Origin of the sequence: Cupriavidus basilensis (assembly GCF_008801925.2) — a bacterium.
GTDB classification, from domain to species: domain Bacteria; phylum Pseudomonadota; class Gammaproteobacteria; order Burkholderiales; family Burkholderiaceae; genus Cupriavidus; species Cupriavidus basilensis.
The window spans coordinates 1-113,141 of the sequence record NZ_CP062804.1 but is presented as its reverse complement, the minus strand read 5'-3'; the positions used below and the strand labels follow the sequence as shown (position 1 = coordinate 113,141).

At 66.7% G+C, this 113,141-nt stretch carries 98 protein-coding genes (1 of these 98 running past the window's edge); 43 read left to right on the top strand and 55 right to left on the bottom strand.

The window, feature by feature from the left end; all coding sequences use genetic code 11:
• The 3 genes from F7R26_RS21450 to F7R26_RS21440 form a co-directional block, all read left to right on the top strand.
• A protein-coding gene (locus F7R26_RS21450) for a LutC/YkgG family protein (protein ID WP_150986479.1) crosses the window boundary here: on the top strand, positions 1 to 664 show its 3' portion. It extends 47 nt beyond the left edge of the window; only the last 664 of its 711 coding nucleotides appear in the window; its start codon lies off the left edge, out of view; the stop codon is at positions 662 to 664.
• Positions 661 to 2,130, top strand: coding sequence for a LutB/LldF family L-lactate oxidation iron-sulfur protein (locus F7R26_RS21445; RefSeq protein WP_150986478.1), 1,470 nt, complete (start codon positions 661 to 663; stop codon positions 2,128 to 2,130). The genes F7R26_RS21450 and F7R26_RS21445 overlap by 4 nt, the downstream gene beginning before the upstream one ends.
• Positions 2,131 to 2,579: 449 nt before the next feature.
• The gene (locus F7R26_RS21440) at positions 2,580 to 4,310 is read left to right on the top strand and encodes a lactate permease LctP family transporter (protein ID WP_150986477.1); all 1,731 of its coding nucleotides are present in this window, start codon (positions 2,580 to 2,582) and stop codon (positions 4,308 to 4,310) included.
• 42 nt (positions 4,311 to 4,352) lie between these two features.
• Here F7R26_RS21440 and F7R26_RS21435 read toward each other — a convergent pair whose 3' ends face one another.
• The 4 genes from F7R26_RS21435 to F7R26_RS21420 form a co-directional block, all read right to left on the bottom strand.
• Positions 4,353 to 5,504: a CaiB/BaiF CoA transferase family protein gene (locus F7R26_RS21435; RefSeq protein ID WP_150986476.1), complete on the bottom strand. Its 1,152-nt coding sequence runs from the start codon at positions 5,502 to 5,504 to the stop codon at positions 4,353 to 4,355.
• Positions 5,505 to 5,558: 54 nt separating this feature from the next.
• A complete protein-coding gene (locus F7R26_RS21430) occupies positions 5,559 to 6,014 on the bottom strand; it encodes a PaaI family thioesterase (RefSeq protein WP_150986475.1) in 456 nt (151 codons plus the stop codon).
• Between the two features lie 180 nt (positions 6,015 to 6,194).
• Complete coding sequence (locus F7R26_RS21425; RefSeq protein ID WP_150986474.1) at positions 6,195 to 7,175, bottom strand: Bug family tripartite tricarboxylate transporter substrate binding protein; 981 nt, start codon at positions 7,173 to 7,175, stop codon at positions 6,195 to 6,197.
• Positions 7,176 to 7,279: 104 nt separating this feature from the next.
• Positions 7,280 to 9,109, bottom strand: coding sequence for an acyl-CoA dehydrogenase family protein (locus F7R26_RS21420; RefSeq protein WP_150986473.1), 1,830 nt, complete (start codon positions 9,107 to 9,109; stop codon positions 7,280 to 7,282).
• 118 nt (positions 9,110 to 9,227) lie between these two features.
• Between F7R26_RS21420 and F7R26_RS21415 the strand changes: the two genes are divergently transcribed.
• Positions 9,228 to 10,106 (top strand): LysR family transcriptional regulator, encoded by an 879-nt coding sequence (locus F7R26_RS21415; RefSeq protein ID WP_150986472.1) that lies wholly within the window; start codon positions 9,228 to 9,230, stop codon positions 10,104 to 10,106.
• A gap of 266 nt (positions 10,107 to 10,372) precedes the next feature.
• On the opposite strand, the gene F7R26_RS21410 is transcribed toward F7R26_RS21415, so the two are convergent.
• Positions 10,373 to 10,672 carry an antibiotic biosynthesis monooxygenase family protein gene (locus F7R26_RS21410; protein WP_150986471.1) on the bottom strand — a complete coding sequence of 100 codons (300 nt, stop codon included), beginning with the start codon at positions 10,670 to 10,672 and terminating at the stop codon, positions 10,373 to 10,375.
• Positions 10,673 to 10,919: 247 nt separating this feature from the next.
• Between F7R26_RS21410 and nadC the strand changes: the two genes are divergently transcribed.
• A complete protein-coding gene (gene nadC / locus F7R26_RS21405; RefSeq protein WP_150986470.1) occupies positions 10,920 to 11,756 on the top strand; it encodes a carboxylating nicotinate-nucleotide diphosphorylase in 837 nt (278 codons plus the stop codon).
• Between the two features lie 63 nt (positions 11,757 to 11,819).
• On the opposite strand, the gene F7R26_RS21400 is transcribed toward nadC, so the two are convergent.
• Together F7R26_RS21400 and F7R26_RS21395 are read right to left on the bottom strand one after the other, a co-directional pair.
• The gene (locus F7R26_RS21400) at positions 11,820 to 12,617 is read right to left on the bottom strand and encodes an alpha/beta fold hydrolase (RefSeq protein WP_150986469.1); all 798 of its coding nucleotides are present in this window, start codon (positions 12,615 to 12,617) and stop codon (positions 11,820 to 11,822) included.
• 280 nt (positions 12,618 to 12,897) lie between these two features.
• Positions 12,898 to 13,443, bottom strand: a complete 546-nt coding sequence (locus F7R26_RS21395) for a MarR family winged helix-turn-helix transcriptional regulator (protein ID WP_150986468.1) — start codon at positions 13,441 to 13,443, stop codon at positions 12,898 to 12,900.
• Positions 13,444 to 13,990: 547 nt separating this feature from the next.
• On the opposite strand from F7R26_RS21395, the gene F7R26_RS21390 reads away from it, so the two are divergent.
• From F7R26_RS21390 to F7R26_RS21380, 3 genes are all read left to right on the top strand, one after another.
• A complete protein-coding gene (locus F7R26_RS21390; RefSeq protein ID WP_416351381.1) occupies positions 13,991 to 15,967 on the top strand; it encodes a thymidine phosphorylase in 1,977 nt (658 codons plus the stop codon).
• Positions 15,968 to 16,037: 70 nt separating this feature from the next.
• The gene (locus F7R26_RS21385; protein WP_150986466.1) at positions 16,038 to 17,030 is read left to right on the top strand and encodes a tripartite tricarboxylate transporter substrate binding protein; all 993 of its coding nucleotides are present in this window, start codon (positions 16,038 to 16,040) and stop codon (positions 17,028 to 17,030) included.
• Between the two features lie 207 nt (positions 17,031 to 17,237).
• Complete coding sequence (locus tag F7R26_RS21380; RefSeq protein ID WP_416351380.1) at positions 17,238 to 18,371, top strand: porin; 1,134 nt, start codon at positions 17,238 to 17,240, stop codon at positions 18,369 to 18,371.
• Positions 18,372 to 18,597: 226 nt separating this feature from the next.
• Here the strand turns inward: F7R26_RS21380 and F7R26_RS21375 are convergent, their stop codons facing one another.
• On the bottom strand, positions 18,598 to 19,488 hold the full coding sequence (locus tag F7R26_RS21375; protein ID WP_150986465.1) for an NAD(P)-dependent oxidoreductase: 891 nt from the start codon (positions 19,486 to 19,488) through the stop codon (positions 18,598 to 18,600).
• 597 nt (positions 19,489 to 20,085) lie between these two features.
• On the opposite strand from F7R26_RS21375, the gene F7R26_RS21370 reads away from it, so the two are divergent.
• Genes F7R26_RS21370 through F7R26_RS21360 form a run of 3 tightly spaced genes read left to right on the top strand, consistent with a single transcriptional unit; the run spans position 20,086 to position 22,621 of the window.
• On the top strand, positions 20,086 to 20,391 hold the full coding sequence (locus F7R26_RS21370) for a FeoA family protein (RefSeq protein WP_150986464.1): 306 nt from the start codon (positions 20,086 to 20,088) through the stop codon (positions 20,389 to 20,391).
• 19 nt (positions 20,392 to 20,410) lie between these two features.
• Positions 20,411 to 22,282 carry a ferrous iron transport protein B gene (gene feoB, locus F7R26_RS21365; protein WP_150986463.1) on the top strand — a complete coding sequence of 624 codons (1,872 nt, stop codon included), beginning with the start codon at positions 20,411 to 20,413 and terminating at the stop codon, positions 22,280 to 22,282.
• An 18-nt stretch (positions 22,283 to 22,300) separates the two neighbouring features.
• Entirely contained in the window at positions 22,301 to 22,621 is a 321-nt protein-coding gene (locus tag F7R26_RS21360; RefSeq protein ID WP_150986462.1) for a DUF6587 family protein, read from the top strand.
• A gap of 230 nt (positions 22,622 to 22,851) precedes the next feature.
• Here F7R26_RS21360 and F7R26_RS21355 read toward each other — a convergent pair whose 3' ends face one another.
• Positions 22,852 to 24,207, bottom strand: coding sequence for a hypothetical protein (locus F7R26_RS21355; RefSeq protein WP_150986461.1), 1,356 nt, complete (start codon positions 24,205 to 24,207; stop codon positions 22,852 to 22,854).
• An 808-nt stretch (positions 24,208 to 25,015) separates the two neighbouring features.
• Between F7R26_RS21355 and leuA the strand changes: the two genes are divergently transcribed.
• The gene (leuA, locus tag F7R26_RS21350) at positions 25,016 to 26,713 is read left to right on the top strand and encodes a 2-isopropylmalate synthase (protein ID WP_150986548.1); all 1,698 of its coding nucleotides are present in this window, start codon (positions 25,016 to 25,018) and stop codon (positions 26,711 to 26,713) included.
• A 357-nt stretch (positions 26,714 to 27,070) separates the two neighbouring features.
• The gene (locus F7R26_RS21345) at positions 27,071 to 27,715 is read left to right on the top strand and encodes an OmpW/AlkL family protein (protein ID WP_150986460.1); all 645 of its coding nucleotides are present in this window, start codon (positions 27,071 to 27,073) and stop codon (positions 27,713 to 27,715) included.
• A gap of 52 nt (positions 27,716 to 27,767) precedes the next feature.
• Here the strand turns inward: F7R26_RS21345 and F7R26_RS21340 are convergent, their stop codons facing one another.
• From F7R26_RS21340 to F7R26_RS21330, 3 genes are all read right to left on the bottom strand, one after another.
• Positions 27,768 to 28,463: an HD-GYP domain-containing protein gene (locus F7R26_RS21340; RefSeq protein ID WP_150986459.1), complete on the bottom strand. Its 696-nt coding sequence runs from the start codon at positions 28,461 to 28,463 to the stop codon at positions 27,768 to 27,770.
• 99 nt (positions 28,464 to 28,562) lie between these two features.
• Entirely contained in the window at positions 28,563 to 29,555 is a 993-nt protein-coding gene (locus F7R26_RS21335) for a tripartite tricarboxylate transporter substrate binding protein (RefSeq protein ID WP_150986458.1), read from the bottom strand.
• A 140-nt stretch (positions 29,556 to 29,695) separates the two neighbouring features.
• A complete protein-coding gene (locus F7R26_RS21330; protein WP_150986457.1) occupies positions 29,696 to 30,772 on the bottom strand; it encodes a tartrate dehydrogenase in 1,077 nt (358 codons plus the stop codon).
• Between the two features lie 156 nt (positions 30,773 to 30,928).
• Between F7R26_RS21330 and F7R26_RS21325 the strand changes: the two genes are divergently transcribed.
• Positions 30,929 to 31,852: a LysR substrate-binding domain-containing protein gene (locus F7R26_RS21325; protein ID WP_150986456.1), complete on the top strand. Its 924-nt coding sequence runs from the start codon at positions 30,929 to 30,931 to the stop codon at positions 31,850 to 31,852.
• A gap of 58 nt (positions 31,853 to 31,910) precedes the next feature.
• Here F7R26_RS21325 and F7R26_RS21320 read toward each other — a convergent pair whose 3' ends face one another.
• Entirely contained in the window at positions 31,911 to 33,407 is a 1,497-nt protein-coding gene (locus tag F7R26_RS21320; protein ID WP_150986455.1) for an AMP nucleosidase, read from the bottom strand.
• Positions 33,408 to 33,579: 172 nt separating this feature from the next.
• On the opposite strand from F7R26_RS21320, the gene F7R26_RS21315 reads away from it, so the two are divergent.
• Positions 33,580 to 33,969, top strand: a complete 390-nt coding sequence (locus F7R26_RS21315) for a GNAT family N-acetyltransferase (protein ID WP_150986454.1) — start codon at positions 33,580 to 33,582, stop codon at positions 33,967 to 33,969.
• 54 nt (positions 33,970 to 34,023) lie between these two features.
• Positions 34,024 to 34,458: an EamA family transporter gene (locus F7R26_RS21310; RefSeq protein WP_150986453.1), complete on the top strand. Its 435-nt coding sequence runs from the start codon at positions 34,024 to 34,026 to the stop codon at positions 34,456 to 34,458.
• A gap of 33 nt (positions 34,459 to 34,491) precedes the next feature.
• Here the strand turns inward: F7R26_RS21310 and F7R26_RS21305 are convergent, their stop codons facing one another.
• Positions 34,492 to 35,493, bottom strand: a complete 1,002-nt coding sequence (locus tag F7R26_RS21305; protein WP_150986452.1) for an MBL fold metallo-hydrolase — start codon at positions 35,491 to 35,493, stop codon at positions 34,492 to 34,494.
• A gap of 53 nt (positions 35,494 to 35,546) precedes the next feature.
• Positions 35,547 to 36,140 (bottom strand): hypothetical protein, encoded by a 594-nt coding sequence (locus tag F7R26_RS21300; RefSeq protein WP_150986451.1) that lies wholly within the window; start codon positions 36,138 to 36,140, stop codon positions 35,547 to 35,549.
• 261 nt (positions 36,141 to 36,401) lie between these two features.
• Between F7R26_RS21300 and F7R26_RS21295 the strand changes: the two genes are divergently transcribed.
• Positions 36,402 to 38,510 (top strand): ParB/Srx family N-terminal domain-containing protein, encoded by a 2,109-nt coding sequence (locus F7R26_RS21295; protein ID WP_241754668.1) that lies wholly within the window; start codon positions 36,402 to 36,404, stop codon positions 38,508 to 38,510.
• Positions 38,511 to 38,591: 81 nt separating this feature from the next.
• Here F7R26_RS21295 and F7R26_RS21290 read toward each other — a convergent pair whose 3' ends face one another.
• From F7R26_RS21290 to F7R26_RS21280, 3 genes are all read right to left on the bottom strand, one after another.
• A complete protein-coding gene (locus tag F7R26_RS21290) occupies positions 38,592 to 39,578 on the bottom strand; it encodes a Bug family tripartite tricarboxylate transporter substrate binding protein (protein ID WP_150986450.1) in 987 nt (328 codons plus the stop codon).
• Between the two features lie 88 nt (positions 39,579 to 39,666).
• Positions 39,667 to 40,023 carry an AtuA-related protein gene (locus F7R26_RS21285; RefSeq protein ID WP_150986449.1) on the bottom strand — a complete coding sequence of 119 codons (357 nt, stop codon included), beginning with the start codon at positions 40,021 to 40,023 and terminating at the stop codon, positions 39,667 to 39,669.
• Entirely contained in the window at positions 40,020 to 41,381 is a 1,362-nt protein-coding gene (locus F7R26_RS21280) for an acyclic terpene utilization AtuA family protein (protein ID WP_150986448.1), read from the bottom strand. Before F7R26_RS21280 ends, F7R26_RS21285 begins: the two co-directional genes overlap by 4 nt.
• Before the next feature lie 161 nt (positions 41,382 to 41,542).
• On the opposite strand from F7R26_RS21280, the gene F7R26_RS21275 reads away from it, so the two are divergent.
• Positions 41,543 to 42,439 (top strand): LysR family transcriptional regulator, encoded by an 897-nt coding sequence (locus tag F7R26_RS21275; protein ID WP_150986447.1) that lies wholly within the window; start codon positions 41,543 to 41,545, stop codon positions 42,437 to 42,439.
• Positions 42,440 to 42,840: 401 nt separating this feature from the next.
• Here F7R26_RS21275 and F7R26_RS21270 read toward each other — a convergent pair whose 3' ends face one another.
• The 8 genes from F7R26_RS21270 to F7R26_RS21235 all read right to left on the bottom strand — a co-directional run bounded on the left by F7R26_RS21270 (position 42,841) and on the right by F7R26_RS21235 (position 51,442).
• Positions 42,841 to 43,608, bottom strand: coding sequence for an SDR family oxidoreductase (locus F7R26_RS21270; RefSeq protein ID WP_150986446.1), 768 nt, complete (start codon positions 43,606 to 43,608; stop codon positions 42,841 to 42,843).
• 23 nt (positions 43,609 to 43,631) lie between these two features.
• Positions 43,632 to 44,768 (bottom strand): ABC transporter substrate-binding protein, encoded by a 1,137-nt coding sequence (locus F7R26_RS21265; RefSeq protein ID WP_150986445.1) that lies wholly within the window; start codon positions 44,766 to 44,768, stop codon positions 43,632 to 43,634.
• A 251-nt stretch (positions 44,769 to 45,019) separates the two neighbouring features.
• Positions 45,020 to 45,532 (bottom strand): hypothetical protein, encoded by a 513-nt coding sequence (locus F7R26_RS21260; protein WP_043352720.1) that lies wholly within the window; start codon positions 45,530 to 45,532, stop codon positions 45,020 to 45,022.
• Positions 45,533 to 45,774: 242 nt separating this feature from the next.
• Entirely contained in the window at positions 45,775 to 47,211 is a 1,437-nt protein-coding gene (locus tag F7R26_RS21255; RefSeq protein ID WP_150986444.1) for an acetate kinase, read from the bottom strand.
• A 105-nt stretch (positions 47,212 to 47,316) separates the two neighbouring features.
• Positions 47,317 to 48,579, bottom strand: a complete 1,263-nt coding sequence (locus F7R26_RS21250) for a hypothetical protein (protein WP_150986443.1) — start codon at positions 48,577 to 48,579, stop codon at positions 47,317 to 47,319.
• A 10-nt stretch (positions 48,580 to 48,589) separates the two neighbouring features.
• Positions 48,590 to 49,285, bottom strand: coding sequence for a C39 family peptidase (locus tag F7R26_RS21245; protein WP_150986442.1), 696 nt, complete (start codon positions 49,283 to 49,285; stop codon positions 48,590 to 48,592).
• A complete protein-coding gene (locus tag F7R26_RS21240) occupies positions 49,282 to 49,731 on the bottom strand; it encodes a hypothetical protein (RefSeq protein ID WP_150986441.1) in 450 nt (149 codons plus the stop codon). The genes F7R26_RS21245 and F7R26_RS21240 overlap by 4 nt, the downstream gene beginning before the upstream one ends.
• Before the next feature lie 196 nt (positions 49,732 to 49,927).
• Positions 49,928 to 51,442, bottom strand: a complete 1,515-nt coding sequence (locus tag F7R26_RS21235; RefSeq protein ID WP_193692221.1) for a hypothetical protein — start codon at positions 51,440 to 51,442, stop codon at positions 49,928 to 49,930.
• 662 nt (positions 51,443 to 52,104) lie between these two features.
• Between F7R26_RS21235 and F7R26_RS21230 the strand changes: the two genes are divergently transcribed.
• The 4 genes from F7R26_RS21230 to F7R26_RS21215 are packed head-to-tail and all read left to right on the top strand — an operon-like array spanning position 52,105 to position 55,776.
• Positions 52,105 to 52,884, top strand: coding sequence for a GntR family transcriptional regulator (locus F7R26_RS21230; protein WP_150989067.1), 780 nt, complete (start codon positions 52,105 to 52,107; stop codon positions 52,882 to 52,884).
• Between the two features lie 50 nt (positions 52,885 to 52,934).
• Positions 52,935 to 53,963 (top strand): Bug family tripartite tricarboxylate transporter substrate binding protein, encoded by a 1,029-nt coding sequence (locus F7R26_RS21225; protein ID WP_416351358.1) that lies wholly within the window; start codon positions 52,935 to 52,937, stop codon positions 53,961 to 53,963.
• Positions 53,960 to 55,267, top strand: coding sequence for a 3-isopropylmalate dehydratase large subunit (locus tag F7R26_RS21220; protein ID WP_150989071.1), 1,308 nt, complete (start codon positions 53,960 to 53,962; stop codon positions 55,265 to 55,267). The genes F7R26_RS21225 and F7R26_RS21220 overlap by 4 nt, the downstream gene beginning before the upstream one ends.
• Positions 55,264 to 55,776 (top strand): LeuD/DmdB family oxidoreductase small subunit, encoded by a 513-nt coding sequence (locus F7R26_RS21215; protein ID WP_150989073.1) that lies wholly within the window; start codon positions 55,264 to 55,266, stop codon positions 55,774 to 55,776. The genes F7R26_RS21220 and F7R26_RS21215 overlap by 4 nt, the downstream gene beginning before the upstream one ends.
• A 27-nt stretch (positions 55,777 to 55,803) precedes the next feature.
• Here F7R26_RS21215 and F7R26_RS21210 read toward each other — a convergent pair whose 3' ends face one another.
• A complete protein-coding gene (locus F7R26_RS21210) occupies positions 55,804 to 56,511 on the bottom strand; it encodes a phosphoribosyltransferase (protein WP_150989076.1) in 708 nt (235 codons plus the stop codon).
• Positions 56,512 to 56,933: 422 nt separating this feature from the next.
• Between F7R26_RS21210 and F7R26_RS21205 the strand changes: the two genes are divergently transcribed.
• Positions 56,934 to 57,116 (top strand): hypothetical protein, encoded by a 183-nt coding sequence (locus F7R26_RS21205; protein WP_150989078.1) that lies wholly within the window; start codon positions 56,934 to 56,936, stop codon positions 57,114 to 57,116.
• 99 nt (positions 57,117 to 57,215) lie between these two features.
• Here the strand turns inward: F7R26_RS21205 and F7R26_RS21200 are convergent, their stop codons facing one another.
• The 3 genes from F7R26_RS21200 to F7R26_RS21190 form a co-directional block, all read right to left on the bottom strand.
• Positions 57,216 to 57,392, bottom strand: coding sequence for a CsbD family protein (locus tag F7R26_RS21200; protein WP_150989081.1), 177 nt, complete (start codon positions 57,390 to 57,392; stop codon positions 57,216 to 57,218).
• Between the two features lie 391 nt (positions 57,393 to 57,783).
• Positions 57,784 to 59,421, bottom strand: coding sequence for an EAL domain-containing protein (locus F7R26_RS21195; RefSeq protein WP_241754667.1), 1,638 nt, complete (start codon positions 59,419 to 59,421; stop codon positions 57,784 to 57,786).
• The gene (locus tag F7R26_RS21190) at positions 59,418 to 61,472 is read right to left on the bottom strand and encodes an ATP-binding protein (RefSeq protein ID WP_241754666.1); all 2,055 of its coding nucleotides are present in this window, start codon (positions 61,470 to 61,472) and stop codon (positions 59,418 to 59,420) included. The genes F7R26_RS21195 and F7R26_RS21190 overlap by 4 nt, the downstream gene beginning before the upstream one ends.
• A 382-nt stretch (positions 61,473 to 61,854) precedes the next feature.
• Here F7R26_RS21190 and F7R26_RS21185 point away from each other — a divergent pair, with 382 nt between their 5' ends.
• Together F7R26_RS21185 and F7R26_RS21180 are read left to right on the top strand one after the other, a co-directional pair.
• Positions 61,855 to 62,460: a response regulator gene (locus F7R26_RS21185; protein ID WP_150989084.1), complete on the top strand. Its 606-nt coding sequence runs from the start codon at positions 61,855 to 61,857 to the stop codon at positions 62,458 to 62,460.
• Positions 62,461 to 62,628: 168 nt separating this feature from the next.
• Entirely contained in the window at positions 62,629 to 63,072 is a 444-nt protein-coding gene (locus tag F7R26_RS21180; RefSeq protein WP_150989087.1) for a nucleoside deaminase, read from the top strand.
• A gap of 163 nt (positions 63,073 to 63,235) precedes the next feature.
• On the opposite strand, the gene cynS is transcribed toward F7R26_RS21180, so the two are convergent.
• Both cynS and F7R26_RS41495 read right to left on the bottom strand, forming a co-directional pair.
• Positions 63,236 to 63,679: a cyanase gene (gene cynS, locus F7R26_RS21175; protein WP_150989090.1), complete on the bottom strand. Its 444-nt coding sequence runs from the start codon at positions 63,677 to 63,679 to the stop codon at positions 63,236 to 63,238.
• Between the two features lie 73 nt (positions 63,680 to 63,752).
• A complete protein-coding gene (locus F7R26_RS41495) occupies positions 63,753 to 63,878 on the bottom strand; it encodes a hypothetical protein (RefSeq protein WP_255503374.1) in 126 nt (41 codons plus the stop codon).
• A gap of 425 nt (positions 63,879 to 64,303) precedes the next feature.
• Between F7R26_RS41495 and F7R26_RS21170 the strand changes: the two genes are divergently transcribed.
• From F7R26_RS21170 to F7R26_RS21115, 12 genes are all read left to right on the top strand, one after another.
• A complete protein-coding gene (locus F7R26_RS21170) occupies positions 64,304 to 64,495 on the top strand; it encodes a DUF4089 domain-containing protein (RefSeq protein WP_150989093.1) in 192 nt (63 codons plus the stop codon).
• Positions 64,492 to 65,904 carry an AtzE family amidohydrolase gene (locus F7R26_RS21165; RefSeq protein WP_150989096.1) on the top strand — a complete coding sequence of 471 codons (1,413 nt, stop codon included), beginning with the start codon at positions 64,492 to 64,494 and terminating at the stop codon, positions 65,902 to 65,904. The genes F7R26_RS21170 and F7R26_RS21165 overlap by 4 nt, the downstream gene beginning before the upstream one ends.
• On the top strand, positions 65,862 to 66,608 hold the full coding sequence (locus F7R26_RS21160; RefSeq protein WP_373887709.1) for a GntR family transcriptional regulator: 747 nt from the start codon (positions 65,862 to 65,864) through the stop codon (positions 66,606 to 66,608). The genes F7R26_RS21165 and F7R26_RS21160 overlap by 43 nt, the downstream gene beginning before the upstream one ends.
• A gap of 88 nt (positions 66,609 to 66,696) precedes the next feature.
• Positions 66,697 to 67,689: an ABC transporter substrate-binding protein gene (locus F7R26_RS21155; protein WP_150989098.1), complete on the top strand. Its 993-nt coding sequence runs from the start codon at positions 66,697 to 66,699 to the stop codon at positions 67,687 to 67,689.
• 1 nt (position 67,690) lies between these two features.
• Positions 67,691 to 68,455, top strand: a complete 765-nt coding sequence (locus tag F7R26_RS21150; protein ID WP_150989101.1) for an ABC transporter permease — start codon at positions 67,691 to 67,693, stop codon at positions 68,453 to 68,455.
• Positions 68,452 to 69,285, top strand: coding sequence for an ABC transporter ATP-binding protein (locus F7R26_RS21145; RefSeq protein ID WP_150989104.1), 834 nt, complete (start codon positions 68,452 to 68,454; stop codon positions 69,283 to 69,285). The genes F7R26_RS21150 and F7R26_RS21145 overlap by 4 nt, the downstream gene beginning before the upstream one ends.
• A 499-nt stretch (positions 69,286 to 69,784) precedes the next feature.
• A complete protein-coding gene (locus F7R26_RS21140; protein ID WP_150989107.1) occupies positions 69,785 to 70,117 on the top strand; it encodes a YXWGXW repeat-containing protein in 333 nt (110 codons plus the stop codon).
• A gap of 206 nt (positions 70,118 to 70,323) precedes the next feature.
• The gene (locus F7R26_RS21135) at positions 70,324 to 71,748 is read left to right on the top strand and encodes a mannose-1-phosphate guanylyltransferase/mannose-6-phosphate isomerase (RefSeq protein ID WP_150989110.1); all 1,425 of its coding nucleotides are present in this window, start codon (positions 70,324 to 70,326) and stop codon (positions 71,746 to 71,748) included.
• A complete protein-coding gene (gene gmd, locus F7R26_RS21130; RefSeq protein ID WP_193692220.1) occupies positions 71,735 to 72,955 on the top strand; it encodes a GDP-mannose 4,6-dehydratase in 1,221 nt (406 codons plus the stop codon). The genes F7R26_RS21135 and gmd overlap by 14 nt, the downstream gene beginning before the upstream one ends.
• A gap of 91 nt (positions 72,956 to 73,046) precedes the next feature.
• Entirely contained in the window at positions 73,047 to 73,994 is a 948-nt protein-coding gene (locus F7R26_RS21125) for a GDP-L-fucose synthase family protein (RefSeq protein ID WP_241754801.1), read from the top strand.
• A gap of 1 nt (position 73,995) precedes the next feature.
• Positions 73,996 to 75,078 (top strand): glycosyltransferase, encoded by a 1,083-nt coding sequence (locus F7R26_RS21120; protein ID WP_150989113.1) that lies wholly within the window; start codon positions 73,996 to 73,998, stop codon positions 75,076 to 75,078.
• Positions 75,079 to 75,208: 130 nt separating this feature from the next.
• Positions 75,209 to 76,471, top strand: a complete 1,263-nt coding sequence (locus F7R26_RS21115) for a glycosyltransferase WbuB (RefSeq protein WP_150989116.1) — start codon at positions 75,209 to 75,211, stop codon at positions 76,469 to 76,471.
• 40 nt (positions 76,472 to 76,511) lie between these two features.
• Here F7R26_RS21115 and F7R26_RS21110 read toward each other — a convergent pair whose 3' ends face one another.
• From F7R26_RS21110 to F7R26_RS21080, 7 genes are all read right to left on the bottom strand, one after another.
• Positions 76,512 to 77,657, bottom strand: coding sequence for a glycosyltransferase (locus F7R26_RS21110; protein ID WP_150989119.1), 1,146 nt, complete (start codon positions 77,655 to 77,657; stop codon positions 76,512 to 76,514).
• 44 nt (positions 77,658 to 77,701) lie between these two features.
• On the bottom strand, positions 77,702 to 79,018 hold the full coding sequence (locus F7R26_RS21105; RefSeq protein ID WP_241754665.1) for a hypothetical protein: 1,317 nt from the start codon (positions 79,016 to 79,018) through the stop codon (positions 77,702 to 77,704).
• Between the two features lie 29 nt (positions 79,019 to 79,047).
• Positions 79,048 to 80,220 carry a glycosyltransferase family 4 protein gene (locus F7R26_RS21100; protein ID WP_150989125.1) on the bottom strand — a complete coding sequence of 391 codons (1,173 nt, stop codon included), beginning with the start codon at positions 80,218 to 80,220 and terminating at the stop codon, positions 79,048 to 79,050.
• A complete protein-coding gene (locus tag F7R26_RS21095; RefSeq protein ID WP_150989128.1) occupies positions 80,217 to 81,260 on the bottom strand; it encodes a glycosyltransferase family 2 protein in 1,044 nt (347 codons plus the stop codon). The genes F7R26_RS21100 and F7R26_RS21095 overlap by 4 nt, the downstream gene beginning before the upstream one ends.
• The gene (locus F7R26_RS21090; protein WP_150989131.1) at positions 81,257 to 82,537 is read right to left on the bottom strand and encodes a polysaccharide biosynthesis protein; all 1,281 of its coding nucleotides are present in this window, start codon (positions 82,535 to 82,537) and stop codon (positions 81,257 to 81,259) included. The genes F7R26_RS21095 and F7R26_RS21090 overlap by 4 nt, the downstream gene beginning before the upstream one ends.
• Before the next feature lie 63 nt (positions 82,538 to 82,600).
• Positions 82,601 to 83,788 carry a glycosyltransferase gene (locus F7R26_RS21085; RefSeq protein WP_150989134.1) on the bottom strand — a complete coding sequence of 396 codons (1,188 nt, stop codon included), beginning with the start codon at positions 83,786 to 83,788 and terminating at the stop codon, positions 82,601 to 82,603.
• Positions 83,785 to 84,645, bottom strand: coding sequence for a class I SAM-dependent methyltransferase (locus tag F7R26_RS21080; RefSeq protein WP_150989137.1), 861 nt, complete (start codon positions 84,643 to 84,645; stop codon positions 83,785 to 83,787). The genes F7R26_RS21085 and F7R26_RS21080 overlap by 4 nt, the downstream gene beginning before the upstream one ends.
• A 900-nt stretch (positions 84,646 to 85,545) precedes the next feature.
• On the opposite strand from F7R26_RS21080, the gene F7R26_RS21075 reads away from it, so the two are divergent.
• The 4 genes from F7R26_RS21075 to F7R26_RS21060 all read left to right on the top strand — a co-directional run bounded on the left by F7R26_RS21075 (position 85,546) and on the right by F7R26_RS21060 (position 90,658).
• Positions 85,546 to 86,487, top strand: a complete 942-nt coding sequence (locus tag F7R26_RS21075; protein WP_150989140.1) for a response regulator transcription factor — start codon at positions 85,546 to 85,548, stop codon at positions 86,485 to 86,487.
• Positions 86,488 to 86,847: 360 nt separating this feature from the next.
• Positions 86,848 to 87,942, top strand: coding sequence for a polysaccharide biosynthesis/export family protein (locus tag F7R26_RS21070; protein WP_150989275.1), 1,095 nt, complete (start codon positions 86,848 to 86,850; stop codon positions 87,940 to 87,942).
• Between the two features lie 11 nt (positions 87,943 to 87,953).
• Positions 87,954 to 88,418 carry an arsenate reductase/protein-tyrosine-phosphatase family protein gene (locus F7R26_RS21065; RefSeq protein ID WP_150989143.1) on the top strand — a complete coding sequence of 155 codons (465 nt, stop codon included), beginning with the start codon at positions 87,954 to 87,956 and terminating at the stop codon, positions 88,416 to 88,418.
• On the top strand, positions 88,415 to 90,658 hold the full coding sequence (locus F7R26_RS21060) for a polysaccharide biosynthesis tyrosine autokinase (RefSeq protein WP_150989146.1): 2,244 nt from the start codon (positions 88,415 to 88,417) through the stop codon (positions 90,656 to 90,658). Before F7R26_RS21065 ends, F7R26_RS21060 begins: the two co-directional genes overlap by 4 nt.
• An 82-nt stretch (positions 90,659 to 90,740) precedes the next feature.
• On the opposite strand, the gene F7R26_RS21055 is transcribed toward F7R26_RS21060, so the two are convergent.
• From F7R26_RS21055 to F7R26_RS20995, 13 genes are all read right to left on the bottom strand, one after another.
• Entirely contained in the window at positions 90,741 to 92,582 is a 1,842-nt protein-coding gene (locus tag F7R26_RS21055) for an alpha/beta fold hydrolase (RefSeq protein WP_150989149.1), read from the bottom strand.
• Between the two features lie 315 nt (positions 92,583 to 92,897).
• Complete coding sequence (locus tag F7R26_RS21050; RefSeq protein ID WP_150989278.1) at positions 92,898 to 95,306, bottom strand: polysaccharide biosynthesis tyrosine autokinase; 2,409 nt, start codon at positions 95,304 to 95,306, stop codon at positions 92,898 to 92,900.
• Between the two features lie 41 nt (positions 95,307 to 95,347).
• Complete coding sequence (locus F7R26_RS21045) at positions 95,348 to 96,070, bottom strand: Crp/Fnr family transcriptional regulator (RefSeq protein ID WP_150989151.1); 723 nt, start codon at positions 96,068 to 96,070, stop codon at positions 95,348 to 95,350.
• 225 nt (positions 96,071 to 96,295) lie between these two features.
• Entirely contained in the window at positions 96,296 to 98,878 is a 2,583-nt protein-coding gene (locus F7R26_RS21040; RefSeq protein ID WP_338404728.1) for a glycosyl hydrolase 2 galactose-binding domain-containing protein, read from the bottom strand.
• A 54-nt stretch (positions 98,879 to 98,932) separates the two neighbouring features.
• Positions 98,933 to 99,925 (bottom strand): DUF1839 family protein, encoded by a 993-nt coding sequence (locus tag F7R26_RS21035; protein WP_150989160.1) that lies wholly within the window; start codon positions 99,923 to 99,925, stop codon positions 98,933 to 98,935.
• A complete protein-coding gene (locus F7R26_RS21030) occupies positions 99,925 to 100,929 on the bottom strand; it encodes an amino acid--[acyl-carrier-protein] ligase (protein WP_150989163.1) in 1,005 nt (334 codons plus the stop codon). Before F7R26_RS21030 ends, F7R26_RS21035 begins: the two co-directional genes overlap by 1 nt.
• A gap of 10 nt (positions 100,930 to 100,939) precedes the next feature.
• Complete coding sequence (locus tag F7R26_RS21025; RefSeq protein WP_150989166.1) at positions 100,940 to 102,139, bottom strand: acyl-CoA dehydrogenase family protein; 1,200 nt, start codon at positions 102,137 to 102,139, stop codon at positions 100,940 to 100,942.
• Positions 102,136 to 102,387 (bottom strand): acyl carrier protein, encoded by a 252-nt coding sequence (locus tag F7R26_RS21020; protein WP_043352647.1) that lies wholly within the window; start codon positions 102,385 to 102,387, stop codon positions 102,136 to 102,138. The genes F7R26_RS21025 and F7R26_RS21020 overlap by 4 nt, the downstream gene beginning before the upstream one ends.
• A 126-nt stretch (positions 102,388 to 102,513) precedes the next feature.
• The gene (locus F7R26_RS21015) at positions 102,514 to 103,923 is read right to left on the bottom strand and encodes an undecaprenyl-phosphate glucose phosphotransferase (RefSeq protein ID WP_150989171.1); all 1,410 of its coding nucleotides are present in this window, start codon (positions 103,921 to 103,923) and stop codon (positions 102,514 to 102,516) included.
• A gap of 126 nt (positions 103,924 to 104,049) precedes the next feature.
• Positions 104,050 to 104,718, bottom strand: coding sequence for a phosphatase PAP2 family protein (locus F7R26_RS21010; RefSeq protein ID WP_150989174.1), 669 nt, complete (start codon positions 104,716 to 104,718; stop codon positions 104,050 to 104,052).
• Between the two features lie 663 nt (positions 104,719 to 105,381).
• Complete coding sequence (locus tag F7R26_RS21005; RefSeq protein ID WP_150989177.1) at positions 105,382 to 105,693, bottom strand: hypothetical protein; 312 nt, start codon at positions 105,691 to 105,693, stop codon at positions 105,382 to 105,384.
• A 99-nt stretch (positions 105,694 to 105,792) separates the two neighbouring features.
• Entirely contained in the window at positions 105,793 to 106,242 is a 450-nt protein-coding gene (locus tag F7R26_RS21000) for an ANTAR domain-containing protein (protein ID WP_150989180.1), read from the bottom strand.
• A gap of 221 nt (positions 106,243 to 106,463) precedes the next feature.
• Positions 106,464 to 107,324 carry a helix-turn-helix transcriptional regulator gene (locus tag F7R26_RS20995; protein ID WP_150989183.1) on the bottom strand — a complete coding sequence of 287 codons (861 nt, stop codon included), beginning with the start codon at positions 107,322 to 107,324 and terminating at the stop codon, positions 106,464 to 106,466.
• A gap of 509 nt (positions 107,325 to 107,833) precedes the next feature.
• On the opposite strand from F7R26_RS20995, the gene F7R26_RS20990 reads away from it, so the two are divergent.
• Complete coding sequence (locus tag F7R26_RS20990) at positions 107,834 to 109,540, top strand: phage integrase family protein (RefSeq protein WP_150989187.1); 1,707 nt, start codon at positions 107,834 to 107,836, stop codon at positions 109,538 to 109,540.
• 97 nt (positions 109,541 to 109,637) lie between these two features.
• Here F7R26_RS20990 and F7R26_RS20985 read toward each other — a convergent pair whose 3' ends face one another.
• Both F7R26_RS20985 and F7R26_RS20980 read right to left on the bottom strand, forming a co-directional pair.
• Positions 109,638 to 110,651, bottom strand: coding sequence for a ParB/RepB/Spo0J family partition protein (locus tag F7R26_RS20985; protein ID WP_150989189.1), 1,014 nt, complete (start codon positions 110,649 to 110,651; stop codon positions 109,638 to 109,640).
• Between the two features lie 2 nt (positions 110,652 to 110,653).
• Positions 110,654 to 111,313: an AAA family ATPase gene (locus F7R26_RS20980; protein WP_006159055.1), complete on the bottom strand. Its 660-nt coding sequence runs from the start codon at positions 111,311 to 111,313 to the stop codon at positions 110,654 to 110,656.
• 364 nt (positions 111,314 to 111,677) lie between these two features.
• On the opposite strand from F7R26_RS20980, the gene F7R26_RS20975 reads away from it, so the two are divergent.
• The gene (locus tag F7R26_RS20975; protein WP_043352637.1) at positions 111,678 to 111,881 is read left to right on the top strand and encodes a cold-shock protein; all 204 of its coding nucleotides are present in this window, start codon (positions 111,678 to 111,680) and stop codon (positions 111,879 to 111,881) included.
• A 216-nt stretch (positions 111,882 to 112,097) separates the two neighbouring features.
• Here the strand turns inward: F7R26_RS20975 and F7R26_RS20970 are convergent, their stop codons facing one another.
• Positions 112,098 to 113,141: a replication protein RepA gene (locus tag F7R26_RS20970; protein ID WP_193692219.1), complete on the bottom strand. Its 1,044-nt coding sequence runs from the start codon at positions 113,139 to 113,141 to the stop codon at positions 112,098 to 112,100.

The following is a 113,141-nucleotide window of genomic DNA, read 5'->3' as shown; positions in this document are numbered from 1 at the left end:
AGCCGCACCCGCTGCCACCGCCGATGCCGATACCAGCGAGCTGGATGCGCGTATCGACGCGCACTACGACGCCCGCCGCGACGCGGCCACCCCCGCCGAGCTGGCGCAGGCCATGCAGGCTGCACTAAGTGCCTCGCACGCGCGGGCCTGGTGCGCCAGCGCCGAGGCCTGGCCCGCGCAGCTTGCAGGCAGGCTCGCTGCCGCCGGCGTGCGCCGCCTGCTGCTGGACCCCGCGGCCGTGCAAGGCGCCGCGCTGATGCGCGCCTTGCCGGCCAGCGTGGCGCCGTTGTCTTACGCGCGCCCCATCGAAGCGTGGAAGGCGGAACTCTTCGACACCGTGGACGCGGGCTTCACCGTGGCGCGCTCCGGCATTGCCGCCACCGGCACGCTGGTGCTGGCGCCCGACGCGCAAACGCCGCGCACGGTCTCGCTGGTGCCGCCGCTGCATATCGCGCTGGTGTACGCCGAGACGCTGCATCCGGACCTGCATTGCGCCGCGCGCGCCGAGCGCTGGAGCGCGGGCATGCCGACCAACCTGGTGCTGGTATCCGGCCCATCCAAGACCTCGGACATCCAGCAAACGTTGGCCTACGGCGCGCACGGCCCGCGCGAATTGTGGGTCATCATCGTGACCGGCAGCGCCGGAACAGGAGGCGCGCAATGAGTACGCCCACGACCACTCAGGCCGGTGCCAAACCCCTGCACTTCGTGCCCGCAGCGGACTTCAAGGCGCGTTCGCGCGCGGCGCTGGACGACCCCAAGCTGCGCAGCAGCTTTCGCGGCGCCATGGACTTCCTGCAGGCCAAGCGCGCGGTGCAGTTCCCCGACGGCGACGAGCTGGAGCAGTTGCGCGACCTGGGCGAAGCGATCCGCCAGCACGCACTGTCGCAACTGCCGGACCTGCTGGTGCAACTGGAGGACAAGCTCACCGCGGCCGGCGTGCAGGTGCACTGGGCCGAAACCGCGGACGAGGCCAATGCCATCGTGCACGGCATCGCACAGGCCCGCCAGGCACGCCGCGTGATCAAGGGCAAGTCGATGGCCAGCGAGGAGATCGAGCTGAACCATTACCTGGCCGAGCGCGGCATCGACTGCATCGAGTCCGACATGGGCGAGTACATCGTGCAGCTCGCGGGCGAGAAGCCGTCGCACATCGTGATGCCGGCCATCCACAAGACGCGCGGCGACATCGCCGAGTTGTTCGCGCAGCATATCCCCGGCACGCCCTATACCGAGGACGTGGACGAACTGATCCAGACCGGCCGGCGCGCGCTGCGCCAGGAATTCGTCAATGCGGACATCGGCCTGTCCGGCGTGAACTTTGCCGCCGCGGACACCGGCACGCTGTGGCTGGTGGAAAACGAGGGCAACGGCCGCCTGTCCACCACCGTGCCCGATGTGCACATCGCCATCATGGGCATGGAGAAGGTGGTGGCCCGGCTTGAGCACATCGTGCCGCTGGCCAGCCTGTTGACGCGCTCGGCCACCGGGCAGGCCATCACCACCTACTTCAACCTGATCTCCGGCCCGCGCCGCGCGGGCGAGCGCGACGGCCCGCGCGAGGTGCACCTGGTGCTGCTGGATAACGGCCGCAGCCAGGCCTATGCCGATGCGCAACTGCGCGCCACGCTGCAGTGCATCCGCTGCGGCGCGTGCATGAACCATTGCCCGGTGTACACGCGCATCGGCGGCCATGCCTACGGCACCACCTACCCCGGCCCGATCGGCAAGATCATCTCGCCGCACCTGCTCGGGCTCGATGCCACGGCGGACCTCGCCACCGCCTCCAGCCTGTGCGGCGCCTGCGGCGAAGTCTGCCCCGTGCGCATCCCGATTCCGCAATTGCTGATCCGCCTGCGCACCGAAGCCAACCGCGATCCCGACGAACAGGTTGCGCACCCGCTGCGCGGCCAAGGCGCCAAGTTCAGCCGCGGCGAGCACCTGGTCTGGCGCTTCTGGAGCGGCGCGTTCGCGCATCCGCTAGCCTACCGGCTCTTCCGCTGGGCCGCCACGCGGCTGCGCGTGCTGACGCCAAAACAGCAACTCGGGTGGACCCGGCACCGCGCACCGCTCACCCCAGCGCCGCGCAGCCTGTCGGACTTGCTGCGCGAGCGCGGACAGGCAGAGTAGGCAGGCACCAGAAACAGACCCAACAAAAGCGCTGACCAAACGCCCGCCAGCGGGCCACAGCGATGCGAAGCGAGCCCCCCACGCGATGCGAAGCGAGCCGTGAAGGTTTACCAGGCCGTATGGGGGCGCCTCGTCGGCAGGCAAAAAGAGCGGAAAAGAGGGGGCCATGTCTGAGCATCGCCTCAAGGCGATGTGAGTTTGGCCCCCGGCCGCTCTTTTTGGCTGACGACGAGGGGGTGTCGCCCCATCCGGCGCGCCTTCTTTGCCTACTTTCTTGGCAAGACAAGAAAGTAGGTCGCCGCCCCGCAGGGGTGGTGAAACCGCCTTTGACTTTAAGCCTTTGACCTTAAGCCTCTGACCTCGCAGTCAGGCAACAAAAAACAAGACAAAAAAGCAATAAAACGCCCCACCCCAGTTCACCCAAACGCATTCCCCGGAGGAGACCCACCGTGCAACCCTGGACCCAAACCTACACACCGCTAGGCAGCCTATGGCTGTCCGCGCTCGCGGCCGCGCTACCCATCCTCTTCTTCTTCCTCGCCCTGGCCGTGCTGCGCATGAAAGGCCACGTGGCAGCAGCCATCACGCTGCTCCTCGCGCTAGGCGTGGCGATCTTCGCCTACGGCATGCCCGTGCCGCAGGCGCTGGCCGCCGCGGGCTTCGGCTTTGCCTACGGCCTGTGGCCGATCGCGTGGATCATCGTGACCGCGGTGTTCCTCTACAAGATCGTGGTGAAGACCGGGCAGTTCGACATCATCCGCGCATCCGTGCTCGCCATCACCGATGACCAGCGCCTGCAGATGCTGCTGATCGGCTTTGCCTTCGGCGCCTTCCTGGAAGGCGCGGCGGGCTTTGGCGCGCCGGTGGCCATCACCGCGGCCCTGCTGGTGGGCCTGGGCTTCAACCCGCTCTATGCGGCGGGCCTGTGCCTGATCGCCAATACCGCGCCGGTGGCCTTCGGCGCCATGGGCATTCCCATCATCGTGGCGGGCCAGGTGACCGGCATCGATGCCATGCACATCGGCGCCATGGCCGGCCGGCAATTGCCGCTGCTGTCGCTGGCGGTGCCGTTCTGGCTGGTGTTCATCATGGACGGCAAGCGCGGCGTGAAAGAGACGTGGCCGGCGGCGCTGGTAACCGGCGCGAGCTTCTCGGTGACGCAGTATTTCACCTCGAACCATATCGGGCCGGAGTTGCCGGACATCACGTCGGCGCTGGTGAGCCTGGTGTCGCTGACGCTGTTCCTGAAGGTGTGGCAGCCCAGGAGCGCAAGCCAGCGGGCCGGCGGCGCGGTGAAGGCGGGCGGCGGTGCGGCAGCACTGGCGCGCATGGGTGGCGGGCTGGCTGGCGATGCAGGCAGCTTCGGCAACGGGGCGGGCACCAACCGTCGTGCCTCGCCCTACACTGTGGCGCAGACCGTGCGCGCGTGGGCGCCGTTCGGCATCCTCACCGCCATCGTGACGGTGTGGAGCCTGCCGTCGTTCAAGGCGCTGTTTGCCGGCAACGGCGCGCTGGCCGGGTGGGTGCTGAAGTTCCATGTGCCGGCGCTGGACCAGCTGGTGATCAAGGCCGCGCCGATCGTGGCACAGCCCAAGGCCTACGAGGCGGTGTTCAAGCTCGACCTGGTATCGGCGGTGGGCACCGCCATCCTGCTGACCGCGCTGATCTCCGCCGTGCTGCTGCGCATGAAGCCACGCGCTGCGCTGGCCACCTTCGGCGAAACGCTGATGGAGCTGCGCCGCCCGATCCTGTCGATCGGGCTGGTGCTGGGCTTCGCCTTTGTTGCCAACTACTCGGGCATGTCGTCGACGCTGGCGCTGCTGCTGGCCGGCACGGGCGCGGCGTTTCCGTTCTTCTCGCCCTTCCTGGGCTGGCTGGGCGTGTTCCTGACCGGCTCGGACACGTCGTCCAATGCCCTGTTCTGCTCGCTGCAGAGCACCACCGCGCACCAGATCGGCGTATCCGACACGCTGCTGGTGGCGGCCAACACCACCGGCGGCGTGACCGGCAAGATGATCTCGCCGCAATCCATCGCGGTAGCCTGCGCGGCCACCGGGCTAGTCGGCAAGGAATCCGAGCTGTTCCGCTTTACCGTGAAGCACAGCCTGCTGTTCGCGGTAATCGTGGGCATCATCACCATGCTGCAGGCTTATGTGTTCACGGGGATGATTCCCCACTGACCTTCTGACCCACTCCCCCACCGGGCGGGCATGGCCCGCCGCTTACTCGCTGTCGTTGGCGGCGTCGCGCGGCAGGAACCGGTCGCCCTCGGCCAGCGGCGCGTAGCGGTAGGTGGCGGGCGTGCGGCTGAGCTTGACGGGCGACCCAAGGCCCTTGTAGCCATCCGCCATCTCCACCACCATCTCGCGGTGGACGGTGTGCGGATGCTGCAAGGCGTCCGCCACCGACAGCACCGGCGCGCACGGCACGCCGGCGGCCACCAGCGTATCGGCCAGCACCTTGCCATCCAGCTTGCCCATGCGCGCTTCCAGCTCCACCTTGAGCGCGGCACGGTTGACAGAGCGCGCGCCGGCGGTGGCGTAGCGCTCATCGTCGGCAAACCCCGGCATCTCCAGGTGCTCGCACAGGATGCGGAACTGGCGATCGTTGCCGACCGCGAGAAAGATCGGGTCGGTGGCGGTGGCGACGGTGTCGTACGGGTAGATGTTCGGATGCGCGTTGCCGGTGCGGGTCGGCTCCTTGCCGCTCATGAACCAGTTGGCCGCGTGCGGATGCAGCAACGACAGGCCCGAGTCGTACAGCGCCGCCTCGACAAACTGGCCGCGCCCGCTGCGCTCGCGCTCCTGCAGGGCCAGCAACACGCCCAGCGCGGCGTTCAGCCCGGTGACCATGTCCACCACCGGCAAGCCCACGCGCAGCGCGTCGCCGCCGGCTTCGCCATTGATGCTCATGATGCCCGCCATGGCCTGGATGGCCGCGTCGTAGCCGGGCAGGCCACCTAGCGGCCCATCCGCGCCAAAGCCGGAAACCCGGCAGTGCACCAGGCGCGGGAAGCGCGCCGACAGCGCGTCAAACCCCAGGCCCCATTTTTCCAGCGTGCCGGTCTTGAAGTTCTCGACCAGTACGTCGGCGTCGGCCAGCAGGGCAAGCAGCACCTCGCGGTCGGCATCGGCGGTCAGGTCCAGCCGCATCACGCGCTTGTTGCGGTTCAGGCCGAAGTAATAAGAGGCCACGCCGTCCTTGAACGGAGGCCCCCAGGTGCGGGTATCGTCGCCCTGGGGCGGCTCGATCTTCAGCACGTCGGCGCCATGGTCGCCAAGGATCTGGCCGCAGAACGGCCCGCCCAGGATGCGGGAGAGATCGACCACGCGGATGCCGGCGAGCGCGCCGGGCGAGACAGGGAGTTTGCTCATGAGAGGGGTTCCGTAACTGCGGCGATGAACGTGCGACGAAAAACGCGGGTTGGCTCAAGCGGCCGGCGCGGGCGTGCGATCCAGCAGCTTGAAGGTGCCGGTGGCCAGCGCCAGCAGCTCGCCCTGCGCGTCGCGGATCTCGCCGCGCGCGAAGCACAGGGAACGGCCGCGGCGCTCGCACCAGGCGGTGGCGGTCAGCTCGCCGCGCCCGGGCGCGGTGAAATGCACCGACAGGTCGATCGTGGCCACGCCAAAGCGGCGCGGATCGTGGCCACGCGCGGCGCAGGACAGCGCGCAATCGAGCAGCGTGGCCAGCGCGCCGCCGTGCACGTCGCCGCGGCTGTTGGTGTGGTCCGGGTGGTAGGCCATGCTCACGCGCGCCTCTTTGGCGTTGATGTGCACGCCGGTCAGGCCGAACACGCGGGCCATGGGCATCGGCAGGGCAAACAGCAGGCCCGGCGCTTCACCGGCAAATTCGTTGACGGGCGCGGGCGAGGAGAGATCGGTCATGGCGGGCACAGAGTAGGTTGAGGCCGCATGAAGGCAAAACGGGCACCGCTATGCCACGATGCCCCCGAATTTGCCCACATGCCGCCGGGTGCATTGGACTGCACGCAGGTTGGCAAACGTCGATACTACCGCCGAACCGGCCATGATTCATAGCCTGGCTTGGCGCAGCGTGCCCCTGGCTCAGTCCAGCTGAGCCCCCGATTTCTGCACCACGCCGCGCCATTTGCTCACCTCTGCCTTGACGAAGCTGCCAAGCTGCTCGGGCGAGGTCGACGGCGGCAGTTCCAGCCCTTGCGCCTGCAAGGTCTTGCGCACTTCGGGCTGTTGCAGCGCATCGGCAAAGGCGTGGTTGAGCTTGGCGATGACCGCCGGCGGCGTGCCGGCCGGAGCGACCACGCCGAAGAACACCGAGACGTCGAAGCCGGGCACGCCCTGCTCGGCCACGGTGGGCACATCGGGCAGTGCCTGCGAGCGGCTCTTGGTGGTCACGCCCAGCACGCGGAACTTGCCGCTCTTGATGAAGGGCAGCGCGGTCAGCACGTCGGTGAAGCTCATGCTCACCTGGCCGCCAAGCAAGTCGTTGAGCGCGGGGCCGGTGCCCTTGTAGGGAATATGGCGGAAGTCCGTGCCGGCCAGGTTGTTGAACAGCACGCCGGCCAGGTGCGAGGACGCGCCATTGCCGGACGAGGCATAGGTCAGCTTGCCCGGGTTGGCCTTGCCGTAGGCGATCAGCTCACCGACGGTCTTGGCGGGCACCGAGGGGTTCACCACCAGCACGTTGGGCAACTGGCCGATCTGGATGATCGGCGCGAAGCTCTTGACCGGGTCGTAGTTGATCTTGCGGTACAGGCTGACGTTGATCGCCAGCGGCGCCGAGGTGCCGAACATCAGCGTGTAGCCATCCGGCTCCGCGCGCGCCACGGCTTCGGCGCCGATATTGCCGCCGGCGCCGGCGCGGTTTTCCACCACCACGGTCTGGCCAAGGCTGCCCTTGAGCGCGGACGCCAGGGTGCGCGCCATCACGTCGGTGGGGCCGCCGGGCGGGTAGGTCACGATCATCATGATGGGCTTGGACGGGTAGTCCTTCTGCGCCATCGCGGGGGCAATGCCCACACAAAGGGTGCAGGCGGCGACAGCGGCGAGGCGTTGCCAGAGGGTCATGGTTGTCTCCAGGTTTAGGTCTTCTTGCGCCGGGCAGCCGGTGCTGCGGCGGCGTGTGCGGCGCCGGAGGGCGCCGCGGGGGCTTGTCGGTTTGCGGTAATGCGTCAGAAGAGGTTGACCTGCGCCACCTCGCCGGTGGCGCCCACGGCGCCGTCGGCGGGCGGTGCGATGGTGTCGGCCAGCCAGTAGGGCTCGGCCTCGCCGGCCAGCGGATCCTGGGGCAGCACGCGATGGAGCAGCACCAGTTGGGCCAGGCGCATGCGCCGTACCGAGCCGATGCGCCCGGCTTCCCAGGCCATGGCGACTGCGCTGGTCACGTGGTACAGCGCGGAGGCGGCCTGGCGGGCAAGCACATCGCCATCGGCGCCGGCTTCGGCGGCGCGGGCGGCCAGCTTCGCGGCCCTGGCGATTGCCGCGGTAAACGTGGCGCGCGCCCCGGCATGCATCGGCGTGGCTTGCAGCAAGCCCGCGAGGTGGGCTTCCAGCACGGGCAGCGCGCCTTCGCGGCGGATGGCACGCAGCACGTCAAGGGCAACGATATTGCTGGTGCCTTCCCAGATCGAGCCGAGATGCGCGTCGCGCACCAGGCGCGGGTCGCTCCATTCCTCGATATAGCCGCAGCCGCCACGCATCTCCATGGCGTCGCCGGTGACCTTGCGCGCATCGCGGCAAGCGCGGAACTTGATCAGCGGCGTCAGCACGCGCATCAGCGGATAAGCATCGGCCTCGCCGGCATCGGCGCGGCGCAGCGCCTCGGCGGTCTGGAACACCATGGTGCGGGCCTGCTCGGTGGGCAGCACGAGCTTGAGCAACTGGCGGCGCATCAGCGGCATGTCCAGCAGGCGCTTGCCAAAGGCCCGGCGCTCGCGCGCGATGAACTGGCCCTCCGACAAGGCACGGCGCATCAGGCCGGCCGCACGCACGCCATTGGACAGGCGCGAGTTGTTGATCATGTCGGCCATCTGCACGAAGCCCCGGCCGAGCTCACCCACCAGGTAGGCATGCGCGCCTTCCAGGCGGATCTCGCCGCTGGCCATGGAACGCGTGCCCAGCTTGTCCTTGAGCCGGATGATGCGGTAGTGGTTGGTGCTGCCATCGGCCAGCGTGCGCGGCAGCAGGAACAGCGACACGCCCTTGATGCCGGGCGCGGCCTCGCCGTTTTCGTCCTCGACGCGGGCCAGCACCATGGCCAGCGCGGCATCCGGGTTCGAGCAGAACCACTTGTCGCCCGACAGGCGCCAGCCGCCCTCGGCCTGCGCATCGCGCGCTGCGCGGGTGGTGGTGGCGGCCACGTCGGAGCCTGCGCCCTGCTCGGTCATGAACATGGCGCCCTGGTACAGCTCCTCGAAGACCTGCGTGGTGAGGTTCGGCAAGAAGCGCTCCACCACCGCCGGATCGCCGAACTTGCGCAAGGTGCGGGTCAGCGAATCGGTCATCGACAGCGGGCAGCACAGGCCGAACTCGGCCTGCACGAACAGGTAGGTCAGCGCGTACTTGGCCGCGGCGGGCATCGGCTTGTCCCAGCCCAGCACGCCGCCACGGTGTGATGCCGCCGCCAGGCCAAACTCGGAGAACGCCACCTTCTCAAGCTCCACGTAAGCGGGGTGCTTGTCGATGCGCTGCGCATCGATGCCGGTGCGGGTCCGGTGCGACAAGGTGGGCTTGTTCTGGTCGGCGGTATGCGCGAGTTCGTCCAGCACGCCGCCGGCCAGCGCGCCCATGCGGTCGAGGTGCGGCAGCAGGTGGGCGAACAGGTCGGGCGGGAGGTAGAGCGGCAGCAGTGCGCGCAGGTCCGGGTCGCTGGCAAACAGGTTGACGCCTTGCTGGTCCGGCACCGGATGCGCGGGCGTGGCAGAGGGTGCGGGCACGGCCGAGGCGGGCGAGGCGGACAAGGTGGCCGAAACGACAGTTTGGCGCGCTGCGCTGGTCTGCATGGGGTATCTCCTGTGTGTGCCGGCAGTTGGCGCCGGATACTTTGTCTGCATTATTCAAAGTCCGGCGATTCGTGTCTAATTCTAAAATTGGCTTGGTCCATATATTTTTTATATCGCCATGGAATTCCGTCACCTGCGCTACTTCCTCGTCCTTGCCGAAGAACTCCACTTCGGCCGGGCCGCCCGCCGCCTGTCGATCTCGCAGCCGCCGCTATCGCTCAATATCCAGCAGCTGGAAGCCTCGGTGGGCGCCCGCCTGTTCGAGCGCGACAGCCGCGGCGTGCGCCTGACCGCCGCCGGCCGGGCCTTTCGTGAATCGGCCAGCGCGCTGCTGGCCCAGGCCGAAGAAGCCCGCCTGCTGGCCCGCGAGATCGAGGCCGGCGCCGTCGGGCGGCTGCGCATCGGCTTCGTCGGCTCCATGCTGTACCGCGGCCTGCCCCAGCGCCTGCGGGCGTTCCAGGCCAGCTACCCCGGCATCCAGGTGGCGCTGACGGAACTCAACTCACAGGAGCAGATCGACGCGCTGCTGCATGACGGGCTGGATGCCGGCTTCATCCACACCAACCGCGTGCCCAACGAACTGGCCACCGCGCTGGTCCATAGCGAACCCTTCCTGTGCTGCGTGCCGCATGACCATCGCCTGGCGCGGCAAGCCTCCGTGGCGCTGAGCGAGCTGCGCGGCGAGCCCTTCGTGCTGTTCTCCCGCAAAGCCTCGCCCGACTACTACAACCGCATCTTCGAGATGTGCGCGGCGCAGGGTTTCTATCCGCAGATCCGGCATGAGGTGCGGCACTGGCTGTCGGTGGTGTCCCTGGTGTCGCAAGGCACCGGCGTGGCGCTGGTGCCCGCGGCGCTGCAGAGGTCGGCAATGGCGGGGGCGGTGTTTTTGCCGCTGGCGCAGGCGACGGTGCCATCGGAGGTGTATTGCGTCTGGAAGGCGGGAACGGACGAGCCCGCGCGCGACCGCTTCCTGGAGAAGATGCGGGATGAGAAATAAGGAGGTGGGACGGGAGGAGGTCCGGGTCCTCCCGGCTCACCCCAAGATGCAACGAGCGCCTGCGACGGCGATCATACTCAGGGTAAACGCGAGGATCACAAAGAAAATGCCACCTGCTTTACCGGCAGGTGGCATGTCAAATACGCATGGAACGGGGTGTTCAGCGTGCAAGCAGCTTACCCGCTGCACTTTCCCCCACCAATAACGCAATTGCGTTATTCGGGACCCTACTCAAGCGGGGGGAGGTTTGCCCCGCCAACCCGGATTCAGAACCCCTCGACCGCCACGCTGACATGGCCCACGTTGGGCGCGGCGGCAAAGTAGTCGCCAACCAGCTTGCGCCATTCGGCGAAGTCCGCGGATTCGCGGAAATCCACCATGTGGTTCTCGACCGTTTCCCACTTGACCTCCAGCGTGAAGTGCGAGGGATTTTCGATCGACCTGAGCAGCCGCATGGCGTGGCAGCCGCGGGCGCGCTTGAAGAGCGGCGCCGCCTTGGCAACCGCTGCCTCGAAGTCCGACTCCGTGCCCGCTTTGATCTGGAACTGCGCTATTTCGAGAATCATGTCTTGTGCTCCGTCTGTGCGTGTCAGGAAGGCCGGGGCCTGGCCCGGCCGTGTGTCGACAAGCATTCTATGACAGGCCGGGACTTCGCGCGTCGCCGCGAAAATATTCTTAGATGTCGAACATTACTTGACAAGGCCGCGGCAACTGTTAGGATTGCCATACGTACTTCGATATCTAAGTATTTTTCGCATTCGCCTCAAGACCGCGACACCAACCCACCGGACCCCCGGAACCCTGGAGCCAAGCATGTACGACCCATTTGCAACCGACAAGCTGATTGACCTGTGGCTGACCGAAGACATCGGCGCCTGCGACCTGACGGTTCACACCATGATCGAGAAGGGCGAGACGGGTTCGTTCTATATGAATGCGCGTGAGCCGATGCTGATCGCCGGTGTGGATGTGGCCGCCCGCGTGTTCTCCCGCTACGATCCGTCACTGCATGTGGATGTGCGCGTGAGCGATGGCGACAAGGTTGCCAAGGGCGCCATCCTGATCGCCGTGAGCGGCTCGGCGCGCAGCGTGCTGACCGCCGAGCGCACGGCGCTGAACATCATGCAAAGGCTGTGCGGGATCGCCAACCATACCGCCCGCTACGTGGCGGCAATTGCCGGCACCAAGGCGCGCCTGATCGACAGCCGCAAGACCACGCCGGGGCTGCGCGTGCTGGAGAAGCACGCGGTGACCTGCGGTGGCGGCCTGAATCACCGGCTGGGGCTCGATAACGGCGTGATGATCAAGGACAACCATATCGCCGTGTGCGGCAGCATTGCCGCCGCCGTGGAGCGCGCGCGCCGGCAACTGCCCGTGCTGACCAAGCTGGAAGTGGAGTGCGACCGTCTGGACCAGGTGCATGAAGCCCTGAAGGCAGGCGTCGACGTGATCATGCTGGATAACATGTCCGTGCCCGACATGCGCGAAGCTGTTGCCATCGTCAACGGGCGCACCAAGGTGGAGGCGTCCGGCGGCATCAACCTGGAGACCATCCGCCCTATTGCCGAGACCGGCGTCGACTACATCTCCACCAGCAAGATCACCCAGTCCGCGCCGGCTGTGGACATCGGGCTGGACGATACCGTGTAAGCGGGAAACACTCCTTCCCGCTTCCTTGATGCGCGCAAGGCTCGCCTTGCGCGCTTTTTTTTGTCAAGTGGCTTGGCGCTTCAAGAAGCCCTCGACGACGGTAGCGAAATATGGCGGGCACGCCTGCATCGGGTAATGGCCGCAGTCAGGAATCACGTGCAGCGCCGCATTCGGATGCCACGCGAGAAAAGTACGCTTCATTGCCTGCGCATCGAGCCCAGGATCCCTGTCGCCAACAATGACCAGGAAAGGTGTTTCAAGCCCTTCTACGTCATGGACGAAATTTGCCGTGACCAGCATGTCGAGGTATCTCCTCCGGCATGCCGGTGCTACCGTGCCGCGGCTATGTCGTACCTTGCTGTCGGCCCACTCGTCGGAAAGGCCTCCGGAGACGAACTGGAACAACCGCCGAAGGGCGTTGTCGTCGTCCACCGTGCTGGCAAAGAAAGCCAGTGCCTCCGGACTTAGCCGATTTCCGGCGGCGGAAACGGGGCACACGGCGATTGCGCTTGTGACGCGAGAAGGCGCGTCCGCCGCGAGGCGTTGCGTGATCATCCCTGTCATCGAGTGGCCGACTACGTGAAAGCGCCTCCAACCGAGCCGATCGGCGAGCATGAGGCAGTCGGCGGTAATCTCCTCCACCGTGAATTCACCTGCTAGTTCGATGGATTGCCCGTAGCCACGCAAATCGACGAAAACGTATGTGAACGCCTGGCCATCGAGCCAGGGCATGACGGCATCGTAGCTTGTGTGGTCTCCGAGCCAGTCATGCATGACCAGTACGTGAATCGGGCCATTGCCATACCGTGCATAGCCGAGGCCGGCGTCCGATCCCGGACGGATTTCGAGGGGTGCTTTCATTCCAAGGTTCCATGTGGATGGTGGGAACCAAAACGAAACGCCCTCCCGGCGAACCGGGAGGGCGTTTTGAAAGTGCCACCATCCTATCAATCGCTTGAACGAGAGTCAACAGGCGGGCACGCGTCGACAGGCGCTTGACCGGAGTCCGGGCATCAATGCCCGCGCAAACTTCAGCATCCGGCCCTGGCCGAATGGCTACGGTCAGCCAGACTCGCCTTGTGCCCTTCTGAGCGAACCATCCCCGAATCCCGGATCCGCCGCTGAGATCGTTGGTTTTATCCTAGAGATCGGCCAGCAGGCGGCCCAGTTCGCGCGTGGACGGCACCCGGCGCCCGGTGCCTTCGGCCGCGGCCTCGTCCTTGGCCAGGTTGCGGTTGATGGCGATCAGCACCTTGCGCGCGGTGGCCACCTCTTCCGCCGACACGCCCTCGACACTGATCTCGTTGACTTCCTCGGCCAGCGGCACCAGCTTGCGCCTGAGCGCGCGACCGGTCTTGGTCAGGAAGACGTGAACGTTCTTCTTGTTGCCGGGCAGGTGGGTACGCTCGACATAGCCCAGCGCCTCCAGTGCCTTGACCGCCGTGAAGGTGGTGGGCTCCGTCACCCCGGCCAGGTCGCTGAGTTCGCGCTGCGACAGGCCATCGTTATCCCAGAGGATGCGCAGGATGGTCCAGTGGCCGTACGACACCGTGTGTTCGGCCAGGCGCATCTGGAGCGCGCGGATATAGGCGCGCGCGGCGTCCTTGACCATATGTGCCAGGCGCTCGCTGGCGAGATCGACCGCGGGCTTGGGAACCGGGGTTTCAGTGTGTCTTGAAGTTGCCATATGCGATTGTGCAAGTCCTGGGTCGGCGCCGGCGGTGCCCGCGCCCGATGATGAAAACATCATAACGCGTCAGCAAACTCCCCGGCGCCGGCGCAGCGCACCGGTCATTCCAGACCGGCCTTAAATGTAGTGCTCACTACATCAGTGCCGACCCTGCGCCACAACGAGGCCGCGTCGCACCGCCAGAGGGATTTCCCTGCTAGACAGCCGCGCAATTTCGCCGGCAGCGCCGCAGCAAGCGGCTTCCCGGCACTGGCCCGACTCTTGCATATTCTTAGACATCGAACTTATCTTGACAAGATGTCATCAGGTGCTAGCATTGCTTTTGTACTTCGATATCTAAGAATATTGTCAAGGCCGCTCAGCGATGCACGCATCGCGGCGGCGCCATGGACCAAGAGGATGACTGATGAAAAAGCCGCAAACCTGGGACGACTGTAGCGCTGGCACGGCGCAAGCCATCCTCCACACCGACAAGGCCGGCCAGCGGATTGCCGGCACGTTCTTTCTGGTGGTCGGTCCCAGCGGCGCGGGCAAGGATTCGCTGATGGAAGGCGCCCGCGCGACGCTGCATGGCGACGCCCGCTATGTCTTCGCCAGGCGCGTGATCACCCGGCCGGCCGGTTCGCCGGGCGAAGACCATGACGGCGTGAGCGAGGCCGAGTTCTCGGCGCGCGACGCGGCGGGCGCCTTCCTGATGACATGGGCGGCGCACGGCCTGCGCTACGGCCTGCCGGCCAGCCTGCTCGACGAGCTGGAACGCGGCCGCCATGTGGTGGCCAACGGTTCGCGCGGCGTAGCCGCCGCCCTGGCCGCGCGCTTGCGCAACTTCGTGGTCATCCATGTCACGGCGCCGGCCCAGGTGCTGGCGCAGCGCATCGCGGCACGCGGCCGCGAGTCCGGCGATGACGTGCTGCGTCGCCTGCAGCGGGCGCCGGATCCGCTTCCCGCCGGCGTGGCAAGCGTTACCGTGTCCAACGATGGCGCGCTCGATGCTGGCATCGCGCGCTTCGTGGAAGCGCTCGGCACCACCGTGACACCGCTGGTGGCCACGCGCCTGCCGATCAGCACGGGCGAAGCGCATATCGCGTACATGGCGCCCGCGCTCGCCGTGCGCCACGAGCGCGTGGCGGTACGCGTGGGCAAGGCGGAGATCGCCGCAGCCGTGCATGTGGTCGAGAGTCCCGGACTGCTACACGATGCGCAGATCGGGCTGTCCGATGCGCTCTTCGAACGCCTGCGCATCGCGCCCGGCGCCACCGTGCGTCTGCGGGGCATTCCAGCGCCCGCCAGCCGGGAGCTGCTGCGCAGGAAGCTGCGCGGCAAGGTGCTGAGCGAAGCCGAATACGAGGCCGTGCTGCGCGACGCGGTGGAGGGCCGCTATTCTGAGCTTGAACTGACAGCCTTCCTGGTGGCTGCCACGCAGCACCTGACCGATGCCGAAGTGCTCGGCGTGGCGCGTGCGCGCGCGCGCTTTGCGCCGCGCATCGCGTGGGACGAGCGCATTGTGGTCGACAAGCACTCCATGGGCGGGGTGCCGGGCAGCCGGATCACGCTGATCGTGGTGCCCATCGTGGCCGCGCATGGGCTTGCCATGCCCAAGACCTCCTCTCGCGCGATCACCTCCGCGGCCGGTACCGCCGAAGCCATGGCAACGGTGGCCAGGGTAGACCTGGACAGCGCGGACGTGCGCCGCTGCGTGGCCCAGGCGCGGGCCTGCATCGCATGGAACGGCCGCCTCAATCACTCTGCCCTCGACGATGTGATGAATGCCATCACGCGCCCGCTCGGGCTCGATGCGAACCGGTGGTCAGTAGCGTCCATCCTGTCCAAGAAGTTCACTGCCGGATCGACGCATGTGATCGTCGACCTGCCCTACGGCCCGCAAGCCAAACTCCGCACGCAGGCCGAAGCGCAGGCGCTGGGCGCCCTGTTCGAAACAGTGGGCGAGGGCCTTGGCATGCACGTGCGCGCATTTGCCACCGATGGCAGCAAACCCATTGGACGCGGCGTCGGCCCGGCGCTGGAAGTACGCGACGTGCGGCTGGTGCTGGCGGGCCGCCCCGAGGCGCCTGCCGACCTGCGCGAGAAGGCGCTGGACTTTGCCGGGCAGATCCTGGCCTTCGACCCGGCGGTGGCGTCGCCCGCGGAAGGCCGGCGCATTGCCGCGCATTTGCTGGCCAGCGGCGTTGCCAGCGCCGCATTCGACCGGATCGTGGCCGCGCAGGGCGCAAGGGCGACACCGGATGCACCGGGCCACCATGTCCACACCGTACCGGCCAGCGCAGCGGGCGTCGTCGCGGATATCGACGGCTTTGCCATCGCCGGCATTGCGCGCGGCGCCGGCGCGCCACGCCGGCCTGGCGCTGGCGTGGACCTGCTGTGCACGGTGGGGGACCGGCTCGTTGCCGGGCAAGCGCTGTTCAGGATCCACGCCGAGACCGCCGGCGATCTGGAGGCGGGCGTACAGGCCCACGCTTCGGCGGAGCTCGCCGGGCCACCGGTTCGTATCCGGCGGGACTAGCGGCGCGTCCGAGCGCGCCGCCTGCACTGCCGCACTGCTCTATCATTTCCTTCAACCGATGAGGCAACAAATGACATCCTTATCCGTGGTACGCAGTCTCGCATCGATCTCCTTGCTTGGGGCCACGCTGTTCGGCCTGCCCGCGCAGGCGAGCGCCAATATCGGCGGCGACTTTCCACAGAAGCCGATCCGGCTGGTGGTGACGTTCCCGGCGGGCGGGGGCACCGACACGCTGGCGCGGGTGATCGGCACGGAGGTGGGCCGCAGCCTGGGCCAGCCCGTGGTGGTCGACAACCGGCCGGGCGCCAGCGGCAATATCGGCGCCGAGTATGTCGCCAAGAGCCCGTCGGACGGCTATACCTTGCTGGTGGTCAACAGCAGCTTTGCCATCAACCCCGGTGTGTTCCGCAACCTGCAGTTCGATCCGGGCAAGGACTTCAGCGCCGTGATCTCCGTGGCATCCGTGCCATCCGTCATCGCCGTACCCGTTTCTTCGAAGATCCAGACGTTCAATGACCTGCTCGCAGCCGGGCGCTCGGGCAAGCCGCCGACGTACGCCTCCTGCGGCAACGGCACGCCCCAGCACCTTGCCGGCGAACTCCTCAAGATCTCGGCCAGGATCGACCTGCTGCACGTGCCTTATAAGGGTTGCGCCCCGGCGCTCGCCGACGTGCTGGGCGGCCAGGCCGACGTCAGCATCAACACGCTCAGCAACACGGTGCCTTATCTCAAGGCCAACAAGCTGCGCGCGCTGGCCGTCACCTCCAAAGGCCGGTCGCCGCTGCTGCCCGACGTGGCCTCGGTGAGCGAGCTTGGGGTCAGTGGCTATGACGTCGATCAGTGGTTTGGCATCCTGGCCCCGGCGCACACGCCGCCGGACATCGTGCAGAAGCTCAACGCGGCCATCGCCAAGGCCGTCGCCAAGCCCGAGGTCAAGGCCAATCTCGCCCAACTGGGATTTGCTACGGCCAGCAGCACCCCGGCGGAATTCCAGAAAGTGGTGAACACCGATATCGAGCGCTGGAAGAAGCTCGCCGCGCAGATCGGCCTGCGGGTCGACTAAGACCCGTAAAATGCTAACGAAAGCCTGCTAAGGCTCGCCAAGGCCAACTGAAACGCACGGGGCAACGCGCACCGCCCGCCCCACCCAATCCCATTGCAGCACCGCTACGCCACGGCCATCACGGGTCCCGTGCGACCACTTGCGCCTTGCGTTTGCACCTGGTCTGCACCTGGTCTGCACCTGCCGTAAGGAAAAGACATGAAGGAAATGAAGGGAATGAAGGACATCAAGGCAACGAAAGGCATCTCCCGCCTGACGCCCGTATTCGCGTTCGCCATCGCGGCACTCACGCTGTCCGCCCCCGCCTGGGCGCAGTCCGGCCTGGTGCTCTATGGCGTCGCCGACGTCGGCATCGAATACCTCACCCACGCCGACGCCAGCGGCAACGCCCTCGCCCGGATGGCTTCGGGCAACCTCTCCGGCTCGCGCTGGGGCCTGCGCGGCACGGAAGACCTTGGCGGCGGCACCAGCGCGCTGTTCGTGCTCGAGAGCGGCTTCGATATCGATGCGGGCACGTTGGGCCAGGCCGGCCGGCTGTTCGGACGGCAGGCCTATGCCGGGTTGAACACGCCCTATGGGCGGATCACCGCGGGCCACCAGAACAACCTGCTCTACGACATCCTGATCAACTACGACGCCATGGCCATCGCGCCGCGCTACTCCGCGTTCCTGATGGATAGCTCACTGGCGGGACGCTATGACAACGCCGCCAAGTACGTAGGGAAGTTCGGCGGGCTGACGGCAAGCGCGATGTACGCGTTCGCGCGCGGGACCTCCGTGACCACCAGCGCCACCAGCACCATCACTGGCGAGACCGCCGGCAATGCGCGGAACGACCGCGCCTGGAGCACCGCGCTGGAATACACCACGGGCAACGCCGGGGCCACAATCATCTACGACCAGCAGCAGGGCACCACCGGCCTGTCCGGCCAAAACCCGGCGCAGCGCGACCGGCGCATCGCCGTAGCCGGCAGCTATGCGTTCGCTCGCGCCAAGGTGTTCGCGGGCTATCGCTGGCTGAGCGGCGACATTGGCAGCACCCCCACCGTGGCGGCGCGCCGGAACGACCTGTTCTGGCTCGGCGCGAGCTATGCGTTTACGCCGGCGCTGACGTTAAGTGCGTCGGCCTACGTGATGAACGACAAGCGCAGCGCGCAAGATCCCTGGAGCCTCGTCGGCACGCTGGACTACGCGCTGTCCAGGCGCACCGATGGCTACCTGACGTTCGGCTACGTCAAGAACAAGGACGGTTCGCGTGTCGGCCTGAACGGCATCCAGGCCAGCATCGGCCCCGGCCTGAACCAGCTTGGCGCGGTGGCGGGCATCCGGCACAAGTTCTAGGCCGGGCGGGCCGCGGCACGGCGAGCAAGGCACGGCACCCGCACAGGGTGCCGCATGGTCTGGCGTAACCGATTGTTGCCTGACGTGCGCTTACGGCGCGATTGCAGACCGCCGGCATTGTCGCGCGCCATGCACGCAAGCGCGCACCATGTGAACGACAAACAGTACCGCTTACTGAAGCAATTGCGCTTCTTGCCTGCTCGGAATACCTTGTATCGAAGATGCTTCAACGCAGTGCTGCATCCTCCGCTGTGGCGAGCTCAATCGCGGTCCAGTCCAGACTTTCGCGGCCTTGTGCCAAGCTGGTGAGCAGTCGAGCGTGCAGCAGGTCGGCCAAAGGCATAGGTACCGTCGCCTCCTCGGCGGTATCCCGCACCAGTCGCATATCTTTCATGCCTAGCCCCAGCTTGAATCCTGCCGGTTCGTAGGCACGTGCCGCCAGGATACGTCCGTAGTTCTGGTAAATCGCACAAGAAAAAATCGTCTGTCCGAAGAAGCCGGCCAGAGCACTCCGGTCGATGCCGTTCTTCTCTCCGAGAGCGAACGCCTCGGAGAGCGCCTCAATCGCCGCCAGAATCAGGAAGTTCCCCGACAGCTTCACGACATTGGCCGCGCCAGCGTCATCGCCGAAATCAAAGACTCCCTGCCCCAAGGCATCCAGAATTGGCTTGGCTCGCTCTTTGGCTTCCGCCGTTCCCGACTGGCAAATCCACAATGTCTTGGCCGCTGCAGCCTCGGGGCGTCCAAAGACGGGAGCGGTCAAGAACAGCCCGCCCACCTCGGCGTGCTTCGCGGCCAGCTTCCTTGATGTCTCGGGCGACACAGTACTCATCGATATATGCAGCCCGCCCGTCCCAAGCTTCTGCAAGATACCGTCTTGGCCCAGCGTCACAGCTTCAAGCGCGGCATCGTTAGCCAACATCGTTACAGCGATTCCACCTGGCACAACGGCGTCAGCGGGTGTATCCGAGACGATCGCGCCATCTGCTACCAGCCCCTCTGCACGCGCTCTTGAACGATTGAAGACATTTACGGCAAAGCCGCTGCTCAGAAGATTGCGGGCCATGGGAGCCCCCATGTTCCCGAGGCCTAAAAACGTCACGTTCATTCCGGACATACAGTTCTCCTGAGTTCGTAGGGTGACTCATGCAGACATTCCGAGCTGCCGGGGCTCGGCCCGGGCTGTCGGCAAGTGTCCTACCCTGCCCCAATGAAGGTGTCGCGTGTCGCCGCATCCCACGCCCTTGAAGCGTTGGCGGCCCACATGGGTTCGCCGTCGACTAAGCTCTGCTGCTGTTGTCCCAGTCGGCTTGGTGTTGACCGCAGCAGTAGGAGTCGCAGTCGCGCGGCCCAGGGGGTGCCGCAAGTGATTGCACTGTAGCCACAGCCAACGACGCAGCGGCGCAGAATTGAACTGTCTTGCTCATGATAGTCCCCCCCTTAGAAAGGGGCGGACCTTCTATGGATTCGATTTGTTGGCCCGCCGAGTCCCGTGCGCAGCTTACGGCACACCCCATGGTGAAACTCAAGCCAGCAAATCTTCGGTGGTGAGTTGCGCACGCCTGTGACGCCCACAATGTACTGCAGGCTTTCCACCCCGAAATCAAAACACCCACATGCAAATCGGCTACAATAGGAACGATTTTCATTTACCAACCCTGGTGTGAGTTTGCCGACCGCGTGCCGTGCCTCGCGCCTACGGACTGGAAGCCACATGCGGTTGTCTGAACTTCCGCGGCGCACCGCCGCTGTCATTGTGTCGATCGATGACAATTTTCCAAACGATCCGGTAGCACGCCGCCTGCGCGAACTCGGCTTTGTGCCGGGCGAAGCCGTACAGGTCATCGCGCTGGGACCGTTCGGCATGGATCCCCTTGTCGCCCAGGTGGGCTTTACCCGGTTTGCCTTGCGCCGCGCCGAAGCGGCCCGCATTACCGTGGAAGCGCTAAGCGCCACCGTCTCCAGCATCACGCCGGCAGCGCAGCCCGACGCGCCCGTCGCCAAACGCTCCGCTGCCTGACCGGGCACCCGCCAAGAATATGTCTGTCGCCACCCCGACTTCCGCTTCCCAGCGTCCCGCATTGCGCGTTGCGCTGGTGGGCAACCCCAATTGCGGCAAGACCGCGCTGTTCAACCGCCTGACCGGCAGCCGCCAGAAGGTGGCCAACTACGCCGGCGTCACCGTCGAGCGCAAGGAAGGCCATTTTGTCTCGCCGGCCGGCCGGCAGGTGCGTGTGCTGGACCTGCCGGGTGCCTATAGCCTGCACGCAGCCAGCCTGGATGAGGCGATCACGCGCGATGTCTGCCTGGGCAAGCGCCCGGGCGAGCCGCGCCCCGACCTGCTGGTGTCGGTGGTGGATGCCACCAACCTGCGCCTGCACCTGCGCTTCGTGCTGGAACTGCGCCGCCTGGGCCTGCCAATGGTGCTGGTGCTCAATATGAGCGACGCCGCGGCCAAGCGCGGCATCCACATCGACCGCGACAAGCTGGCCGCCGCGCTCGGCGTGCCGGTGGTCCAGACGATTGCCGTCAAGCGCGATGGCGCCGCCAGCCTGCTGGCCGCGCTTGACGCGGCCTTGCCGGAAGTGCCGGCTGCCGCCCCCGAGCCGGCATCCGACATGGACGTGCACCAGGAGGTCAAGCGCCTGCTGGATGCTGCGGTAACCATGCCGGCACGTACCGCGGCCTTGGACGACCGGCTCGACCGCATCCTGCTGCATCCGGTGTTCGGCCTGGTGATCCTGGCCGTGCTGCTGTTCCTGATGTTCCAGGCGGTGTTCTCCTGGGCCACCCCGCTGATGGACGGCATTGAAGGCGGCGTGCACTGGTTCGGCGAGGTCGTCGGCAGCCATCTGCCCGAGGGCATGCTGCGCAGCCTGCTGGTGGATGGCCTGATCGCCGGCCTGGGTGCCGTCGTCGTGTTCCTGCCGCAGATCCTGATCCTGTTCCTGTTCATCCTGACGCTGGAGGAATCCGGCTACCTGCCGCGCGCCGCCTTCCTGCTCGACCGCCTGATGATGGGCGCCGGCTTGTCCGGCCGCTCCTTTATCCCGCTGCTCTCCAGCTTTGCCTGCGCGATTCCCGGCATCATGGCCACGCGCACCATCCAGGACCCGCGCGACCGCCTTGCGACCATCCTGGTGGCCCCGCTGATGACGTGCTCCGCGCGCCTGCCCGTGTACGCGCTGTTGATCGGTGCTTTCATCCCGGCGCGCACGGTGATGGGGATGTTCAACCTCCAGGGCCTGGTGCTGTTCGTCCTCTATGTGGCGGGCATCGTGAGCGCACTGCTGGTGGCGTACGTGCTGAAGTATTTCCGCCGCGACCGCACCGACCACCCGTTGATGATGGAGCTGCCCTCGTACCGCATACCCAATGCGCGCGACGTGGCGATCGGCCTGTGGGAGCGTGCCCGCATCTTCCTGTCCCGCGTGGGCAAGGTGATCCTGACGCTGACGGTGCTGCTGTGGTTCCTGGCCACGTTCCCGTCGCCGCCGGACGGCGCCACCGCCCCCGCCATCGACTACAGCTTCGCCGGCATGATCGGCCGGGCGCTTGAGCATGTCTTTGCCCCGATCGGCTTCAACTGGCAGATCTGCATCGCACTGGTGCCAGGCCTGGCGGCGCGCGAAGTCGCGGTGGGCGCGCTGGCCACCGTCTATGCGCTGTCCGGCAGCGAGGACGCCATGGCCAGCCAGCTGGTGCCGATGATCGCCGCGCAATGGTCGCTGGCCACCGCGCTGTCGCTGCTGGCCTGGTTTGTGTTCGCGCCGCAGTGCATCTCCACGATGGCGGTGATCCGGCGCGAGACCGGCTCCTGGAAGGTGATGGCCGCCTCGACGGCCTACCTGTTCGGGCTCGGCTACATGGCGGCCTTTGCCACGTACCACATCACCCTGATGCTGAGCTGACGCGAGGACATTGCAGCCATGAGCCTCTACCACGCCGTTGAAACCCTGCTGGTGCCGCTGATCGTGCTGGCCTGCACGATCTCCGTGCTGGCCCGCTATGCGCCGCGCACCCGCGAACGGATCAAGGCCGGGCTGGCCGCACGCCTGGGCGGCACCGCTGCCACCGGCTGGCGCCAACGCGCAGCAGCCTGGCTGGCACCACAGGCCGCGGCCGGTTGCGCGAGCGGCTGCGACAGCGGCGGGTGCAATACCTGCGGCTCCAGCACCACCGGCAGCGCACAGCCGGCGCCGGTCACGCAGGCCAGCGAGCAAGTCATCCGCTTCGTGGCCAAGCGCTGATTGGCAGCGCGATCACGCCCCGAAACCCATCGCTGGCCACGTTTTTGATCCACGCAGAAACGGGTACGCTTTGGGTTCGCCGCGCTGGTTCACAGCGTCTTCGGCACCTCCTCCCTCGCTCTTTCCCTCCTCCCCGACATCTGCGCGGCGCGATCTCCATCAACAACGGCGCCCGGCAGGAACACATGCCGGGCGCCGCGTGATAGCTCAGGCAAAAGCTGGGTGCCGCATCAACTCACCGTTCCTGGAATCGTGATGGAAACCGGCTGCAGTTCGGGGCCGGCCGTGCAGGTTGCGGTCACCGTGAAATCGCCAAGCGCCAAAGGCGTCACCACGATCTGCGCAGCATTGACGCCACCCGCGAACGCTACGTTGGCGCTGCTGGTCCAGCTCCAGCCCGTGCAGCCAAGATAGGAAGCGTCCGCGCCGAAGTTCTTGAGCGTGGCGGTGACGGGAATCGGCACGGGCAGCGACAGCAGCAGCTTGAGCGGTTGTGGCCCGTTATAAACCAGCGCCCACTTCGGCTGCTCCGTCACTGTCAGGCTGGCCTTGGGCGTGCCCGCTATCTTGCTGCTGGCTGCGGTCACCTGCAGCAGGCTCTGCACGGTGGGCGTGCCGATCACGATGCTGGTGCTCAACGTGGCCTGCCGCGTGGCTGGATCCGCCGCGACGGAAAGCATTGGCGAGGTGGCGGCGTAGCTCCAGGTGCCGTCGAAATCCGCGGTGGAATCATGCGAATCGCTGCGGATCACGCGCGCGTTGAAGACCTGCGGATAGCCGTTGAGCACCGACAGCGCATTGATGGGCACGCCCCCTTGCGATAGCTCGAGCCGGTAGGTGTAGCCCGTGTTCTTTTGCACCGTCACCAGCATCTGGCCGCTGACAGCGATGCCGTTGGGCGCGGTGACCGAGACCGTGACCGTACCGACCGCGGCGGTGGTATCCGAGCTGTTGACGCCCGTCAGCGATGCGGCGTTCTGCGCGGCACTGACCTGCACGTTGCCAATCGAGCTGGCCCAGGCCCAGTCGTGCACGGCTGCGCTCACGTCGCTGCCGTTGCCATCGACCAGCGTCGCCGTGACCGGCTGCACCTGCCCGTCTACCAGCGACAGGACCGGATTCGACAGCGCCAGGTTGTAGCTGACGGCGGTGGGCTGCACGGCCACCGAGGCGGTTTGCGCGGGCAGTTGCGTGGTGCTGTTGTCGGCCGCCTTGACGGTGGCCACCACCTGGATGGTAGCCGTGCCCACCGCCACACCCGTGATGGTGGCGCTGCCGTTTGCGGCCGGCACCACGGTAGCAATGGCGTTGCTGGACGACGTCCAGGCAATGGTGCTGGACGACGTGACGTCCGCGCCCTTGCTGTCCACCACAGAGGCCGACATCGAGATGCTGCGGCCCACCGCGACCTGTCCCGAGGTCATCGTGAGCGTCACCGAGTATTTCACCGGGGTGGTATCCGCCGCGGTGCTCGCGGTGGTGGGCGCTGCGCCGCCCGAGCCACCGCCACCGCCGCCGCAGCCCGCCATCAGCAATGCCATGGCGGCGCAGGCCAGCCATGCCGGCCACGTCTTGGTGTTTCTCATGATGTCTCCCCGTATGGCGTTTAATCCCGGGCCCCTTGCCGACAAAAGCGGAAGCAGGGAGCCGCTGGCCAGACTCGTTAGGTTGGCGCGGCCGGACAGGCAAATGGCGGAATTGGACGGTCGCGTGCTATCTAGGCTAGTCACGATGTGCACGCTGCTGTACCAGCCAAACGGCTGAGCGTTCAGCACTTATGTACGCTGACGCACGCCTGGGCTCAGTCACAAGTCCGTGCGGATGGCCGGGCGGAGATGGCCGGCCATCCGGCCATCCGCCGGGCTCGGCGCACTCGTCCTTGACGCCCGTTCGCGTTCTCGACTATTCTTGCCGGATGCCGACCGCTGAAAAGCGGGCTCGGCATGCATGACAAGCACAAGTGACGACGCACCTCGGTAATAGGCATAAGCCGCGTCAAGGCGTAAGCCACGTCATCCGCACCGCTTCCCACACACTACGCAATGCACCAAGCCACCTGCTTCCACCGCCGCGCCGCCGATGCCTCCCGCATCGCTGCAGCCGCGCGCGTGCCGGCAGCAGGTTGCGCGCTGGGCACCGCCATTGCGCTAGTTGCTCCGGCCCTGTCGGCGCCGCGTCTTTCCTCCTCGCTACTGCTAGACCTACTGATCGGTTGCCGGGCCTAGTGCCTAGTGGCAGTTCGGCAGCCTCGCGCCACCCTTTTTCCGCATTGGCTTTCTGACGCCTTCGCTATCGAGCGCTTCAACGCCCTGGCGATCTTGCGTCCTGGCTTTTGCATTTTGCATTTTGCTTCTTGTGTCTTGCATCTTCCCGCGAGGAAGGAGAACCGTCATGATGTTGCGCAACCCCGCCACCAAGTACCGCCCCGCCACGACCGTAGATATCGCCGACCGAACCTGGCCCGCCAAGCGCATCACGCGCGCGCCGGTCTGGATGAGCACGGATCTGCGCGATGGCAACCAGGCCTTGATCGAGCCGATGAACCCGCAGCGCAAGCTCCGCTTCTTCGAGCAACTGGTCAAGATCGGGCTCAAGCAGATCGAAGTGGCGTTCCCCTCGGCCTCGCAGACCGATTTCGATTTCGTGCGGATGCTGATCGAGGAAGACCGCATCCCGGACGACGTGACCATCGTGGTGCTGACCCAGGCGCGCGAGGACCTGATACAGCGCACCATCGAATCCGTGCGCGGCGCGCCGCGCGCCGTGGTGCACCTCTACAACCCGATCGCTCCCGCGTTTCGCCGCATCGTGTTTGGTGCAAGCCGCGATGAGGTCAAGGAGATCGCGCTGGCGGGCACCCGCCTGATCAAGGCACTGACCGACGGCATGCCCGAGACGGCATGGACCTACGAATACTCGCCCGAGACCTTCAGCATGACCGAGCTGGATTTCTCGCTCGAGGTTTGCGATGCGGTATCGGCGATCTGGCAGCCCAGCGCCGCGCGCCCGCTCATTCTCAACCTGCCGACCACGGTGGAATGCAGCACACCCAATATCTTTGCCGACCAGATCGAATGGATGCACCGGCATCTTGCACGGCGCGCGGACATCGTCCTGTCGGTGCACCCGCACAATGACCGTGGCACCGCAGTGGCAGCCGCCGAGCTTGCCGTGATGGCCGGCGCCGATCGCGTGGAAGGCTGCTTGTTTGGCAATGGCGAGCGCACCGGCAATGTCGACCTGGTGACGCTGGCGCTGAATCTCTACACGCAGGGCGTGGACCCCGGGCTCGATTTTTCCGACATCGATGAAGTGCGCCAGTGCGTGGAAGATTGCAACCAGCTCCCCGTGCACCCGCGCCACCCGTATGTGGGCGACCTCGTCTTCACGGCCTTCTCGGGCTCGCACCAGGATGCGATTCGCAAGGGCTTCGCGCAGCAGCAGGCGGATGCGATCTGGGAGGTGCCGTACCTGCCGATCGACCCGGCCGACCTTGGCCGCAGCTACGATGCGGTGATCCGCGTCAACAGCCAGTCCGGCAAGGGCGGCATGGCCTACCTGCTGGAACAGGTGCACGGGATCTATATGCCGCGCCGCCTGCAGATCGAGTTCAGCCGCGCGGTGCAATCGATGACCGACGAGAGCGGGCTCGAAGCCAGCGCCGATGACTTGTATGGCTTGTTCAAGCGCGAGTATCTCGAACATGAGGCGCCGCTGCGCTATGTAGGCCACCAGATGGTGTCCGGCAACAACGGCGAGGTGGAAATCGAAGTAACGTTGCTGCGCGATGGCGAAGCGCTGCGCGCGCACGGCCGGGGCAACGGCCCGATCGATGCATTCGTCAGCGGCCTCAAAGGCGCGCTGGACATGCCGGTGCGCGTGATGGATTACCACGAGCACGCGCTGTCGTCCGGCGCCAATGCTGCCGCGGCCTGCTATGTGGAAGTGCGGGTAGGAGACTCCGCCACGGGCTTCGGCGCCGGCATCGACGCCAGCATCATCACGGCATCGCTCAAGGCCGTGGTGTCGGGCGTGAACCGTCACCTGCTTGCAGCCAGCCAGGTGCGGCGCGAACAAGCCCTGGCCGACTGATGCCGCCCGCGCCCGGGCTCAAGGCCGCGGCGCAGAAAAACCGGTGTGCCCCGCCCCCACGGGGCACACCCGGAAAGACGCCCTTGCGGGACGCCCACGACATGCTCGTTGCTTGACTGTGTGCACAGCGTAAGGCGGGTGCAAACTTGCCGCCACGAATATTTGCGCATGTCCTTAGAAGCCCGGCCCGGGATTGGAAATGCGAAAGCGCGCGGCGCGGGCCGGGACTGTCGCAACGCGGCGACGCATGCGCACGCGTGCGCCACCGATGCCCATCTTCTTGCTTTCGGTCAAGGCTCGACCGGAAACGCTGCGCCAAACTGTGCGTGAAGTTTCCTAAAACACGAGCCAACCATCATGAAGAAGCACCTGCATACCCGTCTGTGCACCACTGCCATTGCCACCCTTGCCGTGCTCGGCGCCGTTGCCGCGACGCCCGCTGCTGCTGCCGATGAAGCGCAGGGCAACTGGATGGTGCGCCTGCGCAGCACCTATCTCGACATGGCCGGCAAGTCCGACCCGATCGGCGGCGTTGGCGCCTCGGACCGCATCACGGTCAACAACAAGTGGATTCCGGAACTCGATGTCACCTACTTCTTCACGCCGCACATCGCCGCCGAGCTGGTGCTGACCGTGCCGCAGAAGCAGAACGTCTACCTGGATGGCAACAAGATCGGCTCCTTCACGCATCTGCCGCCGACGCTGCTGGTGCAATATCACTTCATTCCCAACGGCACCTTCCGCCCGTATATCGGCGCTGGCCTGAACTTCACGCGCATCTGGGGCGCCGACATTGCCAACAATTCGCTGTCGCTCGATAGCTGGAGCGTGGCGCCGGCCCTGCAGATCGGCATGGACTACAAGCTCACCAAGAACTGGTTCCTCAATGCCGACGTCAAGAAGGTGTGGCTGTCGAGCGATGTGAAGGCGGCCGGCGTGAAGGTCTCGAACGTGAGCCTGGATCCGTGGCTGTTCAGCATGGGTGTGGGATACCGCTTCTGACGAAACGCGATAAGTCGCGCCACGGCACAACGAACGCACGGCGGATCCCGCGTCAGGCTCTGGCTTGGCGCGGGATCTGCCGCAATGCGTTGCGATTCAGGCCATAGAAGCGCGCGACCACAGCCATCTCGGAGCCAGCATCCAGCAGCACTTGCGCCGACTTCCGGCTCCGCAGTATCTGCGGGATGTTGGCGAGGAAAACGCTCGTCACGTCCGGGTCGAAATGCGTGCCGGAACCAGCCGAGACAATCGACAGCGCATCGTCGTCGCTCATGCCGGGACGATAGCAGCGCGACTCCGTCATGGCATCGAACGCATCGGCGATGGCCACGATACGCGCGGCCAGCGGGATCTCCTTGCCGGCCAGGCCGCGTGGATAGCCCGTGCCGTCGAAGCGCTCATGATGATCGTGCGCGACCTGCGACGCCAGGCGCATCAGCGCGTCCGCGCTGCCCGCGAGGATGTTCGCGCCGATCTCTGCATGCCGCTCGATCACCTGCCGCTCATCGGGGAGCAGCTTGCCAGGCTTGAGCAGTACGGCATCGGGGATGGCGAGCTTGCCCACGTCGTGCGCCGGCGTGACGAGCCGTATGCGCTCGCAGTGCGCCGCATCCAGCCCCACCAGATCGGCAAGGCAGGCGGCAATCGTCGCAGTGCGAACGAGATGGCCCGATGCATGCGGGTAACGCAAGCAGCCAGCGAGCGTCAGGCTGGCCAGCGTAATAACCGCATGGGGATTCGTAGTCATGGTGCTGAAGCTGGGCGAAGCGCGAGATTCTATGCCTGCCGAGGCATATCGCCAATAGCTGATGGCCAACCGCCTTCGTGGCCACGCACTTCGCCTGCCTCAGTCCATGCTGAGATTGGCCTGCTTGACGAGCTTGCCGAAGCGGCCGATCTCTGCCTGGATCTGGCTGCGCATCTGCGCTGGCGTGTTGCCCACCGGCTCCGCGCCGATCGCGGCGAACTGCTGCTTGACGTCGTCGCTGGCGAGGCTCCTGGCGATTTCCGCGCTCAGCTTCGCCACGATCTCGGGCGGTGTGCCCGCGGGCGCCATCACGCCGAACCAGGACGCGATGTCAAAGCCGGGCAGGCCCGCTTCGGCCAGCGTTGGCACGTCCGGCAACGCGGACGAGCGCTTCGCGGTGGCGACCGCCAGCGCCCTCAGTTTGCCGGCCTTGATGTAGGGCAGCGCGGACGAGGTCGTGTCGAACATCATGGACACCTGCCCGCCCATCAGGTCCGTGATGGCGGGCGCGCTGCCCTTGTAGGGGATATGGCCGATATCGGTGCCGGTCTGCGCCTTGAACTGTTCGCCAATCAGATGGTGCGCGGTACCGTTGCCATTGGAGGCATAGGTCAGCTTGCCGGGATTGGCCTTGGCATAGGCGACCAGCTCCTGCACCGTCTTGGCGGGGAAGCCCGGGCCGACCACCAGCACGTTCGGCACGATGGCGACGACCGATACCGGCGCGAGGTCCTTTTGCACGTCGTACGAGAGCCGTTTGTAGACGCTAGGCGCGATGGTGTGGTGAACCGCGCCCATGAGCAGCGTGTAGCCGTCCGCCGGCGCCTTGGCAACGGCATCCGCCCCGATCGTCGCGCCCGCGCCCGGCCGGTTCTCGATGACCACGGGCTGGCCCAGCGCCACCGTGAGCTTTTGTCCGACGGTGCGGGCCAGGATGTCGGTCGTGCCGCCCGGCGGGAACGGCACGATCAGGCGGATCGGCTTGACGGGATAGGCCTGCGCGTTGGTTTGTGCGTTGGTTTGTGCGAAGGCGGTACCGGCAGCGAGCGTGAATGCGAGCGCGGCCGCCGCAGTCCGGAATGCGGATTGCATGCTTGTCTCCTCTTTGCTTTTCTATTTCTTCTATTGCTTCTATTGCTTCTATTGTGAGCGGCCCGTCCAGGGGCGGGCCGCTTGCGCAGAACATTGTGCCGCCATCGTTCTCGCCCCACTTCGCGGCTTGGACGGCTGGTTCAGGCGGCTTGCTTGACCTGCTGCGCCAGTACCTTGCAGATGGCTTCGGTGACGCTCGCCGTGGTTGCCGTGCCACCCAGGTCCGGCGTGAAGACAGCGGCCGCCGTGATGTGCTCGATCGCTGCCATCAGCCGATCGGCCGCGGCCTTCTCGCCGAGATGCTCCAGCATCATCGCGGCGGTCCAGAAGGTCGCCACGGGATTGGCAATGCCCTTGCCGGTGATATCGAAAGCCGATCCGTGGATGGGCTCGAACATCGACGGGAAGACGCGCTCGGGATTCAGGTTGGCGGTGGGCGCGATGCCCAGGCTGCCGGAGAGCGCGGCGGCCAGGTCGGACAGGATATCGGCGTGCAGGTTGGTAGCGACTACCACATCCAGCGTCTGCGGCTTGAGCACCATGCGCGTGGTCACGGCATCGACCAGCTCGCGGTCGGTCTTGACGTCCGGATAGTCCTTGGCCACCTCGTAGAAGATCTCATCCCACATCACCATGCCAAAGCGCTGTGCGTTGGACTTGGTCACCAGCGTGAGCTGCTTGCGCGGGCGCTTGCGCGCCAGCTCAAACGCAAAGCGGTGAATACGCTCGACACCGGCGCGGGTGAACACCGAGGTCTCGGTCGCGGTCTCGATGGGCAGCCCGCGATGGGTACGGCCGCCGTTGCCGGCGTACTCGCCCTCGGAGTTCTCGCGGATGATGACCCAGTCGATATCCTTGCCGTTCACGAGCGGGCTGCGCACGCCGGGCAGCACGCGTGCCGGGCGCACGTTGGCGTACTGGTCGAAACCCTGGGCGATGGGCAGGCGCAGGCCCCACAGCGAGACATGGTCCGGGACGTTGAGCGCACCCACGGCCCCGAAGAAGATCGCGTCGAACTGTTTCAGGCGCTCCAGGCCATCGGTCGGAATATAGTACCCACGCTCCAGATAGTAGTCGGAGCTCCAGGGAAAATGCTCAACGCTGAGCTTGAACCCGCCATCCTGGGCGGCCAGCGTCTGCAGCACCTGCAGGCCTGCCGAGATGACTTCCGGGCCAATGCCATCGCCCGGGATGGCCGCAATCTTGTATTCGCGCATCGCGCTGTCTCCTCCTCGTGGTTCACGCCTGGCAGGCTCGCCGCGCTCGTTCGCACCAGCCGCGGCATGGCACTGCCGTCCTGCCATCGACTATGGCCGAAAAACATCGGCGTAGAATCAACTCAAATTCAATCTACTTTTAACCTGAGGTTAAAGATGGGACAGCCCTCCGAACTGGCGTTTTTCTCGGCACTGGTCAAGGCCGGCAGCCTGTCGGCCGCGGCCCGGGAGCTGGATGTCACGCCGGCGGCGGTCAGCAAGCGCCTGGCGCAGCTGGAAACGCGGCTCGGCGTGCGCCTGCTCAACCGCACCACCCGGCGCATCGGCGTGACTGCGGAAGGCGAGGTGTACCTGGAGCATGCCCAGCGCATCCTCGCCGACATCGAGGACCTTGACCAGTTGCTCGCCAGCGGCCGAGTCGCGCCGCGCGGCCTGCTGCGCGTGAATGCGCCGCTGGGCTTTGGCCGCACGTACATCGCGCCGGCCATCTCCGCCTTTGCTAAACGACATGCGCAAGTGGAAGTGCAACTCCACCTGACCGACCGCCCCATCAACCTGGGCGACGAGGGCTTCGATGTGGGGATCCGCTTTGGCGAGATGCCGGATGCCCGCCTGATCGCCCGCAAGATTGCCGATAACCGCCGGCTGGTCTGCGCGGCCCCGTCCTACCTGAAGGCGCACGGAACGCCGTCCACGCCGCATGACCTGGCGCAGCATCAATGCATCGTGCTGCGGCAGAACGACTCGGCCTACGGCATCTGGCGGTTCACCAAGGGGAAGAAAACGGAAGCGGTCAAGGTGCGCGGGCCGCTGAGCAGCAATGACGGCGAAGTCACGCTGACGTGGGGACTCGACGGGCAAGGCATCCTGCAGCGGGCGGAATGGGATCTCGCGAAATACCTGCGCAGCGGCCGGCTGGTATTGCTGCTGGAGGATTATGCGTTGCCGCCCGCCGACATCTATGCGGTGTTTCCGGAACGGCACAATATGTCAGCCAAGGTCAGGGCGTTCCTTGACTTCCTGGTGGCGCATTTCGAGGGGAAACTGGCCAAGGCGCGTGGCGGCCCGACCGCGTGGTGAGTGAGGGATGCAAGACGCCGGCGTCCCCGCTCGCACGGGAACGCCGGCAGGAGCCAGCCTACCGGAACGCCGGCTCGTCAAAACTGCGCAGCTTTCGCGAATGCAGTTGCTCGGCACCGCCCTCGCGCAAGATGCGAATCGCCTCCAGCCCGATCGACATGTGCTGGCTCACCCGCTGCCGATAAAACGCATTGGCCATGCCGCGCAGCTTGAGTTCGCCATGCAGCGGCTTGTCGGACACGCATAGCAAGGTGCCATACGGCACCCGCAGGCGGAAGCCGTTGGCAGCGACCGTGGCGCTCTCCATGTCGATGGCAATCGCGCGAGACTGGTTGAAGCGGGCGTACAACGCCTTGGACTTGAGCTCCCAGTTGCGGTCGTCGGTGGAGACAACGGTGCCGGTGCGCATGCGGGTCTTCATCTCGTTGCCGGACAAACCCGTCACGCGCACCACGGCCTCTTGCAGCGCGACCTGGATCTCCGCGATAGGCGGCACCGGCACCCAGGGCGGCAGGTCGTGATCGAGCACGTGGTCATCGCGTACATAGGCGTGCGCCAGTACGTAGTCGCCGAGTTGCTGCGAGCGGCGCAGGCCGCCGCAGTGGCCGACCATCAGCCAGCAATGCGGACGCAGCACGGCAAGGTGGTCGGTCATGGTCTTGGCGTTGGACGGGCCCACGCCGATATTGACCAGCGTGACGCCAAGCTTGTCCTCGCGCACCAGGTGATAGGCGGGCATCTGCGGCAGCGCGCGCGGACGCAGGGCGTCGTCGGGCTCGGCCTCGCCGCGCTCTTGCACCACATCGCCGGGTTCCACGAAGCGCGTGTAGCCATCGGCGCCTTGCGTGTCGTCGGCGGCCATCAGCGAGCGGCCGAGCGCAATGAATTCGTCGACGTAGCGCTGATAGTTGGTAAACAGCACAAAGCGCTGGAAATGCTGGGGCGCGGTGCCCGTGTAGTGATAGAGCCGCTGCAGCGCCAGGTCCACGCGCTCGCCGGGAAACATCGAGAGCGGCCAGGCTTCGCCCGGCACCGGCTCATAGGTGCCGTTGGCGATGGCGTCGTCGATGCGGCTCAGCTCGGGCAGCACGAACGAGGCTTCGAGTTCGCGCGCCTGCGTATAGCTGATGTCCGTGGTGGAGGCTTCGATGACGAACGGCAACGGGATCGGGCGGCGGCTGACGCCGACCACCACGGGCACGCGGTGGTAGCGTATCAGGCGCTCGATCTGGTCGCGGTAGTAATCGGCCAGCAGTTCGGGGCGGGTGACCGTGGTGCCGTAGACCCCGGGGTAGGCAACCGTGCCCCAGGATGGCCGGCTGTCGGTGACCATGGTTTCGAGATTGACCGAGATGCCCAGGTAGGGATAGCAGGCATGTGCCGCCGACGGCAGCGGCTGGCCCTGGGCGAAGGCGTCGAAGCGCGCGCGGATCGCGCCGACCGAGGCATCGTAGATTTCACGGATGCGAGCCAGCGCCGCGTCGGCGTCGGAAAACTCGGCCAGCTGATCGGCCGGATGGGCGGAAGAGAAGATCGAGGCATTCATGGGAAACATGATACCCCGCTACAGAGCGGAAGCAACATGGCTTGGCGCAAATTGACGGGCCTTCGCGCGCTCGCTACACTGCCTGCAGTCTTTTTGCGGCCCCGCGCCGCACTCGCCTCGTGACGCCCCCCATTAGAAGGGCAGCGCCGAGTTGCCGTATCTGCTTGCATGGGGAGCCCCGATGGAAATCCGCAATCTGCTGCCAGAAGAGATCGAGGCGGCCAGACAACTCCTTGCGGCAAACGGGTGGGCGCACCGCGTTGCCAACACGGAACGCTTTGCCCGGCTGATCGCCAACTCGCAACGGGTGGTGGTGGCGGTCGATGACGGAGAGATCGTGGGTTTCGCGCGGGCCCTGTGCGACGACATCTCCAACGGCTACCTGTCGATGGTCGCGGTGACGCCGAGCCATCGCCGCCGCGGCATCGGCCGCGCGCTGGTGCGCCACATCGTCGGCAACGATCCCGACATCACGTGGGTGCTGCGCGCCGGGCGCTCGTCCGAGGCGGCCTTCTTCGGGCAGCTCGGCTTTGTGCCCTCGCTGGTGGCCATGGAGCGCCGGCGCACCTGAGCCGGGCCCCGCGGGCTGGCATGCCGCTCAAACCTTCATCGCGCACAACAACACATGGCCTCTTCCACCGGTTGGTTTCATTGGGCGTTGCTGTCGGCCGTCTTTGCCGCGCTGACGGCGATCTTCGCCAAGATCGGGCTGGAAGGCGTCAACTCGGACCTTGCCACGCTGGTGCGCACGGCGGTGATCATCGTGGTGCTGAGCTTTTTCGTGGTGCTCACGGGCAAGTGGAGCAACCCGCTCGCGCTGTCGCCGCGGACGTGGATCTTCCTCGTGCTCTCCGGGCTTGCCACGGGCGCCTCATGGGTGTGTTACTTCCGGGCGCTGAAGATTGGCGATGCCTCGAAGGTGGCGCCGGTGGACAAGCTGAGCCTGCTGCTGGTGGCGGTGTTCGCCGTGATCTTTCTCGGCGAACGCCCCAACCTGCGCGAGTGGGCCGGCATCGCGCTGGTCGGCGCCGGCGTGCTGGTGCTGGGGTTCAAGCGCTAAGCGGCAACCGCGGCACATGGGGTCGCATCGACATTACCGGTCCGTGCGCAGCGGCCCGTATTCCACCGGCACCCAGGCGTAGCCCTTGCTCTCCGCGCGCACATGGCCGATCCCCGGGAACGGCAGGTGGGCGCCCGCCACCCACAGCTTGCCGCGCGCGGCATCGGCAAACATCTTCTTGCGCGTGCGCACCGCCTGCGTGCTGTCCGAGTCGAACTCCAGCGCCACCTCTGGGCGGCGGAATTGCACCGCGTGGCTGTGCACGATATCGCCCCACACCAGCAGGCTTTGATTGCCTGACTTGAACAGGTAGCCACTGTGGCCCGGGGTGTGCCCGCGCGCCGGCACCGCGCTCACGCCCGCCACCAGCTTGTCGCCCGCGCCGAAGGTGCGCAGCCGGCCAGCGGCCTGGTAAGGGGCGACGGCGGCACGCGCCATGGCGAACGAGGACTGCGCGTCCTGTGGCGCGCGCGCGGCGGTGGCTTCGTCCAGCCAGTAGTCCGCCTCGGCCTTGTCGACATACACATTGGCGTTGGCGAAGACGGCCTTGCCGCCGGCCATCAGGCCGCACGCGTGATCGCCGTGCATATGGGTCAGCAGCACCGTATCGACCTGGGCGGGGTTGTAGCCCGCCGCGCGCAGGTTCTCGACAACACGGCCCAGCGTGGGGCCAAAGCAAGCCGCCGTGCCGGTGTCGACCAGGATCAGGTTGGTGCCAGTGTTGATCAGGTAAGCGTTGACAGCGGTCTGCATGCCGGGCGTGGAGGCCACGAACATGCGCGCGAGCAGGCCTTGTACCTCGCCCGGGCTGGTGAACTTGAGCACCTTGGTGTCCAGGTCGACATAGCCGTCGTAGAGCGCGGTGACCTCGAACTGGCCCAGCATCATGCGGTAGTAGCCGGGCACCTGGGTCTTCTGCTGGGCCGGCGGGGCCGCTGGCGGCTGGACCTGCGCCAGCGCGGGCAGGCCGGCAAGGGCAAGGGCGCAGACCATCGAAAGCGAAGTCAGGCGGGCAGCAAGGCAGGGCAGGGTCATGGGTCGATCCTTTAGGAGAGCGAAGCCAGGCAACGCCACGTGCCGCTGCCTGTTCAACGGCTGTTTTGCGCAGCGCCGGAACGCAGATACGCCAGCGCCGGTGCCAACTGTGCCAGTGCCGGAGCCTGCGCGCAAACGTGCGAGGCGGTGCTCCAGGGATAGGGCAGGCGGGCCAGCCAGCCGTCGAGCACCTGTTGTGCGGTGTCGGCGGGCAACACGTCCATGGCCTCGATCACGATGGTGAGTGCCTGCACGCGCCGGGCGCCATCTTGCCCGGAGAACTCCCACGCGTAGCTGCCGCAGCCCACGCGCACGCCACCGCTGGCCTTGTCGGTCATGCCTACCAGCCAGTCGCAGCCATAGCGTTGCGCGTCGGCTGCGGGCGGGGCCTCTGCCAGGCAGAACGTGTAGACATTGTCGTAGCTCTGGCCAAAGCGCCGCACCAGCACGTCGCTGATCGTGGCCAGGCCTTCGCTGCGTGCCGGGAACACGATGGCCTCGGACTTGACCGTCATCTCCAGCGTGGCGTCGGCAGCGAAGGCGTGCGCCATCAGATGGGGGCGGTTCTCGTCCTTGGCGCGGATATAGGTGCGGATCAGGCCCTGGGGATCGAGGGGGCCGGGAAACGTCGATGCGGGTGCGTTCATGTGTGCCTTTTGCGTGGTTGGCGCCATGGTAGCCCGCCTCCCGCGCCAGCGGTGGCGCGGCCCTCCCGCCAGCAAGGTTGCTTCGGAATGCGCCGACTCCCGCGATCGCACCGGCCTGGTTGCCTTTGTCTCAAGACCTTTCGTCACGCGCACGTCATCAAGCCGACATAGATTGTGGCCCTGCCGCCGCCCGCCCCCACAAGCGGGCGGCAAACGAGAACACACAAGAACAAACGAAAACAACGAACGGGTGAAAGATCGATGATCAAGCGAAAGCAATGGGCGGCAGTGGCCTGTACCCTGGCTACGGCAGCGCTGGCCGCCTGCGGCGGCGACGGCGACCAGACGCAGGCTGCGCAAGCGGGCGGCACCAGCACCGCAGGCAATGGCAGCAATGGCGGCGCGGTGACGCAGCCGGCCGCGCTCACGCCGCTGGCGGGCGGCTCGCTCTATGTCGGCGCGGTGAGCTTCGGCGATACCGTGTCCGTTGCGCTCGACCAGCCGGCCGCCGGCCAGGTCACGCTGCGCTTTCTCGATTCCCGCTTTGGCCTGGGCGGCACGCTGGTGGGCAGCTACACGCTTAGTGGCGACACCTACAAGGTCACCAAGCTGGCGGCGGCCAGTGCCGACGTGCCCGCAGCCCTGGCCACCGCCGCGAGCGCCATCAGCTTTGAGTTCGTGGTCGATGCCGGCGTGCTGTCCGGTGCGCTGGGCCAGGTGCCCAACCTCCTCGCGGGCGGCGGCGCGCTGCTCCAGGGCCACGTGAGCGCGGCCAACAAGGGTGCGCAGCTAAGCGATGTCGCGGGCATCTACAACTATCTGCGCCAGGCAGGCACCACGGCCGCCGTGGGACAGGTCAAGATCTCCGCGAACGGGACGGTGCGCGCCTGCGCCGGCGCCGCCTATGCCGACAATTGCGCCGGCGGCGAAAACGGCACGCTCGCCGCGGACGCGGACCAGCAGCGCTTCCCCGGCGCCTTCGCCGTGACGCTGGGCGGCAGCAAGATCGGCCGCCTCTTCGTGGCACGCCAGGATGGCCAGGCAACGCTGTTCGTCGACGAAGCCGCCAGCAATGCCGACGGCAGCCCGCGCAACGGCAGCTGGGTGCTCAAGAGCGCGCAGGCCATTGCTGCCGGCGCCGCCGACGGCGACTGGCTATGCGCCGAGTCCGAACTGGACGACGGCAACGCGGCCACTGGCCGCACCCGCCGCAACATCGTGTCGATCGCGGGCAACCGGCTCGCCGCCGACAATATCGCCACGGACGTCGCGCTGAACTACAACGCGGCCATCGGGGCCAGTGGCGCCGTCGCCACCGGTGCCAACGGGCTGATCTCCGGAACCTGGCAGGACACTGTCGCCGCGCAGCCGCAAGCCGCGTCGCTGGCGCTGCTGCCGGTCACCGCCAAGCTGGCCTACCAGCTACGCGACGTGCCCGGCGCCAAGCGGCGCGTCCAGAGCGTTTGCACGCCGCTGGCCGCGCAAACCCCGACCACCACCTACCTGCAAGCCAAGGCCGGCGACATCGTGCAGGTCACGCTGGCCGACCTGCGCCCGACCCAGCCGGCCATCGGCTTCGACCAGATCTACTACAAGCTGGGCCGCTACGCGGCCGACCCGGCCAAGAAGTTCGATGACGCCTGCGAGGCCAACGGCCAGAACAAGGCCAGCGCGACGACCGCTGCCTCGCGCCTGGACAACCTCGCCTCCTTCACCTGCACCAAGGCGGTCGGCAACAAGCCTGCGGATATGAAGACCATGGTGATCGGCCCGGCGGGCAAGCCGTACCTGACCGATGGCCATCACACCTTCACCAGCGTGTGGGAAGCGGCCGATGGCGGCCCGCAGGCGAAGATGTGGATCAAGGTGCAGGACAACCTGGCCACGCAGGATCGCGCCACGTTCTTCCGCACGCTGCGCGAGCGCAAGCTGATGTGGCTGAAGGACACCGCCAACCGCCCGACCACGCCGGCCGAACTGCCGCCGTCGCTCGGCCTGCGCAACGGCCTGGGCAACGACCGCTATCGCTCGCTCGTGTATTTCACGCGCGACATCGGCTACCAGCAACTGGCGGACGCCACGGAGTTCACGGAGTTTTACTGGGGTGACTGGCTGCGCCAGCGTGTCAACCTGGACAACTACCGCCTGGACGACACCACGAGCTACCTGAGCGCCGTGCGCGCAGCGGCCACCGCCATGGTGGCGCTGGCCCCCACCGATCCGGTGAGCAGCGGCAAGACCGCCGCGGCGCTGGGCGGGCTGACGGTGCTCAACGAGACGGAGTTCACGGCGTTGTCGCAGCCGGTGGGCAGCGCCAAGCCCGGCAAGCTGCCGTATGCGGTGGGCTACAAGGCGACGCTGGCCCAGTAAGCTGGCCTGGCCGCCTCGCCGTGCAGCTGAATCGCACGGCGAGGCGGCGCAACGACGCCAGAATCCTTTTGAAATGGCCTCTTATTCTGGCTGGATGTTGGCGGCCTTGATGATGCGGCCCCACTTGGCCGATTCCTGCGCCTGGAACTTGGCCAGCTCCGCGGGCGTGCTGGTGAACACGTCGGTGCCGGTGGACTGGTAGAAGTTTGCCGCTGTCTCGCTCCTGGCGGCCTTCACCATCAGGGCGTTGAGCTTGTCCACCACCGGCTGCGGCGTCTTGGCCGGCGCGTAGGCAGCGAACCAGTAGCTCATCTCATAGCCCTTGACACCGGCCTCGTCGATGGTCGGCACATTGGGCGCCAGCGGCGAGCGCGCCTTGCCCGACACACCCAGCGCCTTGAGCTTGCCGCTCTTGACCTGGGGCAGGCCAGTGGCGGTATCGGTGATCATCATCTGGATCTGGTTGCCCAGCAGGTCGGTGATGGCCAGCGGGTTGCTCTTGTAGGGCACATGCAGCAACTGCACATGCGCCATCTGCTGGAACAGCTCCCCGGCAATGCGCGAGGACGAGCTGCCGCTGCCAAAGCTGAGCTTGCCCGGCTCCTTCTTCGCCAACGCGATGAATTCCCCCACATTGTTGACCGGCAACTGCGGGTTGACCACCATGATCTGGCCGCCACGGCCCAGCGCGGTCACCGGCACATAGTCCTTGACCGGATCGTAGGGCAGCTTCTTGAACAGATGCTCGTTGGCCGCATGCGTGGTGTTGGTGCTGATCAGCACGGTATAGCCGTCCGGGCTGGCCTTGGCCACGTCACTGGCGGCGATAAAGCCGTTGGCGCCGGGCTTGTTGTCGACCACCACCGTCACCTTGGCATCCACCGTAATGGCCTGGCCGATCGCGCGGGCGAGCTGGTCCGTGGCGCTGCCGGCGGCGAACGGCACCACGAAGCGAATCGGCTTGTCCGGAAACTCCGCCTGCGCCGGGCCGGCCAGCAGCGCGAGCGCCGCGGCGGCGATGCCGGTGACCACCTTCAGGCGGGAAGCGGACTTGGTGTATGCGGACATCTTTGGTCTCCTGTTCGAATCTGGAATCGTTCTGGTTTGTCGTTCTGGTATGTCGCTTTACTTCTGTGTTGTGCTTCTGCGTTGTGCTTCAGCCGGCGCCGGCCAGCCGCGGGGGCAAAGGGATTTCCAGCTGCAGCAGCAGGAAAGACAGCGCCTTGCCGTGCGTATCCAGGTTGAGGGCATCGTTCACGCCGCCGTCGAGCACACCGTCGATGACAAAGTTCATCGCCTGCAGCGAGGACACCACGTAGCGCTTGACCGCCGCTGGTTGGCGGCAGCGGAACAGCGCCGCCACCGCGTCCTCGGTGACATGCGCGACAAGGTGGTCGAAGTCGCGCGCGTCGTAGGCGATCACGCTGATGTTGGAGCGATCCCCCTTGTCGCCCGTGCGTCCGTGCGCGAGCTGGTAGAGCGCGATGGTGGTAGGGGTAGCGGTTGCGTTCATGGCAGCAGGGAGTGGCTTGCGGTGACGGCGCTGCGCGGCACCAGGCAGGACATGGCGTTCAGCCGCGCGCGCAACGCGGTGCGCACACCGCCCCCGCCGGCGGGGCCGCAGGTGTACAGCGCATTGACTTCGCGCAGCAGCGCTTCGGCCACGGGCTTGTCCTCATGCGCCAGCGCGGCGCGCAGGCGTACGTCCTGCGCCTGTGCCTCGCCGGGCTGTGTTTGTTGCAGCAGGCGGCCGCCATCGTCGGCAAAGACGCTCAGCACGCCAATCAGGTCAAAGCGAATCGGCACCGCATGGCCAAGCAGGTCCATGCGCTTGCGCACGATCTGCGCAGCCAGGCGCGCGCGCGCCGCCGCGTTCGGGCCGGCGTAGGAGATCTCGCCTTCCGCGATCCATCCGCCTTCGTAGAACAGGTTGGCCTTGAGCTGCTCGGGCCGCTCGCGGCCACGCACATTGCGCACCGCCACGCGGTCCGGGCCGATCTGCTCGACCGTGGCCGCGCTGATGTCGGCGATGACATCAGGCGTCAGATAGGCGGCGGGGTCGTGCACTTCGTAGAGGAGCTGCTCCTTGACCGTGCGCAGGTCCACGCAGCCGCCCGTATCCGCCGCCTTGCTCACTTCGATATTGCCGTCTTTGTCCAGGCGCACGATGGGATAGCCGACGGCGTGCACATCCGGCACATCCTTCATGCCGGGATCGGCGAAATAGCCGCCGGTGACCTGCGCCCCGCATTCCAGCAAATGCCCGGCCATGGTGGCGCGCGCCAGCCGGTCCCAGTCCTGCCACGACCAGCCAAAATGCGCCATGGCCGGGCCCACCGCCAGCGCGGGATCCGCCACGCGGCCGCACACCACCACCTGCGCGCCGGCCCGCAGCGCATCGGCAATGCCCTGCGCGCCAATGTAGGCATTGGCGCAAACGAAGCGTACCTCAGGAAAACCCGCGCCCACAATCTCGCGCAGCACCGCCCGGCCCGCATCGTGCGAGAGATCGTCACCCTCCACCACCGCCACCCGTGGCGGTGCCAGGCCCAGCTCTGCCGCCAGCGCACGCACGCGCTGCGCCGCAGCATGGGGATTGGCCGCGCCGAAATTGCCGACGATGGGAATGCCGTTGGCCAGGCACAGCCCCAGCACCGGCGCGAGCAAGGCGTCGAGCAACGGCTCGTAGCCGTGGGCGGGATTGTTGCGGCGCGCCAGCTGGGCCAGCGCCAGCGTGCGCTCGGCCAGCGTCTCGAACATCAGCACGGCCGGCCCGCCCGCTGCGATCAGCGTGCGCACCACGGGCAGGGCGGCGTCGGTGCGGTCGCCGGAGAAACCGGCGCCGGAGCCGATCAGCAAAGGGGCGGTCATAGGATGAAAGCCTGGTGAGAACCGGGTGAACAAAGGCTGGCCGCGCGCGGGAATGCCGGCCGATGCGGCTATTCTAGACGCGCCGCCATCAACCAAAAAGCGGATAATTTGGATTAATCTATCGACTTTCCAGATTAAATCGAAGCCGCTGGCGCTTGCCAATGAACCTCTCCGTCAAACACCTGCGCGCCTTTGTGGCCCTGGTCACGCACCGCAACTTCACCCGCGCGGCGCAGGCCTGCCACTTGTCGCAATCCGCCTTCAGCGCGCTGATCCAGACGCTGGAGGAACAAGCCGGCACGCGGCTGTTCGAGCGCACCACGCGCCACGTGGAGCTCAGCGTGGAAGGACGGCGCTTCGAAGACGTGGCGGCGCGGCTGCTGGCCGATTTCGAGACCGCCTTCGCGGAACTGCGCGACCATGCCGAGCGCCGCAAAGGACGCGTCTCGATCGCCGCACTGCCCTCGCTGGCGGCAGGCGACCTGCCACCGATCCTGGCCGCCTTCCACCAGCGCTACCCCGGCATCACCATCGAACTGTTCGACCTGCTGGCGGACGGCTGCATCGACCTGGTCAGGCGCGGCCGTGCGGATTTTGCGCTGGCGCCCGCCCCCGCGCAGGATAGCGACCTGCGCATCGAGCCCCTGGTAACGGACACCTTCCACCTGGTCTGCCGCGCAGACCATCCCCTGGCCAGCCGGCGGCGCGTGACACCCCAGGCGCTGGCAGGCCTGCCCTTTATCCAGCTCTCCCGCACCAGCAGCGTGCGCCAGCACCTGGATGCCGCGCTGCACCCGCTCAAGCTCAACGGGGTCATGGAAGTGGAACACCTCGCCACCGTAGCCGCGCTGGTAGCCGCCGGACTTGGCGTGACCGTGGTGCCAGCCCTGGCGCTATTCCAGTTCCAGCAAGAAAGCCTGGCCATCCGGCCCATGCAGCTGCCATCGCTGGTGCGGGATATTTGCCTGGTGCGCTTGAGGGAGAGGGGAGATTCGACAGCAGCGGCAGCGATGATCGAAGCGCTGCAAGCGCATTTCAAGAAGAGGAAGGCAGCCTGAGCAGGAGGCGCTTACAGGCCCGCCGAAACCAGCAAAATCGGCAACGCCCCCGCAACAACGCGATGTAGCCGTGATGCCCGCCCCCAGGCGGAAATCACCCCAGCGCGATGCGAAGCGAGCCGTGAAGGTGTGCCCAGGCCGTATGGGGCGCCTCGGGCTTCGGCGAAAAGAGCGGAAAAGAGGGACCCTTGTCTGAGTATCGCCTTAAGGCGATGCGAGTTTGGGTCCCGGCCGCTCTTTTCGTCGAAGCCCGAGGGGTAGTCGCCCCATCCGGCGCGCCTTCTTTGCCTACTTTCTTGGCAAGACAAGAAAGTAGGTCGCCGCCCCGCAGGGGTGGTGAAACTGCTTTTGACTTTGACTTCAAGCTCACGCAGCCAAAACCCAAATTCAAAAATCAAAAATCAAAAATGCGCCAGATACCCCCCATCCACCGCCAAAACATGCCCAGTAACATATGAAGCCGCCCCCGAAGCCAGAAACACCACCGCCCCCGCAATCTCCTCCGGCTGCCCCCACCTCCCAAGCGCAGTCCTCTGGCGCAACCAGTCGGCAACGCCAGCATCATCCACCATCGGCTGATTGGGCTCGGTAGCAAAATACCCGGGCGCAACCGCATTCACAGTCACCCCGTCGCGTCCGAGATCCGCCGCCATGGCGCGCGTCAGCGCATCGAGCCCACCCTTGGTCGCGGGATACAGCACATCGTTGGCACGTGCCACCTGCCCCGCAATCGAGCTGACATTGACGATGCGCCCGTAGCGCCCGCGCCGCATCAGCTGCGCCGCGTGGCGGCACAAGGCGTAAGGCGCCACCAGGTTGGTCTCCAGCATCTCGCGCAGGTCCGCCGCGTCCAGGTGCGCCATATTGCTGCGGTTGCGCGCGCCGGCGTTGTTGACGAGGATATCCAGGCGGCCATGCGTGGCATTGATGTGGGCAAAGGCGGCGTCGACCGCGGCCGCATCGGTGACGTCGAGCACCAGCGGCTCGGCGCGGCCGCCGTCAGCGGCCAGCGCGGCAACGGCGGCATGCACGCGCTCGGCGTTGCGCGCGGCGACGATGACGTGGGCGCCGGCTTGCGCCAGGCCGGCGGCAATTGCCTGGCCCAGGCCTTGCGCGCCGCCAGTGACCAGCGCCACGCGGCCTTCGAGGGAAAAAGGTATGGTAGCCATGCGGCGACTATACCGCAGCGGGCCTAGCGGATCAGCTTGCCAGTGGACGACACGATCGACATTTCGACAAATGACGAACCCGTATGCCGCGTCGGGCTGTAGCTGATCAGGATGCCGCCGAGGTCATAGTCGCGCAGGCTCTCCAGCGCGCCGACCAGCCGCTCGCGCGTCAGGTCCGGCCCGGCACGGCGCAAGCCCTCCACCAGCACCTTGGCCGACATGAAGCCCTCCATGCCGGCATTGCTCGGGTCCACGCCTTGCTGCCGCGCCAGGCTGCGGTATTCGCTGGCAATGCTCATCTGGCTGGAATTGGTGCCTGGCACCACCTGCGTGATGATCAGGCCGCGCGCATCCTCGCCTAGTTCCTTGATAAAGGAGTCGGCAGCATTGTTGGACAGCGTGACGAACTGCGCCTGGCTGCCGCCGCGGCGCAGTTCCTTGATCAGCCGCGCCGCCTCGGAGCCGGAGCCGATGACCAGCACCGCTTGCGGATTGGCCTTGTTGATGGCGGCGACACCGGCCTGGATATCGCCCATCGGGCGCGCAAACGAGGCACTGGCCGCCGGCTGCACGCCGCGCGCCTGCAGCGCGGTGCTGAAGCCTTCGAACACGTCCTGGCCAAAGCCGTCGTTGGCGTAGAAGATGGCGATGCGGGTCATGCCCGAGGTGGCAAGATGGTTGATGGCGCGGGCCACCTCGTCCTGGTACTTGGCGCGTACGTTGAACACGTAGCGGTTGACCGGGCGGTGCAAGGTGATGGCGCCGGTCAGCGGTGCCACCAGCGGCACCTTCTCGGTGTTGACGATGGGCAGGATGCTTTCGTTCTGCGGCGTGCCGCGCACCATGAAGAGCGCGAACACCTTGTCTTCCTGGACCAGCTTGCGCACATTGTCGGGCGTGCGCCTGGCGTCGAAACCGTCGTCGTACGTCACCAGCTCGATGCGCCGCCCTCCTACACCGCCGTTGGCGTTGACCGTTTTCAGGTAGACCTGCGCCCCGGCGATCTGCTCCTTGACCGAGCCCGCCACCGGCCCGGTCACCCCGGCCGATTGCCCGATCTTGATGGTGGTCCTGGTGACCCCTTGCTCGGCCTGCGCCAACGGCGCAAGCCCACCCAGCGTGGCGGCCAGCAGGCCGCACGCCATCCATGTTGTCTTCATCTCCGACCCCTCGTTCGCTTACGAATCTTTTGCTTTGTCATGCGTGCCACGGATAGGCACGGCGACACGCAAATTACCTCAAAGCGAGGCGATTCGGCAAATCGCTGTTGCAAAAGCGGCGAGGGAGGGCTCGGCTAGGGAAATATCGGGCGCTGGCCCGCCGGGGCAGGCGGCCCTCAGGCCGCCGAGCCTCGGCGTGACAACGGGTGCAGTCCTGCCCATCGGGATGCGGGGCAAGCGCGAGCGAGAACTCAGGGAAAGGCGGGAACGGCGGGATCCAGCCCGGCGAAGCGGGCTTCCGGATGGGCCGATTGCAGCAGCGCTTCGATTTCCTCGATGCGGCCACGCGGCACGTCCACCATCAGCAGGATCTTGCCTTCCTCGATGTCCTTTTCGAAGGCCTTGTGCCGGCTGTTGGGCGCGGAGCAGCCTATCATGCTGGACGCCCAGGCGCCAAACACCGCGCCCAGCACCGCCAGCACACCAACCAGGCCCCATTGCGGGGTCTCGCTGACGATCGGGAACATCGCCACCAGCGCACCCGCCACGATACCGATGCCGCCGCCCACCATCAGCCCCATCTCGGCGGCATGGACGATATCGGAAGTCTGGAACAGGTTGGCTTCGTGCAAGCCGCTCATATCGGCGCCATCGCGCGCGACAAAATGGATGTGGCTGTTCTCGATGCGAGCCAGCAGCAGGTCGTCCATGGTGCGGCGAGCACTCGCAAGATCGGGCAACAACCAGAAGATACGTTTGCGCATGACTCTCTCCTCGCTTCAGGCCACGTCTGGCCGTTTCGGACTATCCCGGCAGCGGTGTGCATGCGGAGTCGCCTTCACGCAGCCATGCCAAGCCAAATGGTGGAGGTGCATCCGTATCCGCCCTGGGGACGGGTCTTTTCATTTGTACGCCAGTCACGGGGGGAGCGCAAGGCAACATCGCAGCGATGCCGCCCACGCGTCACCTCCCGGCGTTTTCCGTCCGTTCGCGTACGCGCCTTGCATCAGAATGTGATCGGCAAGCGCACGGTTACCGTCAGGTTTGGCGTATCGGTGGTAAGCCCGGCGCCGACCGATACGTTCAGCGTGTACCGGCTGTTGAACCGATAGGAATAGCCCACCAGCAAGGTGCCTTGCGTCACCCGCACCGAGCCCGGCACGGTCGAGCCGTTCTGCTTGGTCGGCCAGATGATGCTCTGGTCGTAGCCGATACTGAACGAGGCATGCTCGTTGAGCGAGAGGCCGATACCGAAATTGAAGCCGAAGATATCGCCCGGCGCGATCTTGCCGAGCGGCTCCTGTTGCCCGTTCAGTACCGTGCGGCTGACATTATCCCGTGCGAAATTGTGCAGATAGCTAAAGGTGCCGAAGAACACCGCCGGGTCAGTCGGCAACAACCACGTAATGCCTGGCTGGATTGCCTGGAAGCCGGTACCCGTGGGCAGCCCCAGCGGCAGGCCGGTGCCGGTGGTATTGCCCACGCAGCGCGTCACGCAATCGGTCACCACATCGAAGGGGCTCTTGCCGGTGGCGGACTTGTAGCGCAGCCAGCCGATGAAGTACGGCATTTTCTCGTTGCCGTAGTTGATCTGGTAGCGCACCGTCGCCTCCACGTCGCCCAGCCCCTTGCCGCTGGCATTGAAGACGTTATCGACCGCGGTGCCGGTGAAGACTTCACGGCTGACCGTTGAGCCGGAACTCTGCACATAGGGCACCTTGGCTTCGATCTCCAGGCGCTTGGTGACACCGTAGCGAAACGCGACGGCTTCGATGTAGGTGGAGGTCTTGACCTCGCGCACATCGATCAGGCCGATCAGGAGCGCGGGGATGATGGTGTAGCCAACCAGCGCCACCCGGTCGCTGGACGAATATCCGTACTGGAAGCTTGGCTCGACCACCAGCTTGCCGGCGGGTGTCAGCACGCCGGGCTGGTCGAAGATCGGCGCGATCGCAGGAGGGGCCGTGTTGGCCTCGGGTGGTTTGCCCACCGGCTGCTCGTCGCCGGCGAGCGCCATCTGGGTGTTGTCCTGCGCATTGTTCTGGTTGTTGCCAGGGGAACTGTCGCTGGCTTGCGGCAGGTTGTTGGTATTGGGCAAGCCTTGCGTGCCCGCCGAGCCGGCAGCGGCGGAGGCGGCATTGGTAGCGGTATCGCCAGGGGTCACGCCGCCAGTGCCGGGCGCGCGCTGGCCGCCGCGCTTTCTCGCCAGCACGTCGGTACCCAGCACGCTGCGCAACTCGCGGATGGTGGCCTCCTGCTCCGCCATCGACCGCTTCATCTGCTCCAGGGTGGCGGCCTGCTCGGTCACCTCCCGCTTGAGCGCTTCCAGCTTTGCCGCGGCCGGTCCTTCGTCAGGTGGGGTCTGGCCCTGTGCCATCCCGCCCAGCAACAGCAATGTCGAACACCCGGCCTGCCGGATGCCTCGCAGCGACCCTTTTTTCATTTCGCCTTCCTCCCCCGGACGGCGGACTACTTTGTACAGGAGTCCGCAACCTGCTTAACCCGTACTGCTTCTCGCTTTGCGCAACTTGCTTCCAGTCGTCCGTCTTCAATGCCTGCCGGCTGCACTGAGCAATGCATTGTTCAACGTCGCGTTGGCCACCTGGGCGCGGAATGCCTGCAAGGTGTTAACCCCTGCGTTGATGGTCACCAGGTTCTGGATCGACTGATTGTTCAACGTGTTCTGAATCACCGTCACCGGCGCACCGGCCAGCATGCTCGCCGCGGCGCTATTGCCTGGCCCGTTCTGTATCAGGCTCAGGACGCCGTTGGTGGTCACCGCGGCACCGGCCGCCGCGATCGCTGTCGCCGGCAGGCTGGTCACCGCGGTGCCCGCGCTGCCGCTGGCGCTGCCACTGGTGCCGGTACTGCTACTGCTGCCTCCTGCTGCGCTGCTGCCGTTGGCCCCGCTGGTGCCGGCTGTCACGGGATTGGAAGCCAGCGCGTTGCCCACGGCCGTGGCCGCCGCCGCCCCGGCGCCGGTCGCTATACTGAGTGCCGCGGCCAACCGTGTCGCCTGATCGGCAGTGATGCGGCTCACATCGGGAATAGTAAGACTGGTTGACACCACCAATGCACCGTTGATAAGCACGGTGCGTTCGATACCGAACGAAACCTGCAGCCCGCTGCCAACGTCGAAGCCGCCACGCAGGTCATCCAGGCGCTCCTGCGCCACGGGTTTCCAGCTCGCCATGGTGGTGCGAGCCGCGTGCACCTGCGGTGCCGGTGCTTGCGCGCGCGCGGTGTCAGGCCCCGCGATGGCGGCATCGCCGGACGCCTCGGCGGCCGGCCGCGCGGCTGCGGCAAAGCCGCCGCGCAGGTCTTGCAGGTCTTTGTCCGCCACCGGCTTCCAGGCAACCGTGTCGGCCCGCGCCGCCGGCGGTGGTGGCGCGGCCTGGATATCCTTGGTATCCGATGGGCCGGATGGCTCGGATCGCCCGGATGGCCCGGATGCGGCCTCGAGCGCGCCGCTGCTATCTGTCGTAGGATCCGGCGCGACTTCGGCGAGGTGGTCCGCCAGGGGCGCCGCAACGGGTTCTTGCTGGGCCGGCGTCCGGCCGGCCATGCTGCCGAGCGCGGCAGCCAGGTAAGGGTTATTGGTTCGGCTATCGGTTTGCTCCGGCACGGCCGGCGCTGCGGCAAGGCCGGCAGAGCCGGACGCGCTATGCAAGTCGAGCGCCTCGAGCCCGGTGCCTTCGTCGGCCCGCGCTTGCCCGGCGCAGGCCAGGCCGGCGCCCAGCAACATCGCTGCGGTGGCCGAACCGGCCCCGCCGCGGCGGCGCTGTGCTGGCGTTGAGGATGTCTGGAACATGGTACGTTCCTTAGAAGTCGCTACCGCCATGCGAAGGCATGACGGTGAAGTACAGACTATCCCGGTTGATGCCCATCGAATAAGGGCCGCTTGGCGCGATGCGCCAGTCGGCGGCGAGATTGAACCGCGCCGATTCCTCGCGGTTGTGAATCACGAACAGCAAATGGCTGTCCCAGATCTGCTCGAAGTGCTCGCGCGACAGCGCGCGCGTGCCCAGCGCCGGATCTCCGACCAGCACGCGGTTGCCATGCACGCCCTTGACCACGACGAAATGGTGGTAGCCGTTCTCGATCACCAGCACGATGGCCGGGATCTGGGTTTCCTCCAGCTTGGAAAGCGGCAATTCATAGCCGTCGGCCAGGAAGCCGCGCGACTCCAGGAAGCGTTTCATGTCCAGCAGCGAGAAGCCCTCCTGCCGGATCTTGGCTTGGTCGCCGTTGACGTACATGTTCTGGAACACCGTCTGCTCGCTCACCGGGTAGCCATACTGGTAGGTGAGCAGTGTCGCCACGGCGGCGGAGCCGCAACTGAAGTCGTATTGCTGGCGAATGGTGGTCTTGTACCGCGCCTCCTTGAGGCTGGTCACCCGCACGCTGTAATAGTTGCCGCCGTCACCCGTGACGACGGCATAATCGGCCCAGGCCAGCGGTGCGCTGGCCGAAGCCAGCAGCAGCGCGGCCTGCAAAAGCAGCTTGCGCAGCGTCATGGCTTGAACTGGACGTTAATGATGGTCGCGTTCTGGATCAGCACATTGGAACCCGTGTTCTGGATCACGGTCGGCAAACCCGCGGCACTGGCGAAAGACCCTTCGGCAATGCTGTTGGAGCCGCTGATCACACGGTTGGCGCTGTTGTCCGCCACCGTGCCGGCCAGGCGCATGTCATTGACCACGAGCTCGGAGCCGCCGCGGATATCCTGCAGTTTGTCACTGCCGACAGGCTTGCCGAGACCAGCGAGAACGCCTCGCTCACGCGCGGTCGCGGGGGGCGTTTGGTCCGGGGCCGCCGCGCTGTGTTCCGTGGTGGATCCGGCGTTGACCGCAGGCACTGCGGCAGATGGCCCGGCGGGCTGCGGCTCGGCGTAGGCCGGCAGGCCTGGCCAAACCAGGATTGCTGTCGTCGTCGCGATGACAGCGGAGCGGACCGATCGCATTGGTGTCTCCTTCAGCCTTCCGTATGGCGTCCCCATCCTGACGCTCACACAAGAGACGAGTGGACTTTTCGTCGAATGGGCATCCCGTACACGAACAACGCGCCGGAATGCCCTAAGTTGCCGGAGTCAAGCCGTGCCGGCGGGACGTGCGCGCGGGCCATCCACCCGCTGCGCACGCCACCGCCACGCACTTGCCTTACTTGCCGACCGCCAGGTTGGCCTGGACGTTGACGCTTTGTTGCACCAGCGAAGCGAAGCCGCTGTTTTGGTTGGCGATCATGATGCCCGCTGCCGACTGACCAACGCTGGTCATGGTATTGGACATATTGAAGGTGCCAGCATCGACATAGTTGGTGCCACCGGCGCCGCCGGCTCCACCCACTGCGCCATTGCCGGTACCACCGGTGCCGCCCATGCCCACGCCGCCAGCGCCACCGGCGCCGGACGATGCGCCAACCGCGCCGTTGCCGGCCGTTGCGCTGCCATTGCTGGCCATGGTCGATGCGCCGCCATTGGTCGCGCTGCCGCCGCCGCCGCCGTTACCGGCCAAGCTGGTTTGAGCACCACCTGCGCCGCCCGTGCCGGAGCCGGCTCCACCGGTGGCCACCGACGAGCCGCCGCTGCCGGCACCGCCTGCGCCGCCGCTGCCAGAGCCGGCACCGCCGGTCGGGCTGGCCGCACCGGCTGTCGCCGCGCCGCCATTGCCACCGCCCGCGCTGCCCGCACCGGCCGTAGTGGTGGTAGTGCCGCCAGTGCCGGCACCGCCAGCGCCTGCCGTGCTGCTTCCGCCTCCGCCGCCGGCACCCCAGCCGCCACCATTGCCGCCACCACCGGACATGGAGCCGCTGCTGCCGCCCACGCCTGCGCTCAGGCCGCCAGCGCTGCCGCCGCCCGCACCTGCGCTGCCGCCCTTGCCGGAGCCTGCCAGGCTCGCGCCCAGGGCGCCGCCGCCGGAGCCCTTGCCATTGCCGCCGTCACCGCCCACGCCGACGCTGGCGCTAAGCGCGCCGCCGCCGCTGCCCTTGGCGTTGCCGCCATCGCCACCCCAGCCAATGGCCTTGCCGCCATTGCCGCCGTCGCCTGCCTTGGCGCTGCCGTTGGAGGCATAGCCTGCATTGGCGCTGCCATTGGTAGCCGAACCGCCGCTGCCGCCGTTGCCGCCATTGCCGCTATTGCCGCCATTGCCACCGGTGCCGCCCTTGCCATCGCCGCCATAACCGGCGCCGCCCTTGCCACCGGCGCCGCCCATGGCGCTGCCGTTGTTGGTGGCGACGTTACCGATATTGCCGATCGAGATGCCGCTCACCGAGCCGGATAGCTTGCTGATTGCGATGGCCTTGCTAGTGTTGAAGGAGTTGGTGAAGTTGGCAGTGGCCGTGCTGCCGTTGTTGGCGCCAGCGTTGCCATAGCCGTCGTCGAAGCTGACCTTGCCCTTGTTATCGGTGTTGGTCTTGGTGGTGGTGGTGGTCTTGGTCGAAGTCTTGGTAGAAGTCTTGTTGGAGGTCCAGTTGTGTGTGCTGTTGTCTTGGCTTGCCGTGGAATTCTCATTCGCCGAGGCGCCGCCGCCCGACTGGGTTGACGTTGCGGTGGCTGTCTGGGTGTTGGTGTTATCCGATTTCGTCGGATCATTGGTGTTCGTCGGATTGGCCCAGGCCTGACCGCCAGCCCCAAGGGCTAAAGCAATCGCCGACGCAAGTAAGGTCTTTTTCATACAAAGCTCCCAGGAGGATGTCACAGCGGCTCAGCCTCGCTCCGGCACTCGGGGAGAACACCGGCTAAAGGCTCAGGTCCGGCATTCCGCCAAACCAGCCTCTCCTTGCGCATAATCAGTGCCAGGGAGCGGCTTAGATCCTGTAATCCCTTGAAACACAAGGGCTACAAAGCCATCCAATCAGCCTTTCTCTAGCTTCCTGAGGACAGGCGCGGGCGCCGCCGCTGTGAACCGCACACGACATGTCACACGGCTGTGACACGGCCGGATGCACCGCATGGCCAGGCGTTTCCCGGGACCGCCGAAAATCCCCTGCTATCAGGCCTTTAGCGGGGTTCCTAAGGAAAACCCTTGGCCACAAGGGCTGTATCGCAAGTGAAACACGCCTCGCTGCCGGTGCACTGGTCGTCGCTCGCGACGGGTCTCAACCCTTCGGATGACACCCGGCCGTTGCAGTCCGTCACGGCATGCGTTGTCCTGCCACGCAGTGGCTTTCATGTCGGGAGATTGCGCTGCATGCTGCCTATGCGGTGCGCGCGCGCAACGCCTGCGCAACGTTTAAGCAACTAATAAGCAACATATGACAACATGACTAGGCTCTATGTCTGATTTAAAGTACATTAAGGCTAATTCAAACCTGTCGCCCAATCACAAGGGAAACCATGAGTGAAGCCGTCGTTCCCCTGTATCACCAGATTTACGTGGTACTACGCCAACAGATCGTGGAAGGCCGTTTTGGTCAAGGCCCCTTGCCCGGTGAAATCGACCTCGCCAAGCAGTTTCACGCGTCGCGCGTGACCATGCGGCGCGTGTTCGATCGCCTGGTGCAGGAGGGTCTGGTGCGCCGTCACCGCGGCCTTGGCACCTTCGTCAACCCACATCCGATCAAGCCGGTCACGCTTGGCGACCGGCCCGGCAGCCTGCTCGACAACATCATCGACATGGGTCAGAAGACCTCGGTCAAGGTGATCTCGATCGACGATGTGCATGCCACGCCGGAAGTCGCCGAAGCGCTTGGCCTGCAGCCAGGCGACCCAGTGGTCAAGGTGGTGCGCGTGCGTCACTACGGCAGCCGCCCGCTGTCGCACATCACTGCCTATTTGCCGGCCGACCTGGGCCGCGGCCTGAACCGCAAGGATCTCGAGATCACGCCGATGCTGCGCCTGCTCGAGAGCGCTGGCGTGCAGCTTGGGCGCGCCAGCCAGACACTGTCGGCCCGGCTGGCCGACGTGGTGGTGGCACCGTTGCTGGACGTGCCGGTAGGCGGCGCACTGCTGGCGGTGCGCCGCGTGGTGCTGGACAAGGCCGGCCGCCCGGTGCAATTCCTGCTTGGCCAATACCGTCCGGACCGCTATGAATACCGCATGGAGCTCTCTCCCGCCGGTGGCGACAGTGCCAACGTGTGGGTGGAGAGCGAAGCGCGAACGGGGCTGCGCGAGTAAGAAAAGCAAGCGATACTGCACGCTCACGATCTTCCTGGAAGGAAACCGCGATGCCTGCTCCCCGCATGGGCCGACCACTCTCCCAAGCGCTCACGCACCCCTCGCGCCGCAAGGCAATGCGCGGGCTGCTCTACGCCGCCGCCAGCCTTGGCTTGCTTGCGCAGGCGCCGTCGGCGCGCGCCCAGGCGGCCGGGCGCAAACCCATCCGCATCCTGGTGGGAGCGCCCGCCGGGGGCACCACGGACACGCTGGCGCGCACCATCGCCCAGGAGATGTCCCGGGAGCTGGACCAGCCCGTGCTGGTGGAAAACCGCCCGGGTGCCGGCGGCAATATCGCCGCCGACCTGGTCGCCAAGAGCGCGCCGGACGGCACTACCTTGCTGATGAGCTTCACCAGCCACACCATCAACGCCACGCTGTACAAGAAGCTGCCCTTCGACCCGGTCCAGGATTTCACGCCGATCACGCTGGTGGCGACCGTCCCCAGCGTGCTGGTTGCCACGCCGAGCCTGCCCGCGAATAACATCCCGGAATTGATCCAGTTGGCCAAGAGCAAGCCCGGCAAGCTGAATTTTGCGATCGGCTCGGTGGGTTCGTCCGTGCATCTGGCCGGCGACATGTTCAAGATGATGACGGGCACCTACATCGTCAACATCCCCTACAAGGGCACTGCGCCGGCCATTACGGACCTGCTCTCGGGCCAGGTCGACCTGATGTTCGCCAGTACCTTCAACGTGCTCCCGCACGTCAGGAGCGGGAAACTCAAGGTGCTTGGCGTCACCAGCCCGGCGCCGCTGCCACAGTTCCCTGGCGTCGCGCCGATCGGCGCCACCGTCAAGGGGTTCGAGTCCAGCGCCTGGTTCGGCCTGTTCGGCCCCGCCGGCCTGCCACCGGACGTCTTGCAGGCGCTTTACCAGGCCGCCCGGAAGGGCCTTGATGCGCCCGCGGTGCGCAAGCGCCTGGAGCTTGACGGCGCGCAGCCGGTCGGCAATTCGCCAGACGCCTTTGCCGCCTTCGTGCGCAATGACATCAAGCGCTGGGCCAAGGTGGTCAAGTATTCGGGAGCCACCCCGGAATGAGACCGCTCGCCGGGCCCGCCCACATGCCGGCCACGTTGGCGCAAAAGCTGGTGGCGCGGGCTGCCGGCCTCGAGAGGGTCACGCCGGGCACCATCGTGACATGCCGGGTGGACCTAGCCATGTCGCACGATTCCAGCGGCCCGCGCCGGGTGGCGCCGTTGCTGCGCGAACTGGGCGCCAAAGTGTGGGACCCGGAGCGCTATGTGGTGGTGACCGATCACTACCTGCCCGCAGCCGATCCCGAGGCAGAGGCGATCGTGCGCTTCACCCGCGACTGGGTCCGCGAGGCACGCCTGCCTCACTTCATCGACGGCGAAGGCATCTGCCACCTGGTATTGCCCGAATACGGCCATGTGCTGCCGGGACGCTTCATCGTGGGCGGCGATAGTCACAGCCCCACCGGCGGCGCGTTCGGAGCGTATATGTTCGGCATCGGCGCGACCGAGATGGCCGGCGTGCTGGCCACCGGCGAGATCTGGCTGCGCGTGCCACATACCATCCGCCTGCAATGGGACGGCAAGCTCTCGGCCGGGGTTTGCGCCAAGGACATCATGCTGTTCCTGTGCGGCCGGCTGGGACTGGATGGCGGCCGCTATGAAGCCATCGAGTACACCGGCGAGGCCGTGACGGCCCTGCCCATGCAGGAACGCATGACGCTGACCAACATGAGCGCCGAGCTTGGCGCACAGACTGGCCTGATCGCGCCTGACGCCACCACACGGGCCTGGCTGGCGCAGGCCGGCGTGCCCGCCGCAAAGCTCGACGCCATCGCGCTCTCGCACTGGCGCACCGAGCCCGGCGCGCCAGTGCTGGCAAGCCACCGCTTCGACGCGGCGGCACTGGCGCCGCAGGTGGCCGCGCCGCATTCGCCAGCCAACACCGGCCCGGTTGACCAGGCGGCCGGCCAGCGCGTGGACATCGCCTACCTGGGCGCCTGCACCGGCGCCAAGCTGGAGGACCTGCGCATGGCTGCCAGCGTGCTGCGCGGCCGGCGCGTGGCGCCGGGGGTCACGCTGCAGGTGGCACCCGCCTCGCTGCGCGACCAGCGCCAGGCCGAGAGCGAGGGCACGCTGGCCATCCTGCTGGACGCCGGGGCGCAATTGCTGCCCAATGCTTGCAACGCGTGCGCGGGCTATGGCCCTTCCCGCTTTCCTGCCGACAGCCGCGCCATCGCCTCGACCGCGCGCAACTTTGCCGGCCGTATGGGCGAAAGCGGCAGCGCGGTCTGGCTGGCTTCACCGCTGACCGTGGCGGCATCCGCCGTCACCGGAAGCATCACCGACCCGCGCGGGTTGCTGCCATGAGCCCAGTGCCCATCCCCCCCCTTCCTGGCGGCCGGATCTGGCGCTTTGGCGACAACGTGGATACCGACCAGATGGCACCCGGCACCCAGATGAAGGGCGGCGTCGAAGAGATTGCCCGCCACTGCCTGGCCGGGCTGCGTCCCGAGTTTCCAGCCATGGTGCGCGCCGGCGACCTGCTGGTGGCCGGACGTAACTTTGGCGTGGGTTCCTCGCGCGAGCAGGCGCCACAGGCACTGCGCCATCTCGGCCTGGCCGCGGTGATCGCGCCGTCTTTCGCAGGCCTTTTCTACCGCAACGCGATCAATCTGGGCCTGCCGGTGCTGGTCTGCCACGACACCACGCGCCTGGCGGATGGCGGGGCGGCGCGGCTGGAACTCGGGCAGGCTTGCCTGGTGCTGCCCGATGGCAGCCGCGTGGCTTGCGAGCCGATCCCCGAATTCCTGCGCGCCCTGCTGCAGGCCGGCGGGCTGGTGCCGCACCTGAAGGCCAGGCTGGCGGCGCAGCGCTAAGGGCGCCCGCGCAGGCGGCGGCGCAACTCAAGCCGGGCGCCCGCAGGCACACTGGCGCAGCAAGGCCATCACTTCCTCATCGGTGGTCTGCCTGAAATCCAGGTAGAAGGCGCCCACGGCGCCAAAGCTGGCCGGCACGTTCAGGCAGATCACCTCATCCGCCGACGCGCGCAAGCTGGCCTCGCCTTCGATGGAGGCAACCGGCACGGCCGCCACCACCCGCTTTGCCTGGGCCCGGCGCACGCCTTCCAGCGCGGCGCGCATGGTGGCGCCGGTTGCCACGCCGTCGTCCACCACGATCACGGTGCGCCCGGCCATGGCCGGCACGGGCGCACCGCCGCGATAGCGCTGCTGCCGGCGCCCGATCTCGTCGAGCTGGCGGCCGCGCTCGGCATCGAACGCACCGCTGTCACGTGCGCGGCGCGTCCAGGGATCGTCGTTTGCCACAGTCAGCGGCACACTGCCGGCGGCGTCGCCCTCCACGACCGCGCCCAGCGCCAGCTCCGGATAGCCGGGAGCGCCAATCTTGCGGACCAGCAGGATATCGAGCCGGCCTTCGAGGATCCGCGCCACCTCAAAGGCAACCGGCACACCGCCGCGCGGCAGCGCCAGCACCAGTGGCGCCTCGCCAGCCGCGGCGGCGCCAAAGCCGCGTTCCGCCAGGTGCCGCCCAAGAAAGATCCCGGCTTCGCGGCGATCGGCAAAGCACGGCGGCAATGACGGGAAGCGGGACATGGCTGGCTCCTGCAATGAGTCGGTCGGGCCGGGGCAGGCCAGTGCCGCAGCGGTGCTAGCACGCGCTCACGGCAGCAAGGCAGCGCGGCACGCGCGCGCACTAGCCAAATATAGACCGATAAGGATAGACCGATATGGCTGGCGAATCGAGGTGGGGAAAAGGAATCTGGAAAGGCATGCGGGATGGGACGGCTAAGGCACCGTGCATGCCCGATCGCCGCGCCACGTGCTGGCGGCGCCTCGGCCAGCGTGCCATTGGATGGGATTGCGCAACAGTGTATTTTGCCAGGGCCGGATTATCTTTCCGGCGCGTTTAGCTAACATGGCCCGTACCGATGGCAGCCACACGCATCGCCATTTCACCCGCGCCAGCTACGAGGCATCTCCCCGTGGCACGCCAGTCAGAGTCAGCGAGAACGCACATGAGCACGCATCACAATTCCACGCACGACACCCAGCGCAAAGACCGGGCGGTCACTGACGCCAGCGGCCTCGGCCTAGATATCCCATACGGCTCGCTGGACGCAGCGGCACTTGCCGAGCTGCCGTATACGTTCCGTCCCGTCGGCACCGCCACCCGCTTCTACAGCGAGTGCTTCAGCTGAGCCTCTGAATGCAGCAACGCCGCCGGTGCCCCTGGGTCGCATGACCCCGGGGCACTGGCGGCGTTTTCCATGGCGTCATTGCGCCATCGCGCTCACGCGCTAGCGGGTACGCTTGGCGTCTTCCTTGGCGTCACCATAAGCGGCCTGCGTCTTGCCGACGATCTGCTCCACCTTGCCCTTGATCTCGGTGCTGGCGCTGCCGGTCACCTTTCCGGCAACTTCCTTCACCTTGCCCTTGGCTTCCTCGATACGGCCCTTCACTTGATCCTTGTTCATGGTCAGCTCCAGTTTTAGCGACGGTACAGGAATGAATCGCCCTCCAGCGGCGGGGCCGGCAATCTCGCCGAGCCCGCGTCGTTCCCACATGCATGGACAGGAGGGCGCTGAGATCAGCTTAGGCAGTCGCGGCGGCTTTGCGTGTCAGGCGGCGGCTGTAAGCCCTGTAGGACGAATGCCCACGCGTCTGGGGAGACAGGGAATCAACAGGGAAATCAAAAGAGCGCCTCGCGTAGGAACACGAGGCGCTGGCCGGCAAGGAGTTTCCAGCAGGGAGGCGCATAGCCCGACGGGGAAAGTAAGGCTACAGGCGGATTCTATATCATTTTTATCAATTAAAAATAGGGCGTATGTTTCATATTTGCGCATAGACAGGTCCAGCGAAACACGGTCAGACGCACTCCGGCACACCCAGGCCGCCGCCAGGCAACGCCGCCGGCATGCCGCGCTCGAGATGCGCGGGCAGCCACTCGCATAGCCCGTCCCGCGTCAGCGGGCGCGCGAAGTGATAGCCCTGCCCCAGGCGCACGCCCTTGCCCGCCAGCCACGCGCGCTGCGCCTCGCATTCGATGCCTTCGGCCACCACCGCCAGATCCAGGGCATGGGCGAAGTTGATGGTGACATCGACAATCTGGCCGCTCACCTTGTCGCCAGGATCGGCCTGCACAAAGACGCGATCGAGCTTGAGGAAGTCCACCTCGAACTGCTTGAAGTAGGCCAGCCCGCAGTAGCCAGTGCCGAAGTCGTCCACCGCCAGCTTGATGCCGCGCGCCTTGGCGCGCTGGATCGCACTGCGCTGGTGCTCCACCAGCGAGACGGCATCGCGCTCCGTGATTTCCAGCACCGGAGTCACGTTGGCCCGCAGCAGCGCGAATAGCGGCGAGTCTTCGGCCCAGAAGCCCGCGTCGTCAAAGTGCTCGCTGGTGACGTTGAAGGCGAGATGGAACGCGGGCGGCAACGCCAGCGGCTCGAGATCGCGCAGCACGCGGGGGATCAGGTGCAGCGTCAGCGCGACCGCCAGATGCTGTTGCTCGATGGCCTGGATGAAATGCTCCGGCTCGAGCAAGCCGCGCCGCGGGTGCGCCCAACGTGCCAGCACTTCCAGCCCCGTGCACATCCCGCTCTCCAGATCTACCACCGGTTGGTAGTAAGGCACGAACTCGCCGTTGCGCAGCCCGCGCTGCAGCTCCGCGGCGAAGGAGCGGCGCGCCGCCCGGCGTGAATGCAGCCCCAGCACCACCAGCGCCGCGATGCCCGCGGCCAGCGGTGGCAGCACGATGTACTTGAGGCTCTCATTGAGCACCAGGCTGTGCGGCGCGCTCGCGATGACGGTGATCGGGTGCCCCGTCAGCGGCCGGATATCGACGATGCCATGCGCGCCTTGCCCGGCGTCATCACGCCGCGCCAGGGCCGGGGCACCGGCGTGCTCGCCCGCGCCGCCCAACTCGCCACCGTTGAGCATGAAACGCTTGCCCGCCACCTCGATCGCGATACCGGGAAACCCAAGCTTGCCCGCCGACTGCACCATGTCAGCCAGGTAACGCCCCTCCACCCAGACAAGTACGCCGCCGCCCGGGGCGGTACCTAAGAACACGGCAAGCGCCATGCTGCCGCCGCGAGGAGGTTTGGCAAGGAGGTACTGCAACCCGGGCTGCCAGTTCAGTAGTTCGCCCAGGGGGGACGCGATCTCGCCGCGCACCGCCGAGCAATAGCGCATGCCGCGCGCCACCAGCACCACATCGCGGATATAGGCGGTGTAGGCACCCTGCTCCTGCAACTGGCGCGCCACGCCGCGGCACGGCGCACCCACCAACGCGCGGTCCTGGTAGGCAATGTCAAGCGTATCGGCCAGCGCGAGTTCCAGGTTGTCACGCACTGCCGACGACATGCGCTCCACGCGCTCGCGCGCATCGTGCGCGGCCAGCATCACGACCAGCCATAGCGCCAGGCCGGTGGCAAGCAACGCCGCCAGCAAGGCGGGCCGCCGCGCCCCCACGCTGCCCGCTTCTCCCCGCAGCCAGCGCTTCATGTTGCTGCCGGCAGGCTGAGGGTGACGATGGTGCCCTTGCCGATCTCACTGGCAAGCGTGATCTGCCCCTGGTGCACCGCCACGATCTCGCGCACGATCGCCAGGCCCAGGCCGTTCCCCGTTGCATTGCCCCGCCGGTTGGCCCGGTAAAAATTGTCGAACGCCATGCCCGCTTCTTCCTTCGTCATGCCGATACCCCGATCCTCGACCCTGACCGAGACCTTCTCCTGCTCTAGCGGCAGCGGCTCGACCGTGACGGTAACTTCGTCTTTCCCGTCTGAATACTTCAGCGCATTTTCTATCAGGTTGCGTATCGCCTGTGTCAATTGCGCGCGGTCCGCCAGAACGTGCAGCGGCACGCCGGCATCGATCACGCGCACCCTGCCCGCTTCGGCGAACTCGCCCGCCACCGTCTCGCGCACGAGCGTGGCCACCTCTACGCGTTCACGCTCGAGCATGCCGCTGCTGCGGGCTTCGATGCGGGCCAGGTCGAGCAGGTCGGACAACAGCGCATTGAGCTGGCCGGCACGGGCGTGGATGGCATGATAAATGCCGCTGCGCCGCTCCACCGGCACCACATCGGCACTCAACAGTTCGGCATAGCCCGCAATGCCCGCCACGGGCGCCTTGAGCTCATGCGCGGCCGCGGAGACAAAATGGGATTTCATGCGGTCATGGCGCAGTTGCGTCGTCACGTCGCGCAGCACCAGCACCAGGCCGCCGCCGCTGACCGCATGCACGATGCGCACCTCATAGGCGGGCGACACCGCCATGTCGAACTCGACGATGCCGGCGAACTCCCCGGCCGGCTCGGCCCGGTCCAGCTCCGCCAGCAGCTGCTCGGCGCGGCAGGCCTGCCGCGCCGCACGCCGGCCACGGTAGAGCCAGTGGACAAACTCGCGCTGCGTGGCGCCGCGCAGCCGCGACAACGACACGCCCAGCAATTCGCACAGCGCGGTATTGGTCTCGTCGATCACACGGTCGCGGCCAAACACCGCCACACCGTCGGGCATGGCCAGAAACAGCCCGCGCAAATGCTGCTTCTTCTCGGCCAGGATATCGCGCACCACGGTCTCGCGGTCGGCCAGCGCAGCGAGCTGGCCGACCGCGATGACCTGCCTGACCTGAAAGAACATCACCAGCACGGTGACCACGCAGGCAATCGCGATCCCCGCGCGCAAGCGGTCGTGGTAGCTGGCAAGGGCCGCGTCGCTGCTGATGCCGGCCAGCACCGCGAGATTGCGCCCGGGAAGGCGTTGGATGGCGTAGATGCGACTGGCACCGTCCAACCCGCTGACGGCCGTGATGAGGTTGTCCTGCGTGCCGGCCAGCGCCTCGCGCAACGCGGAGCCGGGCAACAGCACCTGGCCCGGCTGGCAGCTTTCCTGGCTCCAGCGCGCACGCACCACGAAGTCGTCGGTGCCGGCCAGCAGCACGGTGCCAGAGTCCCCCAGGCCCGCCTTGGCGTAGACCTGCGACAGGTAGCCGGGGTCGAGCGATACCACCACCACGCCCGCGAAGCGGCCATCCCTGGCGCCCACGATGCCTCGGGACAATGGCATGGACCAGTGGCCGCTGACACGCCCGACAAAGGGCATGCCGACATACAGCGACGGCAGCGCACGGCTCTCGTGCACGCGGAAATACTGGCGCTCGCTCAGGTCCGTCGACTCGAAGCCCGTGCTGGTGGATGCGCGCAGCCTGCCGGCGCGGTCGAGCACGGATACGTCGAGAAAGGGGGCGACGGCAAGGTAGCCGCCACGCTTCCATTGCGCCAGCGGCAGCGCGGGCCCGCGCTCCACCACGGCGCCACCAACGAGCGACGCGATCTGGTCGGCCTCGGCCAGCGTACGCTCGGCATGTTCGCCGAGCAGCCCGGCCACGCGGGCCAGGCCGGCATGCACGTGCCGCAATTCGGCCGCACGGTCCCATAGCCCCAAGCCGGCGAGCGCGCACCAGATGCAGACCACGATGACAATGCCCGACCAGAACGGGTGCCTCGCGGAGCGATGCGCACCTGCCAATGCCTGTCGGTAGATTTCCAGCCTCATGGGAAAGCTACCAAAAAACGAATATATTGTTCATCACAGCCGTGAATCGCAGCCTTCGATACTAGTCCGCGCGTGCGTGCGCCCCGCGCACCCTCCGGGTGCCGCTGCCTGAAGGCAGCCTGCTTGCGGCAAAACTTCACAGTATGATCTATTCGGCTGCGCCAGTCCGCTCGCACTGGCCCATCGCCCCGGGATATCCGGCGTAGCCGGCCAGGCGCATCGCGAAGCGTTAACTTCAACGGTTCAGCGAGGCTTTATCATAATTGCGTGTTTTCCTGGCATTAAGTTGCGCTTAGGCAGCTTTCCGAAGAATAATGAAAACAATACGATACGTAACGGCGCAGCCTCGCCCGGCGCGCGTTGCGTCAGTTGAAGAGGCCATATGACCGATCTGCGCTTTTATTCCACCAGGACCGCTGCCGAGATGCTGGGCGTCTCCCTGCGCACGGTCCAGCTCTGGGTCGAAAATGGCCGGCTGCCCGCGTGGAAGACCGACGGCGGACATCGCAGGATCCCGGCCGATTCGGTCGACCGCATGGTGGCCGACCAGCGCAGCCAGACCGCCGCGCCCGCGACGGCGGCAGCCGCCCCGGCGGGAAGGGCATTTCGCGTACTGCTGGTGGAGGACGACGAGCACCTGCTGCAGATTTACCGCATGGCGCTGGAAACCCTCAACCCGTCGGTCGAAATACTCGAGGCCACGAACGGATACGACGGCCTGCTGCTCATTGGCAGCAGCAAGCCCGACCTTGTCCTGCTCGATCTGATCATGCCTGGCATCGATGGCTTCCGCCTGTGCAGGACCATCGACGCGCAGCAGGAGTTTGCCGCCACACGCATCGTCGTGGTGACTTCGCTGGACAAGCATGCCATTGCGGACCGCGGCGGCATTCCCGGGCATATCCGTGTCTTTTCCAAGCCAATCCCGATGTCCGTGCTGCAGTCGCTGGTAGTAACCTTGCAGGTCAGCCCTGGCACGCCAGCCTAGGATCTGGGCAGGCGCAATGGCGGGATTCGGCGTCGCCATTGTATATCATTTTTTTCAAATAGCCTGACGCGAAAAGTTTCATATTTACGCGTATCGCGTGCGGTAAAGGCGTGCGATAAAGGGCTGTCTGCTTCTGCTCTAACCACACGCCGCCTCCCGGAGATCCCCATGTCTATCCATGAACAACACCTGCGGGAAGCTGTACGCCTGGCGCAGGCCAATCGCGCGCGCGGCGGCCGCCCCTTTGGCGCGGTGCTTACGCTCGATGGCGAACAGGTGGCGACCGGCGTCAACGACATCGTGCACAGCTTTGATCCCACCACGCATGCGGAGATGCAGGCCATCCGCGCCGCGTGCCGCAAGCTCGGCCGGCCGAGCCTCAAGGGTGCCGTGGTATACGCCAGCGGCCATCCGTGCCCGATGTGCCTGGCCGCGTTGATCATGACCGGCGTGCAGGCGGTGTACTACGCCTTCGACAATGCCGACGCCGCGCCCTACGGGCTTTCGAGCGAGGCCACCTACCAGGCGCTGCGCCTGCCGCTGGACCCGCCGCCGCTGCCACTCACGCGCCTGCCGGCAGGGATGACGGCAGCGCAGCTGTATGGGGCTTAGAGCGAAAATCAAACGCAAAAACGGGCCGCAAATGCAATGCGTACCCGTTTCTGCGTGACCAACGGAACCCGCTCCGTACCCGTTTCTGCGTGCTTTTCAGCAGCCCGGAACAGGGGGCGTACCCGTTTCTGCGTGGCGCAAGGCGCCCGGGTGCCGGCCCCGGTCAGTAGGTTTTGTAGGGCAGGAACTTGCCCGACATCTCGATCTTCACGCGATCGCCATTCGGATCGGCCTCGCGCTGCAGGTCCATGCGGAAATCGATCGCGCTCATGATGCCGTCGCCAAACTCTTCATGGATCAGCGCCTTGAAGGTTGTCCCGTAGATGCTGACCAGCTCATAGAAACGGTAGATCAGCGGATCGGTCGGCACGGGAGTGGGCAGCGAGCCCTTGTAAGGCACGGTGCGCAGCCACGGCTCGGCCTCCGGCGGCAAACCGAATATCTCCATCACGGCCTGCGCGCCGGACGCGTCGAAGGCCATCTGGCCCAGGCACGCGGCGGTCGTCCACTCCTTGCTCTTGCCGACCTTCTCGGCCACATCAGACCACCGGATGCCTTTGGTGACCTTGGCCTCGATGATCCGGTCGGTGATATCACTGCGATTCATTTGCGTTCCTCTGGATACTGGATTGGTTGGGGGGACGGATGCCGCGACGGGACGGCACTAGCGCCGGACGATGTCAGGGAAGCCCGTCCAGCCGCGCGCAAGCCGCGGTGCGCGCGTTGTCATATCGCGCCAGCGCGGCAAAGGACGTAGCACCCGGCACGAGGGCCTGCAGCGCCAACACGACAAGAAGGATCGGCATCGCACCTCCGCAGGTTCATGCGCACCGGATGGTGACGCGCCCGGCACGCCTCAGGCACAGATCAGGATATGCCACCGCGTGCCAGTGTGGGAATGACCACGGGCGCGCCCCCGCTCCGCGCAAGGTTCATGCCACTGCACTGGGCACTGGACGCTCCGCCAGACGGTGCCTGCAAGCGCAGGTGCTACGCATGGGCGCACCAAGGCCGATGCGGCGCACGCACTGCCGCGGGGAATCACGCCGCGCGTGCGCACCTGTCATTGCACTCTCGCCCCCAAGCGGTGCAGCACGAAAGGCGGAATCCCGCCGCACGCCGTGCATCGCGCCGCGCCACACGTGGCACAGCCATTGCTTGCATACAAGATCGCATACAAGCAGGGCACGACGGCCGCAGCCTGAGACCCACGAACTCCCGGAGAAACGCCATGACCCAACTTTGCGACGAGACGCTGGCGCACTACGCCCGCAGCGCGCTCAAGCTGCACGGGCTGGAGCTGCCCAAGGACGCCGAGGCGCGCGTGATCGAACAATTCCTGCGCGTGGCCGCGATCGCGGCGCCCATGCTGGCGCACCCGCTGGACGCGCACGACGAGCCGGCTCCGGTGTACCGGCCATGAACGCGCGCGATCCCGTGTTCGAATCGGCGCTGGCGATCCGCAGCGACATCGACACCGGCGCGCGCAGCGCGCTGGATGTGGCCACCGCCACGCTCGCGCGCATCGAGGCGTGCGACCCGCTGCTGCACGCCTTCACCGCGGTGACGCGCGAGCGCGCGCTGGGCGAGGCGCGCCGCGTCGATGCGCTGCGCGCGCAGGGCGCGCGGCTGCCGCCGCTGGCAGGCGTGCCCTATGCAGTGAAGAACCTGTTCGACGTGGCGGACCTCACCACGCTGGCGGGCTCTCGCGTGCTGGCCGGCGCCGCACCGGCCAGGCGCGACGCGGTGCTGGTTTCGCGCATGCGCGAGGCGGGCGCGGTGCTGGTGGGCACGCTCAACATGGACGAGTTCGCCTACGGCTTCACCACCGAGAACGCGCATCGGGGCACCTGCCGCAATCCGCACGATCTGGCCCGGGTGGCGGGCGGCTCCTCCGGCGGCAGCGCGGCGGCGGTGGCCGCGGGCCTGGTACCGCTATCGCTCGGCTCGGACACCAATGGCTCGATCCGCGTGCCGGCGGCGCTCACCGGCATCTTCGGGCTCAAGCCCACCTATGGGCGGCTGTCCCGCCGCGGCAGCTATCCGTTCGTGCACAGCCTGGACCACGTCGGCCACTTCGCGCGCTCGGTGGCGGACCTCGCGGCGGCCTACGATATGCTGCAGTTCGCCGACACCCGGGATCCGGCCTGCGCGCGCCGCCCGCTCGAAGCGGTCAGCGGGCAGGCGCCGATACGCGTGCGCGCGGCACGCCTGGGCGGCTACTTCGACGACATGGCCGCAGCCGATGCACGCGCGGCCGCGCAGCGCGTGGCCGATGCGCTTGAAGCCACGGGCGTGATCCATCTGCCGGGCGCGGCAGCCGCGCGCTCGGCCGCCTTCGTCATCACCGGCACCGAGGGCGGGCACCTGCACCGCGAGCATCTGCGGCACCAGTACGCGCAGATGGAGCCGCTCTCGCGCGACCGCCTGGCCGCCGGGCTGGTGCTGCCGGCCGCGTGGTATGTGCGCGCACAGCAAGTGCGCGCGGCCTTTCGCCAGGAACTGCTCGACGCCTTCGCGCGCACCGAGCTGCTGATCGCCCCGGCCACGCCGGTGGCCGCGCCGCTGGCCGGACAGGAGAGCATCGAGATCAATGGCCAGGTGCTGCCAGCGCGCGCCAGCCTGGGCCTGCTGACCCAGCCCATTTCGTGCATCGGCCTGCCGGTGCTCACGGTGCCGCTGGCCGGCCCCGACGGCCTGCCGCTAGGCGTACAACTGATCGCGCCGCCGTGGCGCGAGGACCTGGCCTTTGCCGCCGCCCAGGCGCTGGAGGCCATGGGCGTAGCGGCATGCCCGAGGCCATCCGCATTGCTCGCGCGGGCCGCGGCATGAGCGGCGCCGAGGTCCGTGTGGTCTCGCGCGCCGAAGCGGTCTACGCGCAGTTGCGCGACGACATCTTCGAGTTCCGCATGCTTCCCGGCGACCGCTTCACCGAAGGCGAGATTGCCCAGCGCCTGGGCGTGTCGCGCACGCCGGTGCGCGAGGCGCTGCTACGGCTGCAATCCGACGCGCTGGTGCAGGTGTATTTCCGCAGCGGCTGGGAGGTGGTGCCACTGGATTTCACGCGTTTCGACGAACTCTACGAGCTACGCAAGCTGATCGAGGTCAATGCCGTGCGCATGCTGTGCACGCACGCCACGCCCACGGTGGATCACGGCGCGCTGGCCCAGCTTGCGCAGTTCTGGCAGGTGCCGCAGGACGCGCGCCTGGACGACGGCCGCCTGGTGGCGCAACACGATGAGGCCTTTCACGCGGCACTGGTAGCGGCGGCGGGCAACCGCGAAATCGCTAGCGTGCACCGGCAGGTGACCGAGCGCATCCGCATCATCCGCCGGCTCGATTTCACCTACGCCGCGCGCGTTGCCGCCACCTACGACGAGCACGCCGCCATCCTGCGCGAGATCCAGCGCCAACGCGCGGAGCAGGCCGTGCTGCTGCTGTCCAGCCATATTGAAGAAAGCCGCGCCGAAGTGCGCAAGATCACGCTGCACCGCTTGCAGACGATACGCACCGACGGCGCGCGCGCACGCACCTGACATGCACCGGGATAGCACCGCACAGGCGCGGCGCGCCCCGGCGTCTGCGGATTTTTTTTCCTTCCACTCCTTTTGTCGCGAGATCACCATGACCGATTCACGCTTCAACCCACGCCGCCGCCTCGCCCTGCGCCAGGGCCTTGCCGCCGGCGCGATGCTGGCCGCGCCTGCCATCGTGCGCGCGCAATCGCAGAAGATCCGCCTGGGCTTCTGGCCGATCGCCGGCGGCATCCCGCTGTACGCGGGCATCGAGACGGGGCTGTTCAAGCGGGCCGGCCTGGAAGTGGAGGCCGTCAAGTTCGCCAGCGCGCAGCAGGTGGTGGAAGCCATGATCGCCGGGCGCATCGAGGGCTCGGCCAACGGCACGGCTTCCGCGGCGCTGGGCCTGGGCGAGATCACCTCGCCCGGCCTGTGCAAGATCTTTGCCGCCAACCCGTCCAACGCCACACTGCTGCTCGATGAAATCCTGGTGGCCAAGGACAGCCCCTACAAGACCCTGGCCGATCTCAAGGGCAAGCGCATCGGCTGCGGTCCCGGCATCCAGAACGTGACGCTGGCCAAGGTGATCTTCGAGAAGAACGGCTACGCTGACGTCAAACCCGTCGAGTTGCCGGTAGGCCAGCACGTGGCCGCACTCGCCGCGGGCCAGCTTGACGCGGTCTACACGCTGGAACCCACGGGCACCGTGGGCCGGCTCAACGGCACCTGCCGCGCGCTGGAGTACGGCGTGATCTCGCGCTACGTGCTGGGCAACGCCAGCCTGCCGTGGTTTGGCGGCTCGGCTTCGCTGACCTCAGCCTTCCTCTCGTCCAGCCCCGAGTTGTCGAAACGCTTTATCGCCGCCTACGGCCAGGCCATCGACATGGTGCGCAAGGACCCCGTCAAGGTGCGCCCCTTCCTGAAGGGCTACACCAGCATCGACGACCAGTTGGCCAGAGAAGTGCCGCTGCCCGGCTTCACGCTCTACAACGAGTTCAAGCCGGCCGATATCGAGGCCTTCCAGAAATTCTTCGACGTCTTCCACGACCGCAAGCTGTTTGCCCGCCGGGTGCCGGTGGCGGACATGCTCTACCGGGGCTGACATGCGTGCATCCAACCTGGCGCCACGGCTGCTGCCGCTGATCGGCCCACTGGCGCTGCTGGCGCTGTGGCAGGCGGCGGTATCGGCCAAATGGGTCAACCCGGTGCTGCTGCCATCGCCGGCGGCAACGCTCGGGGTACTGTTCACCAGCGTTGCCGACGGGTCCATCAACGCGGACCTGCTGGCCACCGTATCGCGCACCTTCTACGCCTTTTTGATCGCCGCGGTGATCGGCGTGCCGCTGGGCGTGGCGCTTGGCAGCTCGGTCCCGGCCTATCGCAGCGTCGAGTTCCTGATCGACTTCTTCCGCTCCACGCCGTCATCCGCGCTGATCCCGCTGTTCATGCTGCTGTTCGGCCTGTCGGATGCGAACAAGATCGCGATTGCCGCCTTCGCGGCGGTGCTGCTGATCCTGTTCAACAGTGCGTATGGCGTGATGAACGCCAGGAAGACGCGCGTGCTGGCGGTGCAGGCCATGGGCGTATCGAAGTGGCACGTGTTCAAGGACGTGCTGCTGATGGAGAGCCTGCCGCAGACCTTTGTCGGGCTGCGCACCGGCGTGTCGATGTCGCTGGTGATCGTGATCGTGGCGGAGATGTTCATTGGCTCGGACACGGGCCTTGGCCACCGCATCATCGATGCGCAGCAGGTCTTCAATATCCGCGGCATGTATGCCGCCATCCTGGTCACCGGCGCGCTTGGCTACGTGCTCAACCTGGCCTTCTTCATGCTGGAGAAGCGCTTTGTCCACTGGAGCGGCAAATGAGAGTCCTGCAATCGGGGGCCGGCGTGGCCGACGCGCCACCGCCATCGGCGCTGGTGGCCGCACCGGCCGGGCGCGAAGTCCATGTCACCATCCGCGGCCTGTCCAAGGCCTTCGGCGGCGTGCCGCTGTACCAGCATCTCGACCTGGACCTGCCGCGTGGCAAGATCGTCTCGATCTTCGGGCCTAACGGCTGCGGCAAGTCGACGCTGATCAACATGGTGGCGGGCCTGTTGCCGTTCGACCGGGGCGAGGTGCTGTTCGATGGCAAGACGTTGCGCCAGACCGTGATCGGCTATGTGTTCCAGAACTACCGGGACGCCCTGCTGCCGTGGATCTCCGCGCGCGACAACGTGGCCTACCCGCTGCGCCGCAAAGGCATGCCGGAGGCACAAGCCAAGGCGCGCACCGAGGAACTGCTGCGCACCTTCGACGTGCGCTTCGACGTCAACCGCTTTCCCTACGAGCTCTCTGGCGGGCAGCAGCAGCTGATCTGCATCATGCGTGCGCTGGCGCCGCGGCCCGAGGTGCTGTTCCTCGACGAACCCTTTTCTGCGTTGGATTTCGAGACCACCCTGTTCATTCGCGACAAGCTCCAGGAGGTGCAGCTGGCGGAGGGCACCACCATGGTGATCGTCTCGCACGACCTGGAAGACGCGGTTTTCCTGGCTGACCGCATCCTGCTGCTGACCCGCCGGCCCACGCGCGTGGCCGAGGCGATCGACTTCGACATGCCGCGCCCGCGCGATGCGCAGGCGGCGGCCGATCCGCGCTTCATTGCCACCCGCGCGCAGGCGCTGGCGGTGTTCCAGCGCGAGGTGCGGGCCCGCTAAGGCGCGCGCAAACGGGCCGCCGCAGGGGTAAATCTTTGCGAGAGTTATTTCCGATGTAACGCCACATTACGGGACCGGCCACGGTCCCGTTTTCTTTTCGCGGCTGCGGCCGGCCCCGCGCCATCACCCGTGCGCCCAATGCCGGCAAGGCCTGGCGGGCGACACGCAAGGGCCCGGAAAGCCTCGCCGAAGGTGAAGCCGGGGCCCTTGAAAGTGTGATTGCGCCTTACAAGTGCAAGCACACCGGCGCGAGCCCGATGGCTACAGTGAGGCCATGTTCAACGCGAAGCCAGTCACGGAGTCCCCAACATGAAACGCGCCATCGCCCTGGTTGTCCTGCTCTGCTCCGCAGCGTCCCTGCTGTCCGCCTGCATCGTGGTGCCCCCGCGTGGCGGCCCGCCGCCGTACCGTTACCACGACCGCTATTGAGCGGCTGCAGGTAACACACACGCGCCGCCCCCGAAATTCAACGCATCACTCGCACCCCTGGAGTTGAACCATGAAACGCCAACTGCTGCTCGCCCTCACTACCCTTGCCGCCGGCGCCGCGCTTGGCCTGATCTCGCCGGCCCAGGCCCAGGCCTATCCCCCGGGCTACCACGGCAGCCCGCACATGCGCCCCGCGCCGCCCCCGCCGCGCTATGAACCGCGCCCGCCGGCCCGCCCTGGCCAGGCGTGGGTGCCGGGACACTGGAGCGCCAACGGCGGCAGCTATGCCTGGCGCGGCGGCTACTGGCAGCGCGAACGCCCGGGTCACCGCTATGTGCCCGAGCGCTGGGTGCAGAGCCCGCGCGGCGGCTGGGTGATGCAGCCCGGCTACTGGGCCCGCTAAGCCGATCCTTCCCGGCCATCTAGCCTCGTACGCCGTCTTCGCCTTGCGCGCAGACGGCTTTTTTTCGTGCTTGCCTGGCGCACGCCGTCGAGTGTGTGCTAGCCAACAGTCCCCCTCGCGGCCCGGCATTACAGTCACCTCACTACCCGTCACCCGGCTCGCCGTGAACGCGAGCCAGGCTTCGTGCTGCTTGAAGGAGACATGCCATGGCAGACGACAAGCAGATCGTACCGGTCATCCTCTGTGGCGGCGCGGGCTCGCGGCTATGGCCATTGTCGCGCGACGGCTATCCCAAGCAGTTCCTGCGCCTGCTCGGACAGGACTCGCTGCTGCAGGACACCCTGTTGCGGGTCCGGGAGATTCCCGGTGCGCAAGCCCCGATCCTGGTCAGCAACGAAGCGCACCGTTTCGTGGTGGCCGAGCAGGCACGGGAGGCAGGCTGCGCGTTGTCCGCCATCGTGCTCGAGCCGCATCCACGCAATACCGCGCCGGCTGCGGCGGTGGCCGCGCTGCAAGCGCGCAGCGACGGCGCGGACCCGGTGCTGCTGGTGCTGCCTTCCGATCACCTGATCCGCGACCGCGCCGCCTTCACCCAGACCGTGTGCCAGGCCAGCGCCGTGGCCGCAACCGGCGTGGTGGTGACGCTGGGCGTGGTGCCCACGTTCGCGGCCACCGGCTACGGCTATATCAAGGCGGTGCCCAGCAATACGGCTGACTTGCTGTCGGTCGCACGCTTCGTCGAGAAGCCCTCGCTGGAAATGGCCACCGGCTACTTGCAGGAAGGCAACTGCTTCTGGAACAGCGGCATCTTCCTGTTCCGCGCCTCCGTCTATCTCGCCGCGCTGGAGCGGTTCGCCCCCGACATCCTGCTGGCCGCGCAGGAAGCGATGGTGCGCGGCCACCGCGACCTGGACTTCTTCCGGCTCGACACGGACGCCTTTGCCGCCTGCCGCTCCGACTCGATCGACTACGCCGTGATGGAGCACCTGCGTGACGCGCAAATGGCGCCGCTGTCCGCCGACTGGAGCGACGTGGGCTCCTGGGACGCGGTCTGGAAGGCCGCCGAGAAGACCGCCGATGGCAACGTGGCCATCGGCGACGTGGTCACGCACCATGCACAGGGCTGCCTTGTCCACGCTTCGCACCGGATGGTGGCGGTCGCCGGCCTGGACGACGTGATGGTGGTGGAAACACCGGACGTGGTGCTGGTGGTCCACAAGGATCACTGCCAGGACGTGAAGCAGCTGGTGGAAACGGTGCGCGCCCAGGGCCGCCCCGAGGCCACCCAGCATCGCAAGGTATACCGGCCCTGGGGCGCCTACGACGCCGTGGACCACGGCACGCGCTACCAGGTCAAGCGCATCACGGTCAAACCTGGCGCCAAGCTCTCGCTGCAACTGCATCACCACCGTGCCGAGCACTGGGTGGTGGTTTCCGGCACGGCGCGCGTGCGCCGCGGAGACGTCGAGTACCTGCTGACCGAAGACCAATCCACCTATATCCCGATCGGCGAGGCGCACAGCCTTGAAAACCCCGGCCGGATCCCGCTCGAACTGATCGAGATCCAGTCCGGCTCCTACCTTGGCGAAGACGACATCATCCGGATGGCAGATATCTATGGGCGCACATGACCTCGAACCCTTCGGCCGGCTCACGGCAACCGGGCGGCAGCCCGAGTCCAGCGGCAGCACGGGCAGCGGCTGCGCGCAACGCCCGCGCCGCGCGCTGATCACCGGCATCACCGGGCAGGACGGCGCCTACCTGTGCGAGCTGCTGATTGCCAAAGGCTACGAGGTGCACGGCATCAAGCGCCGCAGTTCGCTGTTCAACACCGAGCGCATCGACCACCTGTACCAGGATCCGCAAGCGCCCAGGCGCAGCCTGATCCTGCATCACGGCGACATGACCGACACCGCCAGCCTGGTGCGGGTGGTACAGCAATCGCAACCCGATGAAATCTACAACCTGGCGGCGCAAAGCCACGTGCAGGTGTCGTTCGAGGAACCGGAATACACCGCCAACACGGACGCGCTGGGCACGCTGCGCCTGCTAGAAGCCGTGCGCATCCTTGGCCTGGAAAAGCAATCCCGCTTCTACCAGGCGTCCACATCCGAGCTGTACGGCCTGGTGCAGGCAACACCGCAGAAGGAGACCACGCCGTTCTACCCGCGCAGCCCCTATGCGGCCGCCAAGTTGTACGCCTACTGGATCACGGTGAACTATCGCGAGGCCTACGGCATGTACGCCTGCAACGGCATCCTGTTCAACCATGAGAGCCCGGTGCGCGGCGAGACCTTTGTCACGCGCAAGATCACGCGGGCGATGGCGCGCATCGTGCTGGGGCTGCAGGACACGCTCTATCTCGGCAACCTGTCGGCCCTGCGCGACTGGGGCCATGCGCGCGACTACGTGGAAATGCAGTGGCTGATGCTGCAGCAGGACAAAGCCGAGGACTATGTGATCGCCAGCGGCGAGCAGCACAGCGTGCGCGAGTTCGTGCAGCTGGCCGCCCTGCAGCTCGGCATCACGGTGCGCTTCGAAGGCGAAGGTGCCGATGAGGTAGGCGTGGTGGCGCGCGTCGATGCCGCCACCTGCCCGGTGGCAGCGCGCTGCAAGGTGGGCGACACGATTGTGCGCGTGGACCCGCGCTACTTCCGCCCGACCGAAGTCGAAACGTTGCTGGGCGACGCCAGCAAGGCGCGCGAACAGCTGGGCTGGGCGCCGCGCACGAGCTTCGGGGCCCTGGTGCGGGAAATGATGGAGGCGGACTTTGCCGCGGCGCGGCGCGATGCGTTCGTCAAGCTGGCTGGCTTCCGCGCCTATGACCATCATGAGTGAAGCCGGCACCGCAGTGTCAAGCAAGCCCGCGCCGCCGTCCGCGCCCCAGCCGGCGCGGCAATCGCGGGTGTTCGTGGCGGGCCACCGCGGCATGGTTGGCTCCGCCATCGTGCGCGCGCTGGACGCGCGTGGCCAGGCCGACATCATCACGCGCGGCCACGCCGCGCTCGACCTCACCGACCAGCAGCAGGTGCGCGCGTTCTTCGCCACCCAGGGCATCGACACGGTCTACCTGGCAGCCGCGCGCGTAGGCGGCATCCACGCCAACCACACCTTTCCCGCCGAGTTCATCCAGCAGAACCTGATGATCGCGGCCAACGTCATCCACGAAGCCTGGCGTGCGGGCGTGAAGCGCCTGCTATTCCTCGGCTCAAGCTGCATCTACCCGAAGTTCGCGCCCCAGCCCATCAGCGAAGCCGCGCTGCTTACCGGGCCGCTGGAGCCCACCAACGCCCCCTACGCCCTGGCCAAGATCGCTGGCATTGCGCTGTGCGAGAGCTACAACCGCCAGTACGGCACCGACTACCGCAGCGTGATGCCGACCAACCTCTACGGCCCGGGCGACAACTATCACCCCGACAACAGCCATGTGATACCGGGCCTGCTGCGGCGCTTCCACGAAGCCGGCATGGCGCACGCCCAGCACGTGCCGGTGTGGGGCAGCGGCACGCCGCTGCGCGAGTTCCTCTACGCGGACGACCTGGCCGCGGCATGCCTGCATGTGATGGCGCTGCCAGAAGACGTGTACCGCCAGACCGCGCCGGCAGGTTTCCTGAACGTGGGCAGCAGCGAGGAAGTCAGCGTGCGCGAACTGGCGGGGCTGGTGGCGCAGACCGTGGGCTATCGCGGCGACATCGTCTTCGACAACGGCAAGCCCGACGGCACGCCGCGCAAGCGGCTCGACTGCACGGCCCTTGCCGCCACCGGCTGGCAACCAGCGGTGGCGCTGCGCGACGGCCTGCGGCTGGCCTACCTGGATGCACTGCAGAGCGGAAGGCTGGCGCATGGCACAGCCCCGGCACAACACGTGGAGGCCTGACATGAAACCCCTGCTCCGCCATCCCGACAAGCGCGCCCGGCCTCAGGCCACGGCGTGCGCAACGCCGGCTACCTCGGCCACCAGCGGCGGGGCAGCGAGCCCCGGCGCGCTCTGGCCCGGGCAGGTCATCTTTCCCACGGGCAGCGCGGATGCGGGCCTGTGGCGGCGCTGCCTGCAACAGATGCGCGCCATCTCGCTCAGTCCGGGCGCGCTGGTGGTGCTGGCGGGACGGAGCCGGCTGGAAAACTGGGCCATGCTGCTGGCCAGCATGGCGCTGGGGCGGCGGCGCGCGGCCTTCTTCCATGGGGCCGCCTTTGCCAGCGTGCCTGGGCGCTTTGGCGCACTGGCCGACGCGGTATTGCTGCGCCATTGCCAGGGCGTCTTCGTGGGCAGCGAGCGCGGCTGCGCGCGCGCCATTGCCGCCGACGTTCCCCCGCGCAAGATCTTTGCCTGCCGCCCACCGGCCGTGCTGCCGGACGGCTTCGATGCCGCCGCCGAACGGCGCGAGCGGGTCGCGCACGCTGCGCCGGCCCATGCGCCGCATTTCCTGCATGTTGGCGCCCTCACGCACGATCCGGCCCTGGTGCTGCTGCTCTATGCCTTTGCCGGCGCGCGGCAGGCGTGGCCGGCGGCCACGTTATCGCTGGTGGGCACCGGCCGCGCCTATGGCCGGCTGCGCACCATGGCCGACGCGCTCGGGCTGGGGTCGTCGGTACGCTTCCTGGGCGCGATGGCGCCAGCCGACTTCGCCGTGGAGTACCGCAAGGCGAGCTGCCTGGTGCTGCCCGATGCCGCGCAGCGCTGGCATCCGCTGGTGCGCGAGGCGCTGAGCTACGGCTGCCCGGTGGTGGTGAGCGTGAACAACGACGACGCCGGCGAACTGATACGCGACGGCGTCACCGGCCTGTATTTCAAGGCGGGCGATGCCGGTGCGCTGGCCAGGTGCCTGGTGCAGGTGCCCACGCGCTTTGCGGATGCCGCCGCCACCGCCGAGCGCTGCCAGGCCGCCGCGCTGGAGGACTCTCCCGCCTCCGCGGGCAGGGCCATGGCGGCTGGCTGCGTGCGGATCATGGCGGAGGACTAGGCGCACGCCGGCCTATGCCGACATTCGCCGACATTTCCCGACATAGCCGCCGCGCACCCTGCGCGCCGCAGCGGGCGCGACGGCTGCACACCCCATACAGCGCATCGACGCCACTGACGCTACCGTTGCCATGAAGATACTCATGTACTGCCTGAACTATGCGCCCGAGCTGACCGGCATCGGCAAGTACACCTGCGAGCAGGCCGAGTGGCTGGCCGCGCGCGGCCACGAGGTGCGAGTGGTCACCGCGCCGCCCTACTATCCGGCGTGGCGCGTGGGCGAGGGCTATCGCGCGTGGCAATACCGCCGCGAGCGGCGGCGCTGGGTGGAGGTGTATCGCGCGCCGCTGTGGGTACCGCGCAAGCCGGGCGGCATCACGCGGCTGCTGCACCTGGCAAGCTTTGCCGTATCCAGCCTGCCCAGCCTGATGGCCCAGTTGCGCTGGCGCCCGGATGTGCTGTTCGTGGTGGAGCCCCCCCTGATGTGCGCGCCCGCCGCTTTGCTGTTCGCGCACTGGAGCGGCTGCAAGACCTGGCTGCATGTGCAGGACTACGAGGTCGATGCGGCTTTTGCGCTGGGGCTGCTCCGCCGGCCCTGGCTGCGCCGCGTGGCGCAGCGCGTGGAGCATCGGTTGATGACGCGTTTTGACCGGGTCTCGTCGATCTCGCAGGCCATGGTCTCGCTGGCGCGCGGCAAGGGCACCGAGCCTGAGCGCGCGGCCTTGCTGCCCAACTGGGTCAACCTGCGGGAAATCGACGCCGGCAGCGCAACGCTGGCGCGCCGCACGCTGGGCATTCCGGCCGATGCCGTGGTGGCGCTGTACTCGGGCAACATGGGCGCCAAGCAGGGGCTGGATGTCATGGCTGATGCCGCCCGCCTGCTCGATGGCCATGAACGCCTGCACTTCATCTTCTGCGGCGACGGCGCCGGGCGCCCCGCGCTGGAGGCCGCCTGCGCAGGGCTGCCACAGGTGCGCTTCCTGCCCTTGCAGCCCGCCGGCATGTTTGCCTCGCTGCTGGCCGCCGCCGACATTCACCTGCTGCCACAACGCGCCGGCGCCGCCGACCTGGTCATGCCCTCGAAACTGACCGGCATGCTGGCCAGCGCGCGCCCGGTGATCGCCACCGCGGAGCCGGACACGGAACTTGGCCGCGTGGTTGCGCAATGCGGCGTGCTGGTGCCGCCGGGCGACGCGGCCGCGCTGGCCGCCGCCATCGACACGCTGGCGGCGCAGCCCGCGCTGCGCGCGCATCTGGGCGGCGCGGGGCGCCGCTGGGCCGAGCAGCACCTGGACCGCGACATGGTGCTGGGCGAACTGGAGAAAGCGCTGTTTGCGCTGATCAGGCACCAGCCCGCCGGCGCGCCCAGCACCGTCGGGGTCGGCAGCGAATAGCACACGCCACCGTTGAGGTGCTCAGGCGGTCAGGTAGTGCTCAGGCGTCCACCGAGACGCGATCTTCCACCGAAGCCGCCGCCAGCACCGTGAGATAAATGCTCTCGTACTGGTCGATGGCCTTCTCGGCGGAGAAGTTTGCCGCCCACGCAATCGAGCGCGCTGCCACCTCGGCGCGCCGCGCTTGCGGCCATGCGAGCATCCCGGCCAGCACGTCCGCGCCGCGTTGCGCCCAGGCATCCATGTCACCGCTAGCCAACGGCTCGAGCAACTGCACCTGGTCGCCACCGATCTCGGTCATCGGCGCGCGATTCGTCGTCAGCACCGGCGCGCCGCATGCCATGGCTTCGATGATGGGCCAGCCAAAACCTTCTTCCAGGCTCGGAAACAGCATCACGGCGGCCAGCGAATAGGCTGCCTGCACCGCTTCGGTAGGCAGCCCCGTCAGGAAGCGCACGCTGCCGCCAAGGGCGATCGCCCGTTCGCCCTGCTCGCGCATTTCCGCGGTGGGATCGCCGCCGATCATCCACAGCGCCCGCGGCTCCCGGCACTGCCGGCAATAGGCCAGGTAGAGCGCCAGCACGCCTTCGCGGTTCTTGTACCACTGGTTGCCGCCGATATGCACCAGCATGCCTTGCGGATCGGCAGGCGCGCCAGCACGCTGCAGGCAGGCCAGCGCCTCGGTGGTGCCCATCCGGCGGAACGGATAGTTCATCCCGTTGTAGACCACCCACGCCGCCTCGGGCGCGCACGGATGCAGCCGCCGCAGGTCGCGCATGGTCTTGTTGGAGACGGCAACGAACGCCTTTCCCTGCAACAGCCCCCAACGGATCAGCGACTGGTAGGTGTGCCCGCTGGCCGAGAGCCCGTGCTCGGGGAACTCGCCGGCGAGCGTGCGCAGGGCGATGAAATCATGGCAGTGCACCACGTGCGGACGATGGCGCAGCAGCGGCATCCAGATGCCCAGCGCATGATCGGCCAGCACCAGCAAGGTGTCCTTGTCGACCTTGCGCAGACGCCACAGCGCGAGCATCGGGAACAGGATGTACTGGTCGATGTAGCCCAGCCATTTGCGCAGCCCGCCGCGCGCCGGCAGGCGGCACATCACGGCGGCGGGGGTCCATAGTTCGGCCTGGTGGCCGCGTGCGCGCATGCCGTCGATGATCATCGCGGCGAAGCGGTTCATGCTGTGGCTGCCAAAAAAGACGGGGTGACCCAACAAGATGATTTTCATGGTGATTGAATGCCGGGGTGATACAAGCGCTGGCTCGCTTGCCGCGTGGCCGCCAGCGTGATGCCTGCAAACACGAAGCCAAGCGCATTGGCCGTCAGCTGCCCGACTACCGGCCAGGAGGTCAGCCCGAAGATGGCGATGGTCCACATCAGGATGAGAAACGTGTTGCCGGTGCGCCTGGCCACGCGCAATGCGCGCCACATGCCGTTGATGAAGATCAGCGCCTTGAGCAAGATGCTCAGATAGCCGACCAGGCCCATCTCGCCGATCACGCGGCCGGTCTCGGTTTCGCTGATCACGAACAGCAGGCCGGTCTGCAGGAAGTAGTTGGCAAGGTTGCTGCCAAGCCCCAGCCCGCTGCCAAGCAGGCTCTGCTCGGCCGAGACATCGTTGACGCCGAAGAACATCGACTCCACCCGGTCACCGAAGCTCTCCGACTCCGCCGCGGAACTGAAGCGCTCCAAGGTCGCGTCCACCGCCGAGCTGACGAACAGCACGATGACCACGCTCATGAGGATGGAGACAATGCCCCACGACACCGCCGCCCTGCGCCGTTTTCCCTTGCCGTAGCGCAAGCTTGCCAGCAGCGCGATGCCAAACACGATCGGCAACAACAGGATGGCCGAACGCGACCCGCTGACCAGCGAGGCAATGAACAGACTGCCGATGACCGCCAGCGAATACAGCTTGCCCCCGAGCCCCGGCTTCTGCTCGCCCAGCACCGCCTCCAGCGCGAAGGGGCTGACGATCGCCAGGAACAGGGTGTAGCCCAGCGTGAACGAGAAGGTGCCCGTGGTGCGCACCACGTCGGCCGTCACGCGGAAGACCGTATCCGGATCGCCCTCGATCTGACGATTAAGGAAACTCTCCGGCGGCTGAAAATGCTGCACCAGTGCCAGCGGCGCCATGAACAGCAGCATGGCAAGCGCGGCCTTGTAGATGGCTTCCAGGTCCTGCGGCTCGAGCAGCTCGGCCGCGGCGTAGGCAAACCACAGGTACAGCAACCAGAAGCGCACGCCGATCAGGAAAATGGGCAGCGAGTTGATGCCCGCAACAAGCTGCAGCAAGCCCCAGAAGCAAACAATGGCCGACCACCACAGCAGCATGCGCACGGTGCGCCGTGCCGGGGTAAAGCCTGAATAGCGCACCGCGTGGTACAGCGCATAGACCACCATCAGGTCGCGCAGCAGGATCAGCGGCATGGTGAGCGAATCCGAGACCCACTTGCGCGCGGCGCCCTCGAACACGGCAATCACGAAGACCGTGATGAAAATCCGCCCGAACACGGTGACACGCGCCCGGCGGGCTGGCACGGCGGGCTTCGCGTAGGGAAGGGAAGGGCTCAGCATAGCGCGGCTACCGTTTCGGCTGCACTCAGGCGGTACCTCGCCCAGGTGTACTTCTGCCCGGCGACACGGGCATGGGCGCGCGCGCGCTCCAGCTGCGCGCGGTCTGTCGCCAGGGCCAGCATGCGTTGGTACAGCGCGTCCGCGCAAAGCGGCACCACCCACCCGGCCTGCGGGAATTCATCGATGATTTCCTTCGCACCGACCCGATCCGAGAGCAGCACCGGCGTGCCACATGCCAGGGCCTCGGCCACCACCATGCCGAAGGAATCGAAGCGCGACGGCAGCACGAAACAATCGGCATCGGCGAATACCTGGAACAGCGCGGGCTGCGGCAACGCACCCAGCTGGAGCACGCCCGGCATGGCTGCAATGCGCCCGCCCAGCTCCGGCTCCACCAGCGCGCCGGCAAGCACCAGCTCCGCCGCCGGCAGCCGCTCCCGCAGCCGCGCGAATGCATCAAGCAGCAGGTCAATGCCTTTGCCCACGCGCACCGCCCCGGCGAACACAAAGCGCGGGCCGCCAGCGAGCCGCTGGCGGCGGACATCATCCGGCAGCGTTGCGCCAAGCAGGATCGGCTTGAGCTTGGCGGGGGGCACGCCGGCGTCGATATAGGTACGCGCGGCAAACTCCGAGCAGGTGATGATGATGTCCGCCAGCACAATCTCCTCATCTTTTTGCGCATTGATCTGCGCAAGGTAGGTACGGTCCTCGACCGGCACCATGGCTTCGGCCGCGCGATGATGCACGGCCGGCGCCTCCAGCACGCAGCGCGCGCCGATGCGCCGCGCCGCCTGGAAGGTCCGTAGCGCGGAGTTCTCGTAGGCCACCACGATATCCGGGCGCAGCGCCTCTATCCGGGCAGCCACCCATTGGTCGAACAGATGGAAGATCCGGTGCGCGTAGGCCGACCCGGAGCGGCCGACATAGCGATTGAGGCCAAGCTTGAGCACACCCGGAAAAAACACTGGGTGCCGCCGCAGCGCCTTGGGGATGGCGACCTCGCGCACCTTGGCGTGATATCCGGCCGGCAGCCACCAGGGCGGCGCCTCGCCCGGGGCGCGCACCGGCACACCGGACCAGTATTGCTTGAGCATGTCGTGCTCATAGAGCGCTTGTGCCATCTGGTGCGAATGCTGCAGGCCGGGATGCGTGACGAGGGCTTTCATGCTTCGCTCCCCCGTGGGGTGCCATCGAGCCTCGCTCCCGCAGGCACGGCTTGCGCGTGCGGCCCGGCGCAGCGCGCGGGCCGGCCCGGCGGCTGCATGCGCAGCGTGCCCGCCAGGCGCACGCCCTGCACGAAGCCACCCCAGCCACCCAGCAATTGCCCCGGCAGGCTGCGTGGGCGCTTGAGCAGGCTGTGCGCCAGGAAGTAAGCGCCCGGGCAACTGCGCGACCCCACCAGCAGCTGGAACAACACCAGCCGCAGGCGCATCGCCGGCGGGGCGTATGCCATCGAGATCGCCGTCATGTTGCAGGTCTCTTCGAAGCAGCGCCTGCGCGCGTAGCTCTGGCGCTCGTAGTTGTAGCGCGCGGCCGGATAGTGATCGACGATGGCGCCGGGATCGAGCACCAGGCGCCATCCCGCGTGGCGCAGCATCTGGCACATCCACGTCTCGTTGCCGGGCTGCGCGCCCTGCCCCTGCAGCCGCTCGTCAAAGCGCGCGGTGCCCAGTGCCGCCCGGCGCAGGATCCAGTTGCAGCCCTTGAGCGTTTCCACCGCGCGCGGCGCGCCGCACACCCGATGGGTCTCGCCGATGATCCTGCCCCAGCCGTCGCGATAGCCGGCCAGCGCAACATCCGGCACGGCCAGTGGCGCGCCATCGGCGCCGCGCACGACATCCCGGCCACCGGCACCGCCCACCGTGGCATCGGCAAAGTGGGGCAGCAGGCGAGCCAGCCAGTCCGCGCGCGGCAGCGCGTCGTCGTCCAGGATCGCCAGCAGCTCGCCGGTTGCATGCGGCAGCCCGGCATTCATGGCAGCCACCACGCCAGGCTCGGTCACCTTGACTACCTGCAACGCCGGATAGCGCGCCTGTGCCGTATCTGCCAGCCACGCCGCCGTGTCGGGATCGTCGGCGCCGCGGCAGACCACGATCAGCTGAACCGGCGCCGGCACGAGCGCGGCGGCAGCCTGCAGGCAGCGCTGGAGCATGTCCGGGCGCCGGTAGGTCGGGACCATCAGCGTAACGCTGGGCGCATCGCTCATTGCGTGCTTCCTCCATGGGGGGCAAGGCGCTCGTCGCCTGGCAGCAGGCGCCCGGTACGCACGGCCGCGGCGAGTTCGCAGACGATGGCCGCGGCCAGCCCCGACGACAGCCCGAGCTGGAACCACAGCACGCCATCGAGCGTGGTGAGATCGAGAAAGCGCGGCGCGGCCGCGCACCAAGCCAGCACCACCGGCACCTGCACAAAAGCAAAGTGATTCAGGCCGCGGTTGGCCAGCAACTGCCAGGCGATGCCGACCACGCTGGCAAAGCCCGCGCCAAGGCAGGCGATCACCAGTTCGGCGCCCAACGAAGCGTAGTTCGGCCCCACCAGCCACAGCAGCAACCCCGGCCATGCCACGGCAAGAAGCACCAGCGCGCCAGCAGGCAGGCAAGCCAGCGCCACCCAGCCGGCAAAGCGCCGCAGCACGCCGTCGCGCGCTTGCGCGAAGCGCGGAATCACGTACGCGGCCACCACGGCGCCCACCGGCATCAGCAATTGCCCGATGCGCGACAGCGCGCCCAGCGAGGCCGTTTGCCCGACCGCGCCGTGATAGGCAACGATGGCGAACACCAGTTGCCCCTGGATGCAGTAGAACGCCTCCAGTGGCAATTGCCGCCGCATGATGCGGCCGATGTACTGGCTGTCTTCCGCCTTGCCCGCGCTGCCGGCATGCGCCGCCAGCGGTATCTCACGCGCGATCCAGCGCCGCACAAACGGCACGCGCAGTCCCGCAAACAGCACGTTGACGAGGGTCGCGCCCAGCACGCCGAGCAGGCCCAGCGCGTAGAGCGCAGACGACAGCACCAGGCGCCCCACGGACAAACCGGTATCCAGCGCCTGCAGCGCGGGCGCGCGGTTGGCAAACAGCAGCACCTGGTCCACGACACGCGATTGCATGTCGAAGTACCAGGTCACCAGCAGCAACGCCAGCAGCAGCACGATCAGGACCGCGCCGGCATGGTTGCGATACAGCAGCCACGCGGCGATCGCCAGCACCACCGGCAACAGCCATGCGGACAGCCTCCAGCGCTGGCCCATGGCCGCGCAGGCCAGTTCCGCGGCACGCTCCCGGTCTGGCCAGGTCTTGCCCAGCAGCGCGTTCAGGCCGAGCTGGATGCCACCCTTGGTGACGATGGCGATGGCGCCCATGATGAGGCCGACCACCGTGTAGACGGCGTAGTCGCCCACATCAAGCCAACGGGCCAGCAGCAGGCCGGTGATCGCGCCGATCCCCTGCGAGAGCACCGCGTAGACGAGGAATCTGAGCAGCTTCACGGCGGTCCCGCTCCCCGCTCGATGACGCTGTGGCATGACGGCGCGACCATGGCCTTGTCTCCTCTATCCCGCCGCCGCGTGGTGGACAGGCTGCGCGGCTTCGGTCGCGCCATGGATGATGTCCAGCAGCCGCTGCGCGGCCTGTCCGGCATGGAAGCGCCGGGCAAAGGACTGCCGCGCGGCAATGCGCATGCGCGCTTGCGCGGCGGGCTCCGCCTGCAGCCACTGCTGCAGGCAGGCGGTGGCGCCTTGCGCCGTGTCCGGACCCACCAGCCCGGCGCCGTCGGCGACAATCTCGCGCCAGATGTTGACCTTGTCGGAGATCAGCACCGGCACGCCGCAGCCGAGCGCCTCCGCCACCGCCACGCCAAAGTTCTCCTGGTGCGAAGGCAGGCAGAACACCTCCGCCGCGTGAAACGCACCCCACTTGAGCTCGCCCTTGAGCATGCCCGTCCAGCTCACGCGCGCGCGCAGCCCGTGCGCGGCAATGCGTTGCTCCAACATCGCGCGCAGCGCAGTGTCGTGCGGTCCGGCCAGCACCAGATGCAACGCGGGATGCGCGGCGGCCACGCCGGCGAAGGCTTCGACCAGCAGGTCACAGCCCTTCTTCTCGTGGATCCGGCCAAGGAACAGCGCGATGCGCTTGCCGCGCACCTCCGGGAAGGCGCTAAGGAAGACCTCGCGCAACAGCGCGCCGTCCTGAGGCGGCTGCGCCGTGCCGTAGCTTGCCACCACCTCGCGGCACCGGTATGGCCAGAACGCGCCGCTGGCGCGCTGCTTCTCCTCGCTGCACGTGAACAGCACGCCGCGCGCATGACGCAGGACCCAGTAGTCCCCCACCAGCCAGTAGAGGCTCTTCTTCAGATGCTTGAGGGGATAGTGGTCGCGAAACCAGGGGTCCAGCATGCCGTGCGTAAACACAAAATACGGCACTCGCTTGCCACGCAGCGCCAGCCACACGGCCAGCGCGTGGAACTGCCACAGCCCTTCGACAATGACCGCGTCGTACGCTTCGCAATGCGCGCGCAGCCAGGCCACCATGCGGCGGTTGAAGCCGTACTTGAGCGACGATGGCCCCAGCGCGATGACGTCGAGCTCGCTGTCGCGCACGCAGGGCGCATCGGGCGCGTCGCCGCAGCACACCTGCACCTGTACGCCGCGCTCACGCAAGGGCGCGCGCAGCTGGCGCACACCCTCGATCGGGCCGCCACCACCCGGATCGATCGACGAGATCACGTGCAGGATCTTCATGGCCGGGTTCCGGGTGCCGCCGGTGACGAGCCGCCGGCCGCGGCCTTGCGCGCGATGAAATGAAACCAGTACACGTCGCGCAGGTCCTGGCCTTCGCGCACAGGCTCGCCATTCAGGTTGCCAAACACCACATCGGTGTGCAGCCCCATCTCCGCGAGCGCGCGCTTCTGCGCGGCGAGCTCGGTATAGACGATCACGATGCCGAACTTGTGGGCGGCGCAAACCCGGATGGCATAGCCATCGAACTCGCGGTTCAGGCGCGAGTGCCGCAGGTAGTTGAAGGTCGCAATCGGCAGGTTGCAGATCACCCGTGCGGTATCGATGCCAACCGCGATAGGGTTGGCCGACAGATGCGGAAGCCGCACGAAGCGCGAGAGATTCTCGCGATAGCTCGGCCCACGCATGTTGTGCGTGGAGAACAGCATCAGGCCGCCGGGCCGCAGCACGCGCTCGAACTCGCGCAGGATGGCAAGGCGCCCCGCGTAGTCGACCGCATCGATGCCGTTGAAGCTGAACATCACCAGCGCGAAGCTGTTGTCCGCAAAGCGCGACATGTTGCGCGCATCCATCTGCATCACCCGCACGCCGGGATGATTGCGCTGGCAGATCTCGACCATCTCCGGCATGTAGTCGACCGCCGTATAGTCGTCGCTCAGCGCGCGCAGCAGCGCCACGGTGCGCCCGCCGCCCACGCCAACGTCGAGGATGGGCTGGCCCCGCACTTCGTCCGCCACCCAGGCGATCGCAGCGGCCTCGCCGGGGTCGGTCCAATCGCTGGCGGTACCGAACCACCGGCGCGCGCCCCAGCTACGCCATGCGTGTTGATTGATGCGATCCTGCGCCGTGCCTGAAGCCATGACCACCTCGTGAAGATGAGCAACGTTGGACCAAGGCGCAGCCGTGCCGCTGGCATGCCTTGCCGGGCAGATGACCGGTCTGCGTGCAGTGAGGATGCCGGGGCGGGATTCGGGGTTCTGTACGTTGCCACACACGTTGCCACACACGGGTCGGCACGGCGGGAACCGGCAAGATCGAAGTGGCCCGCGAGGTATCCGCGGGACCCGCTTCAGGGGCAGCGGTGGGGTACCGCCAGCATCGCTTTCCTGCGGCGCAAGGGGGACATCCGGCACCCCGGGCAGGCTCGCGTGCGGGCTGGCTATCTCCCCTCATCCTGATGGCTGAGATGGCTCTCATCCGTTTGTCGCGCGGCGCTCGCCCAAGGCTCATGCCGAAGGCGCAAGCGGGTCGCGGACTCCACCTCGACGCGAGTTTCAAGATTGATTCGCCACACTGGCGCGCCACCCGGAAAAGCCATAAATGCGCCCGCGACATCCTTTTCTGTTGCAGCGGTGAAACCTTATTGACCAATAACTGTTTCAGTCTTGAAACTTAATCCCGTCAATTATCCATCACCCGTTCGGGTAACCCGCCATGCGGCTACCAACAAGGCTTCCCGGATGATGAGAACAAACCTCTCCAACCCAATTGGAGCGCCGCCAAAGCAACTTGATTTCGTGCAGATCAGACCATAATATGACCTTAATTCGTTTTAAGACGAATGGCATTTTGGGGTGGGTTCAGGGGGTCAGCCTTCCGGCTTGCGGTCAGTTCCCGGCAATAAAAACGGGCGGTCCGGCTTGGCGGTGGTACGGGGATAAATAAGGGCGGCGCGCGTGGAGTACCACGAGGTCGCGCAGGTCATTATTCCGCTGCGTTCAACCTGTTTCCCACCGCAATCATACGGGGGGAATAACAACATGAACGCACTGCTCATCGAGGGTCACCCACTGCTGCGTCTCGGGTTGCTGCAAATGCTCGAGCGTATTCATGGCGTCGACCACGTCATCACCGTCGACCCGGCCGACGTCGCCCTGCTCGAAGGCAATCATTGTGACCTGCTCGTGTTCGGCATGCCGGCCGACACCGACGCCGGATGGCAACTGCTCAACAAGGTGCGCTCCGTGCTCTCGGCCGATCGCTTGCTGCTGCTCGCCGATATGATCCCGCTGCAGATTCCGGCGCTCGCCATGGCGCAAGGGATCTGCGGCTGTCTGCCGAAATCCGCTTCGCTGGCGGTGCTGGAAGCCGGCATCCGCCTGGCCATGGTTGGCGGGCAATACGTGCGCGGCCAGAACAATCGCCAGGCCGGCGCGTCAAGCAGCGGATCGCCAGGCCTCTCGGCCGGCAACTATCCGGTAGGTGGGCGCGTTCCCGTGCTGGCGCCCCTGGCGGACAGCACGCAGTGCAACCCCGCCGGCATGCGCATCCAGGCCACGCCATCTTCGCGCGAATCCCTGGCCGCCGTGTCTCGCCAGAGCGCCGTGGCAGCCGATGCCGGTGGCACCGGCGGGCACAGCGAGACCGCGTACGATGAAGCCGAGATGCTGCAGATCACCCCGAGGCAATATGAGGTGCTGGTGCTGCTGGCGCGCGGACATCCCATCAAGACCGTGAGCCGCATGCTGAATATCTCGGTGGCGACGGTCAAGAGCCATGCCTGCACCCTGTACCAGCGGCTCAAGGTACGCAACAAGGGCGAGGCGGTCTACGCGGCGCTCCAGCGCGGCGCGTCGCTGGAATGGGTCAGCGGCGACGAAGCCTCGCCGCGCACGGCGGTGCGCAACACGTCGTCTGCCGGCGCCAGGCCGGTACGCGCGGTCGCGGAGTACAGCACGGGCGTTTCCGCCGCGATGCGCTGAGGCGCGCCTGCGGCGCAGCCAACCGGCGGCGGCAGGCGCAAGCCTGCCGCCGTTGTCTTTTTGTCCGAGTCCCAGGGCGCGCGTTCCAGCATCCGTCCTGTGCCTTGCGCCTGTCCAAGGCAGTCGCCCTTGGTTCGCCCTGGCGCGTCGCGCGCGCCATTTCCGGCATCGCGGTGCAATGTGTGACAGCGCACCGATTGCCCCTCCGGCACCTCCTAGGATGGCAGCATCGGGGGACTGTCGCAGCCGTTGCGATGTCCCCGTCGCCAAATGCCGGAGGCTGCCGTGAACGAGATCACCGACCATGACGGGCAACACGGGAACGCGCAACGCCAATGCCGGCCGCTGGCATGCCTTGCCATGCTATGCGCGACGCTGTTGCTCGCCGCCTGCGCAAGCTCGCCAGGCATGCACTTCGACCCCAAGGCACCCATCGGCGCGGTCGGGCCCGATGCCATGCCCAACATCACGCCGATCACGCTGGAGGTGGTGCGCAACCAGCGCACCATGGCGCAGCGCGAGGTCGAGAAGCTGGACGAACTCTATGGCAAGCCGCAGCCCTATCTCATCGGCCCGGGCGATATCGTCTCGGTGGTGGTGTGGGATCACCCGGAACTGGTCTTCCCCAACCAGACCTACAGCATCGGCGCCGCGTATGAAATCCCCGCGGTGGGCGGCGGCTCCAATGTGCCCGGCTATGTGGTGAGCGCGCAGGGCGATATCCAGTTTCCCTACGCCGGCGTGATGAAGGTCGCGGGCAGGACGGCGAACGACGTGCGCGACCAGATCGCGAAGGTGCTCTCGCGCGTGGTGCGCGATCCCCAGATGACGGTGCGCGTGCTCGCGTTTCGCAGCCAGCGCATCTATGTGGACGGCGAAGTGCGCACGCCTGGCATGCAACCGATCGACGACGCGCCGATGACGCTGATCGAGGCGCTTAACCGCGCGGGCGGCGTGCTCAACCTGACGGGCGACAACAGCCGCATCCGCATCACGCGCGGCGAGCGCAGCTGGCACGTCAACATCCCGGCACTGCTCGCGCGCGGCATCGATCCCTCGCGCATCATGCTCAAGAACGGCGACATCGTGCGCGTGGAACAGCGCGAGGACAGCAAGATCTTCGTCACCGGCGAGGTGGTGCGCCCCACCACCTTGCTGATGCGCAATGGCCGCATGACGCTGAATGAGGCCATTGGCGACGCTGGCGGCGTGAACCCGAACACCGCCAACGCGGAGCAGATCTTCGTGATCCGCAAGGCGGCGGACGGCGAGCCCAAGGTGTATCACCTGGACGGCACGTCGCCGGTGGCGCTGGCCATCGCCGAAGGCTTCGAGCTCGAGGCAAAGGACGTGGTGTATGTCGACGCGCGCGAACTGGTGCGCTGGAGCCGCGTGGTCAACCTGCTGCTGCCATCGACGAGCGGTGCGTTCAGCGCCGCCAGCGTGGTCAAGTAAGCGAGGCCGCGATGATCCGCTCGATCCTGGTAGTGTGCATCGGCAATACTTGCCGCAGCCCCATGGCACAGGGCCTGCTACGCCACGCGCTGCCCGGCTGCACGGTGAGCTCCGCCGGGCTGGCCCCGCTGGAGGGCGCCGCCGCCGATCCGCATACGGTGCGCCTGCTCGAGGAGGACGGCCTCGATCTCTCAGGACACCGCGCGCGCACCGTGGACGAAGACATGATCAACGGCGCCGACCTGGTGCTGGTGATGGACACAGAACAAAGAGAAGCGCTTGAGCGCCAGTATCCGCAGGCACGCGGAAAGGTCTACCGCCTTTGCGAGTTCATGCACGCTGACGTGCCTGATCCCTATGGCTGTTCGCAGAATATGTTCAGGATCGTGCTGGGGCTGATCAGGCAAGGGGTCGATTCATGGTCGGTGCGCATTCGCGCCATTGCACGGGATCAATGTCACGGGGAGGTAGCATGAACACGTTCAATCCACACGAGGCATTGCCGGGGGGGCGCGTTCAGCGGGAGAAGTCGATCGACCTGACCGGCTATCTCGACGTGCTGATGCGCTACCGCTGGACCTTCATCCTGATCGCAGGCACGGTCTTCACCCTGGGCGCGACCTACGCGTTCTTCACCAAGTCCGTCTACCGTACCGATATCGTGGTGCAGGTGGAGGACACGGGCAGCAGCGCCAACACCAAGCTTGCGGGCAGCGTGGCGCCGGTCTTCGACGTCAAGCCGGCCGCCGCCGCGGAGATCGAGCTGCTGCACTCGCGCATGGTGGTGGGCAAGGCCGTGGAAAGCCTGAAGCTGTTCATCGATGCCAGGCCGAGCTACTTTCCGGTGATCGGCCAGGCGCTGGCACGCTACAACCCTGGCCTGTCGGAACCCGGCCTCTTTGGCTGGGGCGGCTTTGTCTGGGGCGACGAACGCATCACGGTGGGCCGCCTCGACATGCCGACGCGGCTGGAAGGCACCCGGATGACGGTGACGGCCCTTGACGGCAAACGGTACCGGCTGAACGTCAAGGGTGAGCAGACCATGGCAACGGGCACCGTCGGCCAGCCGCTGCTCGTGCCAACCTCGCGCGGCAACGTCGAGATCCTCATTACGGAACTGGAAGGCAACCCTGGCGCCACCTTCCATGTGACGCGGCTGCCTCGGGCCATTGCCATCGCGCAGCTGCAGCAATCCCTGCAGATTGCCGAACGCGGCAAGTCGAGCGGGGTGATCGGCATCACCCTTGAAGGCCCGGACCCGGACCTGATCGCGGCAACGCTCAACGAGATCGGCAGTGAGTATGTCGACCAGAACGTGCGCCGCAGGGCGGAAGAGGCCGAGAAGTCCCTGGCCTTCCTCGACCAGCAGCTGCCACAGGTCAAGCAGCAGGTGGAAACCGCCGAGACGCGCTATAACGCGCTGCGCAACCAGCGCGGCACGATCGACCTGGGCGAAGAGTCGAAGCTGATCCTCTCGCAGTCCGTGCAGATCCAGACACGCTTGCAGGAGCTGCGCGCGAAACGCCAGGAACTGGTGACGCGCTTTACCGGCAACCATCCCAGCATCGGCATCATCGACGAGCAGATCGGCAGCCTGAATGCCGCGCTCGCCGGCGTGACCACGCGTATCCAGAAACTGCCTGAAGTGGAGCAAAACGTGCTGCGCCTGCTGCGCGATGTCAAGGTCAGCACCGAGCTTTACCAGTCGCTGCTCAACGACGCCCAGCAACTCAAGCTGACCAAGGCCAGCAAGGTGGGGACCGCGCGCATGGTCGACCCGGCCGAAGTGCCCTTGCAACCCGTGCGGCCCAACCGGTCGCTGCTGGTGATATTTGCGGCCATGCTTGGCACCGTGGGCGCGCTGATCGTCGTGTGCCTGCGCCACATGCTGGACGGCGGCGTCGCCGAGGCCGACGATATCGAAAACCTGACGGGGTTCACGGTGTACTCCACCATCCCGTTCAGCCCGGAACAGTCTCGCCTGGCCACGCAGGGCAACCCGAAGGCCGCGCTGCTGGCCTGCCGGATGCCCGACGATCCCGCCATGGAGAGCTTGCGCAGCTTCCGCACCGCCTTGCAGTTCTCACTGCTTGGCAACCGCCATCCGGTGGTCCTGGTGACGGGCCCGGCGCCGGGTGTCGGAAAGTCCTTCATCTGCGCCAACTTCGCCGCGGTGCTCGCCGCCGGTGGCAAGCGCGTGGTGCTCATCGATGCCGACCTGCGGCGGGGCAACCTGAACCGGCGCTTCGACACCGACCGTGGCCCCGGCCTGACCGAGCTGCTGCAGGGCGCGCCGGTGGAGCCCGCCGTGCGCAGGCAGGTTGTGCCCGGGCTGGATTTCATTCCCACCGGGACACTGCCCGAGCATCCCGCAGACCTGCTGCTGAGTCCCGCGATGGACGCGCTGCTCAATGCGCTAAAGGCGAACTATGACATCGTGCTGATCGACACGCCGCCAGTGCTGGCCGCCTCGGATACCGGCATCCTCGCTACCAAGGCGGATGCGGTCTTCATGGTGGCCCGTGCGGACTCGACTACCGTGGATGAACTGGAAGCCGCGGGCAGGGCGATCAGGCAGGTGGGCGGGGAAGTGAAGGGCGTGCTGTTCAACGGGCTGAATGTGCAAGGGCGGTGGTATCGGGCGCATTACAACTTCGGCAAGTACCGGTATCTGAACTATCGGTACCAGGACGTGGATACGGTGCAGAGCCGGTAGGGCTGCCGCGCGCAGCGCGCAATCGAAGGCGCCGGGATTTCCGGCGCCTTTTTGTCGTGCGCGGCCGGCTTGCCGCCCACGCTCAGGCGCTCGCCGTGCCTGACACCGCATCCGCCAGCGCGCCGGCTCCGTCTTCGCTCACCTCGACCGGCTCGCCACGCGCCAGCTGCACCTCGAGGTAGCGCACCAGATGCGCGCCCAGCGCGGCGCGGCTGTCGGCAAGAAACAGCGAATGATCGAACGTGGGCAGGGTGCGCACGCGGATGTTGCCCAGGCCCTGCAGCGCTTCGAGGTTGCTGCCAAAGCGATCCTTGGCTTCTTCCAGTCCGATATCGCTCATGCCGTAGAGGAAATCCGTCTGCACGCCGCGCCGGTCGAGCTCCCGCATGGCGGCCCGCGCGAAGCCTGTCACGGTGGTGGTGTCGTCGCCGCCGCGCCAGCGCGCCACGGCGGCTGCGCCGCGTTGCACCACGCGCCGCGTGCACCGGCGTACGAAGCCGGACAGGATCGGCCAGACCTTGACCTGGCCGCGCCACAGCCGCTGCCAGTTCTGCGCGCGGCGCACAGCCGCCACGTAGCCCCGCATGGACTGCACCCGTTCGTTCACGGCGGCGGTGTCGGCATCGTCCCAGCGGAATTTCGCCAGGTTGGCCAGGACCAGGCCGTTGACCGCCGGATTGCGCAACGCCACGTGCAGGCTGATGAACGCGCCCGAGCAAACCCCGGACATGACGATGCGCTTGTACCCCTGCGCGCGCAGCCAGTCGACGGCGGCGCTGGCATCGTCGCAGGCGCTCTGCGCGTAGACCGCGGGAATGCTCATCTGGCGTGCCGGAGCCGGACTATCGCCCAGCGTGGAGAGATCGAGGCGCAATGCGGTGACGCCATGCCGGGCCAATTCGCGCGACAAGCTCACAAACACCCGCCCGTCGCCCACATGGTGGTTGCCGCCGGTATTGGGGAAGAGCACCGCGACATCGCTCGCGCCGCGCCGCGCGGGCTGGCAAAGGATGCCAAACTGGCGGCCGCGGTCCAGCCATACCCGTTTCTCGCGCACGCCGTCCACCTCGCATTCCAGCGCTGGGCTCTCATTGCCTGGCGCAGGCAGGCCGGGCGCAGCGCAGCGCCGCCCGGCGGCAACGGCCGGGCGCACCCAGGCCAGCACCTCTTGCCAGGCGCTCTCGGGCACCTGCGCGTACTCGGCGGCTTGCATCATGCCGGGATACTCGCCAAAGGTGCCCAGCGTGACCTCGGCCCCCGACGCGCGATAAAGCGTACCCATTTCTGCGACGGGGGAGGTGGCCCCCGGCCAGGCGTCCAGCAGCAGCACGCGCGGCGCGGGGCAGCCCCTGCGGCGGGCCAGGCGCAAGCCTTCGAGCGTTGTTACTGTGTCGGGCTGGAAGCGGTAGGCCAGCACATCGAGCGATCCGTCGGTGGGCGGCGTGAGCTCGATATCCGGGATGACGTTGTTGACCCAGCTGGTGTGCAACGCGCGCAGCTCGCGCAGATAGGCGCGCCCGCTCACCACCGGCGCCAGCAGCACCAGGCCGGCCACGACATCGGGCTCGCGCGCGGCCAGCGCCTCGGCGGCGAGCACGGCCAGCGTTGCTCCCAGGCGCAAGCCACACAGCACGACCCGGCTCACCCCGGCCTGCTCGCGCAGGGCGGCTACCGCGCCCAGGATGCCGTGCACGCACCAGGCGATATGCTCGCCGTCGGCGTCGGTGCCGGCGGAGTCACCGGTGCCGGGATAGTCGAAGCGCAGCACCGGCAAGCCCGCGGCGGCGAGGTCTGCGGCCAGGTGGCGAAACGCACGGTGCGACCACATCGCCTCGTGGCCGTGCGGGTTGCACAGCACCACACCCGTGGTGCCTGCAGCCTCGTGCAGCCAGCCGGCACAGCCTTCGAACAAGACCGGTTTCATGACCTCTCCCAAGGAAAAACGGGGCGTTGCCCCCCGGCATTGGCGCACGCAGAAACGGGTACGCTTTGCCTTCTGTTGTTGGTTGTACGTGCCCTTGCGCCATGCCCGCCGGCGGCTCCCGGCCTGGCACAACCCATCAAGATCCGTGTCGCGGCCCGCGCAACGGCCCCTATTGGCCACCACAGGCTGCGGTTTTCACGACAACGCGCAACGTGCGGGGCACGTTGCGCGCTGGTTGCGAGGCGGCGTTTCACAAGGTCCTGCCGCACGCAGAAACGGGTACGCTCATGGAGATTTCCCTGGCGTCCCCGGATATCAGGAGGCCGGCATGGAGCCCTGGCCCGCCTGCTGCTCTGCCGTGCCGTGCCGGGCCGGGCGCGACTCCAGCGCCAGCGCTTCGGGCTGCGCGGCCGGCAGCGGCAGCCCCAGGTACGGGCTCATTGCGGCGAAGTCCGCACGGGTGCTGCGCCGGGGCGTGACGCCATTGAGCATGCCGCCAGCCAGCCGCGCCCCGGCGCGAGCCAGGCGCTTTAGCGTCTCATCCACTTGCGCGGCGGGCGTGACATCGGCGCGCACCACCAGCAGCGTCGAGCCGGCCAGGTTGGCGACCAGGGTGGCATCGGCCACGGCCAGCACCGGCGGCGTGTCGATGATGATCAGGTCGAAACGGGCCTTGCAGGCCTGCAGCGTCTCGGCCAGCGCCGGCATCATCAGCAGCTCGGAGGGATTGGGCGGCATGGATCCGGCGGTGATCACCGAGAGCCCCGACACCACGGTGGGCCGCACCACGGCCGAGAGTTCGGCCTGGCCCGCGAGCAGTTCGGCCAGCCCCGGCTCGGCGGCCTGGTCGAACCAGTTGGCGACCTTGCCGCGGCGCAGGTCGGCGTCGATCAGCAGCACGCGCTGGCCAGCCTCGGCAAACAGCACGGCCAGGTTAACGGAGGCAAAGGTCTTGCCGGTGCCCGGCGCCGGGCTGGTCACCGCCAGCACCGCATCGGGCGCGTTACGCACGGCGAAATGCAGGGCCGCGCGCACGCTGCGCAGGCCCTCCACCGCGAGCGCATGCGGCGAGCGCCGTGCCAGCAGGAAGCGGTCATGCAGCCCGCACCGCGCCAGCCGCTCGGCGTCGCCGGTGGAGAACCCGCCGGGTTCGGCCAATGCGCTGCCAGGCGCCGGCGCGTACAGGCGCGGGCTGGGCTGGGCGGCGAAGCCCATCATCATGCCCAGGCGGCGATGCACCTCGGACTGGTGCTCAAGCTCGGTCTGCTCGCTGCTGAACGCGATCTCGCCGAGCATGGGCATGCCCAGCCGCGCCTCGGCATCGGCGGCATCCGCCACCGAAGGCCTGTAGCGCTGCCGCGCGGCCACGCCGGCCAGCCCGAGGCACAGCCCGAGCAGTGCGCCGCCGCCGGTCAGCGGCCACGGGCCAACGCCGTCGGGCCGGGCGGGCGGAAGCGCCGCATCGACGATGCGCATGTTGTTGGAGCGATCCGACTGCACCAGCGAGAGCTGCTGCACCCGGTTGCGCAACGTCATGTACATGTCCTCGGCCACCTTCACGTCACGCGTGAGCGCCACGGACTCGCGCTCCGTCTCCGACAGGTTCTGCATGCGCGAATCCATGTCGCGGCGCACCTTGCTGAGCTCCTGGATCTGGGTGTCGACCGTGCGCACTTCATTGCTGTCAGTGGTAAAGCGTTGCAGCAGGCGGGTACGCTCCAGCCGCAGCGCGGCGATCTGGCGCTGGTAGTCCATGCTGCCGTTCAGGTATGACTGTGCGTCCTGGGTCGGCGCCATGGTGCCGCTACGGGTGCGATAGCGCGTGAGCGCGGCCTCCGCGCGCTCCAGTTCGCCCTGCACGCGCGGCAGCTCGCCGGTGACGAAGGCAAGGCTGCCGGCCGCGTCATCGCGGCGCTGCGTGGTCTGGCTGTCGATATACGCTTGCGCCACGCCATTGACCAGCGCGGCGGCCAGCTTGCGGTCGGGGTAGCGCCAGGAGATGCGCACCGTGCCGGCGTCGCGCGTGTGTTCGTCCACCACCAGCTCGCGCGAGATGGCATCCACTGTGGAAAGCGGATCATGGCGGATCAGTGCGAAGCGTGTGCCCGGCAGGGCATCGAGCTTGGCCACCTGCAGTTCCACATCGTTGCCCGCTGCCGGCTCGCCCACCACGCCTTCGAACAGCAGCGCATTGCCGGCATACAGGCGATAGTGGCCCTGCGGCTGGGCCTCCAGCATCAGCGGCACGTTAAGCAGGCGCTCGGGCACCGCCAGGCTGTCGATCTGGATGCGCTCGCCGCCCCAGGCATAGCCCAGGCTCTCCGGCCAAGGCGCCACGGCCTGCCCGGGTTCGGCAAAACGCGCCACCAGCGCACCCACCAGCGGCGCGCGCAACGGCGTCGCCGAGACGTCCAGGTGCAGCCGCTCCACCACGGGCCCGACCACCGCACGGCTGGTCAGCATGCCAGCGTCGAACGGCGCGGCGGGGCCGGCCTGCACGCCGCCGCGCGCACCGGCATTCTGCCCCGCATCGCGCGGCTCCACCTGCACCAGCGCCTCGACGCGATAGTGCTGCGGCATGGACAATGCAACCACCGCTCCGATGGCGCCACCGGCGAGCGTCAGCGCAACGATCCAGCCAAGGTGATCGACAAGTGCGCGCGAGCCGCGCGCTCGCGGCTGCGCCGGCTCATTTGCAGCCGGCGACGCACCGGCGAAGGACAACCTGTTCACGGCAATCTCCCTGACCCAACCCCGCTCCCGCCTCAAGCACTGGCAAGCGCCGGCAGCAAACGATCGAACTCGCGCTTGACGAGCTTGTAGCATTCACAGGAATGCGCCTCCAGCCCATGCCGGTCGAGCACCGTGATGTGCCCGCGGCTATGCTGGATCAGGCCCAGGTCCTCCAGCTTGCCGGCGGCTTCCGTCACCCCTTCGCGGCGTACGCCCAGCATGTTGGCGATGACCTGCTGGGTGATCACCAGCTCGTTGGACGCCATGCGATCGAGGGCCAGCAGCAGCCAGCGGCAAAGTTGCTTGTTGAGCGAGTGGTGACGATTGCACACGGCGGTCTGCGCGATCTGGGTGAGCACCGCCTGCACATAGAGCAAGGTGACGCGCTGGATGGCCGCAGAGTGCGTGAATTCCTGCTTGAGCGTGGCGGCCGAGAGGCGGTAGGCAAATCCCGGCGTGCGTACCTCGACGCGGCAGGGCATGGTGTCGCCACCGGTCAGCACCGGGATGCCGACGAGGCCTTCATTGCCGATGGCAGCGATCTCGACGGTGGCGCCATCCTCCAGCAGCGACAGCATCGAGACGATGGCCGTCGTGGGGAAATAGACATGATGGATGCGCTGGCCGGAATCGGTGAGCAGCTGTCCGGCGCGCATGCGTACCAGCTCGAGATGCGACGACAGTGATTCCCAATCCTTGCGCGGCAAGGCGCCAAGCACATGATTGACGTGCAGATCCGAACGCTGACTGATCATTTCCCTCTCCCCGTGACCAGCCGTACGAACACCTCGACCGAAGCCGGCCCACCGTGATCCGGAGGACCCGCGCCGACCACCTTTTCTTTGACCCTGGTTCGCACGGCATTTGTGCTTGTATTAAGTGCCATATGTGGCCCTGCCAACAGTAGCCGCACGGCTGAAACCTGATCATCCTTCGGTAGGTGTGAGAGCGGCGCCATCGCCTAGCGCATTTCCGCCTCTTCAGGCGCCTGGCGCGCTGTAGGCAATCGCGCGGCGCGCATTGAGAGCATGTACCTCCCCCATCGGGATGGGATCTGCCTGCGCAAGGCCTACACCCTGCGTGCCTTCACGGCCTCCACCTTTCGGGCCGTGATCGGGTAAGAGCTTCACGCGCCGCTGGCTGCCGGGCGCGAGATGGAACCAGTCGTGTTCCGCGCGAAAGGCGATATCGTCGATGTGCACCCAGCGCGCAAAGCGCCGGGTTGACACCGTAAGCCACCAGTCGCCGTCCTCGCGCGCCACGCCGACCGTCAGCTCCGGCGGCTCGAGCGCGCCCGCGCTGCGATCGGGCAGGTAGCAGGCCTGGCTCAGCAGGGCGCCGTCGCAGGGATCGACCAGCGCGGCGCGCACCACGTCATGCAGGCGCGGCCCGAAGCGATAGGCGTATGTGAAATCGAAAAAGGTCCCTGCCAGCGCGGCGCCGCTGATGCGCCGCGTGGAGCGCGGGGCCAGGCACAGATCGCGCGCAACATCAAGCAACACGGTCTCGCCGTCGCGCCAGCATTGCAGTTGCAGGCGCAAATTGCGCGGCGTGGCGCTCTCGTTGATCAGGTGCAGGTGAATACCATTGAGGCCTTCGTCGGTGATCAGCACCTGTAGCGGCTGCCACACCTGGCGCAAGGCATGCCAGGCCGACTTGGGCCGGGCCAGCGCATCGACAATGCCCCAGCCCGCGCCGGGCAGCAGGTCCTGCAACTGCCACACCAGGCCACCCGAGCAGGTCGAGCCCGCTCGCCGCCATTCGCTGAAGACGTCGGTCATCAGCTCCGCCACCACGGCGCGGGACAACGCCAGGTAGCGTGCCGTGTCCTCGTAGCGCAGGCGCGGCGGGTCCACCTTGAACAATTCGCGCAAATAGAAGTCGCGCACGTCTTCGAAGTCCCAGCCGCTGCCGGCGTCGCGCGGCACACGGGCCTTCCAGCGTGGATCATGCACGGGCGGCACCGCGAGCGCGTCCGCCATGGTCCGCGCGCATGGCACGTTGGAAAATGCCAGGCACTCCGAGGTAAACCGCACGTTGGCGCGGCGTGCGTCGTCAAGCGGGCGCTGGTAGGCGCCCACGCCGTAGTAGTGCGTCACACCGCTGTCGGCCTGGAAGGGCCACGCACCGCCGCACGGCGAGTTGCGCACATACACCGCGTCGGGATGCCAGGCCGCAATGCACGCCGGAATGATCTCGTCGAACAAAGGCTGGCGCCAGGTGGCCGCGGGCGTGCCCATCATCGCGGCCTGCTGCTCGACTTCGCTGCCGCCGCACAGTACCGCGATGCTGGGATGGTGGCGATGCGCCGCCAGCCACTCGCTGACCTCGCGCTCGGCCTGCGCCATCAGCGGGCGCGCGGCTTCGGCGCTGGCCGAGTAATCGAAGTTCGCGAACATGAAATCCTGCCAGACCAGCAGGCCAAGCGCATCGCACGCGTCGAAGAAGGCTTCTCCCTGGTAGCAGGTGACGCCGCTCACGCGCACCATGTTCATGCCCGCGCCGTGCGCCAGCACTAGCCACTTCTGTATGTCGTCGGGCGCATCGGCGTGGCTGGCAAGGTCGTGGCTGGTCCAGCAGGCCCCGCGGCAAAAGATACGCTCGCCGTTGACGCGCAGCGCAAACCCCTGGGCGTCCTCTTCGCGGTCCGCCAGGCCGTCGGTGCTGCCCTGGATAGTCCGGTCGAGCTCGATGCGGCGAAAGCCGACCTGCCCGCACGTGATGCGCTCTTCGCCCAGCCGCAGATGCACCGCATAGCGCTCGGGCTCGCCATGCGTGTGCGGCCACCACAAGCGCGGCTCGGGCACGGACAACTCGCCCTCGTAGACGATGCCGCCGGTGCCGGCATCCACTGCCTTCATGGGTGCCTCGCGGCCATCGGCGCACAGCATGATCGTCATCGCTGGCGGCAGCGGTGCCACGTCACGCAGGCGCAGCCGAATGACGCCACCCTGCGCCGCATCGGCGGCCAGGCTTGCCTGCAGGTCCAGGCGCGCCGTCAGCAGCGGGCTCGCGTCGGTGGCAAGGGGCAGCAGGTCGATGCCGCGCCAGGGCCCGATCGTGTGCACGCTTGGGCACCAGCCGGGCATGTGGCCGAGCAGCGTGGTGCGGACCAGGCGCAATGTGGGCGGCGTGATCATGCGCGGCTTCCAGCGCACCGGCCCGCGCTGCGTGCGCAGCCAGCGGTGCAGCGAGCGAAAGCACAGGCAGAGCACATGCTCGCCATCGAGATGGAGCTCGGCCTCGAACGCTGTAAACATGTTCTGCGCGTCGAGCACGCGCGCCGCATCCAGCCAGACCTCGGCCACGGTAGCCAGGCCGTGCAGGCGCAGGCGGTACGCGCCCGCGCCGGACACCGTCACGCGGTACCAGTAGTCGTGATCGTGCAGCGGGCGCGGTGCCGCCGCCTGCCATTGCCCCGCAGCCTGGAGCGCCTGCGCCACGGTCCCGGGCACCTGGGCCGCCATCCACGGGCCGCGCCCGGCCAGCGCCGCGGGCGAGGCCACGGCGCCGGCGGGCGTCTCCAGCAAGGCCCAGTCGCCGGTGAGCGGTTGCCGGTGCACAGGTCGTCCGGGGACAGGTGTCAAGCCAAGCGGCGCATGCATGGCGGGCGGCCCTCAGTACTCGGCTTCGCCCACGTAGCCCGCCAGCGCCGGCACCGCCGCCTCGTAGGAGGCCTCGAGCTGGTCCAGGCAATCCTGGCAACGATCCACGCGGCGGCTGATGATGGAGCGCACCAGGCGGAACTGCATCACCATGGCCTCGGACGCGAGCTTGTGGCACGCGCCCGCTATGCTCTCGGGCATCGGCTGGCCATGCTGCGCCAGCCAGCGCAGGTACTGCCCGAGCAGCTCGAAGTTGGCGCCGAGCTGGCGCAGCACGCTAAAAGCGTAGGGATGGAAGGTCTGCTCGCCACCGGCCATCAGCGCTTCCTGATGCGCGGGAAACGCCGTGCGGAAAGCCGTGATGGGATTCTGACGCGGACGGCGTGCCAGGTGCTTGCGCAAGAGCGCCAGCGAGGCGCGCACCAGCATCGTTCCTTCCAGCGCGGGAAACCGGCGGCGCGCCACCTCGGCGTAGGGGAACAGCAGGTTCACGTCGTCCGCCAGCGCGGGCAGGCGGCGGAACAACCCGGCGTAGTCCTCGCCCGTGGCCACGTGATAGCCCTCGTTATGGTAGTAACCCACGGACTGCGCCTCGGGCATCATCACATCGATGCCGATGGTGGTCTTGGTATGTTCGCGCCGGTACGACGTAGCCCGGTTGTCCGGCAGGTAAAAGCCATCCACCTCGAGCAGTACCACGTGGCCGCGGCAGGTCTGCCCGGCGACGCGGTCTTCCATCGACTCATACAGCGACAGCTCCTGCACCACCACGCCGTAGAGACGTTCGAGATCGTCCGGCGGGTATTTGAAGAAGGTGAACTGATCGCCCTCGAAATCCTGCGACACGGTGAACCCGAGCGCCGCAACCGGGTCCAGCTCCCAGCCGTGCAGCAGTTCGATCCACAAGTCCACATAGCAGTTGGTCTGCGGCCAGACGGGATTGCCATTGTGCAAGGCGTGCGACACGTGCATGCCGCGCTCCAGGGTTCGCGGGTCAACGAGCATTACAGCCCTCCCAGCGTGGCGCGTACGTCCTTGGGCCACAGCGAAAGGTCGAAGCCGTGGTGGCGCAGCAGCGCCAGCGTCAGGCGCTCGATGCCAAATCCCACACAGCCGGTGTGTGCCGGCTCGCCGTCGGCGGTGCGCAGCGCCCACACCTGGCCGAAGTGGTCCATGTGGTAGTTGAAGCTCATGCAAGCCGTGGGCGGGGCGCCCTCGTTGATCGGGATGAGCAACTCGAACTTGAGCTTCAGCTCGCGCTGGCTGTCCGCCACGATCTTGCCGCCACGCCCGAAGAACGGGTCATTGGCCACCTCCACCTCGTGCGGAAGCTCGAGCATGGTGGCCAGTTGCTGGCCGCGCTCCATCCACAACTGCCGAAAGGCGATGATCTGTCCGGCATCGCCCAGGCGCACATACTCACGCTGGCGGAACATTTGCATGCGCGCCGGATCGATCGAAGGCTCGTGGCGGAAGCAATACGACAGCACGTCCACCACCAGCCCCTGCGGCGGCATCGGGCCGCGCCGCGCCACCGCCGGATAGATCGGATAGCACGCGGCCGGCGTGAGCACCACGCGGGTCGGCCGCTGCTCGTCGGCCCATTCCTCGCCCGCCTCCATACGCGCAAGCAGGCGATGGTGGTCGCGATCGCTGCCGCAGAAGCTGTGCACGGTGCCGGCTAGCTGCGGAAAGCTCTTCAAGTAGTCGCTCGCCTCGAAATCCTGGCGCGACATGGCAGGCGGAAAACGCATCACTTCCGCACGCTGGTCGGCGCCGAGCGCGGTGACGGCCACGTTCAGGCCGTCCGCAATGGCCTCGAACACCGCGCTGCGGCCATAGACGCCATCGACCCCGCTCGGGATCAGCAGGCCCGCCTCGATCAAGGCTTGCTGGTAGCGCCGCTGGCCTGCCTGCGGATCGCTGTACGAAGGCGTAGCGGCCGACGCGCCGGCGGCATCCGCGGGCGCGGAATTGGCGCGATCTTCCACGCTGACGTTGGCATCCATGTCGTGCTCCTTAGCTGGAACGCTCGGCCAGCAGCAAGCTAGCGGTGTTGGTCAGGATCCGGTCGTTGTTGATCATCAGCGGCGCGGACCAGAGATCGCGCAGGTGACGCCCGAGGCTGTAAGGCGTGCCTTGCTTGTAGCCGGCCATGCCGCAAATCATCATTGCTTGCTGCACCACTTCGATCGCCATCGTGCTCACGCTGGTCTTCAGGCCGTTCATCTCCGCGGCGAGCGAGAACAGCGCCGACACCGAGAGCCCCGCGTGACGCTGGCGCTGGTGCGCCAATGCGAGCTCAAGCCGCCCTTCCATCATCTGCACCATCGCCACCGCATCGGCCACCCGCGTGGCCGATGGCGGCAGCGAGCCCGGGCGCGCACGCGCCTGGCCCTGGAAGAAAGCCTTGGCGCGCTGCACGGCATCGCCGGCGATGCCGGTCCACAAGGCGGCCCACAGGATGTGCGAAACCGGCGTCATGGTGCCGTCCGCGATCTCGCCGAACGCCACCGGCAGGATCTGCTCGCAGGCGCCGCGCGCCTCCAGGCGAAAGCCGTTGCTGCAGGTCCCGCGCATGCCAAGCGTGTCCCACGTGCTGAGGCTCTGCAGCGTGAAATCGTCTTTGAGCAGGCACACCATGACCTGGTCCGAGGGCGAGGCATCGGCATGGCGGCGCGCGGTAGCCAGGATGGCGTCGGAATGCGCGCCGTAGGAAATCGTGGGTGCCATCTTGAGCAGATGGAAGCGGTCGTTTTCGACATTGACGGCGCAGCCGCTGTTGCGCAGGGCGCCGCCGATCGCTTCCTCGGAGGTGGCCGAGGCAAGCAGCAATTGCTCCGAGGCAATGCGTTGAAGCAACTGCTCATGCCAGGGATTGCCCGTGCCGTGCTCGACGATGCAGGCCACCTGGATCTGGTGCATGGCGTAGACCATGCCGGCCGAGGAGCAGGCTGCCCCCAGCACGCGGCAGATGGCCGCGACCGTGTCCAGCGACGCGCCCGCACCGCCGTGCGCCGCGGGCACCATGGCGCTGAGCAGCCGGTGCTGGCGGATCGCGGCAAACGCGTCGTGCGGAAACGCTGCGTCACGGTCGACTTGATCGGCGTGCTTGGCCGCTTCGAGCGCGGCAAGCTGCGCCGCCGCCATCAGCTCGGCGGCGGTGGTATGCGCAACCATCGGGCGTGCCAGGTCCACGCTGGCTAGTGGGGGGCTCATGCTGCCTCCTGTTGCTGTCTTAGCTGCTCGGCCGCCGCTGCCAGCGAGTTGACGCTGCGAAAGAGCTGCCGGGTCAGCATGGCGTCCGGGATCTCGATATTGAATGCGTTCTCGATTGCCAGCATCACATGGACGGTCGCAAGCGATGACAATCCGGCTTCGTAAAGATCGGCCTGGTCGTCGAGCGCATCTACCGACACGTCGAGCCGCGCCACATCGGCAAGGATTTGTCGAATGGTTGCCTTCATCTCTGGTTCTCCTCGGTGAGGATGGTCGGGTTTCATCATTGGGCCGCAGCTGCTGGCCGGTTTCGGTGCGCTGGCCCACCAACTTCGCATGTGGGTTGGCGGCGCGGGTGTTGGGGGACGAATTGCTCAGAACGCCTCGCGTCCCGTCCAACCATGCAGCGCGGTGCGCAAGATAATGTGCAGGTCCAGGCTGAAGGACCAGTTGCGGATGTAGAAGATGTCGAACTCGATGCGCTTGCGCATCTTCTCTACCGTGTCGGTCTGGCCGCGAAAGCCGTTGATCTGCGCCCAGCCCGTGATGCCGGGCTTGACCCGGTGGCGCAGCATGTAGCGATCGATGACTTCCTTGTAGATCTCGTTGTGCTCGATGGCGTGCGGGCGCGGACCCACCACCGACATCTCGCCGCGCAGCACGTTGATGAACTGCGGCAGCTCGTCCAGGCTGGTGCGGCGCAGGAAGGCACCGATGCGCGTGACGCGGGCATCGCCGCGCACGGCCTGGGTCACGCTGCCCGCGTCCTGGTGCTGCACCATGGTGCGGAACTTGTAGACATGGAACGGCCGGCCATCCATGCCCAGGCGAGTCTGGCGAAACAGGACAGGGCCGGGAGACGAGCGCTTGACCAGCACGGCGATCAGCAGCAGCAGCGGCGACAGCCCGACCAGCGCCGCCAGCGCGAAAGCGCGGTCGAAGCTGCCCTTGAGCAAACCCGTGATGCCCGACTGCGGCGGGCTGTTCAGGTCGATGACCGGCAGGCCAAGGAAGTCGCTGAAGCGATGGCCGAGCAGTTCGACCGACATGATGTCGGGCACCCAGCGGATGTCGATCAGGTCGTTGCGGAAGTGGGACACCACGTCATAGAGATCGCGGCACGCAGCCATCGGCAGCGTCAGCCAGATTTCGCGCACGCCGTTGTTGCGCACGAACGTGCAGACCTGCTGCAGCGAATCCAGCCGCGTTACGCCCGCGGGCACCGGCTGCTCGGTGCCTTCGTCGTAGATGCCGGCCACATCGTAGCCCGCGCCGCGATTGCTCCGTACGCGCTGGTACATCTCGTGGCCGAGCGATCCGTAGCCCAGGATCACCACGCGCTTGGCGTTGATGCCATGCTCGCGCACGCTGCCCAGCATGCCGTAGAGCACCACCCGGGAGGCCAGCAGCATGACGGCCACGCTCAGGACCCAGCCCATCGACCAAAGCCGGGACAGCGCGGCCGACTGGTGCATCAGGTACGCGGTGACCAGGCCCAGCATGCACACCGCGCCCCAGGCCGCGAGCGTGCGCACCGCCAGCGCAGCGCGGCTGCGGCCCCGCCAGGAGTTGTACAGGCCACAGGCAGGGAACACCAGCAAGGTGCTGACCGAACACAACACGGTGATGAAGCCATGGACCGGAGCGGCGCTACGCAGGCCTTGGGGGAACAGCAGCTCGCCAACCACCGCGCCGCAGGCGGCAACGATAGCCGCATCGGCGAAGCGATACAGGATTTGCAGGGCGGCCTGCCTCTCGGCAACGAATGCGCGGACCGTCGACATGATTTGCCTCCATCCGGCGAGCCGGACTTGTTATGCAGATCATGGTTGCGCCGCGGCAGCGGTAGCGTCTGTTTGCTTGCGCACACACGCGCTCGGGGCACGTGCTGGCGGACCGGGCCTCCCGGCTCAGCGCAGCGAGGCGGGGGGCAGGCAGGCCAGCACCGCGGATCCCTCGCGCAGCCCGGCCCATTCGCGCCATTGCCCGCGCTGGAACGGCTTGTCGCGCCCGGCCAGCCTGGCGGCAAGGATTTCGAGCCAGTGATGCGTGGGCGCGGCGACACCAACCGCCGGCACGCCCAGCATCAGGACAACCACCAGCGCGGCTGCCAGGGCCGGCGCGGAGCGCGTCGGCCGCCGCCCCCGGAAGATGAAGCTCAGGCTGACGGCAAATCCGAGCGCAAGCCCGCCCAGGACTTCCGAGCCTGAATGCGCCTGCAGCTTCAGCCGCGAGACGCCCACCAGCAACGCCAGCAGCAGGCCAATCCCGCCGGCGCCAACGGCTAGACGAGGATGGCGCGCCGACACGATCAGGTAGAGCAGCACCGGCAATACCGACGCCGACATCATGCTATGCCCCGAAAACCCCGTGAAGTTAAGCGCCGCGCAGCCAATGCCCCAGCCCATGAAGGCCAGCTTGGAGGCCAGCACCACCGCGGCGGTGACACCGAAACTCAGCACCCACCGGCGTGCGCTGGCAATGGCGCCGGCATGGAACAACCATGCGGCGATCAACACCGCGCAGGGCAGCAGCAGCGAGGTTTCGCCGAAGCGGGAGACGAGATGCCAGGGAATCATGGTGGCTGTTTGGGGATCGAGCACGCGAGCAAAGTAACACAGTTGCGTAACGGACTTGCCAGCAGGCAAGCCTGCCGCGCGGGCTTTCGGGTCGGCCTCAACCCAGCCAGAAGCATGAGGCGGCCACGGTGCCACCCGCGGGCCATGCGGCAATACGAAGCATGCGCTGGGCTGGCGGGTTTCCGTGGGAACTGGCGGGCCAGCCCTTCAGCCATGTGGCAGATGCATCTTCTGGTCGATACAGCTACCGCCGGTGTTTGGCTATCGTCGGAGAGTGGCCCGCCGAGCGGAATCGAGCCGGCCACTTTAGAGTCCGCATGGTCCCCCGGTCGGCGGACTCTTTTTTTTGCGCGGTTTTTTGTGCGGCTCCCTTGGATCTCGGCAATTTCGCGGGCAGCCACCGCCAGCGGCAAAAGAAACAGGCCACGGTTTGCCGCCTCTGCGGGCTGGCTCGACCGTAGCCATCAAGATCCGGCGCAGCATGCGCTGCGACCGAAACACGCGTGCGCGCATCCATGCCGGCATGCGCACCGGAAAAGCTCCGGTCCCCCGAACACGCGCTCGTCGTCGCCCCCTCTTGCCTTACTCTCTTTATCTTGCGGCGGATGAACAGCCGATTACATCCCGCGCTGCTGCAGGGATGCCCCAGCTAGCGGCCGCGGCCTAGCCGGCCGCCGGCTCATGCACGCGCTCCAGCGCCGGTTCGCTCGCCACCACCACGCAGTACTCGTGGCGCGCGAGCAGTCCGGCCCATACGGATGCCATCTGCCTGCGTGCTTCCTGCTCACCGGCAAAGGTAGCTGCCGCGATCGCGGCGGCCTCGCAGGCGTAGCGCCTGCCATGCAACTCTCCGCGATACAGCAGCGGTTCATCGCGCCCGGTAGTCAACCTGATTTCGTAGCAGCACGCCCACTTGCCCCGGCCCTCCGGCACGGCGAAGCCGCGCACGACCAGGATATCCAGCCCGTTTTCCATACGACCCCCTGTGCATCGCGCGGCGGCCGGCTTGACATTGAACGTCCCGGCTTCGTTATCCGCGCGCTTTCAGCATAGGCAGCCGCAGCGGCGCGCGCATCATCCCCTTGCCGTAGACCCACCTGAACCGATGGGGGAGGGCGGTGGCACGGCGAAAGCCCGGCGCGGAAAACACTGGCCCCCCGCGCGCACCAGCGCCACCGCAGCCCGCGTTTGTTCGGGCGAGGCTGGCACCGGCAGGCAGCCGCTAGCGCCAAGGCCAGCGGCGTAGCGCGCGAACTCGGGGTCGGGGGACTCGCACATGACCAGCCAGCGCCGGGGTGCCAGGCGGGAGTGCAGTGCATCGAGCAGGCGGAAAGAATCGGTATCGGTGCCGCTGCAGTCAAGCAGCGCGAAATCGATGGGAGCCGGGGGCAATTCGGCCGAAGTTGCCTCCAGCAGCCATTCGGGGGTCTGCGATAGCACGGGGGCGAGCGCGGCAAGCTCGCGCAGGTGACGCAGCACACCCCGGCGCAGCATCATGTTGTGGGCAAGCAGGAGCGTTGTCATCGGCTGTGGGGGACAGCGGGTTGCGTTGGTTGCGCGGGTTGCGCTCAGCCAGCGAGTGCCAGGCCAAGCGTCCCGCAAGAGCCACGTGTTTGTTGATCAGGGTAGCAAGTACAGCACTACGCCGCCTCGTGCATTCGGATGAGGCGGCGTGTTGCGGAAGATGGAGTCGCTGGTGCTCTGGGCCGCCGGGCGCCACTTCGCGCGCCCGGCGGGACTAACAATCAGGCCGCCTGGCAGGCACCGGCCAGCTCGACCGGCGACAGCCCCGCGCCGCGAACCGGCACGGCGGCGGTTGCCGGGCCCGGCCAGCTCAACTTAGCGCCACGCTGCAACGCTACATAGACTGCCTCGCCCTTGTTGCGAACGTGCAGCCGCTGGTAAAGGGTGCAGGCATGGGTTTTGGCGGTAGCCACCGAGATGTTCAGCAGGCGGCTAACGGTCTTGATCGGATAGCCGCGCGCCAGCAGCGCCAGCACCTCGTACTGGCGCTCGGTAATATTAAGCAGGTGCGATCCGGCCGAAGGCGTTTCCGGCTCGGGGGGGGCGTCGCCCGGCAAGTGCCGTGCCGCATGGGCGGCAGCGTCACGTTCGCCATCAGCCTGGGTCGGCCCGGCGTGCAGGTGCAGCGTGGCCGGCGACGGCCTGGCCGGGATCGAGGGCCACGGCACAGGACTCGCGTCGGCGCGCGCTGCCTGGGCGCGGGCGGGAAAGCACTCGCCATCTGCAAGGACAAGGCGGATCGCCGCATCCAGCATGTCTGCGCTGCAGGCCTTGGACAACAGGCCGCGCACGCTGTCGGGCATGGTGGCGCCGTTCTGCGGCGACAAGATCTGCTCGGATAGCACCAGGACCCGCTTCGGCATCAATATCTGGCAGGCCTGATCCAGTTCCTGCCAGCTCGACGCCGGGTCCGGCGACAATCCATAGATCATCAGGTCGGCATGGCAGAGCCACTCGGCAGGATAAGGCAGTGTGCCTGGATCGATATCGACAAGGTCGCCGTGGAGGCCGGCCTGGGTCAACAAATGGCGCAGACCCAAGCGCAGGAGGGGATGAGGCTCGATCAAGAGGATTGTGGCCATGGCCGCTCTCTTTTTTTGTTACGGCATGGCGAGCCCCGCGACAACCCGCACATGCTAACGGAAATGCCCACTATGCTGCGGTTGCATTTCCATACGATCCGTTTCGTCTCCCGGCCGTGGCAGCGTACCCGTCCAGGTCCGGCTGCCCGACTGACCATCCCGTGGAGTCGCTTTCGAATCGCCCCGTTTGCGCTTTTTTACGCTGTAGATGTTTCTTAACTCAGAGTTTAAAAAATCTAACTCTGGGTCTCAGGATATGCACTGGCGGGGGTGAATGCAAGTCAGGGTTACACCCGGCAGAGCGTGTCGCGCGATACCAACGGCGCTGGGCGAAGCGGCCGGATCGGGCTGCCCCAGGCGGTTAACAGCGGAAAGCAGGAGGAAAGCGGGGCATTTCGCCAGTATAATTATCGGCATTGAACTTCACTATGCATTTATACCCGGATGCATTTAGCGATTGATTAAGTGCCTTATGAATCAAGATCTTAGCGACCAAATCGAGGGTTGTCATGCAACCCGGTAAGGCCCCTAACCTGAGCCTCACCCGTAGCGAGTTTGCCGCCGTGCGGGCCTACGTGCAGGGCATGCCGGCCGCCATGGTAGCCGGGCGCTATCTCAGTGACGACAGCGACGACGACGACGCAGGTGGCGAATCCGCCTTGCGGGTGCTGCTCGGGTTGCGCGACCGTATGGTGCAGTTGGCGCACCTGCATAGCCGGCAAGATCTGGCTGAACTGCTGGAAGGTGGTCCCGGCCGTTCCAACCGGGGCATGGATCGCCGGGTCGAAGCCCTGGCCGAGCTGGAACGGCTCGGTACCGCCCAACCCCGAGCCGATCATGGCATCGAGCTTTGGTTTTCCCCCGCCCTGGCGAGACGCTTGCGGGCACAAAAGATATCCAATCTACATATTTTAGTGGACCTTGCCAACCGCCATGGCAATGCGTGGTGGCGCTCGGTACCGCGCATCGGGGCGCTTGCCGGAGCGGCGATCAACCGGTGGCTGGCCGATCATCGCGATGTCGTGCGAGATGCGCGGGGAGAGCCTTTGCTGCGGGAGCACGTTTTCGCGCGGGGCCGCCTGGCCGAAGCCACGCTTGGCCCGCACTTGCGCCAGCTGGTGCCGATTGAGCTGATGCGCGAAGAAGAATCGGGTACGGTGACCGCGACCTCACTTAATAGTGACGTAAAAGGCGCTTTTATGAGCGATCTTGCCGCCGTTCGTGCTTGGCTCGCAGCGAATCAGGCGCAACAAAGTACCTGGTTAGCCTACCGCAAGGAGGCCGAGCGTCTTTTGCTTTGGACGGCGACGGAGCGGCGCAAGCCGCTGGCCATGCTGGATCGGCAGGATCGCGAGGACTATTTCGCGTTCCTTCGGCATCCCGCCCCCGTACGTTTGTGGGTCGGGCCGCGTGCACCAAGGGATTCGGCGGCATGGCGGCCGTTCACCGGGCCGTTATCGGAGAGCAGCGTGCTCCACGCCTCGCGCATCCTGGGCGCACTGTTTGAATGGCTGCAAGGGCAGGGACATATTGCGGAGCACGTCTGGCAGCCCGAGAGCCCGTCGCAGAGGGCGGCGTTGCGCATGGCTGTGCCTGTGGCCACTGGGAGCACCCTCGAACCCGAATCGCTGGCCAGATTCCTTGGCTGGCTAGCAGCGCAGGGCCGGGATCCGGAAGGCATTCGGTATCGCGCCGCCGAAGCCGCAGTCCGCTTGTTGCAGGAGCAGCCGATCGGATTTGCTAGCCTGGCAACGTTCACGCGCGACAAGCTCGGTGTGCACGAAGAAGTTGGTACGCATGAAGAAGTTGGTACGCCCGGTGCCGGAGATGGACACCGCGAGGATGAGGGTCTTAGTGAAGCCGCTCGCGGCTCACTGGAGCGTCACTGGCAAGACCGCGGGCTGGATTGGGGTAGCCTGGCCGGCCAGCCGATCGTGCTCGTCGGCCCACCGCGGCTTCCGCCTACCGGTCGTGCCAGGCGTAAGGCTGAGAAGTCGCCGGGCTCGGGCTACTCGGTAAGGGGATTGCATGCCTTGCTGAGCCAGGTGATCGAGCGGTATCGGGAAGCCGAAGATGCCGAGTTTGCGGCTCGCTCGCCGCGCGACCTGGCGGGGCGAAGAACCCGGGTGAAGCGCATTGGGGCGGGAGGCGAGGCCCCTGAGCAATCCGGGGCCGGCACGGCGGAAGATGTTCATGTCGTTGCGGCCCCGGAGTGACCGAGTGGGGTGGGTGATCGCTGCCCTCCCCTGTCTACTATGGACTATGGACTATGGACTATGGACTATGGACTATGGACTATGACTATGCGGGCTGTCAGCTAGCGGTCTTTTCCAGGCCAAACCGCGCCTTGAGCGTCTCGACCAGTGCTTCGCGCGCGCCGCGGTCGTTCACTTGCACATCCAGCACCACGCGCCCGGAATCCCACTCCTTGATCGTACCCAGCAACTGCCCAGTGTCGCTGCGGATCTTGTACTGGCGGCTGATCTCCTTGATCTTGCGCGCCTTGCCTTCCTGCGCGTGCTTGCGAATTGCCTCGACCTCACGGCTGGACAAGCCCTCTGCCATGATGCGCGTGGCCAGGTCCCGTGTGCGGTCCTCTCCAACAATCTTGCAATAGAGCGTCAGCTCATAGCCGGTGGCAATCCCGATTGCGCTGGGACGCTCGCGCATGACGCCCAGGACCGACTCGGGCAGTCTGAGCAACGCCAGTGTCTTGTTAACCGTGCCTGCCGACATGCCAGTCAGTTCGCAGATGTCTTCCTCTTTCTGGACCTTGCCTTCGTCCAGCAGTTGGCGCCAGGCGATCGCGTTGTCCAGCGCCGACTGGTCCGACCGTTGCTCATTGAGCAGGAACGACAGCCGGTAGAAATCCAGGTCATTCAGGTTGCTCTCGATGAAGCACTCCATCTCGAGCTTGCCCGCGGAGGCTAGCGCCCGCTTGCGGTAGTGGCCATCGATCAGGATGTAGTGCCCCGGCCGGGCCGGATCCGGCGTCGCCAGGCCCGGTGTCTTCTGGCCATGGGTGGCAATTGACGCCGCGCGTTCCTGTACCACCACAGGGTCGTAGATGCGGCGGGCGTTGAACGGATTGTCGTGGAGCTGCGCCAGTGGCACCTTCATCAGGATCCGTCCGCCCTCCTCCTCGGACTCACTTTCAGCGCTGAAAATGGGGCTCGGCTCTCTACCGCGCGCCTGGAGCAAGCCGTTGGGGTGTTGCGAAATTGCCGCTTCGGCGCGGGCAAAGCGATCGATCGCGTCCCCTCGTGTCTTTTCTGCCGCCATTCCCGCCAACATGCCTGCTTTGAGGCTTTTCAATTTTGTCGCCATACCTAGTGCTCAATCAAAGACAATACTTCGTCGACCATCATGTCGACTTCCTGCACGGACTCACGCGCGCCAGCCACGCCGTGCACGGTACATCCAATCGCCTGGCATTCACGGAACGGCGAGCGCGAACCGATCATCGATTGCATCAGCGGGATTTCCAGATCGTCCCCCAGAATCTCAATCGCCTGGCGCGCAATGGAAACGCGCCGCTGCACCATGTTTGCCATGACGCGGATACGCAGCGTCTCGTTCTGGACCTGAGCATGTTGGGCCAGGGTCTTTGCGGCCACCGCTGCCCAAAGGTCTGGAGGTGATGGGACCACCGGGATGATTGCCAGATCGGAAATCAGCAGCGCGCTCGAGGGCGCCGCCGAATGTACCGCGGGAGGGCAATCGACGACGATGTAGTCGTAGTCCTGGATGAATTTCCTCACTTCGCGGTGCATTGCACCGCCGGACGGCGCCAGGCCGATCACAGAAGCAGGAAAAGGCCGCTCGTCGCTTGCCTGCGCGGCCCAGCGCGTTGCCGTGCCCTGCTCGTCCATATCGACAAGCATCGATCGCGCGCCGCGCAATCCGAGCGTACCTGCGAGATGCATGCTGACCGTGGTCTTTCCGCAGCCGCCCTTTTGGTTGAAGACCGTGATGATTTTAGCTGGCACTACGACCTCTCTTTCAGCGCTGAAAGCGCGATTATCGCTAGCCGCAACTTTAGTCAAAGTGACGTCTCGGCTCAACTGTTTTTTGAATTTATATTTTAAATATAAAATTAGCGAAGATATTTCGCGTTATGGAAATGAAAGATTTCCACTTGAAATGCGGCACGGAATACGCCTAAAGTAACGATAGTGCGTCTTTCGGCGCACATGACACAACTAGACAAACTGGTTATGATGCCCGCAACAGTCGAGTCAAGTCGTGTCACCTCGCGGCATCCGTTCGGTAACTACGAGAACTTAGCGTGCTTGAACGGTTGTTAGCGTTGTTTGCGTTGTGTACAAGAACTTGCTTCGAAAGGAAATTCACATGACAACCGGTACGGTCAAATGGTTCAATGAGACCAAGGGCTTTGGCTTCATTACCCCGGACGACGGCGGTGCGGATCTGTTTGCGCACTTCTCCGAAATCCAGGGTTCGGGCTTCAAGACGCTCAAGGATGGTCAGCGCGTCACGTTTGAAGTCAAGCAGGGCCCGAAGGGCTTGCAGGCATCCGCCATCAAGCCGGCCTGATCTCACGAATCACGCCGAAATCGCAGACTGCGCCTCGCTCTCGGGCTTGACGCGGTAGGCAAAGCAAAAGGCAAGCGTTTACGCTTGCCTTTTGTGCTTCTTGCAGGGCAAACAACGTCTGGCTTGCATCCAGGCACGTTCACGCAATGTCTGGGGGGCCAATGAAAAACCCGCCAGCTCATTCAGCTGGCGGGTTCGGCAAGGGTGCGGCCAGCCTCAGGCGAGCTTGCGAACGCTCGTACGGGAAGGCTGCAGGATCAGAGCTTTGGACGAATCCGCATCCACCTTGGCACCCGGATAGACAACCAGCACATCCTTGAGCGCCTTACGGAACAGTGCACGGAATTTCCGCTCACTTTCGGTTTCAGTGCCGAACTGCATCTGCAAGGCTTCCCACGGAATCTCGGTACGCCGCTGGATCGTGAAGAAGCGGTAGGTCAGCCAGGAGTATACGTCCAGCGCGAACGGCGACTGCTTGAGTGCCTTCAGCGCGCGCATGTCAACCGGAACGGGCCGGTTAACCAGCTCATTGAAAAATGGCTCGGACAGTACCACAAAGCTCTCGAACATCGAGCCCTGCCCCGGCTGCATCGGATCCCACCAGGTCGACAGCTGGTCTGCCAGCAGATAGCCAACGCGATCGATCGAAAGCGGCTCGTGGCTCTGGTTCTGATTCTGGCTCGGCGTGGACTTGTTCTGGACGATCGCAATGGTCGCGGAGAACAGGCGGATCATCTGCTGTCGCACCAGGGTCATGGTGCCACGCTTGCCGCCGGTGGCCATCGGAATGCCCAGGTTGTACATGAACTCGGACAGCGAATTGCCCAGCGAGATGCGGCGGTCCTCGACCGTCCCGGTAAACTCGCCGCGCTTTTTCTTGGCCATGATCTCCTTGCCGATCCAGGCAAGCATCAGGCGCGGATAGGAGCCGTAGGGATAGCCGAGCGAGACCGTTTCGGACACCAGTTTCTGGCGTCCGTTGCTGGCCTTTTCTGAACGCTGCTGGGTGAAGTATCCAGGCTGGATCATCAGCGAAATATTTCCGCTGGTTCGGGTCCACACGGGCGGAGCACCCTTTGGCGCCCGGTAAGGCAAGGTAACCTGCACACTGGCTCGGCTCAAAAAGCCGACTTCGCCACTTTGCCACGCATCTTCGCGCTCCATGGCCTGGGCTTCGTCGAACAGGCGCTGGAATTTCTCGGACGGAACCAGACTGTTCTCGTCGCCGGGAACGATGATGCGGGAGGGCTCACTGTCCAT

Coding starts and splice junctions, on each gene's coding strand:
- F7R26_RS21135 (WP_150989110.1), top strand. CDS start 70,324: ATGGCAGACGACAAGCAGATCGTACCGGTCATCCTCTGTGGCGGCGCG.
- F7R26_RS21055 (WP_150989149.1), bottom strand. CDS start 92,582: ATGAAACCGGTCTTGTTCGAAGGCTGTGCCGGCTGGCTGCACGAGGCT.
- F7R26_RS21165 (WP_150989096.1), top strand. CDS start 64,492: ATGAACGCGCGCGATCCCGTGTTCGAATCGGCGCTGGCGATCCGCAGC.
- F7R26_RS21300 (WP_150986451.1), bottom strand. CDS start 36,140: ATGAACGCACCCGCATCGACGTTTCCCGGCCCCCTCGATCCCCAGGGC.
- F7R26_RS21240 (WP_150986441.1), bottom strand. CDS start 49,731: ATGCGATCGGTCCGCTCCGCTGTCATCGCGACGACGACAGCAATCCTG.
- F7R26_RS21305 (WP_150986452.1), bottom strand. CDS start 35,493: ATGACCCTGCCCTGCCTTGCTGCCCGCCTGACTTCGCTTTCGATGGTC.
- F7R26_RS21285 (WP_150986449.1), bottom strand. CDS start 40,023: ATGAACGCAACCGCTACCCCTACCACCATCGCGCTCTACCAGCTCGCG.
- F7R26_RS21170 (WP_150989093.1), top strand. CDS start 64,304: ATGACCCAACTTTGCGACGAGACGCTGGCGCACTACGCCCGCAGCGCG.
- F7R26_RS21385 (WP_150986466.1), top strand. CDS start 16,038: ATGACATCCTTATCCGTGGTACGCAGTCTCGCATCGATCTCCTTGCTT.
- F7R26_RS21205 (WP_150989078.1), top strand. CDS start 56,934: ATGAGCACGCATCACAATTCCACGCACGACACCCAGCGCAAAGACCGG.
- F7R26_RS21010 (WP_150989174.1), bottom strand. CDS start 104,718: ATGATTCCCTGGCATCTCGTCTCCCGCTTCGGCGAAACCTCGCTGCTG.
- F7R26_RS21005 (WP_150989177.1), bottom strand. CDS start 105,693: ATGGAAAACGGGCTGGATATCCTGGTCGTGCGCGGCTTCGCCGTGCCG.
- F7R26_RS21185 (WP_150989084.1), top strand. CDS start 61,855: ATGACCGATCTGCGCTTTTATTCCACCAGGACCGCTGCCGAGATGCTG.
- F7R26_RS21190 (WP_241754666.1), bottom strand. CDS start 61,472: ATGAGGCTGGAAATCTACCGACAGGCATTGGCAGGTGCGCATCGCTCC.
- F7R26_RS21060 (WP_150989146.1), top strand. CDS start 88,415: ATGAACACGTTCAATCCACACGAGGCATTGCCGGGGGGGCGCGTTCAG.
- F7R26_RS21065 (WP_150989143.1), top strand. CDS start 87,954: ATGATCCGCTCGATCCTGGTAGTGTGCATCGGCAATACTTGCCGCAGC.
- F7R26_RS21340 (WP_150986459.1), bottom strand. CDS start 28,463: ATGACTACGAATCCCCATGCGGTTATTACGCTGGCCAGCCTGACGCTC.
- F7R26_RS21435 (WP_150986476.1), bottom strand. CDS start 5,504: ATGAGCAAACTCCCTGTCTCGCCCGGCGCGCTCGCCGGCATCCGCGTG.
- F7R26_RS21255 (WP_150986444.1), bottom strand. CDS start 47,211: ATGAAAAAAGGGTCGCTGCGAGGCATCCGGCAGGCCGGGTGTTCGACA.
- F7R26_RS21155 (WP_150989098.1), top strand. CDS start 66,697: ATGACCGATTCACGCTTCAACCCACGCCGCCGCCTCGCCCTGCGCCAG.
- F7R26_RS21425 (WP_150986474.1), bottom strand. CDS start 7,175: ATGACCCTCTGGCAACGCCTCGCCGCTGTCGCCGCCTGCACCCTTTGT.
- F7R26_RS21070 (WP_150989275.1), top strand. CDS start 86,848: ATGCTATGCGCGACGCTGTTGCTCGCCGCCTGCGCAAGCTCGCCAGGC.
- F7R26_RS21125 (WP_241754801.1), top strand. CDS start 73,047: ATGGTTGGCTCCGCCATCGTGCGCGCGCTGGACGCGCGTGGCCAGGCC.
- F7R26_RS21225 (WP_416351358.1), top strand. CDS start 52,935: ATGCCTGCTCCCCGCATGGGCCGACCACTCTCCCAAGCGCTCACGCAC.
- F7R26_RS21215 (WP_150989073.1), top strand. CDS start 55,264: ATGAGCCCAGTGCCCATCCCCCCCCTTCCTGGCGGCCGGATCTGGCGC.
- F7R26_RS20985 (WP_150989189.1), bottom strand. CDS start 110,651: ATGGCGACAAAATTGAAAAGCCTCAAAGCAGGCATGTTGGCGGGAATG.
- F7R26_RS21250 (WP_150986443.1), bottom strand. CDS start 48,579: ATGTTCCAGACATCCTCAACGCCAGCACAGCGCCGCCGCGGCGGGGCC.
- F7R26_RS21280 (WP_150986448.1), bottom strand. CDS start 41,381: ATGACCGCCCCTTTGCTGATCGGCTCCGGCGCCGGTTTCTCCGGCGAC.
- leuA (WP_150986548.1), top strand. CDS start 25,016: ATGTTGCGCAACCCCGCCACCAAGTACCGCCCCGCCACGACCGTAGAT.
- F7R26_RS21265 (WP_150986445.1), bottom strand. CDS start 44,768: ATGAAGACAACATGGATGGCGTGCGGCCTGCTGGCCGCCACGCTGGGT.
- F7R26_RS21235 (WP_193692221.1), bottom strand. CDS start 51,442: ATGAAAAAGACCTTACTTGCGTCGGCGATTGCTTTAGCCCTTGGGGCT.
- F7R26_RS21180 (WP_150989087.1), top strand. CDS start 62,629: ATGTCTATCCATGAACAACACCTGCGGGAAGCTGTACGCCTGGCGCAG.
- F7R26_RS21360 (WP_150986462.1), top strand. CDS start 22,301: ATGAGCCTCTACCACGCCGTTGAAACCCTGCTGGTGCCGCTGATCGTG.
- F7R26_RS21330 (WP_150986457.1), bottom strand. CDS start 30,772: ATGCGCGAATACAAGATTGCGGCCATCCCGGGCGATGGCATTGGCCCG.
- F7R26_RS21275 (WP_150986447.1), top strand. CDS start 41,543: ATGAACCTCTCCGTCAAACACCTGCGCGCCTTTGTGGCCCTGGTCACG.
- F7R26_RS21000 (WP_150989180.1), bottom strand. CDS start 106,242: ATGACAACGCTCCTGCTTGCCCACAACATGATGCTGCGCCGGGGTGTG.
- F7R26_RS21020 (WP_043352647.1), bottom strand. CDS start 102,387: ATGAAGGCAACCATTCGACAAATCCTTGCCGATGTGGCGCGGCTCGAC.
- F7R26_RS21395 (WP_150986468.1), bottom strand. CDS start 13,443: ATGGCAACTTCAAGACACACTGAAACCCCGGTTCCCAAGCCCGCGGTC.
- F7R26_RS21045 (WP_150989151.1), bottom strand. CDS start 96,070: ATGATCAGTCAGCGTTCGGATCTGCACGTCAATCATGTGCTTGGCGCC.
- F7R26_RS20990 (WP_150989187.1), top strand. CDS start 107,834: ATGCAACCCGGTAAGGCCCCTAACCTGAGCCTCACCCGTAGCGAGTTT.
- F7R26_RS21420 (WP_150986473.1), bottom strand. CDS start 9,109: ATGCAGACCAGCGCAGCGCGCCAAACTGTCGTTTCGGCCACCTTGTCC.
- F7R26_RS21075 (WP_150989140.1), top strand. CDS start 85,546: ATGAACGCACTGCTCATCGAGGGTCACCCACTGCTGCGTCTCGGGTTG.
- nadC (WP_150986470.1), top strand. CDS start 10,920: ATGTACGACCCATTTGCAACCGACAAGCTGATTGACCTGTGGCTGACC.
- F7R26_RS21410 (WP_150986471.1), bottom strand. CDS start 10,672: ATGATTCTCGAAATAGCGCAGTTCCAGATCAAAGCGGGCACGGAGTCG.
- F7R26_RS21315 (WP_150986454.1), top strand. CDS start 33,580: ATGGAAATCCGCAATCTGCTGCCAGAAGAGATCGAGGCGGCCAGACAA.
- F7R26_RS21160 (WP_373887709.1), top strand. CDS start 65,862: ATGCCCGAGGCCATCCGCATTGCTCGCGCGGGCCGCGGCATGAGCGGC.
- F7R26_RS21145 (WP_150989104.1), top strand. CDS start 68,452: ATGAGAGTCCTGCAATCGGGGGCCGGCGTGGCCGACGCGCCACCGCCA.
- F7R26_RS21355 (WP_150986461.1), bottom strand. CDS start 24,207: ATGAGAAACACCAAGACGTGGCCGGCATGGCTGGCCTGCGCCGCCATG.
- F7R26_RS20995 (WP_150989183.1), bottom strand. CDS start 107,324: ATGGCCACAATCCTCTTGATCGAGCCTCATCCCCTCCTGCGCTTGGGT.
- F7R26_RS21230 (WP_150989067.1), top strand. CDS start 52,105: ATGAGTGAAGCCGTCGTTCCCCTGTATCACCAGATTTACGTGGTACTA.
- F7R26_RS21325 (WP_150986456.1), top strand. CDS start 30,929: ATGGGACAGCCCTCCGAACTGGCGTTTTTCTCGGCACTGGTCAAGGCC.
- F7R26_RS21295 (WP_241754668.1), top strand. CDS start 36,402: ATGATCAAGCGAAAGCAATGGGCGGCAGTGGCCTGTACCCTGGCTACG.
- F7R26_RS21200 (WP_150989081.1), bottom strand. CDS start 57,392: ATGAACAAGGATCAAGTGAAGGGCCGTATCGAGGAAGCCAAGGGCAAG.
- F7R26_RS20970 (WP_193692219.1), bottom strand. CDS start 113,141: ATGGACAGTGAGCCCTCCCGCATCATCGTTCCCGGCGACGAGAACAGT.
- F7R26_RS21430 (WP_150986475.1), bottom strand. CDS start 6,014: ATGACCGATCTCTCCTCGCCCGCGCCCGTCAACGAATTTGCCGGTGAA.
- F7R26_RS21415 (WP_150986472.1), top strand. CDS start 9,228: ATGGAATTCCGTCACCTGCGCTACTTCCTCGTCCTTGCCGAAGAACTC.
- F7R26_RS21220 (WP_150989071.1), top strand. CDS start 53,960: ATGAGACCGCTCGCCGGGCCCGCCCACATGCCGGCCACGTTGGCGCAA.
- F7R26_RS21195 (WP_241754667.1), bottom strand. CDS start 59,421: ATGAAGCGCTGGCTGCGGGGAGAAGCGGGCAGCGTGGGGGCGCGGCGG.
- F7R26_RS21345 (WP_150986460.1), top strand. CDS start 27,071: ATGAAGAAGCACCTGCATACCCGTCTGTGCACCACTGCCATTGCCACC.
- F7R26_RS21035 (WP_150989160.1), bottom strand. CDS start 99,925: ATGCTCGTTGACCCGCGAACCCTGGAGCGCGGCATGCACGTGTCGCAC.
- F7R26_RS21375 (WP_150986465.1), bottom strand. CDS start 19,488: ATGTCCGGAATGAACGTGACGTTTTTAGGCCTCGGGAACATGGGGGCT.
- F7R26_RS21335 (WP_150986458.1), bottom strand. CDS start 29,555: ATGCAATCCGCATTCCGGACTGCGGCGGCCGCGCTCGCATTCACGCTC.
- F7R26_RS21400 (WP_150986469.1), bottom strand. CDS start 12,617: ATGAAAGCACCCCTCGAAATCCGTCCGGGATCGGACGCCGGCCTCGGC.
- F7R26_RS21085 (WP_150989134.1), bottom strand. CDS start 83,788: ATGAAGATCCTGCACGTGATCTCGTCGATCGATCCGGGTGGTGGCGGC.
- F7R26_RS21140 (WP_150989107.1), top strand. CDS start 69,785: ATGAAACGCCAACTGCTGCTCGCCCTCACTACCCTTGCCGCCGGCGCC.
- F7R26_RS20975 (WP_043352637.1), top strand. CDS start 111,678: ATGACAACCGGTACGGTCAAATGGTTCAATGAGACCAAGGGCTTTGGC.
- F7R26_RS21100 (WP_150989125.1), bottom strand. CDS start 80,220: ATGAAAGCCCTCGTCACGCATCCCGGCCTGCAGCATTCGCACCAGATG.
- F7R26_RS21445 (WP_150986478.1), top strand. CDS start 661: ATGAGTACGCCCACGACCACTCAGGCCGGTGCCAAACCCCTGCACTTC.
- F7R26_RS21210 (WP_150989076.1), bottom strand. CDS start 56,511: ATGTCCCGCTTCCCGTCATTGCCGCCGTGCTTTGCCGATCGCCGCGAA.
- F7R26_RS21310 (WP_150986453.1), top strand. CDS start 34,024: ATGGCCTCTTCCACCGGTTGGTTTCATTGGGCGTTGCTGTCGGCCGTC.
- F7R26_RS21380 (WP_416351380.1), top strand. CDS start 17,238: ATGAAGGGAATGAAGGACATCAAGGCAACGAAAGGCATCTCCCGCCTG.
- F7R26_RS21245 (WP_150986442.1), bottom strand. CDS start 49,285: ATGACGCTGCGCAAGCTGCTTTTGCAGGCCGCGCTGCTGCTGGCTTCG.
- F7R26_RS21095 (WP_150989128.1), bottom strand. CDS start 81,260: ATGAGCGATGCGCCCAGCGTTACGCTGATGGTCCCGACCTACCGGCGC.
- F7R26_RS21115 (WP_150989116.1), top strand. CDS start 75,209: ATGAAGATACTCATGTACTGCCTGAACTATGCGCCCGAGCTGACCGGC.
- F7R26_RS21390 (WP_416351381.1), top strand. CDS start 13,991: ATGGAAGGCGCCCGCGCGACGCTGCATGGCGACGCCCGCTATGTCTTC.
- gmd (WP_193692220.1), top strand. CDS start 71,735: ATGGGCGCACATGACCTCGAACCCTTCGGCCGGCTCACGGCAACCGGG.
- F7R26_RS21120 (WP_150989113.1), top strand. CDS start 73,996: ATGAAACCCCTGCTCCGCCATCCCGACAAGCGCGCCCGGCCTCAGGCC.
- F7R26_RS21260 (WP_043352720.1), bottom strand. CDS start 45,532: ATGCGCAAACGTATCTTCTGGTTGTTGCCCGATCTTGCGAGTGCTCGC.
- F7R26_RS21320 (WP_150986455.1), bottom strand. CDS start 33,407: ATGTTTCCCATGAATGCCTCGATCTTCTCTTCCGCCCATCCGGCCGAT.
- cynS (WP_150989090.1), bottom strand. CDS start 63,679: ATGAATCGCAGTGATATCACCGACCGGATCATCGAGGCCAAGGTCACC.
- F7R26_RS21025 (WP_150989166.1), bottom strand. CDS start 102,139: ATGAGCCCCCCACTAGCCAGCGTGGACCTGGCACGCCCGATGGTTGCG.
- F7R26_RS21150 (WP_150989101.1), top strand. CDS start 67,691: ATGCGTGCATCCAACCTGGCGCCACGGCTGCTGCCGCTGATCGGCCCA.
- F7R26_RS21015 (WP_150989171.1), bottom strand. CDS start 103,923: ATGTCGACGGTCCGCGCATTCGTTGCCGAGAGGCAGGCCGCCCTGCAA.
- F7R26_RS21290 (WP_150986450.1), bottom strand. CDS start 39,578: ATGTCCGCATACACCAAGTCCGCTTCCCGCCTGAAGGTGGTCACCGGC.
- F7R26_RS21110 (WP_150989119.1), bottom strand. CDS start 77,657: ATGAACCGCTTCGCCGCGATGATCATCGACGGCATGCGCGCACGCGGC.
- F7R26_RS41495 (WP_255503374.1), bottom strand. CDS start 63,878: ATGCCGATCCTTCTTGTCGTGTTGGCGCTGCAGGCCCTCGTGCCGGGT.
- feoB (WP_150986463.1), top strand. CDS start 20,411: ATGTCTGTCGCCACCCCGACTTCCGCTTCCCAGCGTCCCGCATTGCGC.
- F7R26_RS21270 (WP_150986446.1), bottom strand. CDS start 43,608: ATGGCTACCATACCTTTTTCCCTCGAAGGCCGCGTGGCGCTGGTCACT.
- F7R26_RS21030 (WP_150989163.1), bottom strand. CDS start 100,929: ATGGATGCCAACGTCAGCGTGGAAGATCGCGCCAATTCCGCGCCCGCG.
- F7R26_RS21080 (WP_150989137.1), bottom strand. CDS start 84,645: ATGGCTTCAGGCACGGCGCAGGATCGCATCAATCAACACGCATGGCGT.
- F7R26_RS21370 (WP_150986464.1), top strand. CDS start 20,086: ATGCGGTTGTCTGAACTTCCGCGGCGCACCGCCGCTGTCATTGTGTCG.